Source organism: Salinicola endophyticus, from assembly GCF_040536835.1.
GTDB lineage: Bacteria > Pseudomonadota > Gammaproteobacteria > Pseudomonadales > Halomonadaceae > Salinicola > Salinicola endophyticus_A.
The window spans coordinates 2,675,364-2,786,636 of sequence record NZ_CP159578.1 but is presented as its reverse complement, the minus strand read 5'-3'; the positions used below and the strand labels follow the sequence as shown (position 1 = coordinate 2,786,636).

Genomic DNA, 111,273 nt, shown 5'->3' with positions numbered 1-111,273 from the left:
ACCACCTGGGGGGATGCGATCCGCAATCACTGGAGCCAGACCCTGATCGGCGCGGTGTGGGCGACCGGGGTCTACTTCATGGAGCCGACCTTCCTGTGGTGGCTGTCGCCGATCGTTGGCGCGATGATGCTGTCGATCCCGGTCTCGGCGCTGTCGAGTCGGGTGGGCCTGGGCAGTGCCTGCTTCCGCGCGCGGCTGTTCCGCATCCCCGAGGAGACTCATCCGCCACGCGTGCTGCGGCGAATGGTGCGTCATCTGGGGCGGATGAACGCGGCGGCGGCCACGCCGCACTTCGTGCAGGTGGTGGTCGATCCGGTCGCCAATGCGCTGGCGACGGCGCTGGGCACCTCGCGTCACGCCACCGCGGAGCCGCTGCGCCGACGCCGGGAAGCGCGCGTGGCAGCGGCGGCGACCCGCGGGCCCGCGGCGATGGGCAACCTCGAACGGCTGGCGTTTCTCGACGACCCGGTGATGATGTCGCAGCTGCACTTCCGCGTCTGGAGCGACACGCAGGCGCACCGGGAGTGGTTCGAGTCCGGCATGCCATCGCGCGAGTCGACCCGGGTGCCGGTCTTCGCCTGAGCGACGGGCGCAGGGCGAACGCCAGGATGGGCCGACGATTGTCGGCCCATTGCGTTTATGGGCGGTGGTGACCGTGAAGATTGTGCCCGGGGTGTCTATTCTTGAGGCGACGGCGGCAAGCGCCGCCTCGACACCCCTCATCGGAATCAAGGAGTGACTCTATGGGCTTTATCTTGTGGCTGATCATCGGGGGTATCGCCGGTTGGATCGCCGGTAAGGTGATGCGTGGCGGCGGCTTCGGCATCCTCGGCAATATCGGCGTGGGTATCGTCGGGGCCGTGATCGGTGGCTTCATCTTCAGTCTGCTGGGGCTCTCCTCCAACGGGCTGATAGGGTCGCTGGTGGTGGCCACGATCGGTGCCATCATCCTGCTGTGGGTGGTGGCCAAGATCAAGAAGGCTTAGATCCGGCCGGGAAGCCGGCCTGGAAGGAGAGCCGTGCCGCGGCTTTTCGGCCGGGGCTGGCGCCCCTCCCTGGGCACGCCGCATCTCTGGGCGTGCCCGACGACGCGAATCGGGTAGAATGAGGCCTTTCGACGGCCAGAGATCTGCAAGGAATGCCTGATTCAAAGACCGCCGTGTCCGGCACGCAAAGCGCCGGCCAGAAGGAGCGATTCATTGGCCTGGAATGGCTGCGCTTCTTTCTAGGCCTGTACATCGTTATCTTCCATACGCTGCACACCTACCCCTCGATCAGCAGCTGGTCGCACTATGTGACCGATATCGGTTTCTTCTCGACCAGCGCGTTCTTCGTGCTCTCGGGGTTTCTGCTGACCCACGTCTATCTCGACGATGCGCATCGCATGCGCGAGCCGGTCAAGAGCTTTCTGCTCAAGCGCTTCTCGAATCTCTATCCGATTCATATCGGCTCGCTGATCCTGGCGATGAGCGTGTCGGCGCTGGTCGGCTATCTCGCCATCGCCCCAGGTGACAGCGACATCTCGCTGCGCTTCGTGGTCTACGACGTCAACAACGACATCGGCCAGCTCGACTGGAAAAGCCTCAACCACACCATGTCGCCGCTGGAAACGGGCATCAACCTGCTGCTCAATCTGACCCTGCTGCACGCCTGGAACCCGCTCTATCTGACCTTCAATCCGCCCTCCTGGTCGATCTCGGCGCTGTTCTTCTTCTACCTGACCTTCCCGTGGCTGGCGCCGCGCCTGCGCCGGGTACTGCATCCGCGGCGCGCCATGCTGTGGGTCAATCTGATCTATCTGATTCCCCCGCTGATAGTGGTCTTCACCACCAATTACGGGGTGCCGGAGACCGGCATTCTGCACCGCAATCCGCTGATCCGGCTGCCGGAGTTCGCCGCCGGCATTCTGCTCTACACCTTCTATGCCCAGCAGCGCTCGGCGGGGCGCTCGATGTCACCGAGCCGGCAGCTGTTGGCGCTGCTCGGCGTGGCTGCCAGCATTGCGGTGGCGTTGTTCCTGCTCGGGCGCGGGCACGCCTGGTACTACCTGCTGCACGATGGACTGCTGCTGCCGGCGCAGCTGATGCTGGTCTACGTGGCCGCGCAGTGGGGTGAGCCCAGGAGCCGGCGGATCAAGCGTCTGGCCTCGCGTCTGGGCGGTGCCTCGCTGCCGATGTTCGCCCTTCACGTACCGCTTTACGCGATTTTCTCGCGGGTCGAGCGGGTGCTCTCGGGTGACCCGGGGCTGTGTCTGAGCGACTTCCGCGGCTGCCTGGCCGCGGCCGGCGAGGTGCACCTGTGGCTCTATCCGGTATTCCTGCTGCTCACGGTGCTGTTCTGTATCGTGTTCCAGGAGCAGTTCGTGGTCCGGGTTCGGCGCTGGCTGTTGCGCCATCTGCTGCACAAGACGCCGCGTACGCATGTCGACAAGATGAGCTGATTTGGCGACCCGCGTGATGCCCCGGCGACCTGGCGGTCGGCGGGGCGTTCGCTTTCCGGTATACTGTGCCGCCGCGTCCGTGGCGGTCTCCTCGATCGTCAAGCGGACGTCCTGTCTTTGGCGTTTCACGAGGTTTCTCTTTGCGCGAACTTCTCGTCCAGTGGTGGGCTCAGCAGCTGACACTCTGCGGTTGGCCCGAGGGCGCCGATCCCCGCCAGGCGCTGTCGCCGGTCCAGGCGCGTGAGCGTCTGCAGACGCTGGCGATCATGGATCGTGACGAGTTCGCCTGGCGGCTGTGGGAGAGCGCGGTCGATGGGCAGCAGCCACCGTTGTCGCGTCTGGCGGCGCTCGAACTGCTGGCGCTGGGTGGGGCGGCGGGGTGGCTCGAGAGCGAGCGCCAGGCAGCCTGGCTTGCCTGGTTGGCGGCGGAGATCATAACTGCCTACCCCTCGCTGACCCGCTGGCGCGCGGCGCTGGCGCCGTGGAGCGATCCGCTGCTCGATGCCGCCGGGCGCGCGCTGGCCAAGCGTGAACGCCAGGGCCGTGGGGTCGACTGGCAGGCGCTGGGGCGTCAGCTGGAAGGGGTGCAGGGGGCGCCCGAGCCGCTGTGGGCCGAGTCGCTGTGGGGGGCGCGCGCGACCTTCGCCCCGGTGCTGTGCTGGCCGTTCACCCCCGACCCCGACGAGCGCCTGGGATGGCAGCGTCTGCTGCGTGAAGAACTCGACGTCTCCGGGCGCGATGCGCTGCTCGCGGGTCTCGAGTGGCTGGCGCGTCAGGGCTATCGTTACGGCTGGGACATGGATGCTGCCCGGCTCGGGCGCGAGGGCCCGGAGGAAGCCGAGACCTGGCTCGCCTCGCTCGGCGAGCAGCGCGAATATGGCCAGGTGCTGGTCGCCTTCCTGGCCCGCGCGGAGCCGCTCGAGTGGGCGGCCTGGGACTGGCTGCGGCTGATCGATCAGGCTTACCTCGGCTTCGGCGCGGGCTGGCTGTCGGCGCAGGAGGCCGAGACCTTCGCTGCCCATGGACTGGATCTGCTGCAGCAGCGCTACGCCGACTGGCCCGCCATGGCTCACGCCTACCAGCGTGGTCGCAGCCTGTTCGAGGGACGTGATCTGTGCGCCGATTTCGAGGCCGATTGGGGCCGCCTGCTGGGGACGACCGGTAGCCCCTGGCAGACGCCGCTGGCACACAGCCTCGACGATGGCCGTCGCCAGCAGGCGCGGCGCGTGGTGCGTGAGCGTCACGCCTCGGCCGACGCCTGGGTGCTGGCGCTGGCGGCGGTGCGGGAGCCGGACCTGGCGACCCGCCAGCAGCTCGGCGAACCGCTGGCACCGGCACGGCGTGAGGATGCCGAACGCTATCTCAACGAGGTGTTGACGCTGCGCCGCGATGAACCGCTCGCGGCGCTGGCGCGCTACTGGATGCCGGCTCAGGCGCATCATCTCAATCAACTGGCGGCGGATGCGCGTCATCCCGGCGCGGCAGGCAGCGGGCGTGTGGCGGGCGAGCGGCGCCAGGCGCTGAAGGCGTGCGCTGACCATGCCGCGACCATCTTCATGGCCGAGAAGTACGCTTTCTATCTGCTAATGGCGGCGGACAGCGAGCGCTACGCGCTGGCCGAGCTACAGGCGCAGGCGCGCTCGCTGGCCGGCGTGCTCGGGCGTTTCTACGCCACGCCGCAGACGCTGCTCGCGGCGTGGCTGACCTGGGAGACGCTGCTCAGCCCCGAGGAAGCGCCGGAGGAGACCGGGCTGGGCGATGATATCGCCTGGCACTTGCGCGATCCGGGCTCGCGCTTTCACTGGCTGACGCCGATTTTCGATAGCCAGTGGCAGGAGCCGGGGCCGCGCCCGAGTCTCGAACAGTTCACGGCGATCTCCCTGGCCGGTCCGCTCAACGAAGCGGCGTGGCAGTGGCCGCTGCCGCTGGCGGCGGAGGATCGGCGCGCGCTGCAGGAGTGGCTTGAACACCAGTACGCACTGCAGGGGGCCGTGGGGCTCACCGAGTTTCTCGATTTCCTGCTCGAGGCGGGGGATCGTCAGGAGTATCAGATCAACTACGCCCCCTATACCCTCAATCGGCGCCGGCTGGCCGAGGAGATCGCGATTCTCGAGTCCGGCGACTGCGGCGAGGAGGAGCGAGTGCATCTGCTGCGGCTACGCCATGTGCGTGACAACGCCTGCGGCTGCAACGACGAGGACATGACCGCCTGGGATATCGCCCAACTGGTCGATCTGAGTCTCGCCGGGCGCCAGCTCGACTGGCTCGACGATGCTACGCTGACGCGCTATCTCGAGGCGGCCGGGCGTCTCGCCGAGCGCCACTACAGCAGCTGGCAGGCCTACGCTGAAGGGCTCTACAGCGGTTTTGGCTTCTTCATGGACGACACCCCGGAGCGTGACGATTTCTTGCGTCGCTTCCGCGAGGCGCTGGATGCCTGGGTCGGTGCCTCGCCGCTGCTCGCCGGCAGTTGGGCGAGTCTCGACTTCCCCGGTCGCCCGGGTCGCCATTCGACGCCGCTGCACGTCGACGTGCTGGTGGGCGGGCCGCATCGTCTGCACTGAACGCGGCGCTCGAGCCTGGCTTTCATCACGATAGGGCTCGTCAAAGCCCTATCGATGACATATCATCCGCGATGTGCTACGCCCGTCGGCCAGACGGCGCGTGGTTTTTTTGTTCCTGACTGTCGATGATTCGAGCCGAATACTGGCCGCTTTGGCGGTGACACCCCCACCGGTGTCACCACCACAGCGACTCAATTCGCCCGATGGCGCCTGCCCGGTCGTGAGACGCCCGCGGCGTGATATCGAGGCATGCCCGTGGTGGCTCACCGGTGAATGAGGTTGCGCTGAATGCTCAAACGCACGGCCCTGGGGTTGGCCATTGCCTTTGTCGTGAGTGGCTGTTCGACCCCCGCACAACAACAACAGGTTGACGCGCAGTATGCGCTTCCGGTGGCCAAGTCGCGCTTTGTCGTCGCCCAGCAGACGCCCGCGGCGTCACCACCCCGCACGCAGCAGCAGGCGCGCCAGGTGCGTGATTACCACCAGCCTTCACCCGTCTCGCCCACCATCATCCGTGAAGCGCTGCTCGACGAGCACCAGCGCTGGGTCGGCACCCCCTATGCACTCGGCGGCAATGGCCGTCACGGGATCGACTGCTCGGCGCTGATGCAGCATGTATTCACCGAGGCTTTCTCGCTCGAGCTGCCGCGCACCACCGAGGAACAGGTCCAGGAGGGCAGCCGTGTCTCGCGCAGCGATCTCAAGGCTGGCGATCTGGTCTTCTTCCGCCCGCCGGGGCCCTATAACCATGTCGGTGTCTACGTCGGCGATGGCTATTTCCTGCACGCTTCGACGTCGCAGGGGGTCAAACTGTCGCGCCTCGACAACGTCTACTGGGGGCGCTACTACTGGCAGGCGCGGCGCCCCATGGAGCGCACCCAGCTGGCGCAGCGGGTGGTCCTGGCCAGCGAGGGCTGAGGTTTATCGCATGGCACTTGCTGCGTCATGCGCGCCTTGTACGTACAGCTGACCGGTGTGATGGACGCAGACAAAAAAAGGGCAGCCGAGAGGCTGCCCTTTGTCGTTGCGCCCGCGTGGGCGGTGCGCAGCGGTGCGCGGCTCAGTGCTCGTGGCCGCCTTCACCGTGAACGTGACCGTGGGAGACTTCGTCTTCGGTCGCTTCACGCACCTCGGTGATCTCGACGTCGAAGTTGAGCTTCTCGCCGGCCAGCGGATGGTTACCGTCGACGGTGACGGTGTCGCCTTCGACCTTGGTCACGGTGACCATCAGCGGGCCTTCCTGGGTCTGGGCCTGGAACTGCATGCCCGGCTGGACTTCCTCGACGCCCTGGAAGGCGTCGCGCGGCACTTCCTGTACCAGTGCCGGCTGTACTTCGCCGTAGCCTTCGCTCGGCTCGACGGCGACCGTGAGCTTGTCACCATTGGCGCGGCCTTCGAGCTGCTTCTCGAGCCCGGGGATGATGTTGCCCGCGCCGTGAAGATAGGTCAGCGGATCACGGCCTTCCGAGCTGTCCAGGACCTCTCCCGCGTCGTTGGTCAGGGTATAGTGAAAAGCGACCACGGAGTTCTGGGCAATCTGCATCTGGGAACCTTTGCGTTTGTGCATGTCTCCAATATCGTAACGTGCCATGGCTTCCGTGTCAGGTGGTGAGCGGCTGTCATGGGCCAAAACCGTGCCTCTCGCCCGGCATTCACCGGCAGTTGCGCCGGATCGAGGCTGTGAGTACCCTGCGGAAGGCATTGATATCGTGATCTCTGGGGTGAGGAGAGGTGTTGCATGACCGTATTTATCGTATGGCTCGTCGCCTTTGCCGTGCTGCTGTTCCTGGCGCTCAAGGCGTGGGAGGGAGCGCTGGGTGGCCTGATCGAGCGCTGGCTGCCGGCGCAGCTCAGAGGGGACCCGGCGCAGGACCGCTGGATGGTGTCGGCGGCACTGGCGATCCTGGGGGCGACGTTCATCGTCAAGCCGATCTCGATGCTGCTGACGCTGATTCTGCTGGCACTGCTGGTGTGGGTCGGCAAGCGTCTGGCCTGCTGGGCGCTGCGCAAGGCCAAGCTGCACTGAGCGGGTATTCGCCGCTACCATCGGCCAGTGACGACGGGCGCTGTCGTGAGGACAGCGCCCGTCGTGTTTTGGGCCTCGCGGTATGCCGCTGGGGATAGACCGGTGAGTGCCGGGCTCAGAGCCAGGTGGATAGGGTGATCGAGCCGAACCGATCGCTGCCGTCCTGCTCGTCGAACTCCTTGGTACGCCATACCGAGCTATAGGAGAGCTGCCAGCGGTCCCAGGACAGTGCCAGGCCAAGCTGGGCATCGCCGACCCAGGGGCGGCGATCCACCGAGTGGCTATCTTCGAAGGTGTTGCCGTCGAGCAGCATGTTGTGGGCCATGAGCCGGCCCTCGAGATTGGCGAAGAGATACCAGTTGAAACCGCTGTTCTCGCGGAAATAGACCCGGCTGCCCTGTGACGGCGCCACCGCCGGCACGCCGAAGCTCTGGTCGAGTCCCTCGCCGAGGCGCAGGCCCAGACCGCTGGCAGCATAGGTGTAGAGATTGCCCACGGCGAAACCCACCGAGGGACCGAATTCGGTCTCCAGGCCGCCTAAGTGGGCGGTCTTCCACCAGGCGGTCTCATAGGCCACGTTGACGAAGGGCTCGTTGTGAAGCTGGTTGTGCCAGCCTTCGGGCTCGTCGCTGCCGATCCAGTGGTGGAAGTTCTTCTGCACCGTACGCGCTCCCGAGCCGGGGCCGACCAGGCCGGCGTCGAAGAACAGGCCGCTGCTGCGGCGCCAGCCGGGCGTGCGCGACTCGTCGAACAGCGAGAGCCCGGCATAGAGGACGCCGGCGTAGGGGCGGTCGTCCTCGATCAGGCTGCGCTGGTCGATATCCTCGGGGGTGTAGATCTGCTGGCCGAAGCGATAGGCGGCGCCATCCAGCGTAGCCCCGCTCCAGCCCGGGAGGATGTCGGCGAGCTGGCGAGTCCAGTGGCCGGCACTTGGCGCGAAGGACCAGCCGATCTCGAGGCCGTTGGTGTAGTGACCGTCGCCGCCGCTGGCGAACAGGTCGTTTTCCGATTTGAGTGTCAGCAGGCCGTCGGCACCGGCGGTACCCGACAGCAGCGCTGCGGTGGCGGCCACGCCCGCCGTGACCATCATGCGTCCCTTCATAGTCCCTGTTATTCCCTTAAGAGTCTTAACCACAGAACATACGATAGCGTATGTAAAGTAAGGGTGACAGGCGAAAATAGTATCAGGCTAACGATGATCGCCAACTGGGGCGGTAGAACGCAGAAACGGTGCCCCTGGGGGCACCGTTTCGTGGCCGCGGACCGGCGGCGACGCGGGACTGGCGTGTGCCAGCCGGCGTCAGTAGGGGGCGACGCTGACGCTGGAGCCGCTGGCGATCAGGCGCACACGCTGGCCGACCTGCCAGTTGCGATCGGCCTTCTGCACGACCACTACGTTCTGGCCGCTGTCCTGGCGGATCTCCAGCTCGTAGGCGTCGACGCGGTCGGTCGCCTGCTGGACCTTGCTGCCGGCGATGGTGCCGCCGATCGCACCCGCTGCGGTGGCCAGGGTCTTGCCGGAGCCGCCGCCCACCTGATTGCCGAGGAGGCCACCGATCACCGCGCCGCCCAGGCTGCCCAGCACGCTCTCGCCGTTGCCACCCTGGATCTGCACCGGGCGCACCGACTGAATGGTGCCGTAGCTGACCGACTGTGCGGTCTCGGCCTGATTGCCACGGTAGACGTCACCCGAGTAGGTCGAGTTGTTGGTGCAACCGGCTAGCGCCAGTACGCTCATGGCCAGCGCGGGGATAAGCAGTTTCTTCATGTTCACTCCTCCTGAACCTAGCAACAAAGCTGTGTGCCAAGAATATTAAAACAGTGTTTCCGAACTCGTCCAGCATTTCTGCCGCGGCCGGCTCGACTCAGTGTAGGCAGCCTGTGCAGAACTTGCCGCCGCTGCCCGCTCACGCCTCGTCGTCGTCCTCATCCTCGTCCCAGCACAGGCTGCCGGCGTCGAGCAGCGCGGCCAGCACGGATGCCGCTTCGGGGTGGGCAAGGCTCTCCTGGTCCAGCGGCTCGGCGTCGCACAGGCGCCGCGCCAGCGCCGGGTCGCAGTCGAGGGCGTCGCCATCGGCGAACAGCGTCGCCCGGGTCGATGTCTGTGCGCGCCAGGCGAAGCGCGAGCCGGGGCTGTGCAGCAGACGCTCGCCGGCGCGGAGCGCGGCCTGTACCTCGGCCGGATCGCTGGGGCTGTCACTGGGCACCAGTTGATCGAGATACTTGGGCTGGGTCATGGCGCGTCCAAACCATTGCGCCATTTGATCCGGCCGGTCGATGGCGGCCAGCAGCAGCGTGCGCACGCGTTCCACCGCGGCATCGTCCAGCTCGCCGGGATGCTGCGGCGGCTGCAGATCGGCATCGGTGTAGCGCTGGCTGTCGCCGAGCTGCTCGCCGATGTAGTCGGCGAAGGCGGTGACGGTCTCGTCGACCGAGGGCGCGCGGAAACCGATCGAGAAGGTCATGCAGTCATCCGAGGCACTGACCCCGTGATGGGCCACACCCGGCGGCAGGTAGAGCATGTCGCCGGGCTCCAGGACCCAATCCTGATCGGGCTGGACTTCGAAGGTGTCGAGGATGCGCAGATCGATCCCGGCGATTAGCGCTGCCTCGTCGCCGGGCTTGCCGCCCAGCTGCCAGTGGCGTCGCCCGCTGGCCTGCAGCAGGAAGACGTCGTACTGGTCGACGTGGGGGCCGACGCTGCCACCGCTAGGGGCGTAGCTGACCATGATGTCGTCGAGCCGCCACTGCGGCAGGAAGTCGAACTGGGCGAGCAGTGCGGCGACCTCGGGCACGTAGTGGTCGACCGCCTGGACCAATAGTGACCAGCCGCTCTCGGGCAGGCGCGCGAAGGTGGCGTCGTCGAACGGGCCTTGGCTCACCTGCCACGCCTTGTCCGGGCCCTGCTCCTCGACCAGGCGCGACTCGACCTCGGGTTCGCAGGCCAGGCCGGCGAGGTCGTCCGGATCCAGGGGCGAGACGAAGTCGGGCAGTGCGCCGCGGATCAGCAGCGGCGACTTCTGCCAGTGGCGGCTCAGGAACTGGGCGGGCGTCAGGCCGCCCAGCAGCGTGCGCGGGGTATTGGCGGCGGTCATGGCATCCTCCTGCGGTGGGGCGGGCGCGCTCAGGCGCCCAGCGCCTTGGCCTGGGCGGCGGCGTTGCCCGTGTAGGTGCTCGGGGTCAGCGCCTTGAGCTCGCGCTTGACCTCGTCCGGCAGCGCCAGGGTGTCGATGAAGGCGGCGAAGCCCGCCTGGTCGATACGCTTGCCGCGAGTCAGTTCCTTGAGCTTTTCGTAGGGCTTCTCGATGCCGTAGCGGCGCATCACGGTCTGGATGGGCTCGGCCAGCACTTCCCAGCTGTTTTCCAGGTCGGCGTCGATGCGTTCCGGGTTGGCTTCGAGCTTGCTGATGCCCTTGAGCGACGCCTGGTAGGCGATCAGGCCTTGTGCCAGGCCGGTGCCGAGGTTACGCAGCACGGTGGAGTCGGTCAGGTCGCGCTGCCAGCGGGAAATCGGCAGCTTCTGGGCCAGGTGCGTCAGCACGGCGTTGGCGATCCCCAGGTTACCCTCGGAGTTCTCGAAGTCGATCGGGTTGACCTTGTGCGGCATGGTCGATGAGCCGATTTCGCCGGCCACCGTGCGCTGTTTGAAGTAGCCCAGCGAGATGTAGCCCCAGACGTCGCGATCGAAGTCGATCAGGATGGTGTTGAAACGACACACCGCGTCGAACAGCTCGGCGATGTAGTCGTGGGGCTCGATCTGGGTGGTGTAGGGGTTGAAGGTCAGCCCCAGTTCGGCGACGAAGGTCTCCGCATTGGCAGCCCAGTCGATGTTGGGGTAAGTCGCCAGGTGAGCGTTGTAGTTGCCCACTGCGCCATTGATCTTGCCCAACAGCTCGACGGCTTCGATCTGCTGGAGCTGGCGACGCAGACGCGCGGCGACGTTGGCCATCTCCTTGCCCAGGGTCGTGGGGCTCGCCGTCTGGCCGTGGGTGCGCGAGAGCATCGGCTGGTCGGCATGTTGGTGGGCCAGCGCGACGATGGCTTCGGTGACCTCGTGCATCACCGGCAGCAGCACATCCTTCAGACCGCCACGCAACATCAGGGCGTGAGACAGGTTGTTGATGTCTTCGCTGGTGCAGGCGAAGTGGATGAACTCGGTGACGGCGTTGAGTTCGGCGTTGTCCTCGACCTGCTCCTTGAGGAAGTATTCCACCGCCTTGACGTCATGGTTGGTGGTGCGCTCGATCTCCTTGATGCGCTGGGCATCCTCGACGCTGAAGTTGGCGACGATGGCGTCGAGCCAGGCACTGGCGTCGGCTGACAGCGCCGGCACTTCCTTGATGCCGTCATGCGCGGCCAGGCGCTGTAGCCAGCGTACCTCGACGGTGACACGGGCGCGGATCAGGCCGAACTCGCTGAAGTGCTGGCGCAGCGCGGCGGTCTTGTCGGCGTAGCGGCCGTCGACGGGAGAGAGGGCGGTGAGGGGAGAGAGTTCGATCATCTTGGGTTCCCGAAGCGTCGCGCGAGCGATGGGCTCGCGTTGGAAAAGGCGAAAGGCGGCGTGGGCGGCCCGCGTTCAGTGGCCGTCGAGCTCGCGCAGGGCGCGCTTGAGCGCGCCGCGCTGGAAGATCAGGCTCCAGCGTCGGCCCCCCTGCTGATGCCACAGCAGGGCAAAGCGCACGCCGCCGAGCAGCGCGGTGCGGATGCGCGGGGGCATGCCCGGGCTCTGCAACAGGCTCGGCTCACCCTGCACCACGATGCGATAGCGGAAGGTCGAGAGCGTCTCCTGGTACAGCTCGCCGAGACTGGCGATCACGTTGTCGTGGGTGTTGCCGAAATGTTCGGCCTGGCCCTGGATGCGTCCCAAGCGCTCACCCAGGGTGCGCATCATGGCCGGGTTCTTGCGCAGCTTCTGCATCAAAAGCACCATCGAGAAGCCATAGCGCATCACCGCCGGGGCCGCCTGCTGGCGCGACATCACCGCCTGCAGGGTGTCGATACCCTGGCGCAGGTTGTTGTGATGGCCGCCGTAGATCGACTCGAAGGTGGGCGGGTCGGTCTCGAGGGTAGCGCGCACCAGGGTATTCCAGGCGCGTTCGTCGCAGTGGCCGGTGCGCGCGAGCTGATCGACCACCGCGGCGGCCTGAAACACCCCAGCGAGGGCCAGTGCCTGGCGACCGCTGGCGCCAAGGGGGGCAGACTGGATGGGCGTTGGGTTCATGCCGAACGCGCGCTCCCTGTGAGTGAAGTGGGCTCGACCGCGCCGGCAGCGGTGGTGGCAGTGGCGCGGATCACCGCGCCGCCGAGGCAGACGTCGTCGGCGTAGAGCACCAGCGACTGGCCCGGCGTGACCGCGCGCTGCGGGGTATCGAAGTGCACCGCCAGGCCGCCGTCCGCGAGTACCTGCACCGTGCAGGGCTCGTCCTGCTGGCGGTAGCGGGTCTTGGCGCGCAGACGTGTGGTCTGCGGCGGGGCACCGGCGATCCAGGCGGCGGGTTCGCAGTAGGCGGTGTCGCTGTAGAGCAGCGGGTGCTCGCCCTGGACCACAACCAGCACATTGCGCTCGAGATCCTTGGCGGCGACGAACCACGGATCTTCGCTGTGCGCCTTGAGCCCGCCGATGCCCAGGCCGCGACGCTGGCCCAGGGTGTAGTACATCAAGCCCATGTGCTCGCCGACCACTTCACCCTCGGGGGTCTCGATACGCCCCGGCTGGGCTGGCAGATACTGCTTGAGAAAGTCGCTGAAGCGGCGTTCGCCGATGAAGCAGATGCCGGTCGAATCCTTCTTGCGCGCGGTGGCCAGGCCGTGGCGCTCGGCCAGGGCTCGCACCTCGGACTTCTCGAGCTCCCCCACCGGGAACAGCGTCTTGGCGATCGCCGCGCCCGGCACCGCGTGCAGGAAGTAGCTCTGGTCCTTGTTGGCATCGCGCCCCTTGAGCAGCTCGGCGTGGCCGTCCGCGGTGAGGCGCCGGCGCACGTAGTGGCCGGTGGCGATCAGGTCGGCGCCGAGCATCTCGGCGTAGTCGAGGAAGACTTTGAACTTGATCTCGCGGTTGCACAGGATGTCCGGATTGGGCGTGCGCCCGGCCTGGTACTCGGCGAGGAAGTGCTCGAACACGTTGTCCCAGTACTCGGCGGCGAAGTTGGCCGTGTGCAGCTTGATGCCGAGGCTGTCGCAGACCGCCTGGGCGTCGGCGAGATCCGCCATCGCGGTGCAGTACTCGGTACCGTCGTCCTCGTCCCAGTTCTTCATGAACAGGCCCTCGACGCGGTAGCCCTGCTCGAGCAGGCGCAGCGCGGTGACCGAGGAGTCGACGCCACCGGACATGCCCACGATCACGGTGGTGGCGCCGGTCGCGGTCGGGCCCTCGGGTGTCTCGGATGGAGGTGTGGCAAGCGTCATGGCGAATCTCTGGCCGACAGGGCCCGTGGCGAGCGGGGCGCAACCCCCGGCACCGGCACGGGCCGCGGAATAAATGACCCGGGATTATAGCCGAAAGCGCGGGGCAGCATCGAGTGCGCCACGCTGTCGGCTTGCACAGCGCTCGCGCGGCCGTATCGGCGTCGGCAGCAGGGGGTCAGCGTTCGCGAATCGCATCCAGCGGAAAGCGGCGGCCCTCGCGCACGTCACGCAGGCGCTGCATCACCACCGGGCTACGCAGACGGCGGGCGCGCTCGAGGTCATCGATCTCGTCGAAGGTCAGCCAGTGGGCGCTGACGATCCCCTTGTCGAGCGGGTTGCCCAGATGCGCCAGCGGTAGCCCCAGAAAGGCGTGGCTATGGAAGGTGAGTCCATCCTGGGTGTGATGGACATAGAGGCCGAGATAGTCGGTGATCGCCACCTGCCAGGCCGCCTCCTCGCGCACTTCGCGCTCGGCGGCGGCGACCAGCCGCTCGCCGCGCTCGAGGTGGCCGGCGGGCTGATTGTAGAGGCTGAACGGGCCGCCACGATCCTCCTCGACCATCAGGTAGCGGCCGGCGCGTTCCACCACGACGGCCACGGTCACGCGTGGTGTCCAGCGATTCATGTCATCTCTCTCCCCACTCGAACTCTCCCGCGGCGCGCTCTGGCGGCCGGGCTGGCTACGATCATACCGGGTCTGGCGTCGCGGCACAGCCCGTGTGGCCCACCCCGGAGCCTGCGCTCAGCGGCGTCGGTGCCTCCGCACGCGGCCAGGGGCAGGGGCCGTCGGCAGGTTGAGCGGCTCACTGCGCCACGCCCCGGAGGCCAGATCTCCCAGCTGCCAGGGGCCGATCGCGACCCGCATCAGGCGCAGCGTCGGATGGCCGATATGCGCGGTCATGCGCCGTACCTGGCGGTTGCGCCCCTCGTGCAGCTCGATCTCCAGCCAGGTGGTGGGGATCTCGCGGCGAAAGCGCACCGGCGGATCGCGCGGCGGTGGCGGCGTTGCGGCCAGCCGGCGAACCCGTGCCGGCCGGGTCGGGCCATCCTTGAGCGTCACCCCGCGGGCGAGCGCCGCCAGGTCGGCGTCAGCCGGTGCCCCCTCGACCTGCACCCAGTAGCGTTTGGCCAGTTTGTGCCGCGGGTCGCTGATGCGGTGGATCAGGCCGCCGTCGTCGGTGAGCAGCAGCAGGCCCTCGGAGTCGTAGTCGAGGCGGCCGGCGGCATAGACACCCGGCACTGCCAGATGGTCGGCGAGGGTGGCGCGACCACGATCGTCGGTGAACTGGCAGAGCACCTGATAGGGTTTGTGCAGCAGGTAGATTCGACCCATGGCGTTCGCGTCGAGGCGGCTCCTGGCGAGTGAGTGGTTGGCATGACAAGGCACGGACGGCGAGAGACCGGGCGCGGGTGGCGGCCGTTGCGGGACTGGCGTCAGGGCCCCTGGCTAACTATTTTTTGTTCGGGCTTGCATCATGGCGATATCGGCCGCATCTTCAAGGGAACCTCGGGTCTTCAACGGTATCCAACACCTCACTGAGAGACGGCTCGATTCGCACCTGTATGATGATTCGCACTTGGGCGAGGCGGCCAAGGCACCGGCGCCCGGCGAGGCACCCCGGAGCTGCACAGAGTACCCGTGCCGGTCGCCAGACGCACCCGCCGCGATACCCGTGCGACGGTAGACGAACCCGGCCTCAGGAATTCATCCTTACTATGTTAGAGATCGTAAATAGCGTGTCGCCTGATTCCCATGAGGAGCCGGCGCGTCTCGGCATGACGCGCCCTCCCGACCCTGATCACCACGAGCAGGGAGACGTTGCCGAACAGGCGTCGGAGCCGCAGCTGGCGCCGCCGCCGATGTACAAGGTCGTACTCTACAACGACGATTACACGCCGATGGAGTTCGTCGTCGAGATACTTCAACGTTTCTTCGCCATGGACAGTGAGAAGGCGGTGCAGATCATGCTCGCCGTGCACACCCAGGGGAAGGCGACCTGCGGCATCTTCACCCGCGACGTGGCGGAGACCAAGTGCCATCTGGTCAACGAGTATGCGCGCGAGTGCGAACATCCACTCCTGTGCGATGTGGATGCCGTCGAGTAGGGGTGGTGGGGCGGTCCGCGACGCTTTGTGCGTCGGGGACTTGCGAAACCGCTGTTTGTGCCCGATTGTGAAAGTGCCGACCGACGCCCTCAGTGGCTAAAAGGGGACTGCCATGTTGAGTAAAGAACTTGAACTCACCCTGAACACGGCCTTCACCGTGGCGCGCTCCAAGCGACACGAGTTCATGACCGTGGAGCACTTGCTGCTGGCGCTTCTCGACAATGCTTCGGCAGCCGACGTGCTAAATGCCTGTGGGGCGAATCTGGAGAAGCTTCGTGCCGATCTGCAGGATTTCATCAACTCCACCACGCCGCTGATCCCCGAGGATCAGGACGATCGCGAAACCCAGCCCACCCTGGGCTTCCAGCGCGTGCTGCAACGCGCGGTATTCCACGTCCAGTCCTCCGGCAAGAGCGAAGTCACCGGCGCCAACGTGCTGGTCGCGATCTTCTCCGAGCAGGAGAGTCAGGCGGTCTATTTCCTCAAGCAGCAGAGCGTGGCCCGCGTCGACGCGGTCAACTACATCGCTCACGGCATCTCCAAGGTGGCGGGCCACGGCCAGTCGCAGCAGCCTTCTCAGGAGTCCGAAGAGGGTGAGGAGGCCGCTACCGAGAATGGCCAGCACCCGCTCACCAGCTACGCCACCAACCTCAACGAGCAGGCCCGTCTGGGCAAGATCGACCCGCTGATCGGGCGCGATCACGAGCTCGAGCGGGTGGTGCAGATCCTGGCGCGCCGGCGCAAGAACAACCCGCTGCTGGTGGGCGAGGCAGGCGTCGGCAAGACCGCCATCGCCGAAGGCCTGGCCAAGCGTATCGTCGAGGAAGATGTCCCCGATGTGATCGCCGATGCGGTGGTCTACTCCCTCGATATGGGAGCGCTACTGGCGGGCACCAAATATCGCGGTGACTTCGAGAAGCGCCTCAAGGGGCTGCTGGCGGAGCTGCGCAAGCAGGAGAACTCGATCCTGTTCATCGACGAGATCCACACCGTGATCGGTGCCGGTGCCGCCTCGGGTGGGGTCATGGACGCCTCGAACCTGCTCAAGCCGCTGCTCTCCTCGGGTGAGCTGCGCTGCATCGGTTCGACCACCTTCCAGGAGTTCCGCGGTATCTTCGAGAAGGATCGCGCCCTGGCTCGCCGCTTCCAGAAGGTCGACGTGCCCGAGCCCTCGGTGGATGACACCATTCGCATCCTCAAGGGCCTGCGCGGGCGCTTCGAGGAGCACCACCAGCTCAAGTACACCGATGGTGCGCTGGAGAGCGCGGCGCGGCTGGCGGATCGCTACATCAACGACCGTCACCTGCCTGACAAGGCGATCGACGTCATCGACGAAGCCGGTGCGCATCAGCGGCTGCTGCCGCCCGAGGCGCGGGTCTCGACCATCGATGTCGATCAGGTCGAGGCGGTGGTGGCGTCGATCGCGCGGATTCCGCCCAAGAGCGTCTCCAGCTCCGATCGCAAGCTGCTCTCCAATCTGGAGCGCGATCTCAAGATGCTGGTGTTCGGTCAGGACGAGGCGATCACCAGTCTGTCGGCGGCGATCAAGCTCTCGCGGGCCGGGCTCAAGTCGCCCGACAAGCCGGTCGGCAGCTTCCTGTTCGCAGGGCCCACCGGGGTCGGCAAGACCGAGGTGGCACGTCAGCTTTCCCATCTCATGGGGATCGAGCTGGTCCGCTTCGACATGTCCGAATACATGGAGCGCCACACCGTGTCGCGCCTGATCGGGGCGCCTCCCGGGTATGTCGGCTACGACCAGGGTGGGCTGCTGACCGAGGCGATCAACAAGCAGCCGCATTGCGTGCTGCTGCTCGATGAGATCGAGAAGGCGCACCCGGAGGTCTTCAATCTGCTGCTGCAGGTGATGGATCATGGCCGTCTGACCGACAACAACGGCCGCGAGGCGGATTTCCGTCACGTGATCATCATCATGACCTCGAACGCCGGTGCCGAGCAGATCTCGCGTCGCTCGATCGGGTTCCAGACCCAGGATCACTCGACCGACGGCATGGAGGTGATTCGCCGGACCTTCTCGCCGGAGTTCCGCAACCGCCTCGACGGGATCATCCAGTTCCATGGCCTCGAACCGTCGATCGTGCGCAACGTGGTCGACAAGTTCCTGGTCGAGCTGCAGGCCCAGCTCGACGAGAAGCGGGTCCAGCTGGATGTCGACGAGGATGCCCGCCGCTGGCTGGCCGAGAAGGGCTACGATCCGGAGATGGGCGCGCGACCGATGGCCCGCGTGATCCAGGAAAAGCTCAAGAAGCCGCTGGCCGAGATGATCCTGTTCGGCGATCTGGCCGAGAACGGCGGCGTCGTCCACGTCACCGTGGAGAACGACGAGCTGCAGCTGGAGACCGAGGCCGAAGTGGCCTGACCGGTCGACGGTCCCAACGACAACGCCTCGCCATGGCAACATGGCGAGGCGTTTTCGATTCTGGGTGCTGGCGGCGGCTAACGCCCGTGACAACGGTGGATCAGGGCGTAAGAGACGGGCGGGAAGCGGATTCCCGTCAGCGGGGCCGAAGGGCGGGGCTCAGCGCGAGCGGTAGACGATGCGGCCCTTGGAGAGGTCGTAGGGGGTCAGTTCGACCTTGACCTTGTCGCCGGTCAGAATGCGGATGTAGTTCTTGCGCATCTTGCCGGAGATGTGTGCAGTGACGACGTGACCATTTTCCAGCTCGACGCGGAACATGGTGTTGGGCAGCGTGTCGACGACGACACCCTCCATTTCGATATGATCTTCTCGTGCCATATAGGCGATCCCTCTTGGATATTGGTTGGCGGACCGCACGGTCGGCTGTCGACGCACACCACCGCGAACGGCGGCAGTGCCATCCACGGTCAGCGACGAGCCCGACCAGGGCCTCTGAAGTGCGCGATATTATGGGCCATCTCGCCGCCGAAGGCAAAAATCGGCTCAGGTCAATGCTGTCACGGGTACCCGGCGCTGCCAGCGGCCGCCATCGAGGTACTCCAGTGGCTGATACGCCTGCTTGTAGCGCATCTTCTGACTCTCGCGAATCCAATAGCCCAGATAGACATGCGGCAGGCCGCGCCGGCGCGCCAGTTCGATCTGGCTGAGCACCGCGAAGACGCCCAACGAGCGCCGCTGCAGCGCCGGGTCGGGGTCGAAAAAGGTGTAGATCGCCGACAGTCCGTGGCCCAGCAGGTCGGTAGCGGCGACCGCGATCAGTCGCTCATCGAGCCAGAATTCGAGCAGCTTGGCGAACGGCTGGGTCTGGGTCAGGAACAGTCGGTACTGCTCGCGGCTGGGGGGGAACATGTCGCCATCGGCGTGGCGGGCACGGATGTAACTTGCGTAGAGCGCGTAGTGGCGCTCGTCGAACAGCGTCGGGCGCAGCCGCGTGGTGATATCGCGATTGCGCTGCATCAGCTTGCGCTGGGTGCGCGATGGGGTGAAATCCTCCACTGGAATGCGCACCGAGACGCAGGCATTGCACGCACCGCAATGGGGGCGATAGAGATTGGCCCCGCTGCGTCTGAAGCCGAGCAGGGTCAGGGCGTCGTAGACGTCCGCGGTGGGCGGCTCCTGCGGGTCGAGGAACAGCGTCGTCGCATCGCGTCCGGGGAGGTAGCTGCAGGGGTGCGGCACCGTCAGGAAGAAACGGAGATCGCGTGCCTGACGCTGCGCTGTGCTGCGGTTCGCATTGTCGCTGCTCACGGGGGCTCCGAGGGCCAGAGGCCGGCTGGGGTGGGTTGGTCCACGCTCTTCTCAAGGTAGTCGATGAACGTCTCGCGGGCGATTTCCCTGGCGCCCATGCTGGCCAGGTGCGCGGTATGCATCTGGCAGTCGATCAACTGGAAACCGTGAGCCTCGAGATGGCGTGCGAGGGCCACCAGCGCGACCTTGGAAGCGTCGGCGCAGCGACTGAACATCGACTCGCCGAAAAACGCCTGGCCCAGCGCGATGCCGTAGAGCCCGCCCACCAGCTCGCCGTCGCGCCAGGTCTCGACGCTGTGGGCGTGGCCCAGGGCGTGCAGCCGGCGATAGGCATGGAGCATCTCGGCATCGATCCAGGTGCCGCCGCTACCGGCGCGCTCGGCCGCACAGGCGCCGATGACCGCGCCGAAGGCGTGATCGAAGGTGGTGGTGAAACCGCCGTTGCGCAGGCGTTTGGCCAGGCTGCGGCGTACACGAACCTCTGACGGGAACAGCACCATGCGCGGCGCGGGTGACCACCACAGCAGCGGATCGCCCTCGCCATACCAGGGGAAGATGCCGCGGCGGTAGGCGGCCAGCAGCCAGTCCGGGGTCAGGGCGCCGCCGGCGGCGAGCAGCCCGTTGGGCTCGTCTAGCGCCTGACTGACGTCGGGAAACGCGACGGGAGCGGGGGGGAGCCAGCGCAGCATGCCATCCATCCTGTGGGTCTTGCCGTGGGGCTTACGGGCGCTGAGCGGCGACCCGCATTGCCGTGAATTAAGGTTTGCGCATGGGCTGCCGATAACCCGCCTGTTCCTCTGACACACTGACCTTCCGACAATAAGGTAGAACAATCGATGGCGGCAATTCGACAACGGCTGCGCCATGCGGGTATCGGCACCAAGTTAGCGCTGATCGTCGGCCTGCTTCAGGTCGTGGTGTTGCTGGGGCTGGCCTTTGCCATGGCCCAGACCAGCAGTAGCCAACTACGCAAGGCCACCGAGCACGAGCTGGCGACGCAGCAGGCATCCATCGCCGATATGCTATCGCTCTTCGACTATAGTCTGCAGCAGCAGGCCAATCGCTTCCTCGACATCTTCGCTGACCAGTACATGGGGCGCTTCGTGCTGCTGCCCGATCAGCAGGTCGAGGTGGCCGGGCGCCAGACCCCGATGCTCAAGGATGGACTCGAGGTCATCAACGACAACACCTGGAAGCTCGATCGCTTCACCGAGCAGACCACCGCGCCGGCGACCGTGTTCGCCCGCGAGGGCGACGACTTCGTGCGCGTGGCGACCTCGCTCAAGGATGCCGACGGCAAGCGCGCCATGGGCACGCTGCTCGACCGCGGCTCGCGCAGCTATGCCAGCCTGATGGCGGACAAGACCTACACCGGCCTCGCCACGCTGTTCGGCACCGCCTACATCACCAAGTATCAGCCGATACATGATAGTGATGGCAAGGTCATCGGCGCGCTCTTCGTGGGGGTCGACATCAGTGCCGAAATGGAGAAGGTGCAGTCGCAGATTCGCGGCATGAAGATCGGTCAGCAGGGCTACACCATGCTGATCGCCGCCGGTGGCAAGCGCGCAGGGCAGGTGCTCGCGGGCGGCCCCTACGAGGGCACCGACCTGCGCCAGGGCGAGCGCGCCGCCGTTTTCGCGCCGCTGTTCGACAAGGCCTCCGGCGAGCTCGACTACACCGCGAATGGCGAGCAGCGGCTGCTGGCGTTTACCCGCTATCCGGACTGGCAGTGGGTCATCGCCGGCTCGGTATCGATGGACGAGATCAACGCCGGGGTGATGGCTGCCCGTGACCGCTTCCTGCTGATCGCGGTGGGGATCGCGGTCCTGCTCAGCCTGCTCCTCTACGTCATCTTCAAGCGGCTGGTCTCGCGGCCCATGCAGCGCACGGTGGAGCTTGCCCGGGCGCTCGCCGAGGGCGACCTGTCGCAGCGTATCGACAGCCGCCGACGCGATGAAATTGGCCAGCTGGTGCTGGCGATGAACGGCATCGGCGACGGCCTCGAGCGGATCGTGCGTCAGGTGCGCTCGGCGATCGAGGAGACCGACGGGCATACTCAGGAGCTGGCCGCGGGCAACGCGGACCTCTCGGCGCGCACCGAATCCCAGGCCTCGAGCCTCGAGCAGACCGCCGCCAGCACCGAGCAGCTCAACGCCACTGTGCGCCAGAACGCGGAGCGCGCCCAAGAGGGCGATGCCCAGGCGAGCCGCACCGCCGAGGCCGCCGGGGACGCGCAGAAGACGGTCGACTCGACGGTCGAGGCGATGCGTCGTATCGACGAGATGGCCAAGCAGATCGCCGACGTTGTCGGGGTCATCGACAGTATCGCCTTCCAGACCAACCTGCTGGCGCTCAACGCCTCGGTCGAGGCCGCACGCGCCGGCGAGCAGGGGCGTGGCTTTGCGGTGGTGGCGCAGGAGGTGCGTAGCCTGGCCGAGCGCTGCGCCAACTCGGCGCGCGAGATCAAGGGGCTGATCGGGCGTACGGTGGAGGAGGTCGAGAACGGCAATCTGCAGGCCGCGGAAGCCGGCGAGCAGGTCGCCGCGATCGTCTCCCAGATCGAACGTATCAGTGCGCTGATGGGCGAGATCCGCCTGGCCTCCGAAGAGCAGTCCCACGGTATCGAGCAGATCAACGTCGCGGTGTCGCAGATCGACGAGACCACCCAGAGCAATGCCGCACTGGTGCGTCAGTCGAGCCGCTCGACCCAGCAGTTGAGCGAGCAGAGCCGGCGCCTGAGCGAGACCGTGGCACTGTTCCGGCTGCGCGCGGGCGGTGGCAGCGATGACTCCGCGCCGGACGCGGCTGACACCCCGGCATTGCCGGGACACACGCCGACCTGACCCCACCCCCGGCGCCGCACTCGTGCCGGGTGCGGCGCCCCCCTGTGATGTCGACGCGGGCCCCGGTATGATGGCGGGTCGAGGAAATCGGCCCGCCGTCGCGGGCCGGTGGTGCATCGCCGCCGACCCGGGCACCACGCAAGGCCCACGGGAACGCGGCCGTTGAGGCGTCCTGCCGGAAGCAGGCGCGAGGGGGTTGAGCGTTTGAGTGCCAAGAGTTCGGCCAAGAAGGGCCGTCGTTCATCTGCGCAAGCCAAGGAACAGGCACGTCGTGTGATCATGCAGCTCCAGGGCGTGACCCGCGAAGGCGCCGTGATTCTGCTGCTCGCGATCTGTGTGTTCCTGCTGCTGGCGCTGTTCAGCTATCACCCCGGCGATCCCGGTTGGTCGCATAGCGGGCCCGACCAGGATATCGCCAACTGGATGGGGCAGATCGGGGCCTGGCTATCCGATGTCCTCTATTCGTTGTTCGGCGCCAGTGCGCTGTGGTGGCCAGGCATGTTCGGTCTGGCGGCGTGGCGCATCATGCGCCAGCACCAGGTCCAGATCGCCTGGGATCCGGTGGCACTCGCCGTGCACACCGGCGGCCTGGTACTGCTGTTGATGAGCACCACCACGCTGGGCGACCTGCATTTCTACAACCCCGCCAGCGACCTGCCCAACCAGGCCGGCGGCATCCTCGGCATGGGCATCGCCGGCGCGCTGTCGCAGCTGGTCGGCGTGCATGGCACGACCTTGATCGCCATCGCCGCCTTCATGTGCGGCTTCACCCTGTTCACCGGCATGTCCTGGCTGACCGTGATGGACGAACTGGGCAGCTCGTGTCATCGCCTGTACCAGTGGCTGCGAGCCCGCAGCGCCGAGCGCCGTGAGGTGCGCGACAACCGCCGCGCCGAGCAGCAGGCCGAACGTGAGCAGATCGAGCGCGAGCAGAGCGCATCCGAGGAGAGCGATACCGCCGACGCAGCGCCCACCACGGCGGTGGACAAGCCGCGCTGGTGGGCGCGCTGGTTACCGTGGCAGCGCGCGCCGGATCTCGCGCAGTGGGAGGAGGAACCCTCTCTGGGCGCCTCGCTGCAGCAGGAGCCGGCGTGGGAAGGGGCGGGTGGCGAGTCTGGCAGCGGCCAGCGCCAGTCACGCTGGCGCCACGATGGTAGTACCGATATCCCCTGGGAGGTACCCGAGCGTACGCCCTCGGCCAAGCAGCCCGAGGCCGCCTACGCCAGCCGCCAGCAGCGTGAAGAGGCGCGGGAGCCGACTCTGCACGAGCGCTCACCGGCCGCAGCGCCCCGCAGCGAGCCCGAATGGCGGCCCGCGCGCTCGGCCACACCGCCGCCGCGGCGCCGCGACGACTCCCCGCGTGAACCCAGTCTGACTCCGCGTGAGCCGACATTGGCTCCGCGCGAGCCGACGTTAGACCCGCACGAACCCGCGCCGGGTCGCTCGGCCGCCGACGTGGCGAGGCCGGAGACGGGCGCTGCAGCATCGCCCTATGGCCGCGAAGGGGTTGCGCCCGAGGCACCGGCGTCGCCGACTCAAGCAACGCCCGATGATGACGCCGCGCGTACCCCATTCCGTGCCGATGTCACCCGCCGGCGTATTCCCGAGGCGTTCCAGGCATCGCCGATGGCGCCCGAGGAAGGCGGCGCGGATGACGATGATCACCGCGCCGGCACCGATGCTGGCGCCGAGGTGGCGGACCCACACGGGGCATCCGCCGACAGCGGCCGACTCTCCGCGGCGGAAGACGAGACGCCCACTGCGCAGTGGGGGCTTCGCGCCGAGCGCCACGAGGCGCCGGCCGGTTGGCGCCACGCCCGCGCGGCCAACGAAAGCGATCCTGACGACAGTGGCAACGACGTCTCTCGCCAGGACGACGATCGCACTCGCGTCCCCCCTGCGCGGCCTGGGCCCGCCGAGCCGACGCTGGGCGCGTTCGCGGCTGGCCTGGGCAGCGATCAGCCTGACGCCGGGGCGCGTGAGCCGAGCCTCGACTGGGCGCACGGCGGTGCGGACGAGTCGCGCTTTGCCGCGCCGACCCGGCGCGAGCCCACGCACCGGGGGCTCGATGACGTGCACGCAGAGACGCAGGCCGATGAGCCGCAAGCCGAGGATCGTGATGCACCGGTCGAGCGCTCGCCGCTGTCGTCGGATAGCGCTGCCGGCATTCACGCCGATGACCCCCAGGCGCCGTGGCAGAGCGATGACGCAGCAGCGGATTGGGACGATGCCGCCGATGTGGCCGGGGACGCTACCGAACATCATGAGGCAGCACCGGCACCGGCACCGGCACCGGCACCGGCACCGCGCGGCGATCTGGCTACCGCCGAGCAGGCGCGAGCTGCGGCCGACGATCAGCCCACTCTGTGGACCGTCGAGCATCTGCAGAGCCAGCGTCCGGCGTTCGATGACATGCCCGAGCCCACCGGCGAGCTACCGTCGATCCGGCTGACCACGCCGGCCGACCCGGAGCAGCCCAACTATACGCCCGAGCAGCTCGCCGACATGGCCGAGCTGCTGGAGATGCGTCTGCGTGAATACGGGGTCAAGGCAGAAGTGGTCGAGACCTGGCCGGGGCCGGTGATCACGCGCTTCGAGATTCGCCCCGCGGCCGGGGTGAAGGTCTCCAAGATCAGCAACCTGGCCAAGGACCTGGCGCGTTCGCTGATGGTCAAGAGTGTGCGCGTGGTCGAGGTCATCCCCGGCAAGCCCACGGTGGGGATCGAGATCCCCAACCCGAACCGGGCGATGATCCGCATTCGTCAGGTGCTCGACTCCGATGTCTACCAGCAGGCCGACTCGCCGGTGACGCTGGCGCTGGGCCAGGACATCGGCGGCAAGCCGGTGGTGGCCAACCTCAACAAAATGCCGCACCTGCTGGTAGCCGGTACCACCGGCTCGGGCAAATCGGTGGGGATCAACACCATGCTGGTGTCGATGCTGCTCAAGGCGACCCCGGACGAGGTGCGCATGATCATGGTCGACCCCAAGATGCTCGAGCTGTCGGTCTACGACGGCATTCCGCATCTGTTGGCGCCGGTGGTCACCGACATGAAGGAAGCGGCCAACGCGCTGCGCTGGTGTGTGGCCGAGATGGAGCGGCGCTACAAGCTGATGGCGGCCATGGGCGTGCGCAACATCGCCGGCTTCAATGCCAAGCTCGACGAGGCCGAGCGCCATGGCGCCCAGGTCCAGGATCCGCTGTGGGAGCCGCAGCCGTGGGAGATGCATCAGCAGCCACCGACGCTGGCCAAGCTGCCCTATATCGTGGTGGTGATCGACGAATTCGCCGACATGTTCATGATCGTCGGCAAGAAGGTCGAGGAGCTGATCGCGCGGCTGGCGCAGAAGGCGCGCGCCGCGGGTATCCACCTGATTCTCGCCACCCAGCGGCCGTCGGTGGACGTGGTCACCGGCCTGATCAAGGCCAATATCCCCACCCGCATGGCGTTTCAGGTGTCGTCGAAGATCGATTCGCGCACCATCCTCGATCAGGGCGGGGCCGAAAACCTGCTCGGTCATGGCGATATGCTCTATCTGCCGGCGGGAGCGGGGATGCCGCAGCGTGTTCACGGCGCCTTCGTCGACGATGACGAGGTCCACCGTATCGTCGAGGACTGGAAGCGGCGCGGCGAGCCCGAGTACATCGAGGAGATCCTCTCCGGCGGCGTCTCCGCCGATGCCCTGGCCGGGCTCGAAGCCGAGGGCGGCGACGGTGAGGACGCCGAGCAGGATGCGCTCTACGACGAGGCGGTGCAGTTCGTCACCGAGAGCCGGCGCGCCTCCATCTCGGCGGTCCAGCGCCGCTTCAAGATCGGCTACAACCGCGCCGCGCGGCTGGTGGAAGCGATGGAGCAGGCCGGTGTCGTCTCGTCGATGGGCAACAACGGCTCGCGCGAAGTGCTGGCGCCGCCGCCGGTGGGCAACTGAGCCGCCATCCCGCTGTCCAAGGATCATGTTCTCTGCACACAGACAAGGAATGCCCATGCGAATGACGAAGAGCCTGGCCGCCGCTGCGCTGCTGCTGGCGACCCAGGCCGCACACGCCGACCCGGCCTCGGTCGACCGCCTGACCCGGCTGCTCGAACCGCTCAAGACCTACTCGGCGGATTTCGATCAGCAGATCCTGGACGCCTCGGGCTCCAGCCTGCAGGACACCAGTGGCCATATGTGGCTGTCGCGGCCCGGTCACTTCCGCTGGGAGGTGAACGAGCCCTATCGCCAGATCGTGGTCTCCAACGGCCAGGAGGTGACGCTCTACGACCCCGACCTCGAGCAGGCCACGATCCAGCCGCTCGACGACCGCGTTACCCACACGCCGGCGCTGCTGCTCTCCGGCAGCGCCTCGGAGCTGGCGCAGAACTATGAGGTGACGGGGCAGCAGCAGGGCACCGGCGAGACCTTCACGCTCAAGCCCAAGGCCAACGACACCCTGTTCGAGCAGCTCAAGCTGACCTTCTACAGCGAGAAGCTGGGCATGCTGCAGATGACCGACAGCACTGGCCAGCGCACCGCGATCAAGTTCGACGACGCCGAGGTCAACGGCAGCATCGACCCGGCCAAGTTCCGCTTCGAGATTCCCGCCGGCGCCGACGTCATTCGCGAGCAGTCACCCGCTTCCCCCTGAGCTTTGTGGCGGCCCGTCCTCCGGGCCGCTTGCTCGCCGCCGCGCTCATGCTTGGCCCACTGCCGCCGTATGGCCGAGCGCAGGCATTTTGCAAACACCCTCTCAAGCCTGACGGTCGGCCTCGCGGTCGAGCTCGTCACGCCACGCCTGCATCTGCTGGTAGCGCTTCTCCTGACCGAACTCACTGGGCACGTAGAAACTGGCCTTGGGCAGCGCCGCTGGCCAGCAGTCGTGGGCGCTGCCGGCGGGGTAGCCGTTGGGCTCGCTGTGGGCATAGCGATAGCCCTCGCCGTAGCCCAGTGAGGCCATCAATTGGGTCGGCGCATTGCGCAGATAGACCGGGACCTCGAGATCGGCATGCTCGGCCACGAACGCCTTGGCCTGGGCCCAGGCCTGGTCGACCCGGTTGCTCTTGGGCGCGGTGGCGAGATGGATGGCGGCGTGGGCGATGGCGCGCTGGCCTTCGTAGTCGCCCAGGCGCAGGTAGGCATCCCAGGCGGCGATCACCAGCGGCAGGGCGCGTGGGTCGGCGTTGCCGACGTCCTCCGAGGCGATCGCGGTGAGCCGGCGCACCACGTCCAGCGGGTCGCCGCCACCCTGCATGAACTGGGCCATATAGAGCAGGGCGGCGTCGGGCCGCGATGAGCGTATCGACTTGTGGATCGCCGAGAGCAGGTCGTAATAGTGCTCGCCCTGCTTATCGAAGGCCGCCGCCTGATGGCCGATCACCTCGACCACGGCGTCACGTTCCAGAGTCTCGCCATGCTCGTCGCGACCGGTGAAGTCGCAGGCGGTCTCCAGCAGCCCCAGGGCGCGCCGTGCATCCCCCGCCGCGGCGCGGGCGAGGATCGCCAGGGCCTCGTCGCTGGCGCGGATGTCGCGCTGGCCGAGGCCGCGCTCGGGGTCGCCCAGGGCGCGCTTGATCACCGTGATCAGCGCCTGCTCGTCGAGCGCCTTGAGCACGTAGACCCGGGCCCGCGACAGCAGTGCGGAGTTGACCTCGAACGAGGGGTTCTCGGTGGTGGCGCCGATCAGCGTCAACAGGCCCGACTCCACGTGCGGCAGCAGGGCGTCCTGCTGGCTCTTGTTGAGGCGGTGGATCTCGTCGAGGAACAGCAGCGTCTGACGCTCGCGCAGCCGCGCCTCCTGGGCCCGCTCCACTGCGGCGCGGATCTCCTTGACCCCGGCCATCACCGCCGAGAGCTTTTCGAGCCGGGCACCCGACGCCTCGGCGAGGATGTCCGCGAGGGTGGTCTTGCCCACCCCCGGCGGGCCCCACAGGATCATCGAGCGCACGCTGCCGCTCTCGGCCATGCGCCGCAGTGGCTTGCCCGGGCCGACCAGTGCCTCCTGGCCGACATAGTCGTCGAGACTTGTCGGCCGCATGCGGTAGGCGAGCGGCGCATTGTCCTGGGGGGCGCTATTGGCAAAGAGGTCCATCGGCTTACTTCCGGTTTGCGCTCGGCAACGAGCGGGTACATTTCACTACGCCAATCGCGACTTAAGGCGTAGGGCTTTCTCTCCCAAACCCGCTAGGGTAAGACATTCGAGGGCCATTCGAGGCGCAGGTCGCGTGCGTACTCGCGAGCCTGGCCAGATGGCTCCCGGGCAGTGCGAACGTCACGTCGTCGATTCTACCCAAGTGTGTCCTGACACAGTATGGGCACTGCGGGTCGAACGTTCCGGCGCGGCCCGCTCGAAGGCCCTGGGGCGCGTTCGCTGCAGGTCACACGGCCGGTGCGAAGGCACTACACGCTGGCCCTCGAGTGCCGCTACACTACGATCTGTATGCAAAACCTCAGGTCTCGGCACGCTGGATATCAGTCTCGCCGCTTCACGCTCGTCGCCATTGCCGCCGCACGGACAGGAGAACTCCCATGCCCATGCTGACTCAACTGCGCCAGGATCACGCCAACATGGCGCGTCTGCTCCACGTGCTGCAGCTCAAGCACAAGACGCTCGCCGATGGTGAACGCCCCAACTTCCGCCTGATTCGTGAGGTGGTGGACTACATTCTCGACTACATGAGCGGCTTCACCATTCCGCTGGAGCGCATTTGCCGCGAGCAACTCTCCAGCCGGGCCACCGATACCGATGCGCTGTTCGCGCGGCTGGCGGAGGACTACCAGCATCTGCACGAGCAGTTGATGCGGCTCTCCGGCGACATTGACATGATCCTGATGGATGGGGTGATGCCGATGGACAAGTTCGCCGAGGATCTGCGCGCCTATCTCGACGCCCATCGCGCCTATCTGCGTGCCGAGCGCGAGGAGCTGTTCCCGCTGATTCGCGAACACTTCGACGATGACGACCTGGCACGTCTGGCCGCCGAAATGCCGCCTCAGGCGGAGTCCGAACTGTCACGGCTGCAGGAGGCCTACCCGGAGCTCTATTCCGAGTTCCGCGACGCGCCTTCGCCCCTCGAGTCCTGATCGCGGCGGGCTGCCGGCCCGCGCTGCACGATGCCCCGATGACGATCGCACTGCGCGATCGTCATCGCTTTGCGTAGAATGGGCGCCCGAGAGAGTGAGAGGGAGCCGGGATGGATCGGCTACAGGCGATGCAGGTGTTTCGGGCCGTGGTCGAGGCCGGCAGCTTTGCCGGCGGCGCCCGCCGGCTGGGTGTGTCCAATGCCATGGTCAGCAAGCAGATATCGCGCCTCGAGGAGAGTCTCGGGGTGCGTCTGCTCGCCCGTACCACGCGGCGGCTGCAGCTGACGGCAGAGGGTGAGCGCTATCTGACCACCACCGTGCGGCTACTCGACGAGCTCGATGAGCTGGAGGCGGGGCTGGGCGAGCAGCGCGGCGAGATTCGCGGCCGCCTAAGGTTGTCGGCACCCATGGATTTTGGCGCTCAGGCACTGATGGTGGTGCTCGATGCCTTCGAACAGGCGCATCCGGCGGTCACCCTGGAGCTGGTGCTCGAGGATCGCCATGTCGATCTGCTGGCCGAGGATTACGATCTGGTGGTGCGGATAGGCGCGCTCGAGGATTCGAGCCTGATCGCCCGGCCGCTGATGCGCATGCCGCGCTACCTCTACGGTGCCCCCGACTACCTGCGCCGTCACGGCAGCCCCGATCACCCGGGGGCGCTCAAGCACCACCGCTGCCTCCACTACTCGCTGGCACGTCAGGGGCCGCAGTGGACCTTCGAGGTCGACGGCGAGCTGCAGCGTGTGCGCTTTCGTCCAGCGCTGACGTGCAACAACGGGCGCGCGCTGATCGAGGCCGCGGCGCTGGGCATGGGGTTGGTGGTCAAGCCTGCCTTCCTGGGCGAGCCCGAGGTGGCGGCAGGGCGCCTGGTGCGTCTGCTCGAGACGTTTCCGATCCCCGCGCTCGACGTGCATCTGCTCTACGCCGAGCGTGACTTCATGCCGGCGCGCCTGCGTGCGCTGATCGAAACGCTGCTGACCCACTTCGCCGGGAGCCCGACCCATGCGTGATGCACTGATCTTCGACTCCGGTGTCGGCGGGCTTTCGGTCAGCGCCGAGATCCGGCGCTGGCTGCCCCAGCTCGGCCTCGACTACGTCTGCGACAACGCCGCCTTGCCCTATGGCACCAAGCCGGATGCCTGGCTGGTGGCGCGGACCGTCGAGGTCTGCCTGGCGGCCTGCGCCGAGAGCCGACCGCGGGCGCTGGTGATCGCCTGCAACACTGCCAGTACGCTGGCGCTGGAGGCGCTGCGCGCGCGCTTGACGATCCCGGTAGTGGGCACGGTGCCGGCGATCAAGACCGCCGGGGAGGTCAGCCGCTCGCGGGTGATCGGCGTGCTGGCGACCACCGCCACCCTCAAGCGCTCTTATCTGCAGCGACTGGTGGCCGATTTCGCCGCCGACTGCCGGCTCGTCGGCGTCGCCGCGGACACCCTGGTGGTCGCCGCCGAGCGCAAGCTGGCCGGTGGCGAGCTCGACCGCGAGGCGCTGGCCGCGGCGCTGACGCCGCTGTGGCGCGAGCCGGCCCTGGACACCGTGGTGCTGGGATGTACCCACTTTCCGCTGCTGCGCGCCGAGCTCGAAGCGCAGGCGCCACGGCCGATCCGCTGGATCGATTCGGGCGCCGCGATCGCGCGCCGCCTGGGGCAGGTGCTGGGTATTGCGCCCCTGGCCGCGCCGGTGGCCACGCTGCCCGCGGCGACGACCGGCGCCAGCTGGGCGACCGGTGCCGACGCCACCGGGCTGGCCACGGCACTGGCCGGTTTCGGCTTTGCCCCGCCGCGGCCTCTGCCGACGGTCGCTATGGTGCCCGCAGACACTGCTATTTCCGCTATCGATTGAGGAGTTTTTCGTGGTCATCACCACCATCGACCCGGCGCGCTACGACGCCCAGCTCGCGGCCAAGCGCGCGCGGATCGAGCAGCAGTTCGCCGCCTTCGACCCGCCGCCGCTGGAGGTCTTCGCCTCGCCACCGATGCACTACCGCATGCGCGCCGAGTTCCGCCTCTGGCACGAGGGGGACGATCTCTACTACGCCATGTTCGAGCCCGACCCCGAGGCCCCGCTTCACAAGGGACGGGTGGCCCAGAAGGTGGTCCGGGTCGATCGTTTCCCGGTCGCCGGCGAGCGCATCAATGCGCTGATGCCCCAACTGCTGGAGGCGATTCGCGACGACACCACGCTGCGGCGCAAGCTGTTCCAGGTCGAGTTCCTGACCACGCTCAGCGGTGAGGCGCTGGTGACGCTGATCTACCACAAGCCGCTGGATGCCGAGTGGGAGCAGCGTGCCCGCGAGCTGCAGACGACACTGGGTGTGGCGCTGATCGGGCGCTCGCGCAAACAGCGCCTGGTGCTCGAGCGTGATCACGTGTGGGAGCGCCTGACGGTCGAAGGGCGCGAGTTCCACTATCAGCAGGTGGAGAACAGCTTCACCCAGCCCAACGCCGAGATCTGCCGCGCCATGCTCGGCTGGGCGCGGGACGCCACGCGCCACAGCGCGGGCGATCTGGTCGAGCTCTACTGCGGCAACGGCAATTTCACCGTGGCGCTGGCGGAGAACTTCCGCCGCGTGGTCGCCACCGAAATCTCGCGGACCTCGGTGGCCTCGGCCCAGGCCAACCTCGCCGCCAACGGCATCGACAACGTCCATGTGGCGCGGATGTCGGCGGAGGAGTTTGCTCAGGCCCTGGCCGGCGAGAAGCAGGGGCGCCGGGTGGCAGCGATGGCGCTCGATGAGTGCGACTTCTCCACCGTGCTGGTCGATCCGCCGCGGGCCGGGCTCGATGCCGCCAGCTGTGCGCCGCTGATGGAGTATCCGCGAATCGTCTATATTTCCTGCAACCCCGACAGTTTGGCGGTCAATCTGGCGCAGCTCACCCAGACGCATCGGATCACGCGGATGGCGCTGTTCGACCAGTTTCCCTGGACCGACCACTGCGAGTGCGGGGTCGTGCTCGAGCGCCGCGAGACGGCCTGAATTTGTCAAGTCGCACCGGCGTCGTATGGTGGGTGTCATGATGCGTAAGCGACATGCGCCATAACGAAGCTTCAAGTGGATAGGGCGCCCTCGGGCGCTGGCGTAAGCTTCGCCCCACGTGAATGCGGCCGCCATATCGACGGCCGGTGCCAGCCGAGGTGATAGATGCAACACGTCGCGATCGAAGGAAAGACGGAGTTTCTGGAGCAGCTGCGGGAGAAGCTGGCGAAGCGACTTCCCGAGGAGAAGGTGAAGCGGATCACCGCCTTCGCCGAGGATCTCTACGCCACGGCGCCCTTCGAGGAGGCGGCCGACCGCCAGCTGGACGATGTCTACGGTGCCACGCTGGCGGCGTGGCACTTCATGCGCACCTTTGATCCCAGCGATGCCAAGGTCCGCATCTTCAACCCCAACTTCGAAGAGCACGGCTGGCAGTCGCCCCACACCGTGGTTGCGGTGCTGCACCCGGACATGCCGTTTCTGGTCGATTCGGTGCGCATGGAGCTCAATCGTCGCGGCCTGACCCTGCATGCGATCCACAACGCGGTGCTGGCGGTCGAGCGCGACGCTCGTCACCATGCGCTGAAGATCACTGGGCCGCGCGCCAAGGAGGCGCCGGAATCGCGCGAGTCGCTGATTCTGATCGAGATCGATCGCCATACCGATACGGCGACGCTGGATGACCTGGAGCAGAGCCTGCACGAGGTGCTGCGCGACGTGCGCACCGCGGTCACCGACTTCGAGCCGATGTGCGACAAGCTGCGCGAGGTGATCACCGAACTCGAGGCCCAGCGCCCGGCGGCGGTGAGCGCGGCGGACCAGAAGGAGACGGTCGCCTTCCTCAAGTGGCTGCTCGACGAGCACTTCACCTTTCTCGGCTTCGCCGAGAGCCGGCTCTCCGGCAGCGGCGCCAAGGCGCGCGAGACGCGGGTCGAAGGCAGCGAGCTGGGGGTGCTCAAGCTCGACCAGCCGCGCTACCAGGAGTCGGTACGCTTCGAGCTCGACGAGGAGCCGGGCCCCATGCCGGCGCTGCTGCGTTTCGCCAAGAGTTCACATCACGCGCGCGTGCACCGGCCGACCTACCCCGACCACATCGCCATCACCCGTCATGACAAGCAGGGCAAGGTGATCGGCGAGTGGCGCTTCTTCGGACTGTTCACCTCGCTGGTCTACAACGAATCACCGCGCTCGGTGCCGGTACTGCGGCGCAAGGTGCAGGCGGTGATCGACGCTGCCGGGGTCAATCCCAAGGGGCACAACGGCAAGCTGCTGCTGCAGATTCTCGAGGTGCACCCGCGCGACGATCTGTTCCAGAGCACCATCGAAGAGCTGAGCCAGACCGCTTTCGGCATTCTCAATATCCGCGAACGCCGCCGCGTGCGGCTGTTCATCCGTGAGGACCGCTGCGGCCAGTTCTACTCCTGCCTGGTGTTCGTCCCGCGCGATATCTTCTCCACCGATCTGCGTCTGCGCATCCAGAACCTGCTGTGCGAGGAGCTCGACGCCACCTTCGCCGACTTCAACCCCTATCTCTCGGAGTCGGTGCTGGCGCGTATCCAGTTCACCCTGCGCTTCAACGGCGACGAGCCGGTGGAGTTCGATCGCCGCGCGCTGGAGAAGAAGGTCATCTTCCTGGCGCGCAACTGGCGCGAGGATCTGCACGGCGCGCTGATCGAAAGCCTCGGGGAGGAGGAGGGCAACCGCCAGGCCCAGGTGTTCCGCGACGCCTTCCCCGGCAGCTACCGCGACGACTTCTCGGCGCGCACCGCGGCCAATGACATCCGCCACCTGAGCGCGCTCGACGACGGCGCGCCGATCGGTGTCAGCCTCTATCATCTGGCCGAGAACAGCGCCGATAGCGTCAATCTCAAGCTCTATCACGCCGACTCGCCGATTCCGCTCTCCGACATGTTGCCGGTGCTCGAGAATCTGGGCCTGCGAGTGATCAGCGAGCGCCCTTATCATATCGATACCGAGCACCAGACCTACTGGATTCATGACTTCACCTTCGAGTATCGCGGGGTCGACGAGGTCGATCTGCGCGCGATGCGCGACAACTTCATCGACGCCTTCTCGCGGATCTGGGTGGGGGATGCCGAGAATGATGCCTATAACCGGCTGATCATCGGCGCCGGCCTCGATTGGCGCCAGGTCGCTGTGCTGCGCGCCTACGCACGCTATCTCAAGCAGCTGCGTATCGGGCTGTCGCAGGATTACATCGCCAACACCCTGGCGGCGCATGCCGACATCACCCGCGGCCTGTCGCGGCTGTTCGAGCAGCGCTTCGCCCCGAACCTGGATGGCGACCGCGACACCCGCTGCCAGGGAGCGGTCGACGAGCTCAATGCGCTGCTCGACCAGGTCGCCAGCCTCAACGACGACCTGTTGCTGCGACGCTATGTCGATCTGATCCAGGCCACCGTGCGCACCAACTACTTCCAGCCGCGTGAAGACGGCAGCGCCAAGGCGTACATCTCGTTCAAGCTCGAGCCGAGCAAGGTGCCGGGCATGCCCAAGCCGCGGCCGATGTTCGAGGTGTTCGTCTACTCGCCGCGCATGGAAGGGGTACACCTGCGCGGTGGCAAGGTCGCCCGCGGTGGCCTGCGCTGGTCCGACCGCAACGAGGATTTCCGCACCGAGATCCTGGGCCTGATGAAGGCGCAGCAGGTCAAGAACTCGGTGATCGTGCCGGTCGGCGCCAAGGGTGGCTTCATCTGCAAGCGCATGCCCGAGAATGGTGACCGCGACGCCATCCAGGCCGAAGGCATCGAGTGCTACCGTCTGCTGATCCGCGGCCTGCTCGACATCACCGACAACCTCGATGGCACCGAGGTGGTGCCGCCGCAGGCGGTGGTGCGCCACGATCCCGACGACCCCTACCTGGTGGTCGCCGCCGACAAGGGCACCGCGACCTTCTCCGACTACGCCAACGCGATTTCGCTGGAGTATGACTTCTGGCTGCGCGACGCCTTCGCCTCCGGGGGCGCCCAGGGCTATGACCACAAGGGCATGGCGATCACCGCCCGCGGCGCCTGGGAGTCGGTCAAGCGCCACTTCCGCGAGATGGGCCTCAACACCCAGAAGGACGAGTTCAGCGTGCTCGGTATTGGCGACATGGCCGGTGACGTGTTCGGCAACGGCATGCTGCTCTCCGACAAGATTCGTCTGGTCGCTGCCTTCAACCACCGCCATATCTTCGTCGACCCGACGCCGGATGCGGCCAAGTCGTTCGCCGAACGCAAGCGTCTGTTCGAGACGCCGCGGTCGAGCTGGTCGGACTACGACGAGGGGCGGATCTCGGAAGGCGGCGGGGTCTTCTCGCGCGATGCCAAGTCGATTGCCATCTCGGCGCCGATGAAAAAGACCTTCGGCATTGAGGCCGACAAGCTGTCACCCAACGACCTGATCAACGCCATGCTCAAGTCGTCGGTGGATCTGATCTGGAACGGCGGCATCGGCACCTATGTCAAGGCGCATGACGAGAGCCATGCCGACGTCGGTGACAAGGCCAACGATGGCCTGCGCATCGATGGCCGTGAGCTCAACTGTCGCGTGGTCGGCGAGGGCGGCAACCTGGGCCTGACCCAGCGTGGGCGCATGGAAGCCGCGGCCAAGGGGATTCGGGTCAACACCGACTTCATCGACAACGCCGGCGGCGTCAACTGCTCCGACCATGAGGTCAACATCAAGATCCTGCTCGACGGGATCGTCCAGCGCGGTGACATGACCGAGAAGCAGCGCAACCAGCTGCTGGTGGAGATGACCGACGAGGTCGGTGAGCTGGTGGTGCGCGACAACTACCGCCAGACCCAGGCGCTGTCGCTCGCCGAGCTGCAGTCGCTGGAGGGGATGGGGCCGTATCGGCGCTTCATCAACGAACTCGAAGCGGCCGGCAGCCTCGACCGCGAGCTCGAGTTCCTGCCCAGTGACGAACAGCTCGGCGAGCGCAGCAACGCCGACGGCGGACTCACCCTGCCCGAACTGAGCGTGCTGATCTCCTACGCCAAGAGCACGCTGAAGAGCGACCTGATCGCCGCCGAGCTGCCCAACGACCCGCAGCTGCAGCAGCACGTGGCCAAGGCGTTCCCGACGACATTGACCGAGCGCTTCGCCGACGATCTCGCGCAGCATCGCCTGAAGCGCGAGATCGTCGCCACCCAGATCGCCAACGATCTGGTCGACCACATGGGCATCACCTTCGTGCGTCAGCTGCGCGACTCCACCGGCGCGTCCAGGGTCGAGATTGCCCAGGCCTATGTGATCGCCCGCGACAGCTTCGGCTTCAACCGCCTGTGGGAGCAGATCGAGGCGCTCGACTACCGGGTTGAGAGCCAGGTGCAGTACCGCATGATGCTCGATCTGATGCGCTTGATGCGACGTGCCACGCGCTGGTTCCTGCGCCACCGCGGCACGCTGAGTGTCAAGGAGTGCGTAGAGCAGTTCGCGCCCCAGCTGGCCCAGCTGCAGGAGGATATCGGCAACCGGCTCAAGGGCGACGAGCGCGAGGCTTGGGAGGGGCGCCGCGACGAGCTGGTCGAGGCCGGTGTACCCAAGGCCCAGGCGGCGGTGGTGGCCGCGGCATCGAGTCTGTATGCCGGGCTCGGCATCATTCAGGCGGCGCGCGTCAGTGGCGAGAAGCTCAAGCGCGTGGCCGAGGTCTACTACGCCATCGGCCACCAGCTGGAACTGCCGTGGATGACGCGCCAGATCAATGCCCTCGAGGTGCGTGACAGCTGGCAGATGCAGGCGCGGGAAACGTTCCGCGACGATCTCGACCGCCAGCAGCTGGCGCTGACGGTGAAGGTGCTGGGCATGAGCGATGCGCCGCGCGAGGTGGAGGCGCGGGTGACCCGCTGGCAGGACCAGCACGCGGCTCTGTTCGAGCGCTGGAATGCGCTGCTGGGCGAGATCAATGCCGGCACCCAGGTGAGCTTTGCACTGATTGCCGTGGCGATCCGCGAGCTGGTCGACCTTGCCGAGAGCGAGAGCGACGGCTAAGGTGGCTGCGGGCCGGCGCGCGCCAGTGCGCGTCGGCCCCGGCTTGAAAAAAGGTTTGAAAAAGCGGTTTGAAAAAGTGAGCTGAACGGTGCGCTGGTTGATCTCCCCGCCAGCCATCACGCATCGCCACGGGCGCTTGCCGGAGAGCCTTTTTAGGTATGGTTTGAAAAGTCGACGAGCGCAGTACTTTTCAGACCTGCCTAAGGTGTTCTGGCAAGCGCCTCTGTTATGCTGCAGCCATCCGCAGGCAGTCAACGCAGAGAGGCCCCATGAAGTATCGCGCGTTTTCCACCCTTATCGTGGCCGTCGGTGTCGCCACCGCCATGCCCGCCATGGCGCAGAGCGAGGCGCTCAAGCAAGCGCAGGCCGCGGCCGCCAAGGTCGATCTGACCAGCTTCTTCAAGTCCAGCTCCGATGCCCGCAGCCAGAGCTTCTTCTTCGGCGGTGTGCAGCAGCATCCGTTCACCGTCGACGAGGCCGGACGCTACCGCTTCACCAGTTCGACCCTGCCGGGCGAATCCCAGGACTACCGCATCAAGGCCACGCTGATCGACGCCAACGGCAATGTTCTGGCCAAGAGCAGCGGGCTCGGCAACACCGGCGGCCTGGAGATGGAGCAGCGCCTCGAACCGGGCAACTACACGCTGCAGGTCTCGGGACAGAAGTTCGGCAGTACCAAGACCGGCGGTAACAGCTTCAACATCCAGGTCGACGCGCTGGACGCCAGCGGCAAGGTGATCACCGCCGACCAGGGCGGCGTCGATAACGGCGGTGGCATCATGTTCGGTGGCCCCGGAAGCAGCGGCCGTACCACCGCCTTCGTCGACGACAAGGACGATGTGGCGACGCTCAGCGCGCCGGGGCGTGAAGCGGCCACTGCGGTTGCCGGTGGCGCGGCCGCGGGCACCAGCGAGGCCGCGCCCAAGGGCCCCGACTTCGGCACTGCCAATACCGGCTCGGCGGCCAAGCCGGCGACTGCCGCGCAACCAGCCAGCGCACCGACCGGCGCCTCCGCCCGCGAGCGCCAGCAGGCACCGCTGCCGAGCAGCTTCGACGAGATCGTCGCCGACATCAAGGTGCTGCAGGAGGGCGAGGTGCTCACCTTCGATGTCGCCCAGGCCGGCACGGTTTCCGTCACCAGCTCGACTTTCCCGGGCCATGAAGGCAGCTTCCGCCTTCAGGCCAAGGTGCTCGACGCCAATGGGCGCACGGTGGCCAGCGACGAGGGCTCTCTGGCCGATGGCAACTTCGATATCGAGACCGTGCTCCAGCCCGGCCGCTATCGGGTCTGGGTCAAGGGCCAGCGGTTCGGCTCGGCGATGAACTCGGTCAACAACTACACCCTGCGCGTACAGCAGCTCGACGCGCGCTGACCGGCAGTCGGGGGCGGGCCTCTCGCTCGCCCCAGGCCTCAAAACCCGGCTCCGTGCCGGGTTTCGGCGTGATGGGGCGGGACGGGCCACGTCTCCCGAGCGCCGAGCGTGCGCGGTTCGTCTCGCTACCCCCAGTTGGGATATACTCGCTCGCCGCTGTCGATCCTTTTTGCCACCGACGAGACCTCTCCATGTACCCCGTCGTTCGTTCTCTGCTGTTCCGGCTCGAGCCGGAGACCGCACATCGTGTCACGCTGACCGCTCTGGATGCGGCGCACCGGCTGCGCCTGTCGGGACTGCTCGGCGATGCCGAGAGCTCGGGTGAACCGGTGGAGGTGATGGGGCTTTCCTTCGCCAACCGCATCGGGTTGGCGGCAGGGCTGGACAAGAACGCCGAGCACCTGGATGCCCTGGGAGCGCTGGGATTCGGCTTCGTCGAGGTGGGCACCACCACGCCCAAGCCGCAGTCGGGCAACCCGCGCCCGCGGCTGTTCCGGCTGACCGGGACCCAGGCGATCATCAATCGCATGGGCTTCAACAACACCGGGGTCGACCAGCTGGTCGCCAACGTGCGCAAGAGCCGCTACCGCGGCATCATCGGCATCAATATCGGCAAGAACCTGACGACGCCGGTGGAGCGCGCGGTCGATGACTACCTGACCTGCCTGCGCAAGGTCCACGCCGCGGCGCACTACGTCACCGTCAATATCTCCTCACCCAACACGCCGGGGCTGCGCAATCTGCAGTTCGGCGAGCATCTCGACGGCCTGCTCGGGGCGCTCAAGGAGGAGGCGGTGCGGCTGGATGCGGAGCAGGGGCGCCACGTGCCGTTGGCGGTGAAGATCGCCCCGGACATGACCCACGAGGAGATCGCGCTGGTTGCGCGCACGCTCGCCGACAACGAGATCGATGCGGTGATCGCCACCAATACCACGGTGTCGCGCGAGAACGTGGCCGGCACGCCCCATGCCCACGAAGCGGGCGGGCTCTCCGGGGCGCCGCTGTTCGCCACCTCGACCGCTGTCGTACGCGAACTGCGCCGGCTGCTGCCGAACCTGCCGATCATCGGTGCCGGTGGCATCGACAGCGGGGTTCGGGCGAGCGAGAAGTGTCAGGCAGGAGCGGATCTGGTGCAGCTCTATACCGGCTTCATCTATCGCGGACCGGAGTTGATCGGCGAGTGTATCCGTGCAACCGGGAGCAGTGGCGCGGCCTCTGCCTGAATGTGGAAGGAGGCCTTGCCCTGGGAGGCAGAGGGATGCTGCCCCGGCGTAGGGCATACATTCGCTGGTCGCCACCCATCTGGCAGTGACAATAAAAAGGCCCGCGCGGTGCGGGCCTTGAGTGTGATGAGGCGATGCTCGTCAGCGGCATGTGCCGCGATTCAAGTCATCACCATGGGGTTTTTGTGGATGCCGGACACGCCGGTCATGCCATCCCACTGGTCCCCGCGACCTTCACGCCAACCGCTCATCCAGTTTTCGCGCAGGTTGATATCCTGGCTCGGGCATTCGTCGCGTGAGCGACCGGCAACCCCCGCCTTGTAGCCGTGCAGATATGCCCGCTGGTTGCGATCACGTTTCTGTCGTTTCATCGTATGGCCTCTTGTCGGAACAAGTGCATCACCTTTGGGAAAACACAGAGACTCCATGGCGTAAGGTTCGCCGAAAGAAGACTCCGCCCGCGAAAACGTCCGGACAGGCATACGCATGCGTTGTTTCGTAGCTACACCTCTAGCTTTAGCGGAAATGAGAAACGATGTCGATGAGCGTTTTGTCATAAGGCCAGATTGAAAATGCACTCACGGGAATATGACCGGGCCAAGACGGTTCGGTGACGCCACCATGAAAGACGATAAATCGCTGTTGAACCTTTATATCACCTGCCCTTGGGGCGTCGAGCCGCTACTCGCGGAAGAGGTCGCCGAGCTGGGGGCGGAGATACAAAAAACTACCGTCGCCGGGCTGCATGCGCGTGCCGATCTCGCCACCGCCTACCGCCTGTGCCTGTGGTCGCGCCTGGCCAACCGGGTGATCCTGACCCTGGGGCGCGAGAGCGACTGCGAGACGCCGGAGGCGATCGTCGCCGCGGTGAGCCAACTGCCCTGGGCCGAGAAGCTGCGCGACGGCCATACCCTGGCGGTGGATTTCCACGGTCAGTCGGCGGCGATCCGCCACACCCGCTTCGGCGCCCAGGTGATCAAGGATGGGGTCGTCGAGGCACTGGCGGCGGCCGGGCGGGCACGCCCGCAGGTCGATCTCGGCCAGCCCGACGTACGTATCTACGCCAATCTGCACAAGGGGCAGCTGCTGGTGGGTATCGATCTGGTCGGCGCCAGTCTGCACCAGCGCGGCTACCGGCGTGATGTCGGCCATGCCCCGCTCAAGGAGAACCTGGCCGCGGCACTGCTGGTGCGCGCTGGCTGGCCGGCCCGGGCCAAGCGCGGTGAGCCGCTGGTGGACCCGATGTGCGGTGCCGGCACGCTGCTGATCGAGGCGGCGATGATGGCCGCGGATATCGCCCCCCAGCTCACCCGCGAGCGCTTCGGCTTCCAGCGTCTGGCCGACTTCGATCCAGCCCAGTGGCAGACCCTGGCGCGCGAGGCCAAGGTGCGTGCCGATCTTGGCCGCCGGCGTGCGCGTTCAAGGCTGTGGGGCTTCGACCAGAGCCCGCAGGCGATCGCCGCGGCGCGCAGCAATGCCATGCGCGCGGGGATTCCGGCGCTGATCGAGCTGGCCGGCGCTGCGGTGAAGGGGCTGACACCGCCCGCCGAGGCCACCACGCCGGGGCTGGTGATCACCAACCCGCCCTACGGCGAGCGTCTCGGCGAGCTGCCGGAGCTGGTGGCGCTCTACGGCGATCTGGGACAGCGACTGAAGCAGCACTTCGGCGGCTGGCAGCTGGCGCTGTTCACCGGCAATCCGGATCTCGGCCATCGTCTGGGCCTGCGCGCGCACAAGCAGTACGCGTTCAAGAACGGGCCGCTCGACTGCAAGCTGCTGCTGGCCGATGTCGCGCTCCGCGCGGCCGATACCGGCGATGGCGATGCCGGCGATAGCGATAAGCCCGGCGCCGTGTCGACCGCGCAGACGCCCTCGCTCAGCGACGCGGCGCCGCTGAGCGAGGGCGCGCGGATGTTCGCCAACCGCCTGCAGAAGAACCGCAAGCGTCTGTCCAAGTGGCTCAAGCAGTCGGGGGAGCGCTGCTACCGGCTCTACGACGCCGACATGCCGGAGTATGCGCTGGCGATCGACGTCTATGGTCACCGCGTGCACGTGCAGGAGTATGCCGCCCCGCGTTCGGTCGATGCCGACAAGGCCAAGCGGCGGCTGCTCGATGCGCTGAGCGCGATCCCGGTGGCGCTCGACGTGCGCCCCGAGCAGATCCACTACAAGCAGCGCGAGCGGCAGAGCGGCAAGGCGCAGTACCGCAAGCAGGGTGACAGCGGCGAGCGCTTCGTGGTCGAGGAGGGGCCGGCCAAGCTATGGGTCAATCTCACCGACTATCTCGATACCGGTCTGTTCCTCGACCATCGCCCGGTGCGTCGGCTGCTGCGTGAGCGAGCCGCGGGCAAACGCTTTCTCAATCTGTTCTGTTATACCGGCACGGCGACGGTACACGCCGCCCTGGGCGGGGCCACCGATAGCCTGAGCGTGGATCTCTCGAATACCTATCTCGACTGGGCGCGGGACAACCTGGCCCTCAACCAGCTCGATCCCGGCCGCCACCGGGTGGTGCGCGACGACTGTCTACGCTGGCTCGAGACCGCCGGGGGCAGCTTCGATCTGATCTTCCTCGATCCACCCACCTTCTCCAATTCGAAGAAGATGGCCGGCACGCTGGATATCCAGCGCGATCACGTGCGTCTGGTCGAGCTGGCCATGGCGCGGCTGGCGCCTGGCGGTGAGTTGGTCTTCTCCAACAACCAGCAGCGCTTCAAGCTCGATCCGGCGCTGTCGACGCGCTTTGCGGTGACCGAGATCACCGCGCAGACCTTCGATCCGGACTTCAGTCGGCGTGCCAATCTGCACCACTGCTTCAGCATCCGTCATCGCCAGTGACGATGACGCAGCCCCTGGCGCCACTGCCGGGCGCCAGGGGCAAATGGTGCGGATGGGCTTTGCACGAGGGCGGGGCAGGGTATCGGTGGCGTCGGCGGTTCGGGCGCCTCGGGGAGTCGGCCGAGTCTGGAGCTCAGCCGAGCCTGTCATTCAGTCGAATCTGTCATTCAGTCGAGCAAAGACAGCTGAGCCATGGCGCGGCGCCCCTCGGGGCTGTCGTCGTCGGCTTCCAGCACCTTGCGCAGGCCACGCGCCAGCTGGATGTGCGCGAGATCGTCGAGCCACAGCATGGCCTGCTCGCGGCTCTCGGCCACGGCATGCTTGAGGCCGCCATACTGGGTGCCGATCTGGCCCCAGGCGCGGCTGAAGATCCAGTCACCGAACATGTCCTGATGCAGGTGCACCAGGACATAGTCGTGTTCACTCTCCCAACGAACGATCACGCGAACTCCTTTCGTGGTTGTGCGCCCCGGCTTGTCCCCGCCGGGTGGCCCGCCTAAGATGGCTGCGCCGGGCGGCGCGGCCGTGTCGCCCGGCTCGTATCGGGCTCATTGTAAAGCAAGCGCGGCAGAAATCGACGCGTACGGCGTAAGCCCGCCAGGCCGACAGGGAGAAGCGGTAGACATGCGAATTCTGGTGGACGAGAACGTACCTCTGGCCGAGGCCTTCTTCGGTGAGCTGGGTGAGGTGACGCGCCAGCCAGGGCGTGAGATGACCGCGGCCAGCGTGCGCGATCACGACGCCCTGGTGGTGCGCTCGATCACGCCGGTCAATGCGGCGCTGGTGGCGGGGTCGCGCCTCAAGTTCGTGGGTACCTGCACCATCGGTACCGACCATGTCGAGCTGGCGGCGCTGCGCGAGCACGGGATCGGCTTTGCCAACGCACCCGGCTGCAACGCCGAGGCGGTGGTCGACTACGTGCTCTCCAGCCTGTTGCTGCTGTGCGAGCGCGACGGCGAAGACCTGTTCACCAAGACCGTGGGTATCGTCGGCGCCGGCAACGTTGGCGGGCGCCTCGCCGCGCGCCTGGCGGCGCTGGGCATCGCCTATCTGGTCTGCGATCCGCCGCGCGCCGAAGCCGAGGGCGACGCGGGTTTCGTGGCTCTCGACGCGCTGATCGCACGCGCCGATGTCATCTGTCTGCACACGCCGCTGGTGGCAGCCGGAGCGCATGCCACCCGGCATCTGCTCGACCGGCAGCGAATCGAGGCGCTGGCGCCGGGGACCATGCTGCTCAACGCCGGGCGTGGCGACTGCCTCGACGGCGGCGCCTTGAACGAACGTCTGGCCCGCGATGCCGACCTGCGCTGCGTGCTCGACGTGTGGGAGCACGAGCCGGGTATCGACGAGACGCTCTACGCCCGGGTCGATCTCGCCACCCCGCATATCGCTGGCCATAGCGTCGACGGCAAGTTGCGCGGTACCGAGATGATCTATCAGGCGCTGTCGCGCCAGCTCGGGCTGCCCGCGCGGCAGAGCCTGGCTCGGCTGACCCCGGCGCCGTGGCTGCCACGGCTGGTGCTAGACGCCGGCACCCCACGTGACGATGCGCTGCGGCTGTGCGCCCGGGCCTGCTACGACCCGCGCCGCGACGCCATGGGGCTGGAGCGTTATCGCCGACGCCTGGGTATGGCCCAGGGCTTCGATGCCTACCGTCGCGACTATCCGGTACGCCGCGAGTTCCAGACCCTCGAGGTGGCGCTCACCGCGGCGGCCCCCGAGCTCGAAGCGGTCCTGCGCGGTTTCGGCTTCGGTGTCGCCACGCCGGAGTGAAAGCGACTCGTGGCCCTGTGCCATGTCTGATCAAGAGCCACGCCTGATCAAGAGCCACTTCTGATTGAGAGCGCCTTTCACAACCGCAAGGCGACGTGGGCTTATCCGGCGGCGGGGTCAGGCGCCTTCGCGCTCGGCATCCTCGCGCTTGCTGAGGCGATGCCCGTCTTCGCTGGCGCCATACTTCCAGTAGCTCGAGAGATACATCTCGCGCTTGTCGACGCCGCGCTCGTCGATCAGGTGGCGGCGTAGGCGGCGCATCGCCGAGAACTCGCAGGCGATCCAGATGCCCGCCTTGCCCGGCCGCCAGGGCAGCTCGCGCACCGCCTCGAGCAGCCCTTCGCTATCGCTGCCCGGATGCGCCTGAATGTGCCAGCTGAGGCGCATGCCGGGCGGTGCCGCCAGCGGCTGGATATCGGCTTCGCTGATCACCTCGAGAATCACCTCTCCCACCGCCTGCGGCGGCAGCCGTTCGAGATTGGCTGCGATCGCCGGCAGAGCGGTCATGTCGCCCACCAGTAGATACCAGTCGGCGTCCTCTGCCACCCGCTTGACCGGTCCGGGGCCGGCGACCTCGATGACATCCCCCGGGCGGGCGTTGCGCGCCCAGCTGGCAGCTGGCCCGCCGTCGGCGTGGAGCACGAAGTCGACGTCGATGGCGTCCTCACGCTGTCGGCGCACGCTGTAGGTGCGCATCCGGGGAGGCGTGTCGTTCTCCCCGGGCAGCACCAGCTTGATATAGGCGCTGGCCTGGTCGGCGGGGAAGGTGCGCATCGCCTCGCCGCCGAGGGTGAGGCGCAGCATATGGGGTGTCAGTGGCTGCCGGGCGAGCACGGTGAAGGCGCGCGGTGGAGTCTTGGGCATGCGGGGCTCCTGTCAGTCAGAGGGGGGAATGGGGCGCTCGAGGTTGTCGATCAGGCGCTGCGCCAGCGTCTCGAAGGCGGTGAGCTCGGCCTCGCTCAAGCCCTTGGCGAGGCGCGTATGGGCGCGCTGTTCACAGGCATCGACCCGCGCCAGCATGGCCCGACCGGCGTCGCTGAGCGTCAGTTGCTGGCGCCGGCCGTCATCCGGCGCCGGGCGTCGGCACACCAGCTCGCGTCTGTCGAGATCGCTCAGCAGGCGCGCGAGCTGGGCCTTGTCCCACCGCAGCCTCGGAGCGATCGCGCTGGCGCTGCAAGGCGACAGGTTGCGGATCGCCTTGAGCGTGCGGATCTGCGCGACGCCGAGCCCGAGCCGCTCGTCGTCGTAGGCGCGGCGCAGCGCGCGCTTGTAGGCGTGCAGCAGGCGGTGGAGGGTGTCTCCGGCGAGTGCTTGAGGCATCGAGACTTCGGCCAGTTGGTTGATAAAGTCAACCAATTGAGCGCCTGTCTGATAGAAATGTCAATCGTTATCATCTTGGTGGGGAGTCAAAAAAAACGCCCCGCCGAGGGGCGGGGCGTCATGTGCTCGAACGCGAAGAGACGAGACGGCGCTCAATCGCGATAGGCGGACTCTTTCAGCGCGCGGATACGGTCGTCCAGCGGCGGGTGGCTGGCGAACAGCTTCTCCATCAGCTTGCGCGTCTGGCCGGTGGTGATGGCGAAGGCGGTCAACGAATCCGGCATCTGATCCGGTTGCTGGGTCTCCGCCTTGAGCCGGGAGAGCGCATTGATCATGGCCCCGGCGCCGGCGTACTTGGCCCCGGCGGCATCGGCCCGATACTCGCGGAAGCGCGAGAACCAGGCGACGATGACCGACGCTACCAGGCCGAACACGATCTCGGCGACGATGACGACGACAAAATAACCCATGAAGCCGAGGCCGCCGCCGTTGTCACGGCCGCGCAGGAAGCTGTCGACCACCTGGGCCACCACGCGGGCGAAGAACATCACGAAGGTATTGAGCACCCCCTGGATCAGCGCCAGGGTGACCATGTCACCATTGGCCACGTGGCCGATCTCATGGGCCAGGACCGCGCGCACCTCTTCCGGGCGCATGCGTTCGAGCAGCCCCTGGGAGACCGCTACCAGGGCGTCGTTCTTGTTCCAGCCGGTGGCGAAGGCGTTGGATTGCTGGGCCGGGAAGATCGCCACTTCCGGCATCTGGATGTTGGCCTGCTGGGAGAGCTCGCGCACGGTGTCGAGTAGCCACTGCTCGGTCGAGTTGCGCGGCTGGTCGATCACCTTGGCCTTGGTGCTCATCTTCGCCATCCATTTGGAGATGAACAGCGACACCAGCGAGCCGGCCATGCCGAAGACGAAGCAGAAGATCAGCAGGCTGTTCATGTTCAGCCCGTTGGCATTCAGATAGGGCTCGACGCCCAGCACGCGCAGCGTGATGCTGGCGACGAGAACCACCGCCAGGTTGGTTGCCAGGAACAGGATGATTCGCATCATCGGTTTCTACCCTCAGTCGTGGAAAACCTGCGTTGTCGATGGCCGGATGGCCCTCGGCGATTGTTTAGCCTGTTATGCGTTATCACCGGCTAATCAGATGGTTATGGCCTGTTAGATACGACGTTAGGCGATAGGTTTCAAGAGGGGAAGGGCGCGCGTCGCGTGCGCGGCGGTGGCCCGAGGCCACCGCCACAGGTCACTGGCGGTAGCGTGAGAGGAAGCGGCCGAAGCGGTCGATCGCGTCACTCAGCTGGTCCGCCCAGGGCAGGGTGACGATGCGCACGTGGTCGGGTTGGTGCCAGTTGAAGGCCGTGCCCTGCACCAGCAGGATGCGCTCCTGCAGCAGCAGATCGAGCACCATCTGGGCATCGTCGTGGATCGGGTAGATCTCCGGGTCGAGCCGGGGGAAGGCGTAGAGCGCCCCCTTGGGCTTGACGCAGGAGACGCCGGGAATGGCGTTGAGCTTGTCGAACACCACGTCGCGCTGAGCCAGCAGGCGCCCGCCGGGCAGAATCAGGTCGTTGATCGATTGATAGCCGCCGAGGCCGGTCTGAATCGCATGCTGGGCCGGCACGTTGGCGCACAGCCGCATCGACGCCAGCATGTTGAGCCCCTGGATGAAATCCTCGGCGTTCTGCTTGCCCAACCCCCCGGAGAGAATCATCCAGCCGGAGCGGAAACCGGCGCAGCGGTAGCTCTTGGAGAGCCCGTTCATGGTCACCACCAGCTGGTCGTCTTCGGCCAGGGCCCCGGTGGAGACGTGCTCGACGCCGTCATACAGAATCTTGTCGTAGATCTCGTCGGAGAACACCACCAGCCCGTGCTGGCGGGCCACGCTGAGGATCTCCTTGACCACCGCCGGCGGATAGACCGCGCCGGTGGGATTGTTGGGGTTGATCAGTACGATCGCGCGGGTGCGGGCGGTGATCTTGTCGCGGATATCGGCGATATCCGGCGCCCAGTCGTTGGCCTCGTCGCACAGATAGTGCACCGGATGGCCGCCGGAGAGATTGGCAGCGGCGGTCCACAGTGGATAGTCCGGTGCTGGGATCAGCACTTCGTCGCCGTCGTTGAGCAGCGCCTGCATCGCCATCACGATCAGCTCGGAGACGCCGTTGCCGATGAAGATGTCCTCGATGCCGACCTGCGGAATGCCCTTGCGCTGGCACTCCTGCATGATCGCCTTGCGCGCCGAGTAGAGCCCCTTGGAGTCGCAGTAGCCCTGAGCCGTCGGCAGGTTGCGCATAACGTCCTGCAGGATCTCCTCGGGCGCTTCGAAGCCGAAGGGTGCAGGGTTGCCGATGTTCAGCTTGAGAATGCGATGGCCTTCGTCCTCGAGGCGCTTGGCGTGTTCGAGGACCGGCCCGCGGATGTCGTAACAGACGTTGTCGAGCTTGTGCGATTTCCGAATGGGGCTGGTCATGGGGTTTCCGTATGCTGCACAACCGAAGAGATCAGGCGGCGTCTGGGGCGCCGCAAGCGGGTGGCGGGCTGCATCGCCGACGCCCAGCATAACGCCGCGCGGACGCGGCGCAAGGGGCAGAAGCACGAGGTTGTCGGGGCGATCTGTCATGCTCGCCGGCGTCGGGTCGTTCGGCGCGTCAGGTCGTTGGCGTGGCGTCGTCTACGACGTCCGGTTCCGGGGCAGGGATGTCCGCCGGCAGCTCCAGAGTGACCCGCCCGAGCTTGCCGTCGCGCAGCTCGTGCAGCAGCACCTCGGCACCGCGGTGCAGGTTGATCACGCCGCCGGCCTTCAACCCGCCGCGCTTGCGCGCGATCTCGTTCATGATCGCATGGCCGTCGAAACCGGCATGCGCCTGCAGGTCGACCAGCTTGGGGCCGTCGGCATCGACGCTCTCCGCCGCCACGGGAGCGACGTAAGCCGGCAGGTCGTCGAGCTTGTAGCGCTCGCGCAGGGCCGCGGGGTAGCGCTTGGCCAGTTCGGCGGCGCAGACGATGGCCACATCCACATACTCTATCGCGGTGTCACGAATGGCGCCGCTGGCGGCGAGCCGATAGGCGCTGGCCTGATCCTCGATCTTGGGCCACAGCACGCCAGGGGTGTCGATCAGTGCCACGCGGCCGTCGATCCGAATCTTCTGCTGGCGCTTGGTCACCGCCGGCTCGTTACCGGTCTTGGCGATCTTGCGCCCGGCGAGGCCGTTGATCAGGGTCGATTTCCCCACGTTGGGGATACCCATCACCATGACGCGTACATCGCGGTCGGCACGTACCTGACCGGCCAGCTCGTGGCACAGCGCTGGAATCTGCTTCAGCTCGCGGGCCTGGGTGGTGGTTACCGCGATGGCGCGGCTGTCGGGCTGGGCGTCGAAGTGCGCGATCCATGCCTGGGTCGCCTCGGGGTCGGCGAGGTCGGCGCGCGAAAGGATCTTGAGCACCGGCTTGTGCTCGGTCAGATCGGCCAGCATCGGGTTGCCGCTGGAGTAGGGTAGACGTGCATCGAGCACCTCGATGACCACGTCGATCTCCGGCAGCGCCTCGGTGATCTGGCGGCGCGCCTTGTTCATGTGACCGGGATACCAGCCGAGCATACGTCTCTCCTGCCAATGTCATGCCTGTCGGGGGGATGCCCGACGCCAAGCGGGCGGATAGTCTAGCAGGATGCGACACCCGGCGGCTGCAGCGCAGGCGTATGCGGCGGGGGAGAGCAGTCAACGGGTGATGGTAATCTCGTGCATCCAGTCGCCGGCGGGCGGCGTAGAGGCATGGGTCATCGATAGCAGGGAAAGGAGCCCCGCATGAAACCTCGCGTATCCATCGCCGCCGGCCTGCTGCTCGCCAGCGTTGCCAGCGTCTCGCTGGCCGTCGGCAATCCGATCAGCGTGCATGTCCTGAATACTCAGAGCGGCAAACCCTCGGCAGGCGTCGCGGTCACGCTCGAGCATCGGGCCGACGGCCAGTGGGAGACCATCGCCACTGGGACTACTTCCGAGGATGGTCGGATCTCGGCGCTCTATCCCCAGGACGAAACGTTCGAGGCCGGTGTCTACCGCGCCGTCTTCGCGACCGGAGACTGGTATCGTGCCCGCGGCACCGAGACCTTCTTTCCCGAAATCACCGTGCCTTTCGAGGTCGTCGACACGCAGCAGCACTACCATATCCCGCTGCTGCTGAGCCCCTACGCTTACTCTACCTACCGCGGCAGCTGAGTCTGGCCGGATAAGCGGCGACAGTCGCGACGACAGCGCACCGACCTCGGTCGGGGCGCTGTCGTATGGGGGCTGTCTTGCTGGCACTGCTGTGTTGGCGCTAGCGTCTTGGGGCTAGCGCTTTGGCACCACCCTGAAGCCGCTCGCCGTGGCCATGACGCGGCCTATCGTGGCCGTGGGCCAGGTGGCCGGACACGGGCGCGATCATTCGCCGGCATGGAAGGTGATGGCCACCGAGTTGATGCAGTAGCGCTGGCCGGTGGTCTCCGTCGGGCCGTCGGGGAAGACATGGCCCAGGTGGGCATCGCAGCGGCGGCAGGTCACTTCGATGCGGCGCATGCCGTGGCTGGTGTCCGTATGCTCCTCCACCGAGGCGGCGGCCAGCGGGCGGTCGAAGCTGGGCCAGCCACAGTGTGCTTCGAACTTGTGCTCGTTCTCGAACAGCGGGGCGCCGCAGCAGACACAGTGATAGATGCCCTGGACCGGCTCGACCTGATAGTCGCCGCTGAACGGCGGCTCGGTACCTTTTTCCCGGGTGACGTGGTACTGCTCCGGGGTCAGCTGTTCGCGCCACTCGGCGTCGCTCTTCTTGATTCTACTCATGGCGGGTCTCCTCGTGCCTCGTCACCTGTCTGCATTACAGGCCATTTGCGGCGGTCTGGCCAGCGCGTTTTAGGTGGCGATGAACGTCGGTGAAATCAATTGCTTGACAGCTTCGGGCGGCCTCAGTAATATGCGCGCCATCTCGACGGAGACGAGACATTGCGTCCCATTCGTCTAGTGGTCTAGGACACCGCCCTTTCACGGCGGTAACAGGGGTTCGAACCCCCTATGGGACGCCACTCGACTCTTTCGAAGATACTGTCGAAGCCGGCTTGGTTCGTCAGCCAGGATGCGGGAATAGCTCAGTGGTAGAGCATCGCCTTGCCAAGGCGAGGGTCGGGAGTTCGAATCTCCTTTCCCGCTCCAAACTTGTGGTATCGGTAGTGTGGTAAAGGGTCGTGAGCCGGAACGCCGGTCCGCTGGAACGCCAGCCCGGTCGACCTCCTTTCCCGCTCCAACAATGCGTCCCATTCGTCTAGTGGTCTAGGACACCGCCCTTTCACGGCGGTAACAGGGGTTCGAACCCCCTATGGGACGCCACTTCGATGATCGCTCGATCATCCCGTCGAAGCCAGACTTCGACACGACAAGCGGGAATAGCTCAGTGGTAGAGCATCGCCTTGCCAAGGCGAGGGTCGGGAGTTCGAATCTCCTTTCCCGCTCCAGTTTCGTAGTACCTGAAGCGTGGTCGAGGGTCGTGAGCTGGAACGCCAGCCCGGTCGATCTCCTTTCCCGCTCCAGTTTCGTGGTACCCGGTAGGTGATCGAAGGCTCAGTCTGGCTATCACGCGCCGGTTTTGCGTCCCATTCGTCTAGTGGTCCAGGACACCGCCCTTTCACGGCGGTAACAGGGGTTCGAACCCCCTATGGGACGCCACTTCGATGATCGCTCGATCATCTTGTCGAAGCCTGGCTTCGACCCGACAAGCGGGAATAGCTCAGTGGTAGAGCATCGCCTTGCCAAGGCGAGGGTCGGGAGTTCGAATCTCCTTTCCCGCTCCAGTTTCGTGGTACTTGAAGCGTGATCGACAGCTCTCTTTACATCGCTCGATGTGACGAGACGTAGGCGTCTGTCGCCATTTTCCTGGGCCCGATGTTGTCGCGTCGGCTGCGCATTCCTGACACGTATCGCACAGCACGATCCCGCCCTCGCTGCCGCCGAGTGGCTTCCCGACTACGCTGACACGGTGGCGTCGTGACGCCGACGATAGTGGCGACAGTTATGACCATAGAGTCTATTCGTCTGCTAAAGATTGATTTTCCATCGATCGGCCCCATATGTGGCGGCACTTCTTCTTCTATGTATTCGACAGGAATCCCTGATGGCAGAACCGGCACTGTCCATCCGCGGGCTGACCAAAGTCTACGGTAATGGATTCGAAGCCCTCAAAGGCATCGATCTCGATGTCGAGCAGGGCGACTTCTTCGCGCTGCTCGGCCCCAATGGCGCGGGCAAGTCCACCACGCTGGGCATCGTCTGCTCACTGGTGCAGAAGAGCGCGGGCCAGGTGAAGATCTTCGGTATCGACATCGACCATGACTTCGCCAAGGCGAAATACAACCTCGGCGTGGTGCCGCAGGAGTTCAACTTCAGCCAGTTCGAGAAGGTCGAGGACATCATCCTCACCCAGGCGGGCTACTACGGCATGCCGATGAAGGAGGCCAGGCCGCGCTGTGAGCGTCTGCTCAAGGACCTCGGCCTGTGGGACAAGCGCAACGGTGCCGCACGCATGCTCTCCGGCGGCATGAAACGCCGGTTGATGATCGCGCGTGCCTTGATTCATCGCCCGCGCCTGCTGATTCTCGACGAGCCCACCGCCGGGGTCGATATCGAGCTGCGCCGTAGCATGTGGGAGTACATGCGCCGGATCAACGAGGAGGAGGGCACCTCGATCATCCTGACCACGCACTATCTCGAGGAAGCCGAGAGCTTGTGTCGTAATATCGCCATCATCAACCGGGGCGAGATCATCAAGAACACCTCGATGCGCGGCCTGCTGACCGAGCTGGACACCGAGACCTTTCTACTCGATCTTGCCGAGCCGCTGGAGGCGGCGCCCCAGCTCGAAGGCTTCGAACTCGAGCGGGTCGACTCGCACCAGTTGGCACTCTCCGTGCGCAAAGGCACCGATCTCAACGATGCCTTCCAGCAATTGACCCGTCAGGGCGTGCGCGTGCTGTCCATGCGTAACCGTGCCAATCGACTGGAAGAGCTGTTCGTCTCGATGACGTCGCCGCCGGATGCGGTCAGCGGCATCGACAGCGCCACCTCGACACCGGCCAAGGAGACGGCATCTTGAATACCCGGCAACTGCTGATTTCGCTCTGGACCATGGTGGTGAAAGAGGTGCGCCGCTTCGTGCGGATCTGGCCCCAGACCCTGGTGCCACCCTCCATCACCATGACCATGTACTTCATCATCTTCGGCAACCTGATCGGTTCACGCGTGGGTGAGATGCACGGCATCTCTTACATGTCCTACATCGTGCCGGGCCTGATCATGATGTCGGTGATCACCAATAGCTACTCCAACGTGGCTTCGTCGTTCTTCTCCAACAAGTTCCAGCGCAGTGTCGAGGAGATGATGGTCTCCCCGATGCCCAACTGGGTCATTCTGGGCGGCTTCGTGATCGGTGGCGCGGCGCGTGGGCTCGGCGTCGGGTTGATCGTGACGCTGGTCTCGCTGTTCTTTACCCATCTCGATCTGCAGCATCCGCTCCTGACCCTGATGGTGGTGGTCATGACCGCCTTGCTGTTTTCGACCGGTGGCTTCATCAATGCGCTGCTGGCCAAGAAGTTCGACGATATCTCGATCATTCCGATCTTCGTGCTGACACCGCTGACCTACCTGGGGGGCGTGTTCTACTCGATCGACCTGCTGCCGGAGTTCTGGCAGAAGGTGACCATGGTCAACCCGATCCTCTACATGGTTAACGCCTTCCGCTACGGCATTCTCGGCATCTCCGACATTCCGGTGAGCGGGGCGCTGATCGCCATCGCCGCCTTCATCGTCGTGTTCTGGTGCCTGGCACTGTGGATGCTCAACCGCGGCAAGGGGATTCGCTCATGAGCACACCGCGCCCGGAGACCCTCGCTGATGCGCCGCTGGGTCGCGAATCCGCCTATCCCGAGCGCTACGATGCCGCCTTGCTGTTCCCCATCGAGCGTGCCGCCAATCGGGCCCCGCTGGGGATCGAGGCCACGTCACTGCCCTTCGTCGGCGGTGACGAGTGGTGGGCTTTCGAGCTCTCCTGGCTCGACCCGCGCGGCAAGCCGGTGGTTGCGGTGGCGCGCTTCCGGCTGCCGGCGGATTCGCCCTGCCTGATCGAATCCAAGTCGTGGAAGCTCTATCTCAATAGTTTCAATCAGACCACTTTCAGTGGTCGCGATCAGGTGGTCGAGACACTGGTTCGCGATCTGAGCGCGGCGGTGGGTGGCGAGGTCACGGTGGAGCTGTTCGGTGTCGATGACGCCGCACTCGCGCCGGCGCCGCTGCCGGGCGAGGGGCTCGACGAGCTCGAGGTCGAGATCGACCGCTATACGCCGGCGCCGGCGCTGCTCGCCTGCGATGAGAGCGATATCGTCGAAGAGACGCTGCACTCGCATCTGCTCAAGTCCAACTGCCCGGTGACCGGTCAGCCCGACTGGGGCAGCGTACTGGTTCAGTACCGCGGGCCGCGGATCGAGCGTGCGTCGCTGCTGCGCTATATCATCTCCTACCGTCAGCACCAGGATTTTCACGAGCACTGTGTCGAACACATCTTCGTCGATCTGATGGCACGCTGCCGCCCCGAGCGGCTGCTGGTGATGGCGCGTTACGTGCGCCGCGGCGGGCTCGATATCAACCCCTGGCGGGCCACGCCGGGCTGGGTGCCGGCATTGCCGCCACGTCTGCTGCGGCAGTGACGCTTTTGTCGTAGAGTCGAGTGACCCTCCGCGTTTTACCACCGATGTCTCAGAGGAGTCAGACATGGATGCCATGACGCTACTGCATCAGCGTCGTTCGATGGGCAAACTGACCGGTCCGGTGCCGACTGCCGAGCAGCTCGACGCCCTCTACCGCGCCGCGCTGCGGGCGCCGGATCACAAGGAAATGACGCCGTACCGCTTCATCGAGATCAGCGGCGAAGGGCTCGACCGCCTGGGTGAACTGTTCGCCTGCGCCGATTATCAGGCCAATCCGCATATCGACGATGGCAGTCTCGATGCCGCGCGCAAGAAGCCCAAGCGGGCGCCGATGATCATCGCGGTGATCGCGCGCATCACGCCGGACCTGCCCAAGGTACCGCCGGTCGAGCAGATCATCTCTGCGGGTTGCGCCGCGCATGCCATGCTCTACGCGGCGTTCGCGCAAGGGCTGGGGGCAATGTGGCGCACGGGTACCTATGCCCATGACAAGACCGTATGGCGTGGGCTCGGCCTGGGCGAGCACGAAGAGTTGATCGGCTATCTCTATCTCGGCCAGCCGGGAGGCCGCTACCCTCAGCCGCCGGCGCGCGATCCGCAGGCGTACGTCGAGCGTTGGCAGTGATGCGGAAAAAGCCAGACGAGGAAAAAAATGGCTTGCGATCACGGAGTTAGGCGGATATGATGTGCGCCGTTCTGAACGAAGCGGCAACGCCGAAACGGACAGGATGACAATGCGGAGAGGTGTCCGAGTGGTCGAAGGAGCACGCCTGGAAAGTGTGTAAGTCGAAAGGCTTCGAGGGTTCGAATCCCTCCCTCTCCGCCACGAATTGAAAAGAACCGGCTTTAATAGCCGGTTTTTTTATGTCTGGCATTTGGCGCCATGAGAGGGAGGCGATGAGAACCCTCTGGTTCGCACCGAGGCGCTCGCGGTGTTGGTGTTCGAGCGCCGACAAACGGCCTCGCGAAGCGAGCCGTTAATCCCTCCCTCTCCGCCACGAATTGAAAAGAACCGGCTTCAATAGCCGGTTTTTTTATGTCTGGCATTTGGCGCCGTCCCCCCTCGTCACGACGGATCAGGGACGCTCGAGTGGCGCAGGCCGAGCGTCATCAGCAGCGCACAGGCCAGGGCCACTGCGGCCGTGACATGAAAGGTATAACTGGCTCCCCAGCTGGCGGCCACGATGCTCCCCATCAGGGGCCCCAGGACCTGCCCCACGTATTGGAAGGACGTCGATAGGCCCATGATCCGTCCGAGACTTCGGCCATCGCTGTAGGCATGTTTGAGCGCCGACTTCAGGCAGGGCAGCACACCGCCCAGCGCCAGGCCCATCGCAAAGCGCAGCCCCATCAGCAGATAGACACTCGTCACGAAGGCTTGGGGTACGATCAGCACGGCCCCAGCGGCAAAACCGCAGGCGGCGATACGCATGGCGCCATAGCGGTCGGCCAGACGGCCCAGCGCCAGCGCTGAGAGCAGGCTGCCCAGCGCGGTGACTGACAGCACGATGCCGGCTGCCGAGGCTGTCGCGAGCGGTTGATGGTCCATGCTGCCGACGATGCTGTAGATGATGGGGTCGATCGACAGGTTGGCCACCAGCAGACCCGTGGTCGCGATCAGCAGTGTCCAGACCCTCGAATCGACAGGCGCCGCGACGCGCGTCGGCTCGGCGTGTGACTCCCGCCGCTCGTGCCTTTCCCTGACCAGCAGGCAGGTCGCGACGACATTGAACAGGATCATGCCGCCGGAGAGGAAGAACACCTCACGCATGCCGACGTGGGCGGAGAGAAATCCGCCCAGCATGGGGCCAGCCAGACTGCCGCCCAGGATGCACGCAAATAGTACGCCCTGAGCCTGTCCTGCCCGCGCCTCGGGCGCTTCTTTCGCCATGAGGATGGTCGCCCCCGAGGTGTAGCCGCCGGCCACGCCGGCCAGCAGTCGCAGCACGAGCATCTGCCAGGCGCTGGTCGCCGCCCCCATCAGGGTCATGCAGATCAGCATACCGACGCTGGCGCGGACCAGATTGATCTTGCAGCCGTAGCGGTCGGACAGGTGCCCCCAGAGCGGTGCGAACAGTGCGGCGCTGATAAAGGTCGCCGCGTACACCAGGCTGGACCAGATCCAGGTCTCTCCCGGCGAATGCTCCCCGAGGCTGGAGAGATAATGGGGCAGAAAGGGCAGCATGATCGTCATGGCGACGATATTGATGAAAGACCCCGACCCCGTGACCCACAGGTTGATTTTCCAGGCAGAGGTGTGTCGCGGCATCGGCGTCTCCGTTGGTGGAAGGCAGTGAGGAGGAGAGCGAGCGGTAATGGCGAGCTCCCGGCCGAGCTTAAGAAAAATCTATCAATGAATAAAATTCATGTTTTTCATGCTGTGGATTTCTCCTGGGAATCTGTGGCGCATTCAAGATTCATCGAAGCGTCATTGGCCGAGCCTTGTGGAGACGACATCGCAGGGCGTGAGTTGCTCGGCGGCTGACATCCAAGAGTTCTCGTCCACGCATGAAAAGACCGGCGCGAGGCCGGTCTGCGGGTGTTGCACGGGATGTGGGGATGTCCGGGGAGAGCCCGGGTGGCGCTTGTCTCAGCCGAGCAGGGCGTCGAGCAGGCACTGGGCGACGGGCGCCGAGGAGGGTGGGTTCTGACCGGTGATCAGGCGCCCATCCTGGCGGGTATAGGGCGCGAAGTCGTCGGCCTTGGAGTAGCGTCCGCCGCTGGCGATCAGCGCCTCTTCGACCAGTTGCGGCACGATCTCTGTCAACCCGACGGCGGCCTCCTCGCCATTGGTGAAGCCGGTCACCTCGCGACCCTTGACCAGCGGCTGGCCCTCGGCATCCTTGGCGTGAATCAGCACGATGGGGGCGTGGCACACCGCCGCCACCGGTTTCTGCTGGGCCCAGAAGGCTTCGATCAGGCGGATCGAGTCGGCGTCATCGACCAGGTCCCAAAGCGGGCCATGGCCACCGGGATAGAAGACAGCGTCGAAGTCGTCGGCGCTCACCTCGGACAGACGCTGCGTATGGGCGAGCTGCGCCTTGGCAGCATCGTCCTGCTGGAAGCGACGGGTCGCCTCGGTCTGACTCTCCTCGGCGTCGCTCTTGGGGTCGAGCGGCGGCTGACCACCCTTGGGCGAGGCGAGGGTGAGTTCGGCCCCGGCATCCTTGAAGGCGTAGTAGGGCGCGGCCAGCTCCTCGAGCCAGAAGCCGGTCTTTTCACCCGTGTCGCCGAGGCGGTCGTGGGAGGTCAGAACGATGAGAATACGCGGGGACATGAAGGGCTCCTTGCGGATGGCTGAAGGGTCTCTCGATCCATTCTAGTCTGGCGCCACCGAGTGCGTGGCGGCTACTGGGTACCAAGGTAGGCGCTGGCGTAATATTCGAGAAATGACGTTTTTGGATATCAGGCATTCGATATATGAATATTGCGGGCAAGGACCTCAACCTGCTGCTCACGTTCCACGTGCTCTACACCGAGCGCAGCGTCTCTGCGGCCGCGATGCGACTGGGTCTCAGCCAGCCGGCGCTCAGCCACAAGCTGGCACGGCTGCGCCACGACTTCGGCGACGCGCTGTTCGTGCGGGCGCCTAGAGGACTGACGCCGACGCCACGGGCGCATGAACTCGCGCCGCGGGTCCAGCAGTTGGTGGCCGGGCTGGAGAGCTTCTTCGACTTCTGTGAGGGCAGTGACTTTCTCGCCCGGGACGACCGCGTGCATCTCTACACCACCGACTATATGGAGCAGCAGCTGCTGCCACGCCTGTTGCCATTGATCCGGCGCGAGGCACCGCGCCTGCAGCTGGTGACCCATAATACCCGTGGGCGCCTGCCGCGGGCCGAGCTGGAGAGCGGCGAGTGCGATATCGCCATCGCGGGCTTCTACGCGGATCTGCCTGCCAGCTACTATCAGCAGCGGGTTCATGCCGAGGGGTTCGTAGTGCTGGCGGCGGCCGACAACCCGCGTCTCGGGGAGACGCTGGATCTCGATAGCTACCTGGCATGTGAGCACTTGGTCACCACGCTGACCGGCGATCTGGATGGGCTCGTCGATCGGCGTCTGCGCGAGATGGGGCGCTCGCGACGGGTAGTGGCGGGGCTGTCGAGCTTTCTCGCACCGCCGCTGTCGGTGGTCGGCAGCGATCTGTTGCTGACCTGCCTGGAGAGCGTGGCGCGGCACGCCGAGGCGCACATCCCAGGGCTGGTGGTGCACCCCTGCCCATTGGCGCTGGATGATGTGGCAGTGATCCAGACCTGGCATCAGCGCACCCACGAAGACCGTCTCCGCCGCTGGCTGCGGGCGCAGATCAAGGCGCTGCTGGGCGGCGACAGCCGCTAGCTCGATGCATTTGGCGCCGTGGCGCATGCTGAAGTCGTGTCAGGCGATGATCTAGACCTCTTTCGGTAGTGAATTCAGCCGCTTGTTTTCGCCACGAAAGTCGATAATGGCGTGGGGACATCCCCTGCGTACTTACCCGGCCTTCGGGCCGGGTCTTTTTTTACCTACGATTCTTCCTTACCCACGTTGCTTTTCGGTCGCCGATTCTGATGCCACCAGCGCTAGCGGTGGGTCTGGTACTCGGCGTCCGCTGCTTGGTCGAGCCCTGCCCCGTTGACACCAGCGACTCATGTCGCCGTCGAAGGCCTTCCTGGGAGCCTCACCGGGGGGGCTGTCAGCGCGCAAGTGGCGTCAGTCTATGACGCCGGTGGCGCCAGATCGGATGCCGAGTACTGCCGGTATTGCTGGGACTGCCTTGATTTGTAAGAGATATCCTACGCAAAATTGGGCGATATCGACCTGTATCCGTCATTCGCGAATTGATAATATGACCGCTCGTTGTAGATCCTTGGTCCCCGGTCTTCTGGCCGGGGATTTTTTATGCCTGATTTTCGCCAACTCATGTCGAAGTCTTCTCCTTGTGTCCCTCCTGGTCGGGCTGGGCGCGGAAGTGTGAATGACGCGAATCTCGATTAACAAAATACTACGTTTTAGCAGAAGCCTGTTTAACCTGGGTTGAGTTCAGCAGCTCGCAGATACGCGCAAGATGGTGAAGGCGAGATCAGGAAGGATCTCCGGGAGCCGGGCAGGGAGGCTTCGCCAGGGATGCGGGGGCAGGAGGCCTCCGGTAGGCAAGGAAGGGAGTCAGCGCTAGTCGGCCCGATCTCAGGATCGGGCCTTTTTTGCCCTTGATGGTAGTGGTAGCAATAATATAAACATCTAAATCTTATCTAATTTATAGATATTTCACGCAATTAGATTAGACAGTATTAGAAGTCGACGTTATTCTCTGCGAGCAGGGATGCAGCTGGGAATCGATCACGGATGACGATGCCAGGGAGGCGGATGAGCCGCAGTCTTTCAGCAGGATAGGCGCATGCTGATTGAAAGCCCGAGCGCTATCGCAGCGCGCTCGGGCTTTCTCTTATTCGATGCCGCTATTCGATGCCGGTCGGTCACGACCGCGATCAGTTGCGAGCACGCTCGTTCTTGACGTGCGCGGCTAACAGGTGGACCTCCGAGGCCGATGCGCGGCCGCAGGCGCGTTTGCCATGCCGCTGCCGGCCATCCCTGTGCTTTCTTTTGCGCTACGCTTGCCAAACCTAAGTAATTGGAATTATTATCGAAAGCCTTGCGGGTGTAGCTCAATGGTAGAGCAGAAGCTTCCCAAGCTTAAGACGAGGGTTCGATTCCCTTCACCCGCTCCAGCACCGCGCTCCAAAACGTGCCTACACGCCTGATCTTCTGCCATACCCCGCCCTTACTCATCGCTCTCTGGCTAGGTGTCTACGCTGGCTCTACGCCCGGGTCGGTATTGCATTGCCCATGGCAGCGTTTTGCATATGATTCGCGCATCATCTGACCGAGACAGCGTCTGGCTCGGGCCTTGTCGTGCCAGGTCGTGAAGTGTCGTCCGCCGGCGCATGACGAGCGACTCGTGCTCAGGCACTCTCCGTGGCTTGAGCGCGCCAGCTCAGCAGCACGTCGTCGGCGGTGATCGAGATGACGCTCATGGCCGCCTCGCGCGCCAAGCGTGTCATCAGCCGAGACCAATCGTCCTGCGTTTCGCCTGGCTGGCGCACGATCACCAGCTGCTGGCGCCGATGCTGGACGGTTGCCTGAATGGCGCGCGAGACTCGACGCGATAGCCGCTCATAGGGCGAAGGAAAAGCGAGAATCATGACGTCTCTCACTTGAGTACGTGTATTTATATACAGTATATGGGCGGTGTCGCCCGCGGTAAAGCGGCCATGTCGTGCTGCGCCATAGCGCCCCGATGTCGACGACCTGCTGAAAGTGGCCCTGTGCTGCTGAGTTGGGCGCTGTTCCGGTTTGCCAGTTGGCTGATGGCGGCCCACGAAAAAGGGGCCCCTGGGGCCCCTTTTAGTCACCGCCGAACGGTGAGCGTCACTGGCTCTTGATGGCGTCGCCAGCTTCGACACTGTGGCCTTCGGCGTTGATCTCGTCGAGCGACTTCGAGTCTTCGATGTCGGTCGTGCTGTCGGTCTCCGATTCCATCGCGTCGAGCGACTGGTTGGTGGCAGCACTGCCGCCGGAGAAGGACGAGGCGTCCTGCTCACCGCTGGCGGTGACGCCGGAGCCCGGTGCCAGCGGCTCCTGATTGGCCTGCTGTGCATCTTTGAGTGCGGCGCTATCGGCGAGCGCAGTACCGGCGTAACCCAGAGTCATGATGGCGGCGAAGGCGACGGTCGCGAGTGATGTTCTCATGCCAAATTCCTTTTGTGCTGAGGGAGATGGGGCCGGTAGCTAGTGTGCTACGGCTGATGACACTGTAGCCGCTTTGCAAAGGCGTCACGTCGGAAGGCCCAGCATTAGCGGACCATTCGGCATATAAGCCGGAGCTTTGGGCATGTTTTTCAGTCGCCGCTTCGATCTCGCCCCGTCGATGGTCTCATTCCGGGTTTCGCGTTCATCAATAGTCCTTCGTTGATACTCCTGCGTTGCGACGCTCGAGCGAGGGCACGCTTGAACTCTCTCCGGGGTGGCGCCATCTATACTGGTACATCGAGCACGATAGACGCGCCAGCACGATGTGGGTTCGAGCACGCTGGACGTCCGTCGTGGCGGGAAGAGCGTCGACAGGCAGTATCAGGTTGGACAACGCCCGTAAGGGCAGGAGAGTGTCATGAATGCGCGCGACTATCTGGCCAAGCAGGGTATTGCGCTGGACAAGGAGGAGGACAAGCCGCAGTCGCTCGAGGAGAAGGCCTGGGCCCGTGCGCGGGAAGCCGCCGAACACGGCCCGCGTAGCGGCACGCCGCACGATTGGGAGGATTGGGAGCGCTACCACGAGGCGCTGGCGAGTGGCGCCGCCGAGATAAAGGGCAAGCACCGGCCGCGTGACGGCGGGGCTGAAGAGATCGAGTCGAACACTGGCGAGACCGCCGAAGACGACGGAGCCGTGTCACATCAACGACGCTAGACAGCAGGATTGCGCAAGGCCAGCTATGCTGGTGAGCAGCCGAGCGGATCGACGCCCAGGTGTCGGCCACGCGAGTGTCTAGGCGCCGTCGCGTGTCGGTCGGCTGCGGTGACGATGGCGGTGATGAAGAGGCGCCGCAAGGGAGTGTTATATCAATGTGGGCGTTGGCGCTGAAGAGGGCGAACGTGGCCACAGCAAAGGAGGCTACATGGATATCATCCGTATCATCTTCGCCATCATCCTGCCCCCGGTAGGGGTATTCCTGCAGGTGGGTCTGGGCTTGCAGTTCTGGATCAACATCGTGTTGACGCTGCTGGGCTATATCCCGGGCATCATCCATGCGGTCTGGATCATCGCCACGCGCTGAGTCGCGATGAGAAACGACAGCAAGAACGCATGAAAGAGCGCAGAGGGCCGGTTTCGACCGGCCCTCTGGCGTTTTTGCGGTCTTTGCGAGCGCGGCGTGAGCCCGTCACCAGATCCGCGTGGGCATGAGGCAGGCCGGTCAAGCCAGGCGGTAGCGATAGTGCAGTGTCTCATCCTTGCGCGGGCCCTGGATTCGCCAGGCGAGATCGAAGCCTTCGGGCAGCAGGTGCAGGCGTGCGCTGTAGGCATCGGCGGCACACTGGTGGTGGTGCTCGCTCACCAGAGTGTCGGCGTCGGTGGCGACCAGGTCGAACAGCGCCACCGCCGCATCGCGGCCGCGGCGTTCATGGGCGAGCGCCACGCGCTCGGGTTTGAGGCGCCAGCAGTAGAGATTGCGCATGGTCACCGGCTGCTGCCCGGCCAGGGTGAAGTGGCCGCTTTCGTGAAAGCGTACCGTATCTCCCTCCACCTCCGCGCGTACGCTGCCCTGGCCGTGCCCGGACCAGCCGGTGCGCGAGCCGGAGCCGGCCTCGGCGGTGAATGCAAAACGTGTGACTTGGGGCAGCAGGGTGTGCAGCCGTATAATGGCTGTCAACTCGTCTGTCATGAAAAGGTTGACCTTAAATGTCGTATCTCGTCGGCGTCACGCTACTGTGGGCCTTCTCGTTCAGTCTGATCGGTGTCTACCTGTCGGGGCAAGTGGATAGCTACTTCGCCGTGGCCACCCGGATCGTGCTGGCGACGCTGATCTTCCTGCCCCTGCTGCGCCCACGGGCGATTCCCCGCGCCAGCTGTCTGGGGTTGATGAGTGTCGGTGCGCTACAGCTCGGCGTGATGTACCTGTTCTTCTATCACGCCTTCCTGCTGCTGAGCGTGCCCGAGGTGCTGCTCTTCACCATCTTCACCCCACTCTATATCACCCTGATCGACGACCTGCTGGCGAGACGCTTCTCGCCGCGCTACCTGCTGATGGCGGCGCTGGCCGTGGCCGGGGCGGCGGTGATTCGCTACGACGGCGTCAACGCCGGTTACTGGCTGGGCTTTCTGGTCGTGCAGGGTGCCAATGTCTGTTTCGCGCTGGGGCAGGTCGGCTATCGTCATCTGGCCCGGGGGTTGCCTGCCGGCGTCGCCCATCGCCATCTCTTCGGCTGGTTCTACCTCGGCGCGCTGTGCGTGGCGCTGCCGGCGTTCCTGCTGCTCGGCGACGTCCACAAGCTGCCCACCACCGGGCTGCAGTGGGGCGTGCTCGGTTGGCTCGGGGTCGTCGCTTCCGGGCTCGGCTATTTCCTCTGGAACAAGGGCGCTTGTCGGGTCGATGCCGGCACCCTGGCGATCATGAACAACGCGTTGATTCCTGCCGGGCTAGTGGTCAATCTGGTGATCTGGAACCGCGATGCCGATCTACTGCGCCTGAGTGCGGGGGCGGCGATCCTGCTCGTCACGCTGTGGCTCAATGCGCGCTGGGCACGTCGTGGGGCGGCAACGGCAGCGCCGGCGGCCAGCCATCCATGACCACGAACAGGCGGCAGCCGCGGCCGTCCGGCAGCGTCAGGCGCAGGTGCAGCGGCGACGGGGTGGTGGCGAAGTGATGCCGCAGTCGCTGATCCAGCTCGGCCAGGGTGAGGCCGAGGCCACGCGGCGGTGCCAGCCAGTGCGGCTTCAGCAGTACCTGACCCCGGCTCGCCGGCGGTAGCATCTTACACAGCGCCGGCCATGCCCGGTGATGGCACCACAGGCCCTGGTAGACCTGCGGATTGGCCAGGTCGGGCAGGGCCAGACGCTGGTCCCAGGGGTGGTAGAGGAACCCCGGCATGACGATGCGCTGGTGCAGCGCGGCGCTCGGCACCATTGCCTCGCGCACGGCCAAGCCGGGCTCGCCGCGGGCGGCAGGTAGCTGGTGCTGCACCAGCCGATGGCACTTGATCGCCAGCGAGTCGAAGCTGCCGATGCCGATCCAGCGGGCGGCGTCGTGGCGATCCCCGGGCCCCTGCGCCAGCCCGAGAAAGAACTTGATTGCCAGTTCGGCGTGTTCGATCGTCGCCGGTTCGACGCCGCGATAGCGATAGAGCAGATCGAGCTCGCCGGCGATCCGCTTGCCGTCGCGCACGGGCAGGTTGTGGCCGAGCAGCACGCTGTTGGGGGCTTCGCCGAGGATCCACTGCCACAGCGCTTCGTGGTAGAACCCCAGGCGCTGCGAGCGGCGCTGATCGAGATGCTGTAGGAAAGCCTCTCGCCGTGGCGCCAGCGCCGCTAGCCAGCGCCGCCGAGCGGCATCGTCCGCCAGGCCGAGCTCGGTCAGGCTGGGGCGGCCGGGTACGTTCAGGCGTGCCATGTCAGGGGCGTGCAGCAGCCACGCGATATCGCGCAGCCAGGGCGCGCTGAGGCAGGCCAGATCCTCGCGTAGTGCCGGCGTGCACGGGCGGAAAGCCCAGGTCGGATCGGCGGACGCCGGCGGCACCGAATCAGCGCGGCGCGGCACGCGGCCCCAGCACCGTGCTGTCGGCAGCCACCGGGCGGGTGACCACGGCACCTGCGCCAATGCGAGCCCGCTCACCCACCTCGATGTTACCGAGCACGCAGCAGCCGGCGCCGAGGAAGGCACCGCGGCGAATCTTGGGGTGGCGGTCTCCGCTGAGTTTGCCGGTGCCGCCCAGGGTGACGCCGTGGAACAGGGTAACGTCGTCCTCGACCACCGCGGTCTCGCCGATCACGATGCCCGCCCCGTGGTCGATGAACAGCCCCGCGCCCAGCTGCGCCGCCGGATGGATATCGGCAGCGAAGGCGTGTGCGGCGCGATACTGGGCGAAGCTGGCGAGATCGGTGAGGCCCGCCCGCCACCAGGCATGGGCGACGCGATGGCACTGCAGCGCACGGTAGCCGGGGAAGAACAGTAGCGGGGTGAAGGGCTCGGGAATCGCGGCGTCCTCGCGCAGCAGCACCAGCAGGTCGCGCGCCGCGGCCGCGGCGATCTCGGGGTGGGCGGCGAGGCACGCCGCCACCGCGGTATGGCACTCGGCGAAAGCCACTTCGGCGGTGGCCAGGTCTTCGCTGATGATCTCGACCAGGGCACCGGCGAGATCATCGACCTCGAGCAGGCAGCGGCGGTAGAGCGGTGTCAGTAGTGGATGGCGCTTGGCGGCGCTGCGCGCGGATTCGACCAGGCTCGGCCACAGAGTGTCGCTGCTCAGTTCCGTCCCTACCTCGGGCATGCGCGCTGCTCCTCGCGGGGCTCGCCGGGATCAACCGGGGAGACGATAGAAATCGAACTCGCGGGTCTGCACCGTCTTGACCATGTGCGAGGCCCAGGATGGCGTGATGCTGCGCTGGTGGAAGAACACCGCGCCGTGGGTGCGATCCTTGAGTGTGCCGTTGAGCGCGCGGCGTGCGATCTCGCGTGCCGCCGCGTACTCCAGCGGCTCACGCGCCTCGTCGGGGCGACCATCGCACCACCACGAGAACTGGCAGCTGCCGGTCTCCGAGCCCTGCTGTACCACGCCGCACAGGGTCGGCGGGAAGGCCGGATTGCCCAGCCGGTTCATCACCACGTTGGCCACTGCCTCCATCTCCACGACGCCCGCACCCTTGGCCTCCCAGTAGATCGATCGTGCCAGACAGGTCAGCGCGTCGTCCAGTGGGGCCTGGCCGCGCGGATCGAGCGCACGTGCGCCCTCGGGCGTTACCCGCAGCGCCGGTGGCGCCGGGCTGGCGCGCGTGTTCTCGACTACCCGCTGCTCCAGCTGCTCGGCCTTGTCGAGCGCGCGCTGGGCCGCTGGCGGCTCGGCGGCGAGCAGTGGGGTGGTGGGGGCGATCACACCCAGCAGCATCAACAGGGCCATCACCCAGGCACGGGGCCTGAGGGCCTGGGCGAGACTTTGGCGCGCAGGTGTCGATGACATAGGCATCACGCTGGCCGCTGGTGTCAGTCGGCGCCGACGGTCTGGATCACCTCGAAGCCCTCGAACTTGGGCGGCCCCAGATAGAGGCCCTCGCGGCGGCTCTGGCCGGAATTGGCGTGGGCGGCTCGGAACGCTTCCGAGTGGGTCCACGCCTCGAAGTCGGCCCGCGAGCGCCAGATGGTGTGAGAGGCGTAGAGGACATGATCCTCCTCAGCCGGGCCGCGCAGCATATGGAATTCGACGAATCCCGGCAGCCCCTGCAGGTGCGTTTCACGTTCGAGCCATAGGGTCTCGAACTCCTCGGTGCGCTGGGGGTTGACGCGGAAACGGTTCATGGCGATGAACATCGGATGCGTGGCTCCATGCGGAAAACGGGGATGACGGTAAACGGTACGAATGATGACGGCGCCGCGCCTGGCCCGATAGACCTGACATCGGCAACCTTCACCATGCCAGCACTCTACCCGAAAAGCGAGATATGCCCGACCGGGCACCTTGCGCGTTGACGAGCGGTGCCGGCAGGTGTCCTAATCGAAGCAACACTGACCTCGGCACGCCCGCCAGACGAGATGAACGGCGCCCCGGCGCCCATGATACGCCATGGACATTCCCCATCAGCGGCTGGTCTATTTTCGCGTCACGGTCGAGTCCGGCTCGCTGCGCAAGGCCGCCGCGCGGCTCGATATCGCGCCCTCGGCGGTGAGCCGCCAGATCGCGCTGCTCGAAACCGCCTTCGAAGCGCCGCTGCTCGAGCGCACGCCGCGCGGCATCCGCCCCACCGCGGTGGGCGACATGGTGCTCGACTACTGCCGCCAGCGCGGTGCCCTGGACGAGCAGTTCATCGCCAGCCTGGAGGCCCATCAGCGCCTGGAGACCGGCACCATCTCGTTGGTCGTGGGGGAGGGCTTCATCGACGATCTGATCGCGGCCCCGCTCAAGGCCTTCGCCGAGCGCTACCGCGGCGTGCGTCTGGATATTCAGCAGGCCGGGACCGACGAGATCATCGAGTCGGTCGTCGAGGACCGCGCGCATATTGGGCTGATGTTTCACGAACGGGTCCACCCCCAAATTCGCTTCTGGGTCTCCAGCGGCCAACCGCTGCTGGCGATCTGTCCCCGCGATCACGCGCTGGCCACGCACCCCGAGCCGCTGTCGCTGGAGACGCTGAGCGAGGCGCCGATGGCACTATGGAAAGTCGGACACGGTGTGCGGCGGCTGGTCGACGAAGCTTTCCAGCAGGCCCGGCTGCGCCCGCGGGTGGCGATGGAGACCAACTCCATGGCGGTACTGCGGCGCGCGGTGGTGGCCGGCATGGCGGTCACCCTGCTGCCCAGCTTCGCGGTGGCGGATGAGCTCGGCAGCCAGAGCGTGGTCGCGCGGCGGGTCGCCTGTGCGCCGTTCCAGCACTCCCAGGCGCACATGATCACCCGGGTCGGGCGGCGTCAGCCGCTGGCGAGCCTCAAGCTGCTGCGCCACCTGAGCGCCTGGATGCATGCCTTTCGCCACGACGCCGCGCGCTAGCGGGCCCCCCTCACTGCTGGACAAAACGCAGTAGCGTGCCCAGCGCCTGGGGCGCGATATCTGCCTGGCTGGCGTCCTGAGCGTGATATTCGACGCCGGACGCATCCCACCGGGTCAGTGTTGCGGCAAGATCACGGCAGGTCAGAGTCAACGCCACGGCCCGGGGGGGCTGGGGATCGATCTCGCCCAGCAGCGGAAAGGTGGTCGCGAGGGCGGCCGGGTCGAGCAGATGGCAGTCGCCCTTGTGGGTATGGATGACGTAGTGGCGCGCGTCGCCGCGAATCGCCTCGCAGCCGTGAATGCGCGCGAAGTGGCCGATGTCGTGGGTGGGGTCGTCGCTGACATACCAGACATCGGTGATCGAGGTGGCGCCGTTGGGGTGGCTCTCCAGCGTCGGGTCGATGCGGAATAGTTCCGGACGCAGTTGCTGGCACAGGAACTGGGTCAGGAACGGCCGTTCGACGTCGTGCAGGATATCCAGCGCGACACTCACCTCGGTGTCGTGTCCGCTCGGCAGGTGCGCCTGGCGGCGGAAGATGATCGGGCGCGCCTCGGCGAAGCCGCGCGAGGCGACCAGCGCGTGGTCGCGCTGGATGCTGTCGCTGTCGAGGGCGAGCATGGCGATGCCATCGCCGACGCTGGCCAGCCGCGCTTCGATCAGGCGCCCGAACTGGAAGCCGTTGTCGTCCTGATAATCCAGGCACTCGGGCCGGCCGATACCGATCAGCTCGATGAAGTTGTTGCTGAAGAACAGCAGGTGGTTGTCGGTACCCCAGGGGTGTTGGTGGCGCGCGTTGACGTTGAAGCCGAGTTTGCGCGCCGCCGCCGCAGCATGGTCGAGGTCGCCGACGGCGACGAGCGGGTGATCGATGCCGAAACTCATGGCGAACTCCTGTACTGGGCAGGGTGGCGGCAAGAGGAGGCGATGATGGTGCGAGTATACTCGGCTTTGACCCGGTATAGGCCGTTCACGGCAGCGATACCGGCTGCGCGGTGGCGGTCGCGGTGTCTGGTCGGTCACCCGCCAGCGCTGTCAGGGCGGCGCGAATATCGTCGGCGTCGTTGTGCCAGTGCGGCGCCAGCCGAACCAGGGCGCCGGTCGTCGGCAGACGCACGTTGAGCGGCTCGGCGGCAATGTTGCACACCTTGGCAGCAATACCGGCGGCGCTCAGGCGCTGGGCCACCGCCAGCGGCTGCGCCTCGGGCAGGTGCAGGGTGGCGATGCCGCTCTCGGGCGTCGCCAGCAGCGGTGTCAGGCCCTGGGTGCGGGCCAGCTCGTAGGCCAGCCCGGCGAGCCCCAGCACGTGCTCGCGCAGGGGATTCATGCCGATCGCCGTCAGCTCATCGATCGCGGCGGTCAGGCTCAACTGATTGAGGATCGAGACATCGGAGGCATCGAAGCGGCGCGCTTGCGGCTGATCGAGAAAGCGCTGGCTGGCGGCATCGAGACGCAAGCCAGCCATCTCGGCCAGCGGGTTGGGTCGCATCGAAGCCAGCGCCGCCGGGCTGAAGTAGGCCAGCGCCATGCCACGCGGGCCGCGCAGCCACTTGCGCGTGGTCGCCACCAGCACGTCGCAGCCGAGCCGGCGCACATCGATCGGAGTCTGCCCCAAGCCCTGGGCGGCATCCACGATCAGCGGGCAGTGGGCCGGTCGCGCTAGCGCGCCCAGGCCCTCCACGTCATAGCGCCGGCCCTCGATACTGGTCACCAGTGGGACGAGGATCGCGGCCACGTCTTCGCCGAGCTGGGCGCCGATCGCCGCCAGGTCGAGGCTGCCGTCGGCCTGCGTGGCGAGCAGCTCGAGCGCCCGCGGCGGTTCGCCGCCGAAACGCTTGAGCATGACGATATCCGAGGCCCAGGCCCCCGGCGCGACGAGCACTCGCTTGCCGCGCAGCGATAGCGTGGCGAGCGCGCGTGCCATCGCCAACGAGGTACTCTCGGCCAGCGCCAGCTGCGTCGCCGGTGCCCCGATCAGCGCGGCGGCACGTTCACGCGTCGCCTGCAGGTCCCAGTCCGCGCTCTCGACCCGCTGCTGTGGCCAGGCGGCCGCCTCCGCCGCCAGCCAGTCACGCAGCCGGGCCGACACCCCGGGGCTGGTGAGGCCCACCGAGGCGTTGTTGAGGTAGCGAAGTGCGTCGCGCATCACGGGGCTCCAGCGGTAGCTCGGGGTGTCGAGCTATCCTGCCGTGGAAACGCCAAAGGCGCTAGTCCAGTCTTGTGGCGCGCCGGAGGCGATATCCCCGGCGCGCGGAGCTCATGCCTTGCCGTCGCCGTAGCCCATGGCGACGCTGGCCTCGCTGGCGGTCTCGACCCAGACGCTCTGGGGCACGCTGTATTCGCGCAGGCCGTCGAGTCCGCTGGAGCGGCCGAAGCCGCTGTCGCGGAAGCCACCGAACGGCGACATCACGTTGATCGCCTTGTAGCTGTTGATCCACACCGTGCCGGCGCGCAGCTGCGCGGCGACGCGATGCGCGCGGGCCGGGTCCTGGGTCCAGACCGCGCCGGCCAGGCCGAAGCGGGTGGCGTTGGCCAGGCGAATGGCGTCGGCCTCGTCGTCGAAGGGCAGGGCCACCAGCACCGGGCCGAACACCTCTTCGCAGGCGATCTCCATCTCGGGGGTGACGTCGGCGAGCAGAGTTGGTGCCAGGTAGTAGCCGTCGGCACCGGCGGGCAGCCCGGCCGGTCGCGTGCCGCCGGTGACCACCCGAGCACCGGCGGCGCGGGCGCGTTCGAGCATGGCGCTGACATGCTCGAACTGGCGCGCGTTCTGCAGCGGCCCCATACGCGTGGCCTCGTCCTCAGGCAGGCCGACCGTGATCTGGCTGGCGGCGCGAGCCACCCGCTCGACCACCTCGTCATAGATCTCGCGCTGGATCAGCAGCCGCGAACCGGCCACGCAGCTCTGTCCGGCCGCCGCGAAGATCGCCGCCTGGGCGCCGGCCACGGCGTCGTCGAGCCTGGCATCGGCGAACACGATATTGGCTGACTTGCCACCCAGTTCGAGCACGCTGGGTACCAGACGCCGGGCGCCGGCCTCGGCGATCACCCGGCCGCTCGCGGGCGAGCCGACGAACACCAGTTTGCTGATACCGTCGTGTCCGGTGAGCGCCGCGCCGGTCGTGGGCCCGAGACCGTTGACGATATTGATCAGCCCCCGCGGCAGGCCGCCGGACTCGAGCAGGCGGGCGATCACCACCGACGAGAACGGAGTCAGCTCCGAGGGCTTGAGCACCACCCCGTTGCCCGCCGCGAGCGCCGGCGCCAGCTGCCAGGCGCAGGTGAACATCGGCGCGTTCCACGGGGTGATCTGGCCCACCACGCCGAACGGGACATGGCGCACGTAGTTGAGATGGCTGGTGGGTACCGGAATCACCTCGCCATGCTGCTTGTCGCACCAGCCGGCGTAGTACTCGAACATCTCGCGCACCTTGCCCACCTCGCCGCGGCAGTCGCGGATCGGCTTGCCGGCGACCACGCTCTCGAGCTGGGCCAGCGTCTCCTCGTGGCCCTCCAGGCGGCGTACCGCGGTCAGCATGCGGCGGCCGCGCTCGCTGGCGGTGAGCGCCATCCACTCGCTCTGGGCCCGGGTCGCAGCGGAGACGGCATGGTCCACCAGTGCCGCGTCGGCGTCGCGGTAGTCGATCAGCGCACCGCCGGTGGCGGGGTGGATCAGCGCGATGGATGTCCCCTCGCCGCTGACCAGTTCGCCGTCGATCCAGTTGCTGCAGGGGGTGTCGCCGTGCTCCAGCGACAGGCCGAAGCGCATCAGCAGATCGGCCAGGCGATCACGGGCTTGGGTCTCCAGGGCATTCATCGGGCAGGCTCCTCGCGCGGGTCCAGGGTGGTGAAGTCGAGTCCCGCCTGCGCCAGCAGGGGCGAGGCGATATGGTTGAAGTCGTCGCTGTCGGCGGGCCGGTCGGGGTCGGCATGCCAGCCGGCGACCACCCGTTCGAGTAGGCCGAGATCGAGTCCCAGACCGGCAGCAGCATCCCGGGCCAGACGCAGATCCTTACGCATCAGGCCGCTGGTGAAGCCGGAGTCGAAGCGCCCGGAGAGAATCCACTCGGGGAAGTTGACCTCGCTCACCGCACTGCGTCCGGAGCCGCTGTTGAGGCCGGCCAGACAGGCCGCCGGGTCGACCCCGGCCTTGGCGGCCAGCGTCACCGCCTCGGCGGTGGCGAGCAGGTTGCTGGCACAGAGATAGTTGTTGGCCAGCTTGACCACATGGCCGCTGCCCGGGCCGCCCACATGGGTGCGCTTGGCCGACATCGCCGCGAGCATCGGTTCCAGGCGCGCCACCGTTGCCGGCTCGCCGCCCAGCAGCATGCCGAGCCGGCCGCTGGCCGCCCCCTTGGGGCCACCGCTGACCGGGGCGTCGAGCCACTCGAGGCCGGCCTCGAGCACTTTGGCGGCGAGCTCACGGCTGACCACCGGGTCGCTGGTGGAGGTGTCGACGATGACGCTGCCGCGGGGCGCCGTGGCGAGCAGGCCGGGGGCCTGCTCGATCACCTCGCGTACCTGGGCCGAGGTCGGTAGCGAGAGTAGATAGACATCGCTGGCGGGCAGCTCTCTGGGGGCGGCCACCGCCAGCCCCAGGCCCGCCAGGCGCTCACGCGCGGTGTCGAACAGATCGCTGCCGGTGACGTCGAAGCCGGCCTTGTGCAGGGTCAAGGCCATGTTGCCGCCCATCTGGCCGAGGCCGATCACGGTGATTTTCATATCGATAACCTCTGTCGCGATGACACAGACCCACCGGTTCAGACGCCGCCGTAGGGCGCTCGGGGGGTTGCGCGGGTCGGGTTCAGGCCGCGAGCAGTGCGCGGGCCAGGGCTTGCCAGTAGGCCACGCCGAGCGGCGCCAGGGCGTCGTTGAAGTCGTAGGCCGGGTTGTGCAGTGCGGCGCTGTCGCCGTTGCCGAGCCAGATATAGGCGCCGGGGCGCTCGGCGAGCATGAAGGCGAAATCCTCCGAGCCCATGCTCGGCGGTAGATCGCGGTGGACCCGGGTGATCTGTGGCAGACCTTCGAGCACTGCTGCGCAGCGGGCGGCGTGCTCGGGGGCGTTGAGCGTGGCCGGATAGCGCGCCTGGTAGTCGAGCTCGGCGGTGAGGCCGTGGAAAGCCGCGCAGGCCGCCACGGCGTCACGCAGGCGCTGTTCCAGGCGCGCCTTGAGGGCGGCGTCGAAACAGCGCACGGTGCCGCGCAGCTCCACCGTGCCGGGGACCACGTTGAAGGCGTCGCCGGCATGGAACTGGGTGATGCTGAGCACCGCGGACTGATGGGCCGGGGTCTCGCGACTGATCACGCCCTGCAGCTGGGTCGCCAGCTGGCAGGCGGCGAGCAGGGTGTCATCGCCCAAGTGGGGCATGGCGGCATGGCAGCCGCGCCCCTTGAGCGTCAGCGTGAAGACGTCGAAGGCGGCCATCACCGCGGTGTCGTGCACCGCGGCTTCGCCCACCGGCAGCCCGGGCCAGTTGTGCAGGCCGTAGACCGCGTCCATGGGAAAGCGTGTGAACAGCCCCTCCTCGACCATCACCCGGGCGCCACCCTCATTCTCCTCGGCGGGCTGGAAGATGCAGTGGAGCGTGCCGGCGAAATCCGGGTCACGGGCCAGGGCGCAGGCAGCGCCCAGCAGCATGGTGGTGTGACCGTCGTGGCCGCAGGCGTGCATGCGTCCAGGGATCGTCGAGCGATAGTCGAGGTCGTTGGCCTCCTCGATCGGCAGTGCATCGATGTCGGCGCGCAGGCCGATGCTGGGGCCGGGGCCGCGGCGCCCTTCGATGGTCACCACCACGCCGGTACCGCCGCCCAGGCCGGTGACCGGCTCGAGGCCGTGCTCGCGCAGGATAGAGACGATCCGGTCATGGGTGCGCTGCTCCTCGAAGGCGATCTCGGGGTGGCGGTGGAAGTCGTGGCGCCACGCCTTCAGGGTGGCGGCGTCGGGAAAGGCGACGGGCTGGTTCATGCGCATCTCCTGCGGTGTGGGACGGGCGCCGGGGCGAAGTCGCGAACCGGCGCCTTGAGTGCCAGTGGTGGATGAGTAGCGGGCGAGTGACGGCGTGGCTCAGAGCAGCACTTGCGCGACGACCGCGGAGCCGACGTAGGTGCCGGTGAAGACCAGCAGCGAAACCACGATCAGCTTCCAGCCGGTGCGCCGGAACATGCTGAATTCGCGCCGGCTCAGGGCCAGGCCGGCATACGCCAATACCGGGGTGACGATGGCGAGGAAGTTGACCGCCGCCAGGCGCTCGACGATCCAGGCGCTGCCGGGGAAGAAGGGCAGCGTCATCACGATGCTGACCAGCGAGACCCAGGCCACGCCAGGCAGATAGAAGGGCACGATACGGGTCAGCACCAGGCCGATCAGGGTCATCAGGTAGAGGATCGTCATGCCCGGCAGCGCGGTCAGCAGCGAACTGCCGTTGACGGTGTTGGCGATCCAGCCCACTGCACAGGCTGCTGCCAGTACCGCAGCGGTCTTGCCCAGGTGCTGCTCGGGGCGTTCGTCGGGGGCGACCTCGGTAGCGGCCAGCGCGGCATCCGGGGTCGCCTCAGTGGCGCCGCGGCGCTTGCCTGCCAGGCGCCGATAGAGCCACTCCGCCACCGGCAGGGCGATGAACAGCGAGACGTAGAGCCCGGTGGCGTAGGTCAGCAGATTGCTGGCCCCGGCGAAGGCGAGCAGGTCGTCGGCCATCCCCGGCAGAGCACCGGCGAGGGCGCCGGAGCAGGCCGCGACCATGCTGCCGCTGCCGACCCCACAGGCCATGGCCAGAGCGCGCGGGTCGAACACGCCGAGCGAGGCGAGATAGCCGGCCATCAGCGCGAACCACAGGGTGCCGAACATGGTGCCGACCACATAGACCCCCATCACGCCGACGCCTTCCGGCCCTTTGAGGCCGTACTTGTCGGAGATGATGGCGATATTCGGCTCGCGCGCGATCGAGTAGGTGGCGCCCACCGCTTCGCGACCCATCTTCAGCACCACGACCGCCACCGGCAGTGCCACCAGCATGGTGCCGAGGTTGCCCAGCTCCTGCAGGATCAGCGCCGGGCCGGCGCTGATGATCTGGTCGATCGCCGGGCCGATGGTGGAACCGAAGCGTGCGATGAACGGCATGATCGAGATCAGGATCAGCGGCGTGGCCGCCTGACTGACGCGCTCCGGCACGTAGCGTCGGGTGGCGCTGAACAGATGCGGGTTGAGCAGCACGCCGAGGATGAAGGCGTAGAACAGCGGTAGCAGCAGCAGGGTGCCGGGACCCAGCGGAATCTTGAGAATACCGATCGCCTCGCTGATCAGGGACACGATGACCACGATCAGATGCAGGCGCCAGTCGAGCAGTCGGTGGAGAGACATGGCCGCGACCTCGTTGTTATTGGATGGGGCGCATCCGCGCACTGCCCAGTCAGGAGTGCCGCAGACGCCCGATCGAGTATCGGAACAGAGGGTGCTCTAATGAAAGTCGAGGGGTGTTCTGATTTTTACGATGCGACGAAGGGAGGGGGCGGCGGGCATGTTAAGGGCTGTACGGAAAGTCAGCTCGTGGGCAGCAGCTTATGCACGCCAGGCATATCATGGTGCGAAAGCTGCGGGCCAGCTATTCTGGGTAATCCTTGCGTGCTGTAGGCCATTCGGGGTTCATAGACTAACTTGTAGATATTTTTTCGAACAAGATTTGCGCAAGACATGACCTAGAACAATCCTGGTCTATGTAATATCAGTGTCTAGTGTCTTTTTTCCAAAAACAAAGGAAGCGGTTTTTATTTTCCCTTCGTCTACTTGGTAAATAGCGGTCATTTCTATCCGGCCCGTACCCTCAGGAAAGGTCATTCTTACCTCTTCGAAGTCAATAACCATATTTCCCATGACACTGCGCTGCAGTAAGCTCGCATGCAAGACGGGATCCTGAAAGCGGCTAATGCTACGCTTTCTGATGGCATCAAGGCCGTCCGCCAACAATGTTGATGGATACTCAAACTGTTGCGCGTCCTCGGCATAAGTATTGAGCCAGGCTTCATGGTCATGGGCGTTATAGGCATCCAGCTGACGTTGTACAATTAACTCAGGACGACTGCATTCACTCATCATTAGCTCCTTACTTATCAGGTGTGTTATATCAAAAGCAAATGCTATTGCTCAGCTGCTTAGATGCCAGCTCTTCTCATTGACCACAAGATAGCATCTCTCTTAACCGTTCACAAATACCCCATCAGGTGGTTTATAGCCGATATTCGGTTTATGTCTCGAGGGTTCTGTAAGCGATGTGGATCAGCTGGTGCATCACCGTTCCCAAGGCCGTCATCTTTCTCTTGCTGTTGATGATGAGCCGCCGGGCTCGTTTGTCGCACTTGTAAGCGCCCTCTTATGAAACCGGGGGCTGGCTAGGCCAGGATGTTGCTTATCACGATGTCGTTTATATTGCTGGGTATACAGCCAGCGTAGAGTTGGATAGTGCTTGATAAATATGCGTAATAAGGAAGGGGGAGGAGCGATTTTGGACGCCGAGGGCGGCTCGAAGGAAGGTGCACACAAAAAAAGGGGGAGCATTGCGCTCCCCCGTATTACTGCGGTGTGGCTAACGCTTACTGCTTGTCCTGCGGCAGCGCATAGACCACGACCTGGTCGCCCACCTGATCCTTGAGGATGGTGTTGCCACCGGCGATGAAGGCGACGTATTCACGCCCCTTGTACTCATACACCGCCGGGTTGGCGACGGCGGGTGCCTGGGCCTGGTCGGACCACAGCTCCTCGCCGCTCTCCAGCGAGTAGGCGCGCAGCTTGGCATCCATCGAGGCGCCGATGAAGATCAGCCCGCCGGCGGTGACTGCCGGTCCGCCTATGGTCGGCGAACCCCAGCGCTCCGGCATGAAGAAGCCGTACTGCTGCGAGGCGCCGACCGGACGCCGCCACTTGACGTCGCCGGTGTGCATGTCCAGCGCCACCAGTTCACCGAACGGCGGCTCCCAGCACGGCATGCCGAGCCAGTTGCTGGCGACGTTCAGACGCATGCCGTAGGGCGCGCCCTCCTGCGGCGAGAATCCGCTCTCGTTGCCGGAGCCGCTGTCCGCCTTCTCGTAGGCCTCGCGATCGTAGAGTTTGATCGTCTGCACGATGTGCGAGACGTTGACGATCGCGGTCTGGCTCTGCGGATCGAAGGCGACGCCGCCCCACTGCACGCCACCGGCGCTATCCGGGTAGGCCAGGGTGCCTTCGCCTTGCGTGGTCGGCGGGGTGTACATGCCTTCGTAGTAGAGGTCGTCCCACAGCCGCGAGCACTGGCCGCCACCCACCATGTCGGCGAGTTCCCAGATCTTGGGTTTCTTCGACTGGTCGAGCAGCGGTGCCGGCTTGGTCGGGAACGGCTGGGTCTTGGCGTAGACTTCGCCCTTCACCGAACCGTCGCCCTGGGGTACCGGGCGCTCCTCTATCGGCCATACGTCCTCGCCGGTCAGGCGATTGACCACGAACAAAAAGCCCATCTTGGTGGCCTGGATCAGCGCCGGAATCTGCTTGCCGTCGACGGTGATGTCCATCAGCGTGGGCGCGGCGTTGATGTCGTAGTCCCAGACATCGTGATGCACCCACTGGCGCGACCACACGACCTTGCCGGTGTCGACGTCTAGCGCCGTGGTCGAGGTCGCCAGCGGCGCCGACTCGGTGCGGTTGCCACCCCAGTAGTTGGGCGACGGCGAGGAGACCGGGAGATAGATCAGGCCGTTGGCTTCGTCCACCGACATCTGGGTCCAGACGTTGGCGGTGCCGCTCTTCTCGCGCATCTCCGGCGACAGCGCCTCGAAGGTCCACTCACGCTTGCCGGTGCGCGCGTCGATCGAGAACACGGTGCCCGGCGGTGCGGTCTCGAAGGCCCAGTCCTTGCCGGCCCAGCCGAAGATCAGGTGGTCGCCGACCACGGTCGGCGGCTGCAGGATCGACAGCGGCCACTTGGCGTGGGTGGTGTTCCACTGGTTGACGTCGAGCACGCCGTTGTCGGCGAAGTCCTGGCACGGCTTGCCGGTGTCGGCGTCGAGCGCGAACAGCTGTGCGTCCATGGTGCCCATGTAGACGATCTTCTGGCACGCCTGGCCGGGCTCTGGATCCTTGGCTTCCCAGTAGGCCACGCCGCGGTTCTTGAGTACCGGCTGGGTCAGCGCTTCGAGCTTGGAGTGGGTATCGAAGCTCCATTTCTGCTCGCCGGTGGCCGGGTCCAGCGCCAGCAGGCGGTAGAAGGGCGTACCGATATACAGGGTGTCGTTGGCGAAGATCGGGGTCGCCGACCACACCGTGGCGGGGATGTCGCCGGTGCCGTCTGAGACATCGCCGGTGTGCACTTCCCAGACCTTCTCCAGCTGGCCGACATTGTCGACGTTGATCTGGTCGAGCGGGCTGTACTTCTGGGCGTTGTTCTGGCCGTGGAAGGTGTTCCAGGTCGGCTGGGTCGGGACCAGCGGAACATCGGCGCGCTGGGCCTGGGCCGTGTCCTGGCTCTGGTTCGCTGCCCGGGCCTGGGCGCTATCCTGGCTCTGGGCGGCGTCCTGGGTTTGGCTCGCGGGGGCCTGAACGCTGTCGGCGTCCTGTGCCAGCAGCGGCATTGGCGCCAGTATCAGGGCCAGAGCGGTCGCCGTGCCGAGGCGTTGTGGGGTGATTCCGAAAGTCGGCATGTGACGGCTCCTCAAGCGTGTGCGACGCGGCGGTTGGCGGTGGGGCGGCGCAGATCGAGGATCAGTCCGATCAGGCCCAGCACCATGGCGGCGGCGATGCCCCACTGGTGCAGCAGCAGGCCGGCGAAGCCGGTGCCGATCAGCCCGACGAGTGCCAGCAGACGCCAGAAGATGCGCCCGCCGCGATGCTTCAGCGGCATCAGGATCAGCGCCATCAGCGCCAGCGCGAGGCAGGCGAAGATGACGACCAGTGCGCCGAGCGAGCCGTTGACGCCGGTCAGCGGGGTGACATAGGCGTAACCGGCGACGGCTGCGCCGACGAGCGCGGCCAGCAGCAGCACGATGGCGCCGAGTGGTTTGGATTGCGATGATGGCATGTTGCCCTATCTCCCTGTATGGCGAAGTCAGGCGCATCTCGCCGAATGGCGGCGTGGCCGCTGAGCGTGGCGACGCACCGCTAAAGGCGATGACGGAACGCGCCCTGCCTTCCCTGAGGTGTTCCCTCTGCGGATTTCCCTTGCGGTATTCCCTTGTGGGGACGGTACCCCGTCGATAGGCGTGGTGGTCCCTGTCGACAGGGTAGGCAATTTTAGCGTGTCGAGCCGCGCCATGTTCGTTTTTTTACGCACGTGGCCGGGTTGACGGCACCCGAGCGGCGCGCGGTTTGCTGCCTATTCGGGCAGCCCCCATAATGGCCGGCCGATACGCCGTCAGAGATCCGTTGCATGAGTGCGTTCAACACCATCGGCCTGATCGGCCGCCTGGGCAGCGACAAGGTCGTCGAGACCCTCAAGCGTCTGCTGATCTTTCTCGAGCGCCGCGGCTGCGAGATCGTGATCGAAGATCGCACGGCGGCACTGCTGGAAGCCCACGGCCAGCGCGAGGCGCGGCGGCGCGAGCTGGGCACCCTGTGCGACCTGGTGATCGTGGTCGGCGGCGACGGTAGCCTGCTGGGGGCGGCCCGGGCGCTGTGCACCAGCGCCACGCCGGTACTCGGTATCAACCGCGGGCGGCTGGGCTTTCTCACCGATATCTCTCCCGACGAGGTCGAACAGAAGGTGGCCGAAGTGCTCGACGGCCAGTACGACAGCGAGCGGCGCTTTCTGCTCGACGCCGAGCTCTATCGCGGCGAGCGCCTGATCGGCGCTGGCACCAGTCTCAACGACGTGGTGGTGCATCCGGGCAAGGCGGCGCGGATGATCGAGTTCGAGCTGTTCATCGACGATCGCTTCGTCTATTCCCAGCGCTCCGACGGCCTGATCATGGCCACGCCCACCGGCTCCACCGCCTATGCGCTCTCCGGCGGCGGCCCCATCGTCCACCCGGGGCTGGAAGCAATCACCCTGGTGCCGATGTTCCCGCACACGCTGTCGAGCCGGCCGATCGTGATCGACGCGGCGAGCGAAATCCGCGTGCACATCGGCGACATCAACCAGGCCTACCCGCATGTCAGCTGCGACGGCCAGACCCGCGTGGTGTGCAAGCCGGGTGACGTTCTCTATGTGCGCCGCAAGGCCGAGCGCCTGACCCTGATCCATCCGCGCGGGCACAGCTTCTTCGAGGCGTGCCGCTCGAAGCTGGGCTGGAGCAGCAGGCTGGGAGACTGACATGGCGCTGGGCGAGGCGGTGGACGGCTACGACCTGATCGGCGACGTGCATGGCTGCGGACGCACGCTGGTGCGATTGCTGGAGAAGCTGGGTTACCGCGAGACCGACGGCGTCTACCGCCATCCACGCCGTCGGGTGGTCTTCCTGGGTGATCTGATCGACCGCGGGCCGCGGATCCGGCTGGCGGTATCGGTGGCCAGGCGCATGGTCGACGCCGGCGAGGCACACATCGTGATGGGTAATCACGAGTACAACGCGCTGGCCTACTGCCATCCGGCGCCGGCGGGGAGTGCCCAGGCGTGGCTGCGCCCGCACTCGCCGCGCAACAATCGCATCATCGAGCGCACCCTGGCCCAGTACCATCAGCATCCGCTGGAGTGGGAGCGCTGCCTCGAGTGGTTTCTCGACATGCCGCTGTGTCTCGAACTCGACGGCATGCGCGTGGTGCACGCCTGCTGGGATGAAGCGCTGATCGACGCCTTTCTGGCGCGCTGCCCGGACGGGCGTATCGATCGCGACTTCCTGATCGAGTCGACCCAGCCCGGCACCTTCGCCCAGCGGGTGATGGACCGGCTCACCCGCGGTACCCAGATGCCGCTGCCGCCGGGGGTGGAGATCCGTTCGGGGGACGGCTTCACCCGGCGCGTTTTCCGCACCCATTTCTGGTGTCGTGAGCCGGCCACCTATGGCGACGTGGTGTTCCAGCCGGACAACCTGCCCGACGGGCTCGAGGATCGCGCCCTCAGCGACGCCGAGCGCGAGCGCCTGACCTGGTACCCGGAGTCGGCGCCGCCGCTGTTCGTCGGCCACTACTGGTGCAAGGGGGTGCCGGCGCTGCCGCGGGCCAACATCGCCTGTCTCGACTACAGCGCGGTGAAGTACGGGCGGCTGGTGGCCTACCGCTGGGATGGCGAGCAGCGGCTCGATGCCGATCGTTTCGTGTGGGTGGATGTGGCGCGTGAGGGCATCGCCGATTAGGGATCTGGCTTTACGTGGCAGTACGCCCCAGTGATCTGCGATTTTTTTCCGGCGCCGGGTGACTGATTTTTCTGGGGTTTTCGGTGTGTACGCGCTGTCGCTGGAAAAAAATCGCATTTTTTTGCCGCACCCCGGGAACTCCTGCGCGCCATGCCACTCTGAGTCAGTGTTCCCTTGAATGATCCCTTGCTCTTATCCGGCGGCCCTCCCGCCGGATTTTTCTTTTTGGGCGCCAAGTTTCTTGTGCACCCGGCTTGTCCTGCACCACACCTCGCGCTGCGTGCCCCCGGACGTCGACTGCGGCGGCATTCATCCCCAGATCATCTCGGGCAGGGTAGAATGGCGTTACACGCCGGCCCTGGGGCACGATGTGTCACTCCTCCCACCCGTGGTTCGGAAGGTTGCATGTACAGACTTCTCGCCATGCCCGGCGACCTGGATACGCGTGCGCTGCGTCAGGCGCTGTGGCAGCAGCATATCGGGCACCGCTTCACCCAGCAGGAGGATCAGCAGATCCTGTGGCTGGCCGATCCCGAGCAGCGCGACGAGGCGGTGCGGCTGATCGAGCGCTGGCAGCGTGGCGATCTCGCCGCAGCCGCTGCCGCGCCACGCCGTCGGCGCCCCAGCGTCACTGGCCAGGCGTTCGGACAGGCGCCGCTGGCGGCGGGGCTGATCGCGCTGTGCGTGGCGATCTTTCTCGGCATGAGCGTGTTCGGCGACGCCATTCTGCGCGCGCTGATCATCGTGCCGGTGCACCCCTCGGCCCAGGGTCTGGTCGCCGGCAGCCTGGGCGATGCCCTCGCCGGCGGGCAGATCTGGCGCCTGGTAACCCCGGCGCTGCTGCACTTTAGCTGGATGCATCTGATCTTCAACATGCTATGGCTGTGGTATTTCGGGCGTCAGGTCGAGGCGCTCCAGGGCTCGCGCTGGCTGGCGCTGATCGTGGTGATCGCGGCGGTGGTCTCCAACCTGGCCCAGTACTTTACCGGCACGTTGCTGTTCGGCGGCATGTCCGGGGTCGACTATGCGCTGCTCGGCTACGTCTGGCTGATGTCGCGCCTGCGTCCCGAGCGCGGCTACTTCGTACCGCAGATGCTGGTGGTCTTCATGCTCGGCTGGATGGTCTTTACCATGACCGGACTGGCCGACGCGATCGGCTTCGGTAACGTCGCCAACGAGGCCCACCTGGGCGGGCTGCTGGCGGGGCTCTTGATGGCCGTGGCCGCCGCACGGCTGATGCGCCGCACCGGCTGATGCGGGCGGCGTGAGCCGCCCGGGCTCGGTATCGGGCCTGGGGCGGGCGTGAATCAGCCACCCCGATATAGAGACAGGCGTCGAGAGATAGACGTCGAGAGATAGGCGCAACGAGACCGGCGTGAGGCGCCAAGACGAGGCAGAGATGAGCGAGATGAACTTCGACCGCATGGTCGCGCAGATGACCCCCGAGATGTACGAGAACTTCAAGCAGGCGATCCAGCTGCGCAAGTGGCCCGATGGCCGCATGCTCAGCGCCGAGCAGACCGAGCTGTGCCTGGAGGCGGTGATCAAGTACGAGGTGATCCATGCGGTGCCCGAAGCGCAGCGCGTGGGCTATCTGGAGCGTAACGAGTGCGCCTCCGGCGGCCACGATACGGCCGAGGAAGCGGCGCTCAAATGGATCAACTGATCCTCGCCGAGGGCGACGCCCGGGTCAGCGGGCAACTGCGCAAGCTGGACGCGCGGCTGCCCGAGTCGGGGCTTGCCGACTATCGCCTGCGTGCCGGCGAGACGGGGCTGGCGCTCAACGCGCGGCTGGGCCAGCGCCTGCGGCTGCACTACGCCGGGGCGATCCACTGCGTCCACTGTGGCCGGCACACCCGCAAGAGCTTCGGCCAGGGCTACTGTTACCCCTGTTTCAGCACGCTCGCCCAGTGCGATCTCTGCCTGGTGCGCCCGGAGACCTGTCACTACTTCCAGGGCACCTGTCGCGAGCCCGAGTGGGGCGAGCAGCACTGCTTCCGCCCGCATATCGTCTATCTGGCCAACGCTTCCGGGCTCAAGGTCGGTATCACCCGAGCAACCAATACCCCGACGCGCTGGCTCGATCAGGGCGCGATCCAGGCGCTGCCGATCCTCGAGGTGGCCACGCGCCAGCAGTCGGGGCTGGTGGAGACGCTGTTCAAGGCCCATGTCTCAGACCGCACCAACTGGCGCGCCATGCTCAAGGGCGAGGTCGAACCGCTCGACCTGGTGGCCGAACGCGACCGTCTGATGGCCGCGGTGGCCCCGGGGCTCGATGCCCTGCGCGCGACCCACGGCGCCGAGGCGATCCGCGCCCTGGACACCCCCGGGGTGGTCTCGATCGACTATCCGGTGCTGAGCTGGCCGCGCAAGATCCAGTCGTTCAACTTCGACAAGCAGGCGCTGGTCGAGGGCACCCTGACCGGCATCAAGGGGCAGTATCTGATGCTCGACAGCGGCGTCATCAATCTGCGCAAGTTTTCCGGCTACCAGGTCACCGTGGAAGCCGCCTGAGCGGGCGTTTACAGAAACGGCTGCGGTCGTCGAATCTGTAAACGCATTCTGAAACAACGAGCCGGCCGCGCTCAGCGCCGCGGCCGGTGCTCGAGCTGCCGCTCCATGCGTTGCAGAAAGACCGCCATCACCCGCTCGTAGAGCGCATCCTTGAGCACCACATCCTCGACCCCGACATCCAGGTTGGGGTTGTCGTTGACCTCGATCACCACCACGCGATCGCCGATCTGCTTGAGATCGACACCGTAGAGGCCGTCGCCGATCAGCTTGGTGGCGCGCAGCGCCGCCTTGACCACCGCAGCGGGTACCTCCGACGGGTCGTGGGTGGTGAAGCCGCCGCTGCGGGTCTTGCCGCTGGAGTGGTCGTAGATCTGCCAGTGGCCGCGCGCCATGTAGTAGCGGCTGGCGAACAGCACCTGGCCGTCGAGCACGCCGATGCGCCAGTCGAACTCCGTGGGCAGCCACTCCTGCAGCAGCAGCAGCGCCGAGGAGGCGAACAGGCGCGGGGCTTCCGCGGCCAGCTCCTCGCGTGAGCGAATCTTGACCACACCCTTGGAGAAGGCGCCGTCCGGCACCTTGAGCACCAGCGGATAGCTCAGGTTGGCGAGCTTGTCGTCGAGGCGTCCCAGATCGCTGCGGTGCAGCAGCTGACCCCGTGGCGCCGGGATCTTGTGGGTGCCGAGCAGGGCGTGCAGATAGATCTTGTTGGTGCAGCGCAGGATCGACTGCGGGTCGTCGATCACCACCAGGCCCTCGTGCTCGGCCTTCTTGGCCATGCGGTAGGTGTGGTGGTCGAGCCGCGTGGTCTCGCGGATGAACAGGGCGTCGAATTCCGCCAGGCGTCCGGCATCGCGGTGGGTGATCAGGCTGACATCGATACCCAGGCGGCGGCCGGCGCGAATGAAGCGCTTGATCGCGCCGCGGTTGCTGGGCGGTAGCTGCTCCTGCGGATCGACCAGGATGGCCAGATCGAAGCGATAGCGACGGCGTGCCCGCGGCGTGCGCCACACTTTGGTCGAGTGGCGGTTGAGGGCGCTGGCGAAGGTATCCTCTTCGCCGCTCTTGAGCGCGGTCAGCGCCAGCGGCTTGAGTCGCGCCAGGCGCCAGCTGCCGTGGCGCTTGTCGAAGCGCGCCTCCAGCAGCGGGTGGGGCAGGCGCTCGAACAGCCGTCGCGCCAGACGCGCCAGCTCCGGGGTCTGACACTCACCGAAGAAGACGCGCAGGGTCAGGCTGTCGCCGGCCAGGGCACCGCGCTTGTCGAGCTCCGCCAGCAGCGGGTCGAGGGCGGCCAGCTGCATGTCGATTAGCGCCTTGCGCGAGAGCTGGTTGAGCGTCTCGACGCTGGGCAGCACCCGTTGGTCCCGGGCCTGGGCCAGCAGTGATACGTAGTAGCCGGTCTCGAGATAGTCGAGATTGGCGCACAGATTGATCACGTGCGTGGCGTCGTCCGCGCTGGCGGCCGCATCCAGGGCGAGGAAGTCCTCGGCGCTGATCAGATCCTCGGAAGGGTAGTAGGGCTGCCAGTCGGCCAGCCGGTCGACGACGATGCGCAGGCGTGACATGAATCGGAAACTCCTCGGTGACTGGAGGGCAGGATGAGGCCGGGCGACACTGGCCGGCGGCGTCGGAGCCGCGGGTGGGCGCTCAGCATGCGATGCGCGAGTAACGGCGACAAGTCGTTGCCGGCGTGAAATAATTTCATCATAGCGTCGCCGCGCTTCGGGGTCGCCCGTCGCGTGAGCGCCAACGCGTTCCGCCAGGTTCGCCTATTCTCTTCGACTCGAGTGTCATCATGCTTCGCACCCTCCGCCCCGGGCGTGCCACCGATCGCGATGCGCTGTTCCAGCTGGAAGAGCGCTGCTTCGAGGGCGACCGTTTCAGTCGCCGCCAGCTCGCCCATCTGCTGACCCGGGCCAACGCCCTCTCGCTGCTCGCGGTGAGCGAGTCCGAGCAGGTGATCGGCTACGGCACGCTACTGTTCCGGCGCAACAGCCATATGGCGCGACTTTACTCCTTCTGTGTCGACCCCGAGGCGCGCGGCAGTGGCCTCGGCCGCGAGCTGCTCACGGCACTCGAGGCCGCCGCCCGCGAGCGCGAATGCACGCGCCTGGTGCTGGAGGTGCGCGCGGACAACCGGGTCGCCATGGGGCTCTACCGGCGCATGGGATTCATGGCCCATCGCTGGATCGACGACTATTACGCCGACGGCTGTGCCGCCTGGCGCATGGACAAGGATCTCGCGCCGCCGGCCAGCGCCGCCGAGTCGCAGACCTGATGACCACCGGTGTGTCACCGCACGCCGTCTTTTTCTGGTGAGGAGTAGCTATGCCGTCTTTCGATATCGTTTCCGAGTTCGACCGTCACGAAGCGACCAACGCGGTCGATCAGGCCAACCGTGAAATCCAGACCCGCTTCGACTTCCGCGGCGTCGATGCCAGCTTCACCCTCGAGGGGGAGACCGTCTCGCTGGAAGCGGACGCCGAGTTCCAGCTGCAGCAGATGATCGACGTGCTGCGCGCGAAGCTGATCGCCCGCGGCATCGATCCGCGCTGCATGGAGGTCGAAGAGGCCCAGACCTCGGGGGTCAAGGCGCGCCAGCAGATCAAGCTCAAGCAGGGGCTGGAGCAGGCCGACGCCAAGGCGATCGTCAAGCAGCTCAAGGATGCCAAACTCAAGGTGCAGGCGGCGATTCAGGGCGACAAGGTGCGCGTCAGCGGCAAGAAGCGCGACGACCTGCAGCAGGCCATCGCCCTGCTCAAGGGCGAGAGCGGCCCGGATCTGGCGCTGCAGTACAACAACTTCCGCGACTGAGCGCAGCGCTGACCTGACGCCTGCCTGCGCCGCTCACGGGGTCTCTGCCATCTCGGTGAGGGCGCCGTTACCCAGTGCCAGCATGCTCAGATTGCCGTACATGAAACTGTCGTGCAGCTTTGTGAGCCCCCGACCCTCGGCGGCGCCGAGACACATCAGCAGTGGCAGGAAGTGTTCGGGCGTCGGGTGGGCGTGACGTGCGTTCGGCGCTTGCTCGCGCCAGCGGGCGAGGCTCGCCAGGTCGCCGCGGGCGGCGACGTCGAGCACCCAGGTCTGGAAGTCGCGCGCCCAGGCGTCCGGGGTGTCGTGGCGCGGGTGCCTGTCGCCCAGGTTGTGGGTGGCGGCGCCGGAGCCGATCAGTATCAGGTCGTGGTCGGCAGCGGCGCGGGCGAGTGCCGCCCCCAGGGCGAGCTGGGTCCGGGTGTCCACGGCCAGCGGCACGCTGACCGGGATCAGCGCCACGTCGGCGTCCGGCCACAGCAGCGACAGCGGCGACCAGATACCGTGGTCGAGCGGCCGGGCGGGGTCGAGCGCAACCGGGTGGCCCGCGGTGCCCAGCGTCTCGGCGATCGCCGTGGCGACCTGCGGCAGCCCGCGGGCGGGATAGCGCACCGCGTAGAGTTCGGCGGGAAAGCCGTGGAAGTCGTGCCAGGTGGCGGGTGTCGGCGCCGTACCCAGGGTGAGCGTGGGCGTCTCGAAGTGGGCGGAGATCACCAACGCGCCACGCGGGCGCGGCAGGCGCTGGCCCAGGGCACGCAGAAAATCCCGCGCGGGGTGGTCGCTCAGCGCCAGATCCGGGGCGCCGTGGGAGAGATAGAGAATCGGGGCGGCGGTCATCTGCGGGCTCCTCTCGGGGCGGGATGTGGCATGGGGGTCGATACCTCCTTGCAGCCTACGCCGATACGCCGCTGGCACTAGCCGTCGCTGGGCCAATGGCCTGTTTCCGCGTGGTCATCATTGATCGCGGCGCCTCTCTCATCGCGACGTCAGCAGCGATCCTGGCGCCGTCGACGGCCTGCCCCTCGCTCGGCGCTATCAGCCACATTGGTGTTTTCCATGGGGGTGGATTGGAGCGAGTCGGGCGGCCTGGTTTACACTAGGTATCGATCGGCCTCGGTCCGCGGATGTGTGCTGCCTTCGCAAGGCGACGCTTCCCACCTGGTCCCGAGGCCCCGAGTTCGCCGACCCTGGGGATGTCCGGCATGCGCAACGCCATTTTCGTCACTCTTGCCGCCATCAGCTTTGCGCTCGGCGTCATCGGGCTGTTCCTGCCGGTCATGCCCACCACCTGCTTCATGCTGGCCGCGGTCTGGCTCGCCTCCAAGGGCTCGCCGCGGTTCGCCGACTGGATCCGTCACCACCCGCGCTTCGGCCCGCCAATCCTCTCGTGGGAGCGCGAGCGCGCCATTCCCAAGCACGCCAAGATCATGGCCGTGATCATGCTGGCGGTCTCCTGCGTGATCATCGCCTTCACGGTCTCGCTGCTGGCACTGAAGGTTGGGTTGATCCTGGGCCTGGCGGCGTTGGCGGCGTGGATCGTCACGCGCCCGTTGCCGAGCCTGCAGTGCCCGGTGCGCGAGCTGTGGGAGGAGAAGTCGGTCTCCGAACGCCGCTAACGGCGGCACTGATTCGATATCGCTGCGTCCAACTGGTTAGAATGGGGCCAGTCCGGGGCGCGACCCGGGTTTGGTGCTGGGTCGCGTGCCCTCCGGCCATGCGCGGAAGCGGCGGCACCGTCGACTTTCCGTGCAGGGCCCGTTCATTTTTTCGTCTCATGTCATCCCGGCCGATGTGAATTTGCGACATCGGTTCACGGATTGCCTTTTTCGACCAGGAGCGTTGCCATGTCTGAGATGCAAGCGACCTATCTCAAGGATTATCTGCCGCCGGCGTATCGCGTGACCCACACCGAGCTCAGCTTCGATCTCGACCCGACGGCGACGCGAGTGAAGGCATGCTTGCATCTGGAGCGCCACCCCGAGCGCGAGGCGGGGCTGCCGCTGGTGCTCGACGGCGAGGGCCTGACGCTGAAGCAGGTCGCCATCGACGGTCAGCCCCTCGACGCTGGCGAGTTCGAGGCCGATGCCCACCGTCTCACCATCGCCCGGGTGCCCGAGCGCTTCCGCCTGGATACCGAGGTGGAGATATCGCCGGATGCCAACACCGCGCTGGAAGGGCTCTACCGCTCCAACGGCATGTACTGCACCCAGTGCGAGCCGGAAGGCTTTCGCCGTATCACCTTCTACCCCGACCGCCCCGACGTGATGGCGACCTTCTCGACCACGCTGATCGGTGACCGCGAATCGCTGCCGGTGCTGCTCTCCAACGGCAATCCGGTGGAGCAGGGCGAGCTGCCCAATGGCCGGCACTTCGTCACCTGGGAGGACCCGCACCCCAAGCCGAGCTATCTGTTCGCGCTGGTCGCCGGCAGCCTGGAGAAGGTCGAGGATCACTTCACCACCCAGAGTGGCCGCGAGGTGCTGCTGCAGATCTGGGTCGAGCCGGAGAATCTCGACAAGACCGACCATGCCATGGCGTCGCTCAAGCGCTCGATGCGCTGGGACGAGGAGACCTACGGCCGCGAGTACGACCTCGACCGCTTCATGATCGTTGCCGTCAATGACTTCAACATGGGCGCGATGGAGAACAAGGGGCTCAACATCTTCAACTCGGCGGCGGTGCTGACCCATCCGCAGACCGCCACCGATGCTGCCTTCCAGCGGGTCGAGGGGATCGTCGCCCACGAGTACTTCCATAACTGGTCGGGTAACCGGGTGACCTGCCGCGACTGGTTCCAGCTCTCGCTCAAGGAGGGCTTCACCGTCTTCCGCGATCAGACCTTCTCCGCCGACGTCAACTCGGCCCCGGTCAAGCGTATCGAAGACGTCTCCTTCTTCCGCACCGCCCAGTTCGCCGAGGATGCCGGCCCCACCGCCCACCCGGTGCGCCCGGACCACTACATCGAGATCTCCAACTTCTACACCCTGACCATTTACGAGAAGGGCGCCGAGGTGGTGCGCATGCTGCGCCATCTGCTCGGTTGGGAGGATTTCCGCCGCGGCAGCGATCTCTACTTCGCGCGCTTCGATGGCCAGGCGGTACGTATCGAGGACTTCGTCGCCTGCATGGCGGAGGTCTCGGGGCTCGACCTCGACCAGTTCATGCGCTGGTACGCCCAGGCCGGCACGCCGGAGATCGACGCCCACGGCGAGTACGACTACGCCACCGGCGAGTACCATCTGCGCCTCTCCCAGCGCACCCCGGCAACCCCGGGGCAGAGCGAGAAGCTGCCGCTCCACGTGCCGATCCGGCTGGGCCTGGTGGGAACCAAGTCGGGTCACGATCTGACCCTCAAGCTCGCCGATGGAAAGGGCGGCAGCGAGACCCTGGGCAAGGATGCGGTGATCCACCTGCGCGAGGCGGAGCAGACCTTCGTCTTCCAGGATGTCGAGGAGGCGCCGGTACCGTCGTTGCTGCGCGGTTTCTCGGCGCCGGTGAAGCTGCGCTACCCCTATTCGCGCGAGGAGCTGGCCTTCCTGCTGACCCATGACAGCGATGGCTTCAACCGCTGGGATGCCGGTCAGCGCCTGACCATGCTGGCGCTGGACGACCTCATTGCTGCGCACCGCAACGGGGTCGAGAAGGTCATGGATGTGCGCCTGGTCGAGGCCTATCGCAGCCTGCTCGACGAGCCCGGTGACGACCAGGCGGTGCTGGCAGAGATGCTGACGCTGCCCTCGGAGGCCTATATCGCCGAGCAGCAGCCGGTGGTCGATGTCGACGCCATCCACGCCGCGCGCGAGTTCGTGCGTCAGTCGCTGGCCTGGGCGCTGCGCGATGCCTTCCTCGCGGTCTACCGCGATAACCAGACCGACGAGCCCTATGCGCCGACGCCCGAGCAGATCGGTCGGCGCAAGCTCAAGAACGTCGCGCTGGCCTATCTGATGAGCATCGCCGACGATGAGGCGATCGCCCTGACCCAGGCGCAGTTCGCAGAGGGCGGCAACATGACCGACGTGCGCGCTGCGCTGACGCTGCTCGCCCACAGCGATCGCAGCGACCTGGCCGAGCCGGCGCTCAAGGCGTTCGGCGAGCAGTGGGCCCACGACCCGCTGGTGATGGACCAGTGGTTCACCATCCAGGTCACCCGGCCCCAGCCGGACGTGATCGAGCGCGTGCGCTTTTTGATGGAGCATCCGGCGTTCTCGCTCAAGAACCCCAACAAGGTGCGTGCACTGATCGGCGCCTTCGCCCAGAACCGGGTCAACTTCCACCGTCTTGACGGTCAGGGCTATCGACTGCTGGCGGACGTGGTGATCGAGCTGAACCGTCTCAATCCGGAGATCGCAGCGCGCATCATCACCCCGCTGACCCGCTGGCAGCGTTTCGACGAGGCGCGCCAGGCGCTGATGAAGGCCGAGCTCGAGCGCATCCGTGGCGAGAAGCTCTCGCCCAATGTCTACGAGATGGTCGAGCGCGCGCTGGCTGACGCCTGAAGACGGCCGTCGATCGGTCGGGCCGGGTCGCACCTAGCGTGCGACTTGGTGCTTGGTGCCTGGCGCCGTTAACCGGGCCTCGGGAAGCGTTCGACGGATGAGATCGCCCAATCGTCAGTTCTTTGTTTCGCTGCTGTTGTCACGGCTGGCGGACCAGATGCTGCTGTTCCTGGTGCCGCTGGTGATCTATCGGTTGACCGGCAGTGTCGCGTGGTCGGGGCTGGCGTTCTTCTTCGAGACCCTGCCACGGTTTCTGGCTTTTCCGCTGTGCGGTCAGCTTTGCGACCGTCACCGCAACGATCTGTTGCTGCGATCTAGCCAGCGCTGGCGCATGGCAACGTGCATCGCGGCGATCCTGGGCTATCTGGTGATACCCCATGTGGCATGGTTGATCGGCCTGTCGGCGCTGGTCGGCGTATTGTCGACCCAAGGCGTGATGGCGCGAGAGATGCTGTTGGTGCAGGCCTTCGGTGGAACTCGCTACGAGCGGCTCGTCTCCCACGCGCAATTATTCGACCAGGTGGGGACGGTGCTTGGGCCGCTGTTGGCGGCGGCGCTGCTGGCGCGGCTCGAGTGGGAGGCGGTGGTGTTGCTGATCGCGCTCGCGTTCGCGCTCAGCGATCTCGCGGTCTGGGGCTGGCAACGCCTGGCCAGGCCCGAGTTGCCGACGCCGCGGCCGAACGCCGCCAACGGGTGTCGGTCGCTGCTGATCGCGGGCCGTCATCTCCGCGTGAGCCCCGCGCTGCCGGCCTCGGTCGGCCTGGCAATGGCTGTCAATCTGCTGCTGGGGACACTACTGGCCACGGCGCCTGCCGTAGTCACCGGCGTTCAACACCATGGCGAAATCTATTATGGCGTGTTGCAGGCCGGCGGTGCGCTGGCCACGGTGTTGGTGTTGCTGTTCACGGCAAGATCGCTGATGCCACCGGACCGGCTGGGGTTGCTGGCCTATGCGGCGATGGCGCTGGGCGGACTGATGGCGAGCGTAACGACGATCTCATCGCTCTACGCGCTCGGATTTTTGCTGGTGATCGGTTTCGACAAGATGTTCAGCGTATCGATTCGCAGCCTGCGCCGTCGGGTGATTCCCTCGGAAGACTTCGGCAAGACGACGGGACTGGTGGTGATGCTCAACAATCTGACCCAGCCGCTGGGCGGATTGATCGTGAGCACGACGGCGGGGTTTCTGGCGACGGGTTCGATCCTGCTGGCGGTAGCACTCGTCATGGTATTCGCCGGGGTGTTCATCCTATGGCTCTACCGTGACCATGTGTTGCCATCGTTGAGTGGGCAATAGCCACCAGGGTTTGTACGAAAAGTCGGCGAGTGCAGGCAGTTTTCGCACGAAGCTTGACGACAACGGGCCGCCACTGGCGGCCCGGTATGGGAAGAGTCGGTAGAACGCGGGCAGTTCGTTCAGATCGGCGTGGTGTCAGGCGTAATGCACGTACATCGTCTTGCTCTTGACGTAGGCCTCCAGCCCGTACTTGCCATCCTCGCCGCCGAGCCCGCTGTTGCGGTAGCCCTTGTGGAAGCCCTGGACGGATTCGCCGGCCCCGCGGTTGACGTAGATCTCGCCGAAGTCGAGCTCCCGGGTCAGCGCCATCAGATGACGCACGTTCTGGGTGAACACATAGGCCGAGAGGCCGTACTCGGAGGCGTTGGCGTAGGCCATCGCCTGTTCGAAGTCGTCGATCTTCATGATCGGCACCACGGGTCCGAAGATCTCCTCCTTCATGATCTGCATATCGTTGTCGACGCCGGTGAGAATGGTCGGGGCGTAGTAGTTGCCCTTGTCGTAGTCGCCACCGCTCAGCCGCTTGCCGCCGGTGAGCAGCTGTGCGCCGTCACGCTGGGCCTGCTCGACCATGGCGTGGATCTTGTCGAGTTCGGCGGCGTTGATCTTGGGCCCCATGTCGACGTCTTCGTCGGTCAGCGGGTTGCCCACCTTGAGCGCTTCGACGCGCTGCTTGAAGCGTTCGAGGAAGCGGTCGTAGATGCCGGACTGGACGTACATGCGCTCGTTGCAGGTACACACCTGGCCGCAGTTGTCGAAGCGCGAGGCGATGGCGGCATCCACCGCCGGGTCGAGATCGGCGTCGTCGAGCACGATGAAGGGCGCCTTGCCGCCCAGTTCCAGGCGCACGATCTTGAGATGCTCGGCGGCGGCCTTGTTGATCTCGCGGCCCCCGCGCACGCTGCCGGTCATGCTCACTAGCTGGGTGATCGGGCTGGTGATCAGCTGATTGCCGATATCGCGCCCGCTGCCATTGACCAGATTGACCACCCCCGGGGGAATGCCCGCCTGGCGCGCCAGCTCGACGATCTCGAGCGCGGTCAGCGGGGTCTCTTCCGAGGGCTTGAGCACGATGGTGTTGCCCGCGGCCAGCGCCGGGCCGAGCTTGCGCCCGATCAGCGCGGCGGGGAAGTTCCAGGCGGTGATACCGACCACCACGCCGTGGGGCACCTTCTGAATCCAGATCTGCTCGTCGGGGTCGTCCGCCGGGATGATATCGCCCTCCAGCCGGCGGGTGTTCTCGGCGGCGAAGCGGATCAGGTTGGCGCACATGCCGACATCGGCATCGGCCTCGTCCAGCGGCTTGCCCTGCTCGGTGGTGATCAGCCTCGCCAGACGCTGGCGCTGTTCGAGAATCAGCTCGACCAGCCGGTAGAGGTGATCGGCGCGCTCCACCGCGGTCTTGCGCGACCATGCCGGGAAGGCGCGCTGGGCGGCCTCCAGGGCGCGGTTGGCCAGGGCCTCGTCGGCCAGGGAGACACGGGCGATGATCTCCCCGGTGGCCGGGTTGAGCACGTCCAGGCGCTCGCCGCCGCCGGTGGTCCATTCGCCGTCGATGAACTGGTTGTAGAGATCGACACCTTCGTGGGATGACTTCATTGACTGGGTCATGCTCGACGCCTCCTTGTCGGTCCTGCGGCGCCCGCGGGCGCCGCCTCGTGTATCCGGACTCTCAAGGTGGTAGAGGAAGGGCGGGCTGACAAGCCGTACCCTGAAGCGTCACAGGATCGGGCACGCCGGCAGCAGGATGATGCCGACGCCTGTCCTACTGGATCAGCCAGCCCAGCACCAGCAGCCCCAGCAGCAGGCCGATCACACCGCCGACCACGCCGCCGCGCAGCAGGGCGCGCACGCCGCTGATCAGCAGCAGCAAGCCGATCACCAGCACGCCGAGGCTGAACAGCGAGTCGCTGATACCCAGCGCCTGGGTGAGGCCGTCGACGAAGCCGTCCATCGCGCGCCACAGGCCGCCGAACACACTGTCGAGCAGGCCGACGACGGTGCGAATGACGCGACCGATGGCATCGCCGAGCCAGTGAAAGAATCCATCCATGGGGTCGTTGTCCTGTTCCGAGGCGCGGCGTCCGAGCCGCCGCGCAAGCTATGAATGTCAGAGGTGGGCGTTCGCTGTAGACGTCAGGTGTCAGGTGCCGAGCTGCTGGTCGCGCAGCCACTGGATCTCCTGGGGCCAGATCGCCGGCTCGATGGTCTCCAGGATCAGCGGGATATCGTCGGTGCGTGGGTCGCGCATCAGGGCGGTGAAGCCCTCGCTGCCGATATTGCCCTGGCCCAGGCTGTGGTGGCGGTCGACGCGGCTATTGAAGGCGCTCTTGGCGTCGTTGAGATGCATGCCGCGCAGATAGCGCAGCCCCACCACGCGCTCGAAGGTATCGAGCATGGCGGTGGCGTCGGCGGCGCTGCGTAGCTCGTAGCCGGCGGCGAAGGCGTGGCAGGTGTCGATGCAGACACCGACCCGCGACTTGTCCTCGACCTGGTCGATGATCTCGGCCATATGCTCGAAGCGAAAGCCCAGGTTGGTGCCCTGGCCGGCGGTGTTCTCGATCACCGCGACGACGAACTCGGTGGCCGCGTGGGTCTGGTTGATCGACTCGGCGATCCGCGCCAGGCAGTCGCTCTCGCTGATCTTGTTGAGATGGCTGCCGGGATGAAAGTTCAGTAGCTCGAGCCCCAGTTGCTCGCAGCGCTGACACTCGTCGAGAAAGGCCGCGCGGGACTTGGCCAGGCCCTCCGGCTCGGGGTGGCCCAGATTGATCAGGTAACTGTCGTGGGGCAGGATCTGGCCGGGGCCGAAGCCGTGGGTGTCACAGGCGCGCTTGAACGCCTCGATGGTCTTCGCCTCCAGCGGCTTGGCTTGCCACTGACGCTGGTTCTTGGTGAACAGGGCAAAGGCGTTGGCGCCGATCTCGGTGGCGCGGATCACCGCCTGGTCGACGCCGCCTGCGGCACTGACGTGCGCTCCGATGGTCTTCATGGCTTCTCTACTCGTCACTCGTCGTGGGTCGCTGGGCCCCGAGTTTACCAGCCGCCAGCCCTGGCGGCTGCGCGCGGCCGCTCATCTGTCCAGGTGCAGGCCGGCATTGACCTCGCGCAGAGCCTGCCATGCCGCATCGCGGGAGAAGGGTGCCTGACGCGGCGGATCGTAGACCTCCCCGTTGCTGCCCTCGACGATCAGATCGACGGCGTAGCAGGTCGCCGCGATCACGCGGCGATAGCTCTCGACCTCGCGGAAGTGGTTCATGCCGGCGTCGCTCTGCGTGAAGAGAGTGGCATCATGCCCGCCGAGGGTGCTCGGGCCCGGCTGGCGCTGGGCATTGGCAGGCAGGCGCTGGCACTGGCGCACCGCCACCGGGTCGCGGCTGATACCCAGGCGCCAGAGCCCGGTGGTGATGGCGTTCGAGCCGGGCAGGGCGAGCGTGATCAGCGTCTTGCCGGGGGCCGAGGCGTCGAGCTGCCAGCTGCCGTTGTCGAAGTAGCCTCTGACCGCCGGTGTGCCGGTATTGCCGTCGACGCGCTCGAGCGTCGCCGGGTAGGCAAGGGTCACGCCGGCCTCGGCGCTATGGAAGGTGCGCTGCGCCTCACCGCTGCCGGCGGCGTCCTGCGGTTGGGGCTGACAGCCGGCCAGTAGCGCCGCCGCGACGCCTGTTGTGGCCAATATCGCGGCGATGCGCACCGGGCTGCGCTTGCGCAGCGATCGTGAAAGCTGAATCATCGAAGCATCACCTCCGCATGAGGATGGGCACTGGCGTGCCGAGTGTCGGAACCGGCAGTCTATAAGCTAAAGCCTGGGGTGACAGCCGCCGATAGAAGACCTGAGGGTAATCCCTCTCAACCGAGAACAGGAAATAGGGAGTCTCCTATGGATAGTGCAGTCAATGCTGTCGTCGGTGCCGGAGTCGCGCTGCAGCAGTTCAATCAGGATCAGGACATGCAGGCGTCGCTGCTCAAGCGCTCGCTCGACAATCAGTCCGCGCAAATCTCGCAGCTGATGGATTCGATGGCGCCGGAGCCCAAACTGGCGGCCACCGGTACCGTCGGTACCCAGATCAACACCTACGCCTGAGAAACGGCGGGGTCGTCATTCGGCCGAGCCGGGCGTCGACCCCTGATCGTGTGACAACGGCAAGATGCTGAAAATGATGAAAGTGCTGCGACGATGAATGCATGTCGTCTTGCTCTGCAGCGCTACCGAACCGTGACTCTGGCGATACATGACCCGGGGTTGCGGTTTTTTTGATCCGATGCGCGTTTGTTGCCAGCGTTTTGGCGATAAAGAGATTGACGCGTCGAATGGCTCTCGCTTTTAATCGAAAGGGTCGCGAGTGTCATTCAGACACGCCGGCATTTCTGCCGATTTTCGGCATTTTCCCTGGACGCGATCATGACCCTATTCCATCGCCCGACTTTTTCGATGTTCTCGATCAATGTGCGCCAGCACAATCATCGAGTTCGTCGTTGCGTCGCGCGCCTGGGATAGCAGATCGTTATCGGCCGCGACGAGTATCGCGGCCGATAGAGAGTGGAAAATCCACCCCGCCATGATCGCGATACTTGTCCGGCCTTCGCCTGAAGGAGTGGACAAGTATGACGCTGAAGACTCTCATCGATGCCCTCAAGGCCCGTCTGGCCCTGGCTCGTCGCCGCCGGCACGACTGGCGCGCGCTCTCCCATCTCGATGCCCACATGCTGCGGGATCTCGGCCTGCGCGCAGAGCAGGGCACGATCGTGCCGATCGCCACTGACCTGACGCAGAGTGCGGTGCCGGCACCAGCGGCCGCCGATAGACAGAAGACAGCGGCTGCCGAGGCGCCGCAAAAAGTAGTAAGGGTGTGTCGATATTGCGGAGAAACGCTCGCTTAGCGAAGCCCCGGCCACGCTGTGTGGCCGGGGCTTTTCATCACCCTGAAACCTGGATTCATCGACCTGGCGTGGGCATATATTGCCCGCGCTATTTGTGCTTGCGTGGCATCAATATCCCACGCTCGAGGACGCCGGGGAGATGTCCTTTTTATACCGCGACACCGTCTCGATCGCGGCCCGACGCAGCAGGCTGATATCGATACCCACGGCAATGAAGTCGAACCCCCATTCGGCGTAGCGCTTGGCGTCCGCTTCGGCCGGCGCCAGGATGCCGGCTGTCTTGCCTGCGGCCTTGGTGACCTCCAGGGTATGGCGGATCATCGCCTGGACGTCGGGATGATTGGGGTTGCCGACATGGCCGACGCCGGTGGAGAGGTCGATCGGCCCGACGAAGATCCCATCCACGCCTTCGGTGGCGGCGATCGCCGCGGCGTTGTCGACACCGGCACGGGATTCGACCTGGACGATCAGACACAGCGTCTCATGGGCGCGGGCGAGATAGTCGGGGATCGCGTCCCAACGCGTGGCGCGGGTGAGGCCGCCGCCCACGCCGCGGAAGCCGCGGGGCGGGTAGCGGGTCGCCGCGACCAGCTGCGCGGCCTGCTCGGCAGTGTCGACCATCGGCACCATCAGCGTCTGGGCACCGATATCGAGCAACTGCTTGAGCAGCGCCGGGTCGTGGTTGACGCAGCGCACCACCGGCGCGCAGGGGTAGGACGCCACCGCCTGCAGCTGCGCCAGGATACTGGGCACCGTATTGGGAGCGTGCTCACCATCGATCAGCAGCCAGTCGAAGCCGGTGGTGGCGAGTATCTCGGTGGCGTAGCCGGTGCCGAAGCCGGCCCAGCAGCCATAGCGGGTCTGCCCATCCAGCGCGGCGTGAAACGGATTGTGCGGGAGCTGCATGCGTATCGGTCCTCGGTGATCCGGCGTCCGGCGACGCCGGTGGTAGGGTGATGACCTCAGTGGGCCAGCCCCATCTGCTTCATGATCTCGCCGAACTTGGCATCGTCCTCGGCCATCAGCGTCTCGAAGTCGTCGGCATCACGCCACACCACGCCGTAGCCCTGCTTGGCCATGAAGCTCTGATAGGCGTCGCTGTCGTAGGCCGTCTTCAGTGCCATCTCGAGCCGTTTCACCACCGCCTCGTCGAGCCCCTTGGGGCCGACCACACCGCGCCAGGCGCCGAGGCTGAAGTCGCTGCCGAGCTGCTCGTGGAAGGTGGGGATGTCGGGGAAGCCGCTCAGACGCTCGGGGGTCATCACGCCGAGACTGCGGATCTCGCCGGCCTCGATCATGGCGCGCGCTTCCGGCAGCGAGGAGGCGACCACGTCGATGCTGCCGGAGGCAAGCTCGGTCATCGCCGGCGCCGAGCCCTGGCTGGGAATCCAGGTCAGCTTGCCCGCGGCGATGCCCTGATCCATCAGGAAACCGTTCAGGGCCACGTGCCAGATGCCGCCGAGGCCGGTGCCCGAGGCGGTATAGGTGCCCGCCGGGTGAGATTTCACCTGGGCCACGAAATCCTCGAGGTCCTTGAAGGGGGAGTCTTCGCCCACCGAGAGGCTGGCCGAATCGAAGTTGATCTGACCGATCGGGGTGAAGTCCTGGTAGGTCAGGCTGGTGAGCCCCTGCCAGTGCATCATGTCCAGCTCCACCGTCGCCAGGCCCAGGGTATAGCCATCCGGGCGAGCGTTGGCTATGGCCGTGTGGCCGACGACACCGCTGCCCCCGGTGCGGTTGACCACGTTGATCGTCTGGCCCAGCTCCTGCTCCAGCGCGCTGGCGATGATCCGTGCGGTGGCGTCGGTGCCGCCGCCGGCGGCCCAGGGCACGATCAGCGTGATGGGCTTGTCGGGATACTCCGCCCAGGCCGCCGGGGAGGCCACCACGGCGGCGGCGAGCAGGAGCTTCAAGGTGCGCTTGACGTTCATGGAACCTCTCGGGGGATCTCTCGGGCGCGGGCGGCGTGCCGGCGCGGGACGGGATGAGATGACTTTTGCACACAAAGTCATATCAAGCCGCCAGCGCGGGCACAATTGCGCCAACGTCTAAGAGGGTGTTTACAACCCCGCTGACGATGGGCGCCGGGGGCAGGGCAAAGCGAGGGTCCTTTGCCAGGGATGGCAAAGGTAGCGCCCAGGGAGGGGGTCACAGCGCCCTCGCGACGCCCTGCCGCCGGATAAACCCACGTCGTCTAGCGGTTGTGAAAGGCGTTCCAGGAGAGCGGGCGAGAGATCGGATCAGAGGGCAGCATTGCAGGCGGCAGCGCCGGCCAGCGTGGTGTCGAGATCGGCCCGGCGCAGGGCGCCGGACCGAACATCTCGAGGTGAGGAAGCGTTACTGCGAGGCGATGCGCTGGCTGGCGCCGGTGAAGCCCATCAGCGAGAGATCCATGTCGAGGCGCTTGCCGTCCGGGGCGATGGCGCTGACGGTGGCCTTGTTGCCGCCACGGAGCTGGGCGAGCAGCTGCGGCGACAGCGCCAGATTGGCGCGGCAGCCCTGCTGCAGGCAGACCTGATAGGGCATACCCACCGGCTCGTTGTCGTCGACTTGCAGCTGGATACCCGGCGCCAGGCGCACGCCCAGTGGCAGCAGGAAGACCATGACCGGGCCATCGGCCTGGGCCGGATGACCGACCATGGCACGCATCAGCGGATCGTTGATGTCGGGGTTGTTGACCACCTGGCTCATCACGCAGCTCTGGCGCTCACCGCCCTTGGGGCAGCGCACTTCCCAGGATTGGAACTGCTGAGTGTCGACCTGCGGTGCGCTCGGCTGCTGAGCCTGGGCCGGCGTCAGGACGGCGGCGGCCAGCGGCAGCAGCGAGGCGAGCAGGGTACGGCGAAAAGACATGGCATTTTCCTGTGTTGTGGTCGGTCACGCGGTGTCATGCATGAGTATGGTCGAATTCGTGCGTTGTGGGAGGCGGCGGTCACCCCATTCCAGCACGCCTGGCGCCGGGACGGCCAGTTGCGGCATGGGCGCACGCCGGTCAGCGTCGGTTACGCGCTCAGGGTGCTACCGGCACGCCGCGATTTTCGAACACCGGTCGCAGCACGAAGTTGGAGTGGACGCCGGAGACGCCCTCGATCGGGGTGATGTGCTGCAGCAGAAGCTGCTGATAGTCATCCATGTCCTCGACTCGGATCTTGAGCTGGTAGTCGACCTCCTGGCCGGTAATCATCAGGCACTCCTGCACCTGGGGCAGGGCGGCCACCTGACGCTCGAAGTTGGCGAAGCGCTCCGGGGTGTGGCGATCCATGGAGATGTGCACCAGCGCCATTAGCCGATAACCGAGCTGGCGCGCGTCGACCAGAGCGCGGTAGCCGAGGATCAGGCCGCTCTCTTCCAGCGCGCGCAGGCGGCGCAGGCAGGGCGAGGGCGACAGCCCGATGCGCTCGGCCAGTTCCTGATTGCTGATCCGGCCCTCCTGCTGGATCAGTTCGAGAATGCGCCGGTCGTAGCGATCGAGTGCGAGAGGCTGTGGCGTACTCATTGGCAATATCCGTCTGATTTTTCGTTTTCGTTGGCAGATTATGCCATCTGGCGTCGAGAAAGATCGATCTTCGCAATGTCCTGTCGGCACAAAAGCCGTACACTGTCTCTGCTGCCACAAGCAGCTTAGGGCCGGCTTCTGCATCCGGGATCCGGCCCCCTTTCCGCCGCCATCCGCGGCGGCTCAACAGCGGGGCTCGCGCCCATGGCGCGCCCCACAATCCGTCGGCTCTATTTACCTCGTCAGGATGGTTGCCATGTCCGCCTTCGATCATCGCAAGTACCGCCCGGCCCCCCGGGTACCCGCCTTCGACCGCCAGTGGCCGGATCGTGATCTCGATCACGCCCCGATCTGGGTCAGCGAAGACCTACGCGATGGCAACCAGGCCCTGCTCGAGCCGATGAGCGTGGCCCAGAAGCAGCGTTTCTGGCACCAGATCGTCAAGGTCGGGATCAAGGAGGTGATGGTCGGCTTCCCCTCGGCGAGTCAGCCGGACTACGACTTCGTGCGCTGGCTGATCGAAGAGGATCAGATCCCCGAGGATGTCACCATCGCCGTGCTGGTGCAGTGCCGCGAACATCTGATCGAAAAGACCTTCGAGTCGCTGGTCGGCGCCAAACGGGCGATCGTCCACCTCTACAACTCCACCTCCACCACCCAGCGCGAGCGGGTGTTCGAGATGGACCGTGCAGGGATCGTCGATATCGCCGTGCAGGGGGCGACCTGGGTCAAGACCTACGCCGCGCGCTACCCGCAGATCGAGTGGTGCTTCGAGTACACGCCGGAGAGCTTCTCCAGCACCGAGATCGACTTCTCGCTGGAGATCTGCGAGGCGGTGATGGATGTCTGGCAGCCGACCCCGGACAACAAGTGCATCCTCAATCTGCCGACCACGGTCGAGGTCGCCGGGCCGCACCACCACGCCGATCAGATCGAGTACTTCTGCCAGCACATCAAGAATCGCGACAGCGTGATCATCTCGGTGCACACCCACAACGACCGTGGCGGTGCCGCGGCCTCCGCCGAGCTCGCCCTGCTGGCGGGTGCCGAGCGCGTCGAGGGAACTCTGCTGGGTAACGGCGAGCGCACCGGCAACATGGATATCGTCACCCTGGCGATGAACCTCTACAGCCAGGGGATCGACCCCGAGCTCGACCTCTCCAATCCGGACGAGATCATCCAGGTGGTGCAGGAGTGCACCGGTATCGCGATGCATCCGCGCCACCCCTGGGTCGGCGAGATGGTCTACACCGCCTTCTCCGGCAGCCATCAGGATGCCATCCGCAAGTCGCTCAAGAAGCAGCGCCCCGATGAGCCGTGGCAGGTGGCCTATCTGCCCATCGATCCGCGCGACATCGGCCGCGACTACCAGGCGGTGATCCGCGTCAACAGTCAGTCCGGCAAGGGTGGGATGGCGTTCCTGCTCGAGCGCGACTACGGCATCAGCCTGCCGCGCTGGATGATGCTGGCGCTGGCGCCGTATGTGCAGAAGGAGAGCGAAGTGCGCGCCAGCGAGCTCTCCAGCGAGATCATTCGCCAGGTGATGTTCGACAACTTCCAGCGTGAAGCGCCGCTGTCGCTGGCCGACTACCGGCTCTCCAAGGGGCAGGAAGAGGGCATCGAGGTGACCCTGTGGCAGGGTGCCGAGACCCTGCGCCTGTCGGGCAAGGGCAACGGTGCGATGTCCTCCTTCACCGATGCCTGGCAGCGCCATACCGGTACCAGCGTGGGGATCATCGACTACAGCGAGCACTCGCTGGGCGGTGACAGCGACGCCAACGCCATCGCCTTCGTTCAGCTCAATGTCGGCGGTCAGCGCATCTGCGCGGTGGCTGAAGACAGTGATACCGTCAGTGCGTCGCTCAAGGCGATCCTCTCCGGGATCAACCTGGCCGAGGCCCAGGGGGCCCCGCAGAGCACCGAGGCCCGCGCGACCACCGTCGACTGAACCTCAGACCGACACCCACGACGCAAGACGAGAAGGGCGCCCACTGGGCGCCCTTCTGCGTTGTCGAGGTCGTCTTGCGGTGAGCTCGGTTCAGGGGTAGTTGGGCGGCAGCAGCGTCCGCAGGTCGTTGTTGAGCGGCAGCTCGAAGCTGGTCGCGCCGAGAATGGCGCGATCGGCGATACGTACCACCCGGGCATTGACGAACAGCCGGTCCTGGGCCTGGGCGTAGGTGCCCACCAGCACCGCGCTGGCATCGTAATCCTGACTCAGCCGCTGCACGTTGCGCGACAGGATCAGTTCGCCGGTGTTCTCTTCGATGTAGAGGCTGTTGCGCAGCTTGACCTCGATCACCTGCATGCCCGATTCGACCAGCCGCGAGACGAACATCTCGCTCAGGGTACGGCCCAGGGTCGAGGATTGCCCCAGGTGGTCGACGTCGACGAAGGTGGTGGCGACCAGCGGTGCGCTGTCGTCGAGCCGCCCCCGGCTGTTCTCGACCAGTGCCTTGGCCGCCGCATCGACTCGCTCCAGCGTGGTCGGCTGGTGCGGGCGGCCGTTGGGGTCGAGCATCGAGCAGCCTGCCAGTGCCGCCAGTAGCAGCACCAGCAGCCAAAGCCGAGCGCAGTCGGATACGGACATTGCGGAACTCCCTGTGCTGCGCCTCACCATTGTGACGATACCTTGAGCTGGCCGCGCTCGGCGGTGGTGGCCGGCGCACGGCCGTACTGGCCGCTATCGCCGGGGTTGATGTAGTAGAGATTGGAGGAGGAGTAGAGCAGGGTCTGATACTCGTCGGCCTGCACGGTGATGATCACCTCTTCGTCACTCTCCGAGGTCCAGCTACCGCTGAAAAGGTCGACCAGCCCGGCCGCGGGAATCAGCGCCAGCGAGGGCTCCGACCAGTGGTTGAACGGAATCGTCGCCACCGCGATGCCCGCCGCCAGCGCGGTCAGCGCACCCTGGGGAGGACGGATCGGCTGGCGATCCCGATGCGTCACGACCTGCACGTCGAAGGTGACGGTGGCCGCGCCGAGATCGCTGGTCCTGACCGTGGCGCCCTGTTTCACCAGCTCGCTGGTCAGCAGCGAACGAAAGCCGCGGCTGAAGGCGGTTTCGGTCTCGGGGGGCTTGAGATAGAGCGCGCGCCGGTCGAGCCGGTGGTCGGCCATGATCGCCTTGGCCTCATGGCGTGCCAGCACCTCCCAGTGATAGGCGGCCTGCATGCGCTGCTGGGTGGTCGCCGGGTAGGTGGTGGCCAGCGGGGCCTGGGAGGTGTTGACGCCGAAGCAGCCGCCCAGCAGCGGCAGGCCGCAGAGCAGCACCCAAGGTTTCAATGACATGTGTAGAGAGTTCCTGTCCGATCGCCGGGGCGTCTGTATGAATATGGCTCTCGGAGAGTATCGGCGGGCACGCGCTCGGCTTGAGCGCGGCCGTGTGAAGTCGTGTCCAGGGCTCTTGCGAAAAGCCGGCGAGCGAAAGCAGTTTTCGTACCAAGCCTAGCGTTCGCCGTCGCTGCGGATCTGCGCATGACTGATCAGGGCGAAGATGAAGGTGCCGCCGAAGACGTTGCCCAGCAGCGTCGGCAGGCCGAAATGGAAGAGGTACTCGGACCAGCTGGCGTGGCCGGAGAAGACCAGATACATCACCTCGGTGGAGCCGACGATGATATGGGTGAACTCGCCGATCGCCACCAGGTAGGTGACGATCAGGATCACCCAGATCTTGGCGCTGCCGGCGCTGGGCAGCAGCCAGACCATAGTGGCGATCATCCACCCGGCGACGATGCCCTTGGCGAACATCTGCATCGGCGTGTTCTCCAGGATATGCTCGCCCAGGGTGAGAAACGCCTGATGGGTCTCGGCGGAGAAGATCGGCAGGGCGAGGATCGCCCAGGCCGAGATCGCCACCCCGACCAGGTTGCCTAGCAGCACCACGCCCCATAGCCGCAGCAGACACAGGAACTTGCTCAGGCGTGGCTGGCTCATCGCCGGCAGTACCGCGGTGACGGTATTCTCGGTGAACAGCTGCTGGCGTGCCATGATCACGACCAGAAAGCCGATGGTGTAGCCGAACGACTCGACCAGGAAGCCGACGTCGGTATCCGGCAGATGGGCCCGCAGCAGTCCCTTGGCGAGCATCGAGAAGCTCATCGACAGGCCGGCGGCCACCGCTGACCACGCCAGCGCGGAGACGGTGCGGTTGAGCTCCTTCTCGCCCTCTTCGCGGATCTTCTCGTGGACCGCGGCGGCGCGGGAGGGAAGGTTGTCGCCATCGAGCTGCAGGTCGTGCTCCTCCTGTTCATCGCGGACGCGGCTGGGCGGGGTCAGGTCGTTGGGCTTGTTCAAGGTCGGATCCTTCCGAGCGATGGACGGGACGCACGGCATGACCGCCGCGCGATCTGGTCATGGCCACGGCGGCGGTTATGCTGAAACGTATCTGATGCTGAAACGATAGCGGTAAATGAGACAAGGAGATAGCCACGAATGTCGGCAGTCAGTGTGACGATTGTGATCCACCTGGGCATGGCCTGGCTGGCGGGCAGTCTGATTGGCCTGGAGCGTACCTTCCATGGTCGCCCGGCGGGGTTTCGCACCCACGCGTTGGTATGTGTGGCCTCGGCGCTGCTGATGATGGTGACGGTCTACCAGTGGCAGTGGCTGGGGAACACGGTGCCCGAGGCCACGGTGCGCACCGACCCCACGCGCATGGCCCAGGGCATCATGACCGGGATCGGCTTTCTCGGCGCGGGGGTGATTTTCAAGGAGGGGTTGACCGTGCGCGGGCTGACCACTGCCGCCTCGATCTGGATCACCGCGGCACTGGGCATCCTCTACGGCATCGGCTTTCTGTTTCCGGGGATCATGGCGACCCTGATCACGCTGTTGACGCTGTCGCTGTTCCGTCGGGTCGAGGCGCGTCTGCCCGGCAGGCGCTACGCCCGCTGCACGCTGCGCTACGCCAGCGCAGAGGTACCCGAGGAGCGCGATATCCTGGCGCTGGTCCAGGGCTATGGCCTGCATGTCGAGAGCCTGAGCTATCGCACCCGCGACGATGGTGGGCAGTTCGAGTATCGCCTGCTGTTGCGCACCCACGATCGTGGTCACCTGGGGCCGCTGGCGGAGCATCTGCGTGGTCTGCCGGCGCTGCGCGAGTTCCAGCTGACACCCGCCGGCGACGGTTGAGCGTCATGTCCGGCTGCCAGGCTGTCGCTGCTGTGCGGCGACGAGAATGCTTGTCATCCTTGTGCCAGCCGCTAGAGTGGGCGCTCTTGCCGGGATGACGAGGTTGCGATGCAGGGCAGAGGACGTCCGCCGTTTTGGGTGCTGATGGGCGCAGTCATGCTGTCGCCCCTGGCCATCGATATCTATCTGCCTGCCTTGACCGCGATGGCGCGCGAGTTCGAGCGTCCGTTCGCCGCGCTCCAGGTGACCATCACCCTGTTCCTGCTCAGCGTGGGCGTCGGGCAGGTGCTGGTGGGGCCGCTGGCCGACCGCTTCGGCCGCCGGCCGGTGCTGCTCGGCGGCGCCCTGACTTACCTGGCCGGCGCGCTGATGGGGCTCGGCGCGGCGACTCTGGAGTGGCTCTACGCGGCCCGCGTACTGCAGGGGCTGGGCGCCTGCGCCACGGTCACGGTAGCCTTTGCGGCGGTGCGCGATAGCTACCCACCGGAGACCGGGGCCAAGCTCTACAGTTATCTCAACGGCTCGCTGACGCTGGTGCCCTCGCTCGCCCCGGTGATCGGCGGCGCGCTCACCGTGGCCTTTGGCTGGCGCAGCAACTTCGCTTTCATGATGGGGTTCGCCGCGCTGCTCTGCCTCGGTGCCTGGTGGCGCTTCGGCGAGACGCGACCGACCGATACCCCGATCGAACGCAGGCTCTACCGCTGGTCACGCTATCGTCCGGTGCTCGGCCACCCGCGCTTCCTCTATTATGCGCTGTTGGTGAGCACGATGATGGCGGCGATTCTGGTCTACGTCTCGGCCGCGCCGGTGATCGTGATGGGCCGGCTGGGGCAGCCCGAGTGGGTATTCAGCCTGTGGTTCGGCGCCAACGCGCTGGTGAGCACCCTGGCGTTCTTCTTCGTGCCACGCCTGATGCATCGCTGGGGACGCCAAGCCACGGTACAGCGCGGGCTGGTGGTGGTGATGGGTGGGGGCCTGCTGATCACCGCGCTCTATCTGGGGGTACCACTCTCGGTGGCCACCTTCATGGCGCCGGTGGCACTGCTGTCGGTGGGCTTCTCGATGATCTTGGGCTCCGCGGCCAGTCTGGCGCTGGAGCCGTTTCCCGAGCGTGCTGGCACCGCCGCGGCGCTGCTCGGGGCGATTCAGTTGGGCGGCGGCGCAATCGTCGCCACCCTGGCGCTGATGACGCCGCTGGCGCCTCAGTTCACGCTCACCGCGCTGTGTACCGGCGGCGGGCTCCTGCTGTGGGTCCTGGCGCGGCGCTGGGGTTGAGGGCGGCGAGCCAGCCCATAGCGGCCTGGCGTCGCCACGGCGAGCAGCCGTTGCCGCGGCGGGCTGCTAGACTGCACTGCGGTGACAGCGGAAGATCAAGGCGCCGCGCGAGCGTCGCCCCAAGGAAAGGATTCGATCGGTATGGCCAGTCATGGCGAGGGCACGACGTGGTTGATACTCAACGGCAAGTCCGCGCAGCAGCCGGAGATTCGCAGTGCGGTGAAGTCGCTGCGTGCGCGGGGGCACGAGCTTTCGGTGCGTGTCACCTGGGAGGAGGGTGACGGTACCCGACTGGTCGACGAGGCGGTGGCGGCGGGCGCCTCGCGGGTGATCGCCGGTGGCGGCGATGGCTCGATCAACGAGACCGTCGCCGGACTGATGCGCCACCCGGTCGAGCAGCGTCCCGCGCTGGGCATTCTGCCGCTGGGCAGTGCCAACGATTTCGCCCATGGTCTCGAACTGCCGATGACCCCGACGGCCGCGCTCGAACTGGCGCTGACCGGCGATACCCGGCGCGTGGATGTCGGCATGCTCGACGACGAGGCGTTCATCAACGTCGCCTCCGGGGGCTTCGGTGCCGAGATCACCACCTCGACGCCGGTCGGGCTCAAACGCCTGCTCGGCGGCGGCGCCTACTCGCTGATGGGCATGCTCAAGGCGTGGAACTATCAGCCGTTCGAGGGGCACCTGCGCTGGCCCGAGGGCGAGGCGCGGGTGCCACTGTTCATGCTGGCGATCGGCAATGGAGCCCAGGCCGGCGGCGGTCAGCGGCTGGCGCCCTCGGCCCGGATCGACGATGGCCTGCTGGAGCTGCTGTTCGTACGCCACTTCAGCTCGCTCGGCGAACTCAAGCGCATCATCGACGAACTGGAGAATCTGCCCAACGACGGCGAGTTCGTACGCTATCTGCGGGTACCCTGGGTGGAGTTCGACAGCGACGGTGCCTTCCCGCTCAACCTCGATGGTGAGCCGCGCCGCTATCGCCGCTTCCGCGCGTCGCTCGAAGGCGAGGCGCTGCCGCTGGTGGTGCCGTCACGCTGCCCGTTGTTGAGAGATGGCTGAGAGATGACTGAGAGACGACTGAGAGACGACTGAGAGACGACTGAGCGATCATTGACCCTAGGGTTTGTACGAAAAGTCAGCGAGCGAAGGCAAGACAAGGCAAAAATCGGCGAAAACGCGGAGTTTACAGGGTGTAAATGAGCATTTTGAGCCGATTTTTAACGCCGTATTGCCGAGCGCAGGTAGTTTTCGTACAGAGCCTAGCCTTCGGGAGAGCAGGATATGGATGACTTCATGCAGGCGGCCATCGCACAGGCGCGTCTGGGTCTGGAAGAGGGCGGCGTGCCGATCGGCTCGGTGCTGGTACACGAAGGGCGAATCATCGGGCGCGGCCACAATCAGCGCCAGCAGCGTGGCAGCGCCGTGCTCCACGGCGAGATGGATGCGCTGGAGAACGCCGGGCGGCAGCCCGCCAGCGTCTATCGCAACAGTGTGCTCTACACCACGCTGTCGCCATGTTCGATGTGCAGCGGGGCGATCCTGCTCTACGGCATTCCACGGGTGGTGGTGGGGGAGAATCGCACCTTCCTCGGCGAAGAGGCGCTGCTGCGTGAGCGCGGTGTCGAGGTGGAGGTGCTGGACGACGCCGACTGTCGCGAGCTGATGGCGCGCTTCATCGACGCTCACCCCGAGGTCTGGAACGAAGATATCGGCGAGAGCTGACGCAAACGGCGCCCATAAAAAAGCCCACCGCTAAGGTGGGCTTTCTTCTCAAGGGTTGGCTAACTCAGCCGTTGACCTTGATGTTGGCGGCCTGAAGGCCTTTCTTGCCCTGAGTGACGTCGAAGGTGACCTTCTGGCCGTCTTGCAGGGTCTTGAAGCCTTCTGCCTGAATTTCGGAGAAGTGCGCGAACAGGTCATCGCCGCCGTCATCGGGAGAGATGAACCCGTAGCCTTTGGTGTCGTTGAACCATTTGACAGTGCCGGTTGCCATTGTCGATTTCCTTAACTTGCCTAGTAGTGAAGCCGAGCACCCCCCACGGGAAGCTCGAAATGCGTGGTAAGACGAGGGGGGAATGCGCAAGAGGAGTTCGACGAGCGACTGACAACTGACGACATTCTACCTGCAAACCTACGCAGCGGATGATGCATGGGGGTCATTCTGACGGTCAAGCATTGCCAGCTTGACTTTGGTCGAGTGATCTCCATACCCCGCTAAAGCACCATAGATGGAAAAAACGTGCACGTCTACAGCCCTCCCGCGCCTTTTTTCCGGGGTGATCGCGGCACCGGGTATGGTTTTCTTAACCCTTTTTAAGAAGTTGGCCATATGCATATGACGATTGGATTGCACCGCTCGCGGCAGGCCAGAGGATTCGACTGGCCGTCGTCTGCCGCCGAGAGACCCTTGCCAGCGTGCTAGGTAAGCGCAGGGTGCATGAGGACGGGGCTCTCGGGTAAGCTGTCGCTCACCGCGAGCCGCGCTCGCGGCATCCGTGTTTGGACAGTTCAGGAGTTTTTTCCGTGGCACGAGGCGAAGTCGCACTCAACGATACCCACAGCAAGGTCATCGGCTATCTGCTGTGGATCTTCGGTTTCACCGGTTCTCACCGCTTCTATTATGGCAAGCCGGTGACCGGTACCCTATGGTTTCTGACGCTGGGGCTACTCGGCATCGGCTGGCTGATCGACCTGTTCCTGATCCCGGCCATGGATCGGGAGGCGGACCTGCGCTTCCGTGCCGGCCCGATCAGCTACACCCTGGCGTGGATCCTGCTCACCTTTCTGGGTGTCTTCGGTATCCACCGCATGTACATGGGCAAGTGGCTCACCGGCCTGCTCTATCTGGTGACCGGAGGCTTCTTCCTGCTCGGCGTGCTCTACGATTTCTGGACCCTCAACGATCAGATCTCGCTCAAGCACGCGCGCCGCGGTCTCTGACCCTGGCCGGTGCGGCCGCGTCTCTTTTCAACGTCACAGGGTTTCAAAGTTAACGCGTTTCAACGTCACAGGGAGGTGACGCATGGCGGAGCGGCTGAAGCTCACCGCTATCTTCGACACCCTCGACGAGCGCGTCGAGGATGACACCATCACCCTCGGCGACATCGTCGAGACCTTCAATTCCCGCGGCTTCGGCCCGGTGGTGCTGATACCGGGGTTGATCGCGCTGCTGCCCACCGGCGGCGTGCCGGGGGTGCCCAGCCTGTGCGGGATCTTCATTGCGCTGATGGCGGTCCAGCTGGTGCTCGGGCGGCGGGCGCCCTGGCTGCCCCGGCGGCTCGCCCGGCGGGGGATCAGTCACGCGCGCTGGCACCGCATCGCCGCGCGAGCCAAGCCCTGGACCCGACGCATCGACCGCCTGCTGCAGCCGCGCCTGACGTGGCTGCTGGGCAGCTTGACCCAGCGCCTGCTGGCCTTGCTGATGACCCTGCTGGGGCTGTCGATGATGCCGCTGGAGCTGCTGCCGTTCGCGGCCGCGCTGCCGGCGCTGGCGATCGTGGTGATGGCACTGGGGCTGACCGCCGGTGACGGCCTGATGATGCTGGCGGGGTTGTTGATCACCCTCGGTGGTGGCCTCGGGCTGGGGATCTGGCTGCTGTAGTCTCTTTGCTCGGGATCACAGCCTTGCCGTGCAAGGCCAGTGCTCTCGCCATCCTCGGCCAGGCCCTGTGCGTGTCGCAGGGCCTGGCCGACTCTCCTTCAGACTTCGAGAAGCGCCTCAGTTGCTGGCGATCAGGGTCGGGTCGTAGCGCCCTTGGCGCTCGGCCGGCGTCAGCATGGCCACGCCCTGGGTATCACCCTGCTTGGCTAGACTCTCGAAGATCACCCGATAGGCGAGCACCGCTTGCACGTAGTCGCGGGTCTCGCGGAACGGAATGCTCTCGACGAAGCGATCGAACTCCCGCGGGGCGCTGCTGAGCCAGCGGTCGACCCGCTGAGGGCCGGCGTTGTAGGCCGCGGTGGCGGCGATGCGATTGCCGCGATAGCGCTCCAGCATGCTGCGGATATAGCTGCTGCCGAGGCGGATATTGGTCTGCGGCTGGAACAGCTCGGCACTGCTGGGCGCGGCGATGCCGAGCTGGCGAGCCACGTGGTCGGCGGTACCCGGCATCAGCTGCATCAGGCCGCGGGCACCCACGGGTGACATCGCCTCGGGGTTGAAGGCGCTCTCGCGGCGGGCGATGCCCATCAGCAGGAAGGGGTCGACCTGCTGGCGCTCGCCCCAGTGCAGGAAGGCGTCGCGATAGGCGGCCGGGAAGCGCCACGGCAGGGCGTCCCACTGCTTGGCGGCGATGGTGGTCTGCACCGCCATGGCGTACCAGCCCTGGCGAATGGCGTAGTCGGCCAGGGCCGCGGCCTGCTCCGGGGTGTCGCGGGCGGCGGCGGTATACCACTCGCTGCGCGCCAGTCCCTCCTCGCCGATGCGCATCAGCGCCTCGGTACGCTGGACCACCGGCAGCATATTGGTCAGCTCCTGCTGTAGCGTGGTGACATGGGTGTCACTCATCTGCAGATGGTAGGGCTGGCCCAGGCGGTCGGC

General features: G+C 66.1%; 103 protein-coding genes and 8 tRNA genes (2 of these 111 running past the window's edge). 57 read left to right on the top strand and 54 right to left on the bottom strand.

All coding sequences use genetic code 11. The features are described 5' to 3' along the window. From mdoH to ABV408_RS12485, 5 genes are all read left to right on the top strand, one after another. Positions 1–582: the final stretch of a glucans biosynthesis glucosyltransferase MdoH gene (gene mdoH, locus ABV408_RS12505; protein WP_353979267.1), read on the top strand. The gene continues 1,917 nt to the left of window position 1, outside the view; the window shows 582 of its 2,499 coding nt (coding positions 1,918–2,499); its start codon lies beyond the left edge, outside the window; its stop codon occupies positions 580–582. A 161-nt stretch (positions 583–743) separates the two neighbouring features. Beyond that, positions 744–986 (top strand): GlsB/YeaQ/YmgE family stress response membrane protein, encoded by a 243-nt coding sequence (locus ABV408_RS12500; protein WP_035473219.1) that lies wholly within the window; start codon positions 744–746, stop codon positions 984–986. 152 nt (positions 987–1,138) lie between these two features. Then, positions 1,139–2,440 (top strand): acyltransferase, encoded by a 1,302-nt coding sequence (locus ABV408_RS12495; RefSeq protein WP_353979266.1) that lies wholly within the window; start codon positions 1,139–1,141, stop codon positions 2,438–2,440. 140 nt (positions 2,441–2,580) lie between these two features. Next, positions 2,581–5,004: a YbeU/YbeR family protein gene (locus ABV408_RS12490; protein WP_353979265.1), complete on the top strand. Its 2,424-nt coding sequence runs from the start codon at positions 2,581–2,583 to the stop codon at positions 5,002–5,004. 288 nt (positions 5,005–5,292) lie between these two features. Then, positions 5,293–5,922, top strand: coding sequence for an NlpC/P60 family protein (locus ABV408_RS12485; RefSeq protein WP_353979264.1), 630 nt, complete (start codon positions 5,293–5,295; stop codon positions 5,920–5,922). A gap of 142 nt (positions 5,923–6,064) precedes the next feature. On the opposite strand, the gene ABV408_RS12480 is transcribed toward ABV408_RS12485, so the two are convergent. Then, the gene (locus tag ABV408_RS12480) at positions 6,065–6,547 is read right to left on the bottom strand and encodes a peptidylprolyl isomerase (RefSeq protein ID WP_353982238.1); all 483 of its coding nucleotides are present in this window, start codon (positions 6,545–6,547) and stop codon (positions 6,065–6,067) included. Between the two features lie 195 nt (positions 6,548–6,742). Here ABV408_RS12480 and ABV408_RS12475 point away from each other — a divergent pair, with 195 nt between their 5' ends. Next, positions 6,743–7,030 carry a hypothetical protein gene (locus ABV408_RS12475; protein WP_353979263.1) on the top strand — a complete coding sequence of 96 codons (288 nt, stop codon included), beginning with the start codon at positions 6,743–6,745 and terminating at the stop codon, positions 7,028–7,030. A gap of 115 nt (positions 7,031–7,145) precedes the next feature. On the opposite strand, the gene ABV408_RS12470 is transcribed toward ABV408_RS12475, so the two are convergent. From ABV408_RS12470 to ABV408_RS12435, 8 genes are all read right to left on the bottom strand, one after another. Next, positions 7,146–8,120 carry a lipid A deacylase LpxR family protein gene (locus ABV408_RS12470; protein ID WP_353979262.1) on the bottom strand — a complete coding sequence of 325 codons (975 nt, stop codon included), beginning with the start codon at positions 8,118–8,120 and terminating at the stop codon, positions 7,146–7,148. Positions 8,121–8,330: 210 nt separating this feature from the next. Continuing rightward, on the bottom strand, positions 8,331–8,798 hold the full coding sequence (locus ABV408_RS12465; RefSeq protein ID WP_353979261.1) for a glycine zipper 2TM domain-containing protein: 468 nt from the start codon (positions 8,796–8,798) through the stop codon (positions 8,331–8,333). A 139-nt stretch (positions 8,799–8,937) separates the two neighbouring features. After that, a complete protein-coding gene (locus ABV408_RS12460; RefSeq protein WP_353979260.1) occupies positions 8,938–10,125 on the bottom strand; it encodes a cupin domain-containing protein in 1,188 nt (395 codons plus the stop codon). A 29-nt stretch (positions 10,126–10,154) separates the two neighbouring features. Next, a complete protein-coding gene (gene purB / locus ABV408_RS12455; protein WP_353982237.1) occupies positions 10,155–11,528 on the bottom strand; it encodes an adenylosuccinate lyase in 1,374 nt (457 codons plus the stop codon). Between the two features lie 78 nt (positions 11,529–11,606). Next, positions 11,607–12,251, bottom strand: a complete 645-nt coding sequence (gene hflD, locus ABV408_RS12450; RefSeq protein ID WP_353979259.1) for a high frequency lysogenization protein HflD — start codon at positions 12,249–12,251, stop codon at positions 11,607–11,609. Then, complete coding sequence (mnmA, locus tag ABV408_RS12445) at positions 12,248–13,435, bottom strand: tRNA 2-thiouridine(34) synthase MnmA (protein WP_405049914.1); 1,188 nt, start codon at positions 13,433–13,435, stop codon at positions 12,248–12,250. Before mnmA ends, hflD begins: the two co-directional genes overlap by 4 nt. Positions 13,436–13,610: 175 nt before the next feature. Beyond that, positions 13,611–14,060: an NUDIX hydrolase gene (locus ABV408_RS12440; RefSeq protein ID WP_353979258.1), complete on the bottom strand. Its 450-nt coding sequence runs from the start codon at positions 14,058–14,060 to the stop codon at positions 13,611–13,613. A 117-nt stretch (positions 14,061–14,177) separates the two neighbouring features. Continuing rightward, on the bottom strand, positions 14,178–14,768 hold the full coding sequence (locus ABV408_RS12435; protein WP_353979257.1) for a pseudouridine synthase: 591 nt from the start codon (positions 14,766–14,768) through the stop codon (positions 14,178–14,180). 443 nt (positions 14,769–15,211) lie between these two features. Between ABV408_RS12435 and clpS the strand changes: the two genes are divergently transcribed. Both clpS and clpA read left to right on the top strand, forming a co-directional pair. Then, entirely contained in the window at positions 15,212–15,541 is a 330-nt protein-coding gene (gene clpS / locus ABV408_RS12430; protein ID WP_353979256.1) for an ATP-dependent Clp protease adapter ClpS, read from the top strand. Between the two features lie 112 nt (positions 15,542–15,653). After that, complete coding sequence (clpA, locus tag ABV408_RS12425) at positions 15,654–17,918, top strand: ATP-dependent Clp protease ATP-binding subunit ClpA (protein ID WP_353979255.1); 2,265 nt, start codon at positions 15,654–15,656, stop codon at positions 17,916–17,918. 159 nt (positions 17,919–18,077) lie between these two features. On the opposite strand, the gene infA is transcribed toward clpA, so the two are convergent. From infA to aat, 3 genes are all read right to left on the bottom strand, one after another. Beyond that, positions 18,078–18,296, bottom strand: a complete 219-nt coding sequence (gene infA, locus ABV408_RS12420) for a translation initiation factor IF-1 (RefSeq protein WP_013332816.1) — start codon at positions 18,294–18,296, stop codon at positions 18,078–18,080. A 165-nt stretch (positions 18,297–18,461) separates the two neighbouring features. Continuing rightward, positions 18,462–19,226, bottom strand: coding sequence for an arginyltransferase (locus ABV408_RS12415; protein WP_353979254.1), 765 nt, complete (start codon positions 19,224–19,226; stop codon positions 18,462–18,464). Then, on the bottom strand, positions 19,223–19,915 hold the full coding sequence (gene aat / locus ABV408_RS12410; RefSeq protein ID WP_353979253.1) for a leucyl/phenylalanyl-tRNA--protein transferase: 693 nt from the start codon (positions 19,913–19,915) through the stop codon (positions 19,223–19,225). Before aat ends, ABV408_RS12415 begins: the two co-directional genes overlap by 4 nt. Positions 19,916–20,062: 147 nt before the next feature. On the opposite strand from aat, the gene ABV408_RS12405 reads away from it, so the two are divergent. The 3 genes from ABV408_RS12405 to lolA all read left to right on the top strand — a co-directional run bounded on the left by ABV408_RS12405 (position 20,063) and on the right by lolA (position 26,699). Further along, on the top strand, positions 20,063–22,072 hold the full coding sequence (locus ABV408_RS12405) for a Cache 3/Cache 2 fusion domain-containing protein (protein WP_353979252.1): 2,010 nt from the start codon (positions 20,063–20,065) through the stop codon (positions 22,070–22,072). Positions 22,073–22,276: 204 nt separating this feature from the next. Further along, complete coding sequence (locus tag ABV408_RS12400) at positions 22,277–26,002, top strand: DNA translocase FtsK 4TM domain-containing protein (RefSeq protein WP_353979251.1); 3,726 nt, start codon at positions 22,277–22,279, stop codon at positions 26,000–26,002. A 55-nt stretch (positions 26,003–26,057) separates the two neighbouring features. Beyond that, positions 26,058–26,699 carry an outer membrane lipoprotein chaperone LolA gene (gene lolA, locus ABV408_RS12395; protein ID WP_353979250.1) on the top strand — a complete coding sequence of 214 codons (642 nt, stop codon included), beginning with the start codon at positions 26,058–26,060 and terminating at the stop codon, positions 26,697–26,699. Positions 26,700–26,801: 102 nt separating this feature from the next. Here the strand turns inward: lolA and ABV408_RS12390 are convergent, their stop codons facing one another. Then, a complete protein-coding gene (locus ABV408_RS12390) occupies positions 26,802–28,139 on the bottom strand; it encodes a replication-associated recombination protein A (protein ID WP_353979249.1) in 1,338 nt (445 codons plus the stop codon). 443 nt (positions 28,140–28,582) lie between these two features. Here ABV408_RS12390 and ABV408_RS12385 point away from each other — a divergent pair, with 443 nt between their 5' ends. The 7 genes from ABV408_RS12385 (at position 28,583) to ABV408_RS12355 (ending at position 39,702) form a co-directional block, all read left to right on the top strand. After that, positions 28,583–29,131 carry a hemerythrin domain-containing protein gene (locus tag ABV408_RS12385; protein ID WP_353982235.1) on the top strand — a complete coding sequence of 183 codons (549 nt, stop codon included), beginning with the start codon at positions 28,583–28,585 and terminating at the stop codon, positions 29,129–29,131. Positions 29,132–29,241: 110 nt separating this feature from the next. Beyond that, positions 29,242–30,141, top strand: coding sequence for a LysR family transcriptional regulator (locus ABV408_RS12380; protein WP_353979248.1), 900 nt, complete (start codon positions 29,242–29,244; stop codon positions 30,139–30,141). Then, positions 30,134–30,973 carry a glutamate racemase gene (gene murI, locus ABV408_RS12375; RefSeq protein WP_353979247.1) on the top strand — a complete coding sequence of 280 codons (840 nt, stop codon included), beginning with the start codon at positions 30,134–30,136 and terminating at the stop codon, positions 30,971–30,973. Before ABV408_RS12380 ends, murI begins: the two co-directional genes overlap by 8 nt. Before the next feature lie 10 nt (positions 30,974–30,983). Next, positions 30,984–32,108, top strand: a complete 1,125-nt coding sequence (gene trmA / locus ABV408_RS12370) for a tRNA (uridine(54)-C5)-methyltransferase TrmA (protein WP_353979246.1) — start codon at positions 30,984–30,986, stop codon at positions 32,106–32,108. Between the two features lie 165 nt (positions 32,109–32,273). Further along, the gene (locus tag ABV408_RS12365; RefSeq protein WP_353979245.1) at positions 32,274–37,106 is read left to right on the top strand and encodes an NAD-glutamate dehydrogenase; all 4,833 of its coding nucleotides are present in this window, start codon (positions 32,274–32,276) and stop codon (positions 37,104–37,106) included. A gap of 269 nt (positions 37,107–37,375) precedes the next feature. Then, the gene (locus tag ABV408_RS12360) at positions 37,376–38,479 is read left to right on the top strand and encodes a hypothetical protein (RefSeq protein ID WP_353979244.1); all 1,104 of its coding nucleotides are present in this window, start codon (positions 37,376–37,378) and stop codon (positions 38,477–38,479) included. Positions 38,480–38,670: 191 nt separating this feature from the next. After that, complete coding sequence (locus tag ABV408_RS12355) at positions 38,671–39,702, top strand: quinone-dependent dihydroorotate dehydrogenase (protein WP_353979243.1); 1,032 nt, start codon at positions 38,671–38,673, stop codon at positions 39,700–39,702. 161 nt (positions 39,703–39,863) lie between these two features. Here ABV408_RS12355 and rmf read toward each other — a convergent pair whose 3' ends face one another. Further along, positions 39,864–40,073, bottom strand: a complete 210-nt coding sequence (rmf, locus tag ABV408_RS12350; RefSeq protein ID WP_035471369.1) for a ribosome modulation factor — start codon at positions 40,071–40,073, stop codon at positions 39,864–39,866. Positions 40,074–40,323: 250 nt separating this feature from the next. Here rmf and rlmKL point away from each other — a divergent pair, with 250 nt between their 5' ends. Beyond that, complete coding sequence (rlmKL, locus tag ABV408_RS12345) at positions 40,324–42,540, top strand: bifunctional 23S rRNA (guanine(2069)-N(7))-methyltransferase RlmK/23S rRNA (guanine(2445)-N(2))-methyltransferase RlmL (RefSeq protein ID WP_353979242.1); 2,217 nt, start codon at positions 40,324–40,326, stop codon at positions 42,538–42,540. A 167-nt stretch (positions 42,541–42,707) separates the two neighbouring features. On the opposite strand, the gene ABV408_RS12340 is transcribed toward rlmKL, so the two are convergent. Further along, positions 42,708–42,983, bottom strand: coding sequence for a hypothetical protein (locus tag ABV408_RS12340; protein ID WP_035471375.1), 276 nt, complete (start codon positions 42,981–42,983; stop codon positions 42,708–42,710). A 181-nt stretch (positions 42,984–43,164) separates the two neighbouring features. Here ABV408_RS12340 and pdxB point away from each other — a divergent pair, with 181 nt between their 5' ends. After that, entirely contained in the window at positions 43,165–44,313 is a 1,149-nt protein-coding gene (pdxB, locus tag ABV408_RS12335; protein WP_353979241.1) for a 4-phosphoerythronate dehydrogenase PdxB, read from the top strand. A 117-nt stretch (positions 44,314–44,430) separates the two neighbouring features. Here pdxB and ABV408_RS12330 read toward each other — a convergent pair whose 3' ends face one another. The 5 genes from ABV408_RS12330 to ylqF form a co-directional block, all read right to left on the bottom strand. Beyond that, positions 44,431–45,177, bottom strand: a complete 747-nt coding sequence (locus ABV408_RS12330) for a siderophore-interacting protein (protein ID WP_353979240.1) — start codon at positions 45,175–45,177, stop codon at positions 44,431–44,433. 12 nt (positions 45,178–45,189) lie between these two features. Next, positions 45,190–45,633, bottom strand: coding sequence for a MarR family winged helix-turn-helix transcriptional regulator (locus ABV408_RS12325; protein WP_353979239.1), 444 nt, complete (start codon positions 45,631–45,633; stop codon positions 45,190–45,192). A 152-nt stretch (positions 45,634–45,785) separates the two neighbouring features. Next, positions 45,786–46,688 (bottom strand): protease HtpX, encoded by a 903-nt coding sequence (gene htpX, locus ABV408_RS12320; protein ID WP_353979238.1) that lies wholly within the window; start codon positions 46,686–46,688, stop codon positions 45,786–45,788. Positions 46,689–46,884: 196 nt separating this feature from the next. Further along, positions 46,885–48,111, bottom strand: coding sequence for a pyridoxal phosphate-dependent aminotransferase (locus ABV408_RS12315; protein ID WP_353979237.1), 1,227 nt, complete (start codon positions 48,109–48,111; stop codon positions 46,885–46,887). A gap of 178 nt (positions 48,112–48,289) precedes the next feature. Further along, the gene (ylqF, locus tag ABV408_RS12310; protein WP_353979236.1) at positions 48,290–49,240 is read right to left on the bottom strand and encodes a ribosome biogenesis GTPase YlqF; all 951 of its coding nucleotides are present in this window, start codon (positions 49,238–49,240) and stop codon (positions 48,290–48,292) included. A 207-nt stretch (positions 49,241–49,447) separates the two neighbouring features. On the opposite strand from ylqF, the gene uraH reads away from it, so the two are divergent. Further along, on the top strand, positions 49,448–49,858 hold the full coding sequence (uraH, locus tag ABV408_RS12305; protein WP_353979235.1) for a hydroxyisourate hydrolase: 411 nt from the start codon (positions 49,448–49,450) through the stop codon (positions 49,856–49,858). Between the two features lie 204 nt (positions 49,859–50,062). Here uraH and msrB read toward each other — a convergent pair whose 3' ends face one another. Next, a complete protein-coding gene (gene msrB / locus ABV408_RS12300; protein WP_106419889.1) occupies positions 50,063–50,461 on the bottom strand; it encodes a peptide-methionine (R)-S-oxide reductase MsrB in 399 nt (132 codons plus the stop codon). 163 nt (positions 50,462–50,624) lie between these two features. Between msrB and ABV408_RS12295 the strand changes: the two genes are divergently transcribed. The 11 genes from ABV408_RS12295 (at position 50,625) to ABV408_RS12245 (ending at position 55,192) form a co-directional block, all read left to right on the top strand. Next, positions 50,625–50,700: transfer RNA gene (locus ABV408_RS12295), tRNA-Glu, on the top strand. 52 nt (positions 50,701–50,752) lie between these two features. Next, a tRNA-Gly gene (locus ABV408_RS12290) sits at positions 50,753–50,827 on the top strand. 98 nt (positions 50,828–50,925) lie between these two features. Further along, a tRNA-Glu gene (locus tag ABV408_RS12285) sits at positions 50,926–51,001 on the top strand. 50 nt (positions 51,002–51,051) lie between these two features. Beyond that, a tRNA-Gly gene (locus ABV408_RS12280) sits at positions 51,052–51,126 on the top strand. 135 nt (positions 51,127–51,261) lie between these two features. Continuing rightward, positions 51,262–51,337, top strand: a tRNA-Glu gene (locus tag ABV408_RS12275). A gap of 50 nt (positions 51,338–51,387) precedes the next feature. Continuing rightward, a tRNA-Gly gene (locus ABV408_RS12270) sits at positions 51,388–51,462 on the top strand. 320 nt (positions 51,463–51,782) lie between these two features. Then, positions 51,783–52,760: an ABC transporter ATP-binding protein gene (locus tag ABV408_RS12265; RefSeq protein WP_353979234.1), complete on the top strand. Its 978-nt coding sequence runs from the start codon at positions 51,783–51,785 to the stop codon at positions 52,758–52,760. Continuing rightward, the gene (locus tag ABV408_RS12260) at positions 52,757–53,530 is read left to right on the top strand and encodes an ABC transporter permease (protein WP_353979233.1); all 774 of its coding nucleotides are present in this window, start codon (positions 52,757–52,759) and stop codon (positions 53,528–53,530) included. Before ABV408_RS12265 ends, ABV408_RS12260 begins: the two co-directional genes overlap by 4 nt. Further along, entirely contained in the window at positions 53,527–54,366 is an 840-nt protein-coding gene (queF, locus tag ABV408_RS12255) for an NADPH-dependent 7-cyano-7-deazaguanine reductase QueF (protein WP_353979232.1), read from the top strand. The genes ABV408_RS12260 and queF overlap by 4 nt, the downstream gene beginning before the upstream one ends. A 64-nt stretch (positions 54,367–54,430) precedes the next feature. Continuing rightward, positions 54,431–54,991 carry a nitroreductase family protein gene (locus tag ABV408_RS12250; protein WP_353979231.1) on the top strand — a complete coding sequence of 187 codons (561 nt, stop codon included), beginning with the start codon at positions 54,431–54,433 and terminating at the stop codon, positions 54,989–54,991. Between the two features lie 113 nt (positions 54,992–55,104). Further along, a tRNA-Ser gene (locus tag ABV408_RS12245) sits at positions 55,105–55,192 on the top strand. 240 nt (positions 55,193–55,432) lie between these two features. On the opposite strand, the gene ABV408_RS12240 is transcribed toward ABV408_RS12245, so the two are convergent. Continuing rightward, complete coding sequence (locus ABV408_RS12240; protein WP_353979230.1) at positions 55,433–56,635, bottom strand: MFS transporter; 1,203 nt, start codon at positions 56,633–56,635, stop codon at positions 55,433–55,435. A 321-nt stretch (positions 56,636–56,956) separates the two neighbouring features. Next, positions 56,957–57,643: a type 1 glutamine amidotransferase domain-containing protein gene (locus ABV408_RS12235; protein WP_353979229.1), complete on the bottom strand. Its 687-nt coding sequence runs from the start codon at positions 57,641–57,643 to the stop codon at positions 56,957–56,959. A 143-nt stretch (positions 57,644–57,786) separates the two neighbouring features. Here ABV408_RS12235 and ABV408_RS12230 point away from each other — a divergent pair, with 143 nt between their 5' ends. Next, positions 57,787–58,704: a LysR family transcriptional regulator gene (locus ABV408_RS12230; RefSeq protein ID WP_353979228.1), complete on the top strand. Its 918-nt coding sequence runs from the start codon at positions 57,787–57,789 to the stop codon at positions 58,702–58,704. Positions 58,705–59,997: 1,293 nt separating this feature from the next. Continuing rightward, positions 59,998–60,071 (top strand) — tRNA-Gly (locus ABV408_RS12225). 234 nt (positions 60,072–60,305) lie between these two features. Here ABV408_RS12225 and ABV408_RS12220 read toward each other — a convergent pair. Then, positions 60,306–60,545 (bottom strand): DUF1654 domain-containing protein, encoded by a 240-nt coding sequence (locus tag ABV408_RS12220; RefSeq protein ID WP_353979227.1) that lies wholly within the window; start codon positions 60,543–60,545, stop codon positions 60,306–60,308. A gap of 226 nt (positions 60,546–60,771) precedes the next feature. Continuing rightward, positions 60,772–61,092, bottom strand: coding sequence for a hypothetical protein (locus ABV408_RS12215; protein ID WP_353979226.1), 321 nt, complete (start codon positions 61,090–61,092; stop codon positions 60,772–60,774). Between the two features lie 418 nt (positions 61,093–61,510). On the opposite strand from ABV408_RS12215, the gene ABV408_RS12210 reads away from it, so the two are divergent. Then, positions 61,511–61,807, top strand: a complete 297-nt coding sequence (locus ABV408_RS12210; RefSeq protein WP_353979225.1) for a hypothetical protein — start codon at positions 61,511–61,513, stop codon at positions 61,805–61,807. Positions 61,808–62,015: 208 nt separating this feature from the next. After that, entirely contained in the window at positions 62,016–62,174 is a 159-nt protein-coding gene (locus tag ABV408_RS12205) for a YqaE/Pmp3 family membrane protein (RefSeq protein WP_035471155.1), read from the top strand. A 138-nt stretch (positions 62,175–62,312) separates the two neighbouring features. Here ABV408_RS12205 and ABV408_RS12200 read toward each other — a convergent pair whose 3' ends face one another. Further along, positions 62,313–62,768 (bottom strand): DUF6314 family protein, encoded by a 456-nt coding sequence (locus tag ABV408_RS12200; RefSeq protein WP_353979224.1) that lies wholly within the window; start codon positions 62,766–62,768, stop codon positions 62,313–62,315. A 29-nt stretch (positions 62,769–62,797) separates the two neighbouring features. Between ABV408_RS12200 and ABV408_RS12195 the strand changes: the two genes are divergently transcribed. Further along, the gene (locus ABV408_RS12195; protein ID WP_353979223.1) at positions 62,798–63,685 is read left to right on the top strand and encodes an EamA family transporter; all 888 of its coding nucleotides are present in this window, start codon (positions 62,798–62,800) and stop codon (positions 63,683–63,685) included. On the opposite strand, the gene ABV408_RS12190 is transcribed toward ABV408_RS12195, so the two are convergent. From ABV408_RS12190 to ABV408_RS12175, 4 genes are read right to left on the bottom strand one after another with little or no spacing between them, the layout of a single operon-like run. Then, positions 63,624–64,652, bottom strand: coding sequence for a DUF1853 family protein (locus ABV408_RS12190; protein WP_353979222.1), 1,029 nt, complete (start codon positions 64,650–64,652; stop codon positions 63,624–63,626). The genes ABV408_RS12195 and ABV408_RS12190 overlap by 62 nt on opposite strands. Then, on the bottom strand, positions 64,636–65,382 hold the full coding sequence (epsC, locus tag ABV408_RS12185; protein ID WP_353979221.1) for a serine O-acetyltransferase EpsC: 747 nt from the start codon (positions 65,380–65,382) through the stop codon (positions 64,636–64,638). The genes ABV408_RS12190 and epsC overlap by 17 nt, the downstream gene beginning before the upstream one ends. A gap of 30 nt (positions 65,383–65,412) precedes the next feature. Then, positions 65,413–66,069, bottom strand: coding sequence for a cell wall hydrolase (locus tag ABV408_RS12180; protein WP_353979220.1), 657 nt, complete (start codon positions 66,067–66,069; stop codon positions 65,413–65,415). Between the two features lie 23 nt (positions 66,070–66,092). Then, positions 66,093–66,416, bottom strand: coding sequence for an antibiotic biosynthesis monooxygenase (locus ABV408_RS12175; RefSeq protein ID WP_353979219.1), 324 nt, complete (start codon positions 66,414–66,416; stop codon positions 66,093–66,095). Between the two features lie 253 nt (positions 66,417–66,669). On the opposite strand from ABV408_RS12175, the gene ABV408_RS12170 reads away from it, so the two are divergent. Then, positions 66,670–67,590, top strand: coding sequence for a LysR family transcriptional regulator (locus ABV408_RS12170; protein ID WP_353979218.1), 921 nt, complete (start codon positions 66,670–66,672; stop codon positions 67,588–67,590). A gap of 10 nt (positions 67,591–67,600) precedes the next feature. On the opposite strand, the gene ABV408_RS12165 is transcribed toward ABV408_RS12170, so the two are convergent. From ABV408_RS12165 to ABV408_RS12125, 9 genes are all read right to left on the bottom strand, one after another. Next, positions 67,601–68,473 (bottom strand): VOC family protein, encoded by an 873-nt coding sequence (locus ABV408_RS12165; protein WP_353979217.1) that lies wholly within the window; start codon positions 68,471–68,473, stop codon positions 67,601–67,603. 85 nt (positions 68,474–68,558) lie between these two features. Beyond that, the gene (locus ABV408_RS12160) at positions 68,559–69,734 is read right to left on the bottom strand and encodes an aminotransferase class V-fold PLP-dependent enzyme (RefSeq protein WP_353979216.1); all 1,176 of its coding nucleotides are present in this window, start codon (positions 69,732–69,734) and stop codon (positions 68,559–68,561) included. A 111-nt stretch (positions 69,735–69,845) separates the two neighbouring features. Then, a complete protein-coding gene (locus ABV408_RS12155; RefSeq protein ID WP_353979215.1) occupies positions 69,846–71,405 on the bottom strand; it encodes an aldehyde dehydrogenase family protein in 1,560 nt (519 codons plus the stop codon). After that, on the bottom strand, positions 71,402–72,310 hold the full coding sequence (locus tag ABV408_RS12150) for an NAD(P)-dependent oxidoreductase (RefSeq protein WP_353979214.1): 909 nt from the start codon (positions 72,308–72,310) through the stop codon (positions 71,402–71,404). Before ABV408_RS12150 ends, ABV408_RS12155 begins: the two co-directional genes overlap by 4 nt. A gap of 82 nt (positions 72,311–72,392) precedes the next feature. After that, entirely contained in the window at positions 72,393–73,553 is a 1,161-nt protein-coding gene (locus ABV408_RS12145; protein ID WP_353979213.1) for a M20 aminoacylase family protein, read from the bottom strand. Positions 73,554–73,652: 99 nt separating this feature from the next. After that, positions 73,653–74,945, bottom strand: a complete 1,293-nt coding sequence (locus ABV408_RS12140) for a DUF3100 domain-containing protein (RefSeq protein ID WP_353979212.1) — start codon at positions 74,943–74,945, stop codon at positions 73,653–73,655. Between the two features lie 351 nt (positions 74,946–75,296). Further along, complete coding sequence (locus ABV408_RS12135) at positions 75,297–75,674, bottom strand: nuclear transport factor 2 family protein (RefSeq protein WP_353979211.1); 378 nt, start codon at positions 75,672–75,674, stop codon at positions 75,297–75,299. Positions 75,675–76,171: 497 nt separating this feature from the next. Beyond that, positions 76,172–78,247: a pyrroloquinoline quinone-dependent dehydrogenase gene (locus ABV408_RS12130; RefSeq protein ID WP_353979210.1), complete on the bottom strand. Its 2,076-nt coding sequence runs from the start codon at positions 78,245–78,247 to the stop codon at positions 76,172–76,174. Positions 78,248–78,258: 11 nt separating this feature from the next. Beyond that, on the bottom strand, positions 78,259–78,624 hold the full coding sequence (locus ABV408_RS12125) for a hypothetical protein (RefSeq protein WP_035471134.1): 366 nt from the start codon (positions 78,622–78,624) through the stop codon (positions 78,259–78,261). Positions 78,625–78,972: 348 nt separating this feature from the next. Here ABV408_RS12125 and ABV408_RS12120 point away from each other — a divergent pair, with 348 nt between their 5' ends. The 5 genes from ABV408_RS12120 to ABV408_RS12100 all read left to right on the top strand — a co-directional run bounded on the left by ABV408_RS12120 (position 78,973) and on the right by ABV408_RS12100 (position 83,347). Further along, on the top strand, positions 78,973–79,854 hold the full coding sequence (locus ABV408_RS12120) for an NAD(+) kinase (RefSeq protein ID WP_353979209.1): 882 nt from the start codon (positions 78,973–78,975) through the stop codon (positions 79,852–79,854). Between the two features lies 1 nt (position 79,855). Next, complete coding sequence (locus ABV408_RS12115) at positions 79,856–80,833, top strand: metallophosphoesterase (protein ID WP_353979208.1); 978 nt, start codon at positions 79,856–79,858, stop codon at positions 80,831–80,833. A gap of 405 nt (positions 80,834–81,238) precedes the next feature. Continuing rightward, the gene (locus ABV408_RS12110) at positions 81,239–82,087 is read left to right on the top strand and encodes a rhomboid family intramembrane serine protease (RefSeq protein WP_353979207.1); all 849 of its coding nucleotides are present in this window, start codon (positions 81,239–81,241) and stop codon (positions 82,085–82,087) included. A 145-nt stretch (positions 82,088–82,232) separates the two neighbouring features. Further along, complete coding sequence (locus ABV408_RS12105) at positions 82,233–82,499, top strand: DUF1315 family protein (RefSeq protein WP_353979206.1); 267 nt, start codon at positions 82,233–82,235, stop codon at positions 82,497–82,499. Next, complete coding sequence (locus tag ABV408_RS12100; RefSeq protein ID WP_353979205.1) at positions 82,487–83,347, top strand: DUF2797 domain-containing protein; 861 nt, start codon at positions 82,487–82,489, stop codon at positions 83,345–83,347. Before ABV408_RS12105 ends, ABV408_RS12100 begins: the two co-directional genes overlap by 13 nt. 71 nt (positions 83,348–83,418) lie before the next feature. On the opposite strand, the gene ABV408_RS12095 is transcribed toward ABV408_RS12100, so the two are convergent. Continuing rightward, positions 83,419–84,909 (bottom strand): RimK family protein, encoded by a 1,491-nt coding sequence (locus ABV408_RS12095; protein ID WP_353979204.1) that lies wholly within the window; start codon positions 84,907–84,909, stop codon positions 83,419–83,421. Between the two features lie 230 nt (positions 84,910–85,139). On the opposite strand from ABV408_RS12095, the gene ABV408_RS12090 reads away from it, so the two are divergent. Next, positions 85,140–85,622, top strand: a complete 483-nt coding sequence (locus tag ABV408_RS12090) for an N-acetyltransferase (protein ID WP_353979203.1) — start codon at positions 85,140–85,142, stop codon at positions 85,620–85,622. Positions 85,623–85,672: 50 nt separating this feature from the next. Continuing rightward, positions 85,673–86,158 carry a YajQ family cyclic di-GMP-binding protein gene (locus tag ABV408_RS12085; protein WP_353979202.1) on the top strand — a complete coding sequence of 162 codons (486 nt, stop codon included), beginning with the start codon at positions 85,673–85,675 and terminating at the stop codon, positions 86,156–86,158. Between the two features lie 33 nt (positions 86,159–86,191). Here the strand turns inward: ABV408_RS12085 and ABV408_RS12080 are convergent, their stop codons facing one another. Next, positions 86,192–86,995 carry a class III extradiol ring-cleavage dioxygenase gene (locus ABV408_RS12080; RefSeq protein WP_353979201.1) on the bottom strand — a complete coding sequence of 268 codons (804 nt, stop codon included), beginning with the start codon at positions 86,993–86,995 and terminating at the stop codon, positions 86,192–86,194. 365 nt (positions 86,996–87,360) lie between these two features. Between ABV408_RS12080 and ABV408_RS12075 the strand changes: the two genes are divergently transcribed. From ABV408_RS12075 to ABV408_RS12065, 3 genes are all read left to right on the top strand, one after another. Next, positions 87,361–87,774, top strand: coding sequence for a YbaN family protein (locus ABV408_RS12075; RefSeq protein WP_353979200.1), 414 nt, complete (start codon positions 87,361–87,363; stop codon positions 87,772–87,774). Positions 87,775–88,002: 228 nt separating this feature from the next. Beyond that, on the top strand, positions 88,003–90,654 hold the full coding sequence (gene pepN, locus ABV408_RS12070) for an aminopeptidase N (RefSeq protein WP_353979199.1): 2,652 nt from the start codon (positions 88,003–88,005) through the stop codon (positions 90,652–90,654). 97 nt (positions 90,655–90,751) lie between these two features. Continuing rightward, positions 90,752–91,951 (top strand): MFS transporter, encoded by a 1,200-nt coding sequence (locus tag ABV408_RS12065; protein WP_353979198.1) that lies wholly within the window; start codon positions 90,752–90,754, stop codon positions 91,949–91,951. A 135-nt stretch (positions 91,952–92,086) separates the two neighbouring features. Here the strand turns inward: ABV408_RS12065 and aldA are convergent, their stop codons facing one another. The 4 genes from aldA to ABV408_RS12045 form a co-directional block, all read right to left on the bottom strand. Beyond that, positions 92,087–93,562 (bottom strand): aldehyde dehydrogenase, encoded by a 1,476-nt coding sequence (gene aldA / locus ABV408_RS12060; protein WP_353979197.1) that lies wholly within the window; start codon positions 93,560–93,562, stop codon positions 92,087–92,089. A gap of 154 nt (positions 93,563–93,716) precedes the next feature. Beyond that, positions 93,717–94,004: a hypothetical protein gene (locus tag ABV408_RS12055; RefSeq protein WP_353979196.1), complete on the bottom strand. Its 288-nt coding sequence runs from the start codon at positions 94,002–94,004 to the stop codon at positions 93,717–93,719. A 90-nt stretch (positions 94,005–94,094) separates the two neighbouring features. Beyond that, the gene (gene nfo / locus ABV408_RS12050; RefSeq protein WP_353979195.1) at positions 94,095–94,943 is read right to left on the bottom strand and encodes a deoxyribonuclease IV; all 849 of its coding nucleotides are present in this window, start codon (positions 94,941–94,943) and stop codon (positions 94,095–94,097) included. Positions 94,944–95,024: 81 nt separating this feature from the next. Next, positions 95,025–95,681 (bottom strand): hypothetical protein, encoded by a 657-nt coding sequence (locus ABV408_RS12045; RefSeq protein WP_353979194.1) that lies wholly within the window; start codon positions 95,679–95,681, stop codon positions 95,025–95,027. Between the two features lie 147 nt (positions 95,682–95,828). On the opposite strand from ABV408_RS12045, the gene ABV408_RS12040 reads away from it, so the two are divergent. Beyond that, the gene (locus tag ABV408_RS12040; protein ID WP_353979193.1) at positions 95,829–96,032 is read left to right on the top strand and encodes a putative motility protein; all 204 of its coding nucleotides are present in this window, start codon (positions 95,829–95,831) and stop codon (positions 96,030–96,032) included. Between the two features lie 521 nt (positions 96,033–96,553). Then, positions 96,554–96,829: a DUF1127 domain-containing protein gene (locus tag ABV408_RS12035; RefSeq protein WP_353979192.1), complete on the top strand. Its 276-nt coding sequence runs from the start codon at positions 96,554–96,556 to the stop codon at positions 96,827–96,829. 108 nt (positions 96,830–96,937) lie between these two features. On the opposite strand, the gene ABV408_RS12030 is transcribed toward ABV408_RS12035, so the two are convergent. From ABV408_RS12030 to ABV408_RS12015, 4 genes are all read right to left on the bottom strand, one after another. After that, complete coding sequence (locus ABV408_RS12030) at positions 96,938–97,735, bottom strand: HpcH/HpaI aldolase/citrate lyase family protein (protein WP_353979191.1); 798 nt, start codon at positions 97,733–97,735, stop codon at positions 96,938–96,940. 56 nt (positions 97,736–97,791) lie between these two features. Continuing rightward, the gene (locus tag ABV408_RS12025; RefSeq protein WP_353979190.1) at positions 97,792–98,760 is read right to left on the bottom strand and encodes a tripartite tricarboxylate transporter substrate binding protein; all 969 of its coding nucleotides are present in this window, start codon (positions 98,758–98,760) and stop codon (positions 97,792–97,794) included. Positions 98,761–99,166: 406 nt separating this feature from the next. Continuing rightward, on the bottom strand, positions 99,167–99,682 hold the full coding sequence (locus ABV408_RS12020; RefSeq protein WP_353979189.1) for an invasion associated locus B family protein: 516 nt from the start codon (positions 99,680–99,682) through the stop codon (positions 99,167–99,169). A 157-nt stretch (positions 99,683–99,839) separates the two neighbouring features. Continuing rightward, on the bottom strand, positions 99,840–100,325 hold the full coding sequence (locus tag ABV408_RS12015; protein ID WP_353979188.1) for an Lrp/AsnC family transcriptional regulator: 486 nt from the start codon (positions 100,323–100,325) through the stop codon (positions 99,840–99,842). A 256-nt stretch (positions 100,326–100,581) separates the two neighbouring features. On the opposite strand from ABV408_RS12015, the gene ABV408_RS12010 reads away from it, so the two are divergent. After that, positions 100,582–102,273: a 2-isopropylmalate synthase gene (locus tag ABV408_RS12010; protein ID WP_353979187.1), complete on the top strand. Its 1,692-nt coding sequence runs from the start codon at positions 100,582–100,584 to the stop codon at positions 102,271–102,273. A 90-nt stretch (positions 102,274–102,363) separates the two neighbouring features. On the opposite strand, the gene ABV408_RS12005 is transcribed toward ABV408_RS12010, so the two are convergent. The 3 genes from ABV408_RS12005 to ABV408_RS11995 form a co-directional block, all read right to left on the bottom strand. Further along, a complete protein-coding gene (locus tag ABV408_RS12005; RefSeq protein WP_353979186.1) occupies positions 102,364–102,912 on the bottom strand; it encodes a FlgO family outer membrane protein in 549 nt (182 codons plus the stop codon). 23 nt (positions 102,913–102,935) lie between these two features. Further along, positions 102,936–103,613, bottom strand: coding sequence for a hypothetical protein (locus ABV408_RS12000; RefSeq protein ID WP_353979185.1), 678 nt, complete (start codon positions 103,611–103,613; stop codon positions 102,936–102,938). 156 nt (positions 103,614–103,769) lie between these two features. Beyond that, positions 103,770–104,618: a formate/nitrite transporter family protein gene (locus tag ABV408_RS11995; RefSeq protein ID WP_353979184.1), complete on the bottom strand. Its 849-nt coding sequence runs from the start codon at positions 104,616–104,618 to the stop codon at positions 103,770–103,772. 138 nt (positions 104,619–104,756) lie between these two features. Here ABV408_RS11995 and ABV408_RS11990 point away from each other — a divergent pair, with 138 nt between their 5' ends. From ABV408_RS11990 to ABV408_RS11975, 4 genes are all read left to right on the top strand, one after another. Next, positions 104,757–105,455, top strand: coding sequence for an MgtC/SapB family protein (locus ABV408_RS11990; RefSeq protein WP_353979183.1), 699 nt, complete (start codon positions 104,757–104,759; stop codon positions 105,453–105,455). A 108-nt stretch (positions 105,456–105,563) separates the two neighbouring features. Then, entirely contained in the window at positions 105,564–106,730 is a 1,167-nt protein-coding gene (locus tag ABV408_RS11985) for a multidrug effflux MFS transporter (protein ID WP_353979182.1), read from the top strand. A 141-nt stretch (positions 106,731–106,871) separates the two neighbouring features. Further along, positions 106,872–107,792: a lipid kinase YegS gene (gene yegS, locus ABV408_RS11980; RefSeq protein ID WP_353979181.1), complete on the top strand. Its 921-nt coding sequence runs from the start codon at positions 106,872–106,874 to the stop codon at positions 107,790–107,792. Between the two features lie 222 nt (positions 107,793–108,014). Then, positions 108,015–108,455 carry a nucleoside deaminase gene (locus ABV408_RS11975; RefSeq protein ID WP_353979180.1) on the top strand — a complete coding sequence of 147 codons (441 nt, stop codon included), beginning with the start codon at positions 108,015–108,017 and terminating at the stop codon, positions 108,453–108,455. A 64-nt stretch (positions 108,456–108,519) separates the two neighbouring features. Here ABV408_RS11975 and ABV408_RS11970 read toward each other — a convergent pair whose 3' ends face one another. Beyond that, complete coding sequence (locus ABV408_RS11970) at positions 108,520–108,726, bottom strand: cold-shock protein (protein ID WP_353979179.1); 207 nt, start codon at positions 108,724–108,726, stop codon at positions 108,520–108,522. Between the two features lie 530 nt (positions 108,727–109,256). Between ABV408_RS11970 and ABV408_RS11965 the strand changes: the two genes are divergently transcribed. Both ABV408_RS11965 and ABV408_RS11960 read left to right on the top strand, forming a co-directional pair. After that, positions 109,257–109,673 (top strand): TM2 domain-containing protein, encoded by a 417-nt coding sequence (locus ABV408_RS11965; protein ID WP_353979178.1) that lies wholly within the window; start codon positions 109,257–109,259, stop codon positions 109,671–109,673. Between the two features lie 82 nt (positions 109,674–109,755). Then, positions 109,756–110,334 (top strand): exopolysaccharide biosynthesis protein, encoded by a 579-nt coding sequence (locus ABV408_RS11960; RefSeq protein ID WP_353979177.1) that lies wholly within the window; start codon positions 109,756–109,758, stop codon positions 110,332–110,334. Between the two features lie 117 nt (positions 110,335–110,451). Here the strand turns inward: ABV408_RS11960 and ABV408_RS11955 are convergent, their stop codons facing one another. Then, positions 110,452–111,273, bottom strand: partial view of a transglycosylase SLT domain-containing protein gene (locus ABV408_RS11955; protein WP_353979176.1) — the 3' portion only. It continues 1,158 nt past the right edge of the window; the window shows 822 of its 1,980 coding nt (coding positions 1,159–1,980); its start codon lies beyond the right edge, outside the window; its stop codon occupies positions 110,452–110,454.

What these genes read in the sequence shown, in the direction of transcription:
- ABV408_RS12500 (WP_035473219.1), top strand. Translation starts at nt 744, where the DNA reads ATGGGCTTTATCTTGTGGCTGATCATCGGGGGTATCGCCGGTTGGATC.
- ABV408_RS12495 (WP_353979266.1), top strand. Translation starts at nt 1,139, where the DNA reads ATGCCTGATTCAAAGACCGCCGTGTCCGGCACGCAAAGCGCCGGCCAG.
- ABV408_RS12485 (WP_353979264.1), top strand. Translation starts at nt 5,293, where the DNA reads ATGCTCAAACGCACGGCCCTGGGGTTGGCCATTGCCTTTGTCGTGAGT.
- ABV408_RS12480 (WP_353982238.1), bottom strand. Translation starts at nt 6,547, where the DNA reads ATGCAGATTGCCCAGAACTCCGTGGTCGCTTTTCACTATACCCTGACC.
- ABV408_RS12475 (WP_353979263.1), top strand. Translation starts at nt 6,743, where the DNA reads ATGACCGTATTTATCGTATGGCTCGTCGCCTTTGCCGTGCTGCTGTTC.
- ABV408_RS12470 (WP_353979262.1), bottom strand. Translation starts at nt 8,120, where the DNA reads ATGATGGTCACGGCGGGCGTGGCCGCCACCGCAGCGCTGCTGTCGGGT.
- ABV408_RS12465 (WP_353979261.1), bottom strand. Translation starts at nt 8,798, where the DNA reads ATGAAGAAACTGCTTATCCCCGCGCTGGCCATGAGCGTACTGGCGCTA.
- ABV408_RS12460 (WP_353979260.1), bottom strand. Translation starts at nt 10,125, where the DNA reads ATGACCGCCGCCAATACCCCGCGCACGCTGCTGGGCGGCCTGACGCCC.
- hflD (WP_353979259.1), bottom strand. Translation starts at nt 12,251, where the DNA reads ATGAACCCAACGCCCATCCAGTCTGCCCCCCTTGGCGCCAGCGGTCGC.
- mnmA (WP_405049914.1), bottom strand. Translation starts at nt 13,435, where the DNA reads ATGACGCTTGCCACACCTCCATCCGAGACACCCGAGGGCCCGACCGCG.
- ABV408_RS12440 (WP_353979258.1), bottom strand. Translation starts at nt 14,060, where the DNA reads ATGAATCGCTGGACACCACGCGTGACCGTGGCCGTCGTGGTGGAACGC.
- ABV408_RS12435 (WP_353979257.1), bottom strand. Translation starts at nt 14,768, where the DNA reads ATGGGTCGAATCTACCTGCTGCACAAACCCTATCAGGTGCTCTGCCAG.
- clpS (WP_353979256.1), top strand. Translation starts at nt 15,212, where the DNA reads ATGACGCGCCCTCCCGACCCTGATCACCACGAGCAGGGAGACGTTGCC.
- clpA (WP_353979255.1), top strand. Translation starts at nt 15,654, where the DNA reads ATGTTGAGTAAAGAACTTGAACTCACCCTGAACACGGCCTTCACCGTG.
- infA (WP_013332816.1), bottom strand. Translation starts at nt 18,296, where the DNA reads ATGGCACGAGAAGATCATATCGAAATGGAGGGTGTCGTCGTCGACACG.
- aat (WP_353979253.1), bottom strand. Translation starts at nt 19,915, where the DNA reads ATGCTGCGCTGGCTCCCCCCCGCTCCCGTCGCGTTTCCCGACGTCAGT.
- ABV408_RS12405 (WP_353979252.1), top strand. Translation starts at nt 20,063, where the DNA reads ATGGCGGCAATTCGACAACGGCTGCGCCATGCGGGTATCGGCACCAAG.
- lolA (WP_353979250.1), top strand. Translation starts at nt 26,058, where the DNA reads ATGCGAATGACGAAGAGCCTGGCCGCCGCTGCGCTGCTGCTGGCGACC.
- ABV408_RS12390 (WP_353979249.1), bottom strand. Translation starts at nt 28,139, where the DNA reads ATGGACCTCTTTGCCAATAGCGCCCCCCAGGACAATGCGCCGCTCGCC.
- ABV408_RS12385 (WP_353982235.1), top strand. Translation starts at nt 28,583, where the DNA reads ATGCTGACTCAACTGCGCCAGGATCACGCCAACATGGCGCGTCTGCTC.
- ABV408_RS12380 (WP_353979248.1), top strand. Translation starts at nt 29,242, where the DNA reads ATGGATCGGCTACAGGCGATGCAGGTGTTTCGGGCCGTGGTCGAGGCC.
- murI (WP_353979247.1), top strand. Translation starts at nt 30,134, where the DNA reads ATGCGTGATGCACTGATCTTCGACTCCGGTGTCGGCGGGCTTTCGGTC.
- ABV408_RS12365 (WP_353979245.1), top strand. Translation starts at nt 32,274, where the DNA reads ATGCAACACGTCGCGATCGAAGGAAAGACGGAGTTTCTGGAGCAGCTG.
- ABV408_RS12360 (WP_353979244.1), top strand. Translation starts at nt 37,376, where the DNA reads ATGAAGTATCGCGCGTTTTCCACCCTTATCGTGGCCGTCGGTGTCGCC.
- ABV408_RS12355 (WP_353979243.1), top strand. Translation starts at nt 38,671, where the DNA reads ATGTACCCCGTCGTTCGTTCTCTGCTGTTCCGGCTCGAGCCGGAGACC.
- rmf (WP_035471369.1), bottom strand. Translation starts at nt 40,073, where the DNA reads ATGAAACGACAGAAACGTGATCGCAACCAGCGGGCATATCTGCACGGC.
- rlmKL (WP_353979242.1), top strand. Translation starts at nt 40,324, where the DNA reads ATGAAAGACGATAAATCGCTGTTGAACCTTTATATCACCTGCCCTTGG.
- pdxB (WP_353979241.1), top strand. Translation starts at nt 43,165, where the DNA reads ATGCGAATTCTGGTGGACGAGAACGTACCTCTGGCCGAGGCCTTCTTC.
- ABV408_RS12330 (WP_353979240.1), bottom strand. Translation starts at nt 45,177, where the DNA reads ATGCCCAAGACTCCACCGCGCGCCTTCACCGTGCTCGCCCGGCAGCCA.
- ABV408_RS12325 (WP_353979239.1), bottom strand. Translation starts at nt 45,633, where the DNA reads ATGCCTCAAGCACTCGCCGGAGACACCCTCCACCGCCTGCTGCACGCC.
- htpX (WP_353979238.1), bottom strand. Translation starts at nt 46,688, where the DNA reads ATGATGCGAATCATCCTGTTCCTGGCAACCAACCTGGCGGTGGTTCTC.
- ABV408_RS12315 (WP_353979237.1), bottom strand. Translation starts at nt 48,111, where the DNA reads ATGACCAGCCCCATTCGGAAATCGCACAAGCTCGACAACGTCTGTTAC.
- ylqF (WP_353979236.1), bottom strand. Translation starts at nt 49,240, where the DNA reads ATGCTCGGCTGGTATCCCGGTCACATGAACAAGGCGCGCCGCCAGATC.
- uraH (WP_353979235.1), top strand. Translation starts at nt 49,448, where the DNA reads ATGAAACCTCGCGTATCCATCGCCGCCGGCCTGCTGCTCGCCAGCGTT.
- msrB (WP_106419889.1), bottom strand. Translation starts at nt 50,461, where the DNA reads ATGAGTAGAATCAAGAAGAGCGACGCCGAGTGGCGCGAACAGCTGACC.
- ABV408_RS12265 (WP_353979234.1), top strand. Translation starts at nt 51,783, where the DNA reads ATGGCAGAACCGGCACTGTCCATCCGCGGGCTGACCAAAGTCTACGGT.
- queF (WP_353979232.1), top strand. Translation starts at nt 53,527, where the DNA reads ATGAGCACACCGCGCCCGGAGACCCTCGCTGATGCGCCGCTGGGTCGC.
- ABV408_RS12250 (WP_353979231.1), top strand. Translation starts at nt 54,431, where the DNA reads ATGGATGCCATGACGCTACTGCATCAGCGTCGTTCGATGGGCAAACTG.
- ABV408_RS12240 (WP_353979230.1), bottom strand. Translation starts at nt 56,635, where the DNA reads ATGCCGCGACACACCTCTGCCTGGAAAATCAACCTGTGGGTCACGGGG.
- ABV408_RS12235 (WP_353979229.1), bottom strand. Translation starts at nt 57,643, where the DNA reads ATGTCCCCGCGTATTCTCATCGTTCTGACCTCCCACGACCGCCTCGGC.
- ABV408_RS12230 (WP_353979228.1), top strand. Translation starts at nt 57,787, where the DNA reads ATGAATATTGCGGGCAAGGACCTCAACCTGCTGCTCACGTTCCACGTG.
- ABV408_RS12220 (WP_353979227.1), bottom strand. Translation starts at nt 60,545, where the DNA reads ATGATTCTCGCTTTTCCTTCGCCCTATGAGCGGCTATCGCGTCGAGTC.
- ABV408_RS12215 (WP_353979226.1), bottom strand. Translation starts at nt 61,092, where the DNA reads ATGAGAACATCACTCGCGACCGTCGCCTTCGCCGCCATCATGACTCTG.
- ABV408_RS12210 (WP_353979225.1), top strand. Translation starts at nt 61,511, where the DNA reads ATGAATGCGCGCGACTATCTGGCCAAGCAGGGTATTGCGCTGGACAAG.
- ABV408_RS12205 (WP_035471155.1), top strand. Translation starts at nt 62,016, where the DNA reads ATGGATATCATCCGTATCATCTTCGCCATCATCCTGCCCCCGGTAGGG.
- ABV408_RS12195 (WP_353979223.1), top strand. Translation starts at nt 62,798, where the DNA reads ATGTCGTATCTCGTCGGCGTCACGCTACTGTGGGCCTTCTCGTTCAGT.
- epsC (WP_353979221.1), bottom strand. Translation starts at nt 65,382, where the DNA reads ATGCCCGAGGTAGGGACGGAACTGAGCAGCGACACTCTGTGGCCGAGC.
- ABV408_RS12180 (WP_353979220.1), bottom strand. Translation starts at nt 66,069, where the DNA reads ATGTCATCGACACCTGCGCGCCAAAGTCTCGCCCAGGCCCTCAGGCCC.
- ABV408_RS12175 (WP_353979219.1), bottom strand. Translation starts at nt 66,416, where the DNA reads ATGTTCATCGCCATGAACCGTTTCCGCGTCAACCCCCAGCGCACCGAG.
- ABV408_RS12170 (WP_353979218.1), top strand. Translation starts at nt 66,670, where the DNA reads ATGGACATTCCCCATCAGCGGCTGGTCTATTTTCGCGTCACGGTCGAG.
- ABV408_RS12165 (WP_353979217.1), bottom strand. Translation starts at nt 68,473, where the DNA reads ATGAGTTTCGGCATCGATCACCCGCTCGTCGCCGTCGGCGACCTCGAC.
- ABV408_RS12160 (WP_353979216.1), bottom strand. Translation starts at nt 69,734, where the DNA reads ATGCGCGACGCACTTCGCTACCTCAACAACGCCTCGGTGGGCCTCACC.
- ABV408_RS12155 (WP_353979215.1), bottom strand. Translation starts at nt 71,405, where the DNA reads ATGAATGCCCTGGAGACCCAAGCCCGTGATCGCCTGGCCGATCTGCTG.
- ABV408_RS12150 (WP_353979214.1), bottom strand. Translation starts at nt 72,310, where the DNA reads ATGAAAATCACCGTGATCGGCCTCGGCCAGATGGGCGGCAACATGGCC.
- ABV408_RS12145 (WP_353979213.1), bottom strand. Translation starts at nt 73,553, where the DNA reads ATGAACCAGCCCGTCGCCTTTCCCGACGCCGCCACCCTGAAGGCGTGG.
- ABV408_RS12140 (WP_353979212.1), bottom strand. Translation starts at nt 74,945, where the DNA reads ATGTCTCTCCACCGACTGCTCGACTGGCGCCTGCATCTGATCGTGGTC.
- ABV408_RS12135 (WP_353979211.1), bottom strand. Translation starts at nt 75,674, where the DNA reads ATGAGTGAATGCAGTCGTCCTGAGTTAATTGTACAACGTCAGCTGGAT.
- ABV408_RS12130 (WP_353979210.1), bottom strand. Translation starts at nt 78,247, where the DNA reads ATGCCGACTTTCGGAATCACCCCACAACGCCTCGGCACGGCGACCGCT.
- ABV408_RS12125 (WP_035471134.1), bottom strand. Translation starts at nt 78,624, where the DNA reads ATGCCATCATCGCAATCCAAACCACTCGGCGCCATCGTGCTGCTGCTG.
- ABV408_RS12120 (WP_353979209.1), top strand. Translation starts at nt 78,973, where the DNA reads ATGAGTGCGTTCAACACCATCGGCCTGATCGGCCGCCTGGGCAGCGAC.
- ABV408_RS12115 (WP_353979208.1), top strand. Translation starts at nt 79,856, where the DNA reads ATGGCGCTGGGCGAGGCGGTGGACGGCTACGACCTGATCGGCGACGTG.
- ABV408_RS12110 (WP_353979207.1), top strand. Translation starts at nt 81,239, where the DNA reads ATGTACAGACTTCTCGCCATGCCCGGCGACCTGGATACGCGTGCGCTG.
- ABV408_RS12105 (WP_353979206.1), top strand. Translation starts at nt 82,233, where the DNA reads ATGAGCGAGATGAACTTCGACCGCATGGTCGCGCAGATGACCCCCGAG.
- ABV408_RS12100 (WP_353979205.1), top strand. Translation starts at nt 82,487, where the DNA reads ATGGATCAACTGATCCTCGCCGAGGGCGACGCCCGGGTCAGCGGGCAA.
- ABV408_RS12095 (WP_353979204.1), bottom strand. Translation starts at nt 84,909, where the DNA reads ATGTCACGCCTGCGCATCGTCGTCGACCGGCTGGCCGACTGGCAGCCC.
- ABV408_RS12090 (WP_353979203.1), top strand. Translation starts at nt 85,140, where the DNA reads ATGCTTCGCACCCTCCGCCCCGGGCGTGCCACCGATCGCGATGCGCTG.
- ABV408_RS12085 (WP_353979202.1), top strand. Translation starts at nt 85,673, where the DNA reads ATGCCGTCTTTCGATATCGTTTCCGAGTTCGACCGTCACGAAGCGACC.
- ABV408_RS12080 (WP_353979201.1), bottom strand. Translation starts at nt 86,995, where the DNA reads ATGACCGCCGCCCCGATTCTCTATCTCTCCCACGGCGCCCCGGATCTG.
- ABV408_RS12075 (WP_353979200.1), top strand. Translation starts at nt 87,361, where the DNA reads ATGCGCAACGCCATTTTCGTCACTCTTGCCGCCATCAGCTTTGCGCTC.
- pepN (WP_353979199.1), top strand. Translation starts at nt 88,003, where the DNA reads ATGTCTGAGATGCAAGCGACCTATCTCAAGGATTATCTGCCGCCGGCG.
- ABV408_RS12065 (WP_353979198.1), top strand. Translation starts at nt 90,752, where the DNA reads ATGAGATCGCCCAATCGTCAGTTCTTTGTTTCGCTGCTGTTGTCACGG.
- aldA (WP_353979197.1), bottom strand. Translation starts at nt 93,562, where the DNA reads ATGACCCAGTCAATGAAGTCATCCCACGAAGGTGTCGATCTCTACAAC.
- ABV408_RS12055 (WP_353979196.1), bottom strand. Translation starts at nt 94,004, where the DNA reads ATGGATGGATTCTTTCACTGGCTCGGCGATGCCATCGGTCGCGTCATT.
- nfo (WP_353979195.1), bottom strand. Translation starts at nt 94,943, where the DNA reads ATGAAGACCATCGGAGCGCACGTCAGTGCCGCAGGCGGCGTCGACCAG.
- ABV408_RS12045 (WP_353979194.1), bottom strand. Translation starts at nt 95,681, where the DNA reads ATGATTCAGCTTTCACGATCGCTGCGCAAGCGCAGCCCGGTGCGCATC.
- ABV408_RS12040 (WP_353979193.1), top strand. Translation starts at nt 95,829, where the DNA reads ATGGATAGTGCAGTCAATGCTGTCGTCGGTGCCGGAGTCGCGCTGCAG.
- ABV408_RS12035 (WP_353979192.1), top strand. Translation starts at nt 96,554, where the DNA reads ATGACGCTGAAGACTCTCATCGATGCCCTCAAGGCCCGTCTGGCCCTG.
- ABV408_RS12030 (WP_353979191.1), bottom strand. Translation starts at nt 97,735, where the DNA reads ATGCAGCTCCCGCACAATCCGTTTCACGCCGCGCTGGATGGGCAGACC.
- ABV408_RS12025 (WP_353979190.1), bottom strand. Translation starts at nt 98,760, where the DNA reads ATGAACGTCAAGCGCACCTTGAAGCTCCTGCTCGCCGCCGCCGTGGTG.
- ABV408_RS12020 (WP_353979189.1), bottom strand. Translation starts at nt 99,682, where the DNA reads ATGTCTTTTCGCCGTACCCTGCTCGCCTCGCTGCTGCCGCTGGCCGCC.
- ABV408_RS12015 (WP_353979188.1), bottom strand. Translation starts at nt 100,325, where the DNA reads ATGAGTACGCCACAGCCTCTCGCACTCGATCGCTACGACCGGCGCATT.
- ABV408_RS12010 (WP_353979187.1), top strand. Translation starts at nt 100,582, where the DNA reads ATGTCCGCCTTCGATCATCGCAAGTACCGCCCGGCCCCCCGGGTACCC.
- ABV408_RS12005 (WP_353979186.1), bottom strand. Translation starts at nt 102,912, where the DNA reads ATGTCCGTATCCGACTGCGCTCGGCTTTGGCTGCTGGTGCTGCTACTG.
- ABV408_RS12000 (WP_353979185.1), bottom strand. Translation starts at nt 103,613, where the DNA reads ATGTCATTGAAACCTTGGGTGCTGCTCTGCGGCCTGCCGCTGCTGGGC.
- ABV408_RS11990 (WP_353979183.1), top strand. Translation starts at nt 104,757, where the DNA reads ATGTCGGCAGTCAGTGTGACGATTGTGATCCACCTGGGCATGGCCTGG.
- ABV408_RS11985 (WP_353979182.1), top strand. Translation starts at nt 105,564, where the DNA reads ATGCAGGGCAGAGGACGTCCGCCGTTTTGGGTGCTGATGGGCGCAGTC.
- yegS (WP_353979181.1), top strand. Translation starts at nt 106,872, where the DNA reads ATGGCCAGTCATGGCGAGGGCACGACGTGGTTGATACTCAACGGCAAG.
- ABV408_RS11975 (WP_353979180.1), top strand. Translation starts at nt 108,015, where the DNA reads ATGGATGACTTCATGCAGGCGGCCATCGCACAGGCGCGTCTGGGTCTG.
- ABV408_RS11970 (WP_353979179.1), bottom strand. Translation starts at nt 108,726, where the DNA reads ATGGCAACCGGCACTGTCAAATGGTTCAACGACACCAAAGGCTACGGG.
- ABV408_RS11960 (WP_353979177.1), top strand. Translation starts at nt 109,756, where the DNA reads ATGGCGGAGCGGCTGAAGCTCACCGCTATCTTCGACACCCTCGACGAG.